This is a genomic window from Congregibacter litoralis KT71, from assembly GCF_000153125.2.
GTDB lineage: Bacteria > Pseudomonadota > Gammaproteobacteria > Pseudomonadales > Halieaceae > Congregibacter > Congregibacter litoralis.
In genome coordinates this window covers 2,918,271-3,033,613 of record NZ_CM002299.1, presented here as the reverse complement: position 1 = coordinate 3,033,613, position 115,343 = coordinate 2,918,271, and the positions used below count along the sequence as shown (strand labels likewise).

At 59.1% G+C, this 115,343-nt stretch carries 95 protein-coding genes and 1 pseudogene (2 of these 96 cut by a window edge); 52 read left to right on the top strand and 44 right to left on the bottom strand.

The genetic code is table 11. The annotated features are described in order from the left end of the window. The 3 genes from KT71_RS20535 to KT71_RS13775 form a co-directional block, all read left to right on the top strand. On the top strand, nt 1-1,041 hold the 3' portion of the coding sequence (locus tag KT71_RS20535; protein ID WP_152025242.1) for a hypothetical protein. The gene continues 123 nt to the left of window position 1, outside the view; only the last 1,041 of its 1,164 coding nucleotides appear in the window; the start codon falls outside the window, past its left edge; the stop codon is at nt 1,039-1,041. Nucleotides 1,042-1,267: 226 nt separating this feature from the next. After that, nucleotides 1,268-2,011, top strand: coding sequence for a DUF599 domain-containing protein (locus KT71_RS13780; protein ID WP_202962353.1), 744 nt, complete (start codon nt 1,268-1,270; stop codon nt 2,009-2,011). Between the two features lie 60 nt (nt 2,012-2,071). After that, on the top strand, nt 2,072-3,067 hold the full coding sequence (locus KT71_RS13775) for an MBL fold metallo-hydrolase (RefSeq protein ID WP_008294763.1): 996 nt from the start codon (nt 2,072-2,074) through the stop codon (nt 3,065-3,067). Here the strand turns inward: KT71_RS13775 and KT71_RS13770 are convergent. Further along, the gene (locus KT71_RS13770) at nt 3,034-5,187 is read right to left on the bottom strand and encodes a penicillin acylase family protein (RefSeq protein WP_008294764.1); all 2,154 of its coding nucleotides are present in this window, start codon (nt 5,185-5,187) and stop codon (nt 3,034-3,036) included. The genes KT71_RS13775 and KT71_RS13770 overlap by 34 nt on opposite strands. Between KT71_RS13770 and KT71_RS13765 the strand changes: the two genes are divergently transcribed. Together KT71_RS13765 and KT71_RS13760 are read left to right on the top strand one after the other, a co-directional pair. Beyond that, the gene (locus KT71_RS13765; protein ID WP_152025241.1) at nt 5,159-5,359 is read left to right on the top strand and encodes a hypothetical protein; all 201 of its coding nucleotides are present in this window, start codon (nt 5,159-5,161) and stop codon (nt 5,357-5,359) included. The two genes, KT71_RS13770 and KT71_RS13765, sit on opposite strands and share 29 nt — an antisense overlap. 15 nt (nt 5,360-5,374) lie before the next feature. Then, nucleotides 5,375-6,427 (top strand): glutathione S-transferase family protein, encoded by a 1,053-nt coding sequence (locus tag KT71_RS13760; protein ID WP_008294765.1) that lies wholly within the window; start codon nt 5,375-5,377, stop codon nt 6,425-6,427. Between the two features lie 126 nt (nt 6,428-6,553). Here the strand turns inward: KT71_RS13760 and KT71_RS13755 are convergent, their stop codons facing one another. Further along, nucleotides 6,554-9,058: a DUF305 domain-containing protein gene (locus tag KT71_RS13755; RefSeq protein ID WP_023660072.1), complete on the bottom strand. Its 2,505-nt coding sequence runs from the start codon at nt 9,056-9,058 to the stop codon at nt 6,554-6,556. A 210-nt stretch (nt 9,059-9,268) separates the two neighbouring features. Between KT71_RS13755 and KT71_RS13750 the strand changes: the two genes are divergently transcribed. From KT71_RS13750 to KT71_RS13730, 5 genes are all read left to right on the top strand, one after another. Then, nucleotides 9,269-12,436: an efflux RND transporter permease subunit gene (locus KT71_RS13750; protein WP_008294767.1), complete on the top strand. Its 3,168-nt coding sequence runs from the start codon at nt 9,269-9,271 to the stop codon at nt 12,434-12,436. After that, on the top strand, nt 12,433-13,812 hold the full coding sequence (locus tag KT71_RS13745; RefSeq protein WP_023660071.1) for an efflux RND transporter periplasmic adaptor subunit: 1,380 nt from the start codon (nt 12,433-12,435) through the stop codon (nt 13,810-13,812). The genes KT71_RS13750 and KT71_RS13745 overlap by 4 nt, the downstream gene beginning before the upstream one ends. Before the next feature lie 188 nt (nt 13,813-14,000). Continuing rightward, nucleotides 14,001-14,882: a dienelactone hydrolase family protein gene (locus KT71_RS13740; RefSeq protein WP_008294769.1), complete on the top strand. Its 882-nt coding sequence runs from the start codon at nt 14,001-14,003 to the stop codon at nt 14,880-14,882. Between the two features lie 149 nt (nt 14,883-15,031). Beyond that, nucleotides 15,032-15,775, top strand: a complete 744-nt coding sequence (locus tag KT71_RS13735) for a methyltransferase family protein (protein ID WP_023660070.1) — start codon at nt 15,032-15,034, stop codon at nt 15,773-15,775. A gap of 210 nt (nt 15,776-15,985) precedes the next feature. Further along, nucleotides 15,986-17,542 carry an arylsulfatase gene (locus KT71_RS13730; protein ID WP_008294771.1) on the top strand — a complete coding sequence of 519 codons (1,557 nt, stop codon included), beginning with the start codon at nt 15,986-15,988 and terminating at the stop codon, nt 17,540-17,542. Between the two features lie 609 nt (nt 17,543-18,151). Here the strand turns inward: KT71_RS13730 and KT71_RS13725 are convergent. Next, nucleotides 18,152-19,308, bottom strand: a protein-coding gene (locus tag KT71_RS13725) for an IS3 family transposase (protein WP_152025179.1) whose coding sequence is annotated in 2 segments (ribosomal slippage) — nt 18,152-19,068 and nt 19,068-19,308 — 1,158 coding nt in all. Because the reading frame shifts where the segments join, the coding sequence is not laid out codon by codon here. A gap of 88 nt (nt 19,309-19,396) precedes the next feature. Between KT71_RS13725 and KT71_RS13715 the strand changes: the two genes are divergently transcribed. Continuing rightward, on the top strand, nt 19,397-19,891 hold the full coding sequence (locus KT71_RS13715; protein ID WP_008294772.1) for an SHOCT domain-containing protein: 495 nt from the start codon (nt 19,397-19,399) through the stop codon (nt 19,889-19,891). A gap of 1,164 nt (nt 19,892-21,055) precedes the next feature. Here the strand turns inward: KT71_RS13715 and KT71_RS13710 are convergent. From KT71_RS13710 to KT71_RS13645, 13 genes are all read right to left on the bottom strand, one after another. Further along, nucleotides 21,056-23,014, bottom strand: a complete 1,959-nt coding sequence (locus KT71_RS13710) for an AAA family ATPase (RefSeq protein ID WP_008294773.1) — start codon at nt 23,012-23,014, stop codon at nt 21,056-21,058. 26 nt (nt 23,015-23,040) lie between these two features. Further along, nucleotides 23,041-24,188 (bottom strand): IS3 family transposase gene (locus tag KT71_RS13705; protein WP_169729160.1). Its coding sequence is split into 2 segments (ribosomal slippage): nt 23,041-23,951 and nt 23,951-24,188, totalling 1,149 coding nucleotides; the frame shifts between segments, so codons are not numbered across the junction. Beyond that, a complete protein-coding gene (locus KT71_RS20530) occupies nt 24,130-24,492 on the bottom strand; it encodes a hypothetical protein (RefSeq protein WP_023660068.1) in 363 nt (120 codons plus the stop codon). Before KT71_RS20530 ends, KT71_RS13705 begins: the two co-directional genes overlap by 59 nt. After that, nucleotides 24,492-24,929 (bottom strand): VPA1267 family protein, encoded by a 438-nt coding sequence (locus KT71_RS13690; protein WP_008294776.1) that lies wholly within the window; start codon nt 24,927-24,929, stop codon nt 24,492-24,494. Before KT71_RS13690 ends, KT71_RS20530 begins: the two co-directional genes overlap by 1 nt. Further along, complete coding sequence (gene gmtX, locus KT71_RS13685; protein ID WP_008294777.1) at nt 24,916-25,593, bottom strand: gamma-mobile-trio protein GmtX; 678 nt, start codon at nt 25,591-25,593, stop codon at nt 24,916-24,918. The genes KT71_RS13690 and gmtX overlap by 14 nt, the downstream gene beginning before the upstream one ends. Continuing rightward, entirely contained in the window at nt 25,593-28,223 is a 2,631-nt protein-coding gene (gmtZ, locus tag KT71_RS13680) for a gamma-mobile-trio integrase GmtZ (protein WP_023660067.1), read from the bottom strand. Before gmtZ ends, gmtX begins: the two co-directional genes overlap by 1 nt. Before the next feature lie 2 nt (nt 28,224-28,225). Further along, nucleotides 28,226-29,692: a gamma-mobile-trio recombinase GmtY gene (gene gmtY, locus KT71_RS13675; RefSeq protein ID WP_008294779.1), complete on the bottom strand. Its 1,467-nt coding sequence runs from the start codon at nt 29,690-29,692 to the stop codon at nt 28,226-28,228. A gap of 736 nt (nt 29,693-30,428) precedes the next feature. After that, entirely contained in the window at nt 30,429-31,052 is a 624-nt protein-coding gene (locus tag KT71_RS13670; protein WP_023660066.1) for a RidA family protein, read from the bottom strand. A gap of 9 nt (nt 31,053-31,061) precedes the next feature. Further along, a complete protein-coding gene (locus KT71_RS13665) occupies nt 31,062-34,178 on the bottom strand; it encodes an efflux RND transporter permease subunit (RefSeq protein ID WP_008294782.1) in 3,117 nt (1,038 codons plus the stop codon). Nucleotides 34,179-34,183: 5 nt separating this feature from the next. Then, nucleotides 34,184-35,308 carry an efflux RND transporter periplasmic adaptor subunit gene (locus KT71_RS13660; protein ID WP_008294783.1) on the bottom strand — a complete coding sequence of 375 codons (1,125 nt, stop codon included), beginning with the start codon at nt 35,306-35,308 and terminating at the stop codon, nt 34,184-34,186. 79 nt (nt 35,309-35,387) lie between these two features. Further along, complete coding sequence (locus tag KT71_RS13655) at nt 35,388-36,404, bottom strand: NADP-dependent oxidoreductase (RefSeq protein ID WP_008294785.1); 1,017 nt, start codon at nt 36,402-36,404, stop codon at nt 35,388-35,390. 35 nt (nt 36,405-36,439) lie between these two features. Beyond that, nucleotides 36,440-37,462 carry a hypothetical protein gene (locus tag KT71_RS13650; protein ID WP_008294786.1) on the bottom strand — a complete coding sequence of 341 codons (1,023 nt, stop codon included), beginning with the start codon at nt 37,460-37,462 and terminating at the stop codon, nt 36,440-36,442. Between the two features lie 9 nt (nt 37,463-37,471). Continuing rightward, nucleotides 37,472-38,098, bottom strand: a complete 627-nt coding sequence (locus KT71_RS13645; protein WP_008294787.1) for a glutathione S-transferase family protein — start codon at nt 38,096-38,098, stop codon at nt 37,472-37,474. Nucleotides 38,099-38,273: 175 nt separating this feature from the next. Here KT71_RS13645 and KT71_RS13640 point away from each other — a divergent pair, with 175 nt between their 5' ends. After that, nucleotides 38,274-39,143: a crotonase/enoyl-CoA hydratase family protein gene (locus KT71_RS13640; protein WP_008294788.1), complete on the top strand. Its 870-nt coding sequence runs from the start codon at nt 38,274-38,276 to the stop codon at nt 39,141-39,143. Nucleotides 39,144-39,161: 18 nt separating this feature from the next. Here KT71_RS13640 and KT71_RS13635 read toward each other — a convergent pair whose 3' ends face one another. The 5 genes from KT71_RS13635 to KT71_RS13615 all read right to left on the bottom strand — a co-directional run bounded on the left by KT71_RS13635 (nt 39,162) and on the right by KT71_RS13615 (nt 45,050). Next, complete coding sequence (locus KT71_RS13635; RefSeq protein WP_008294789.1) at nt 39,162-40,775, bottom strand: AMP-binding protein; 1,614 nt, start codon at nt 40,773-40,775, stop codon at nt 39,162-39,164. A 59-nt stretch (nt 40,776-40,834) separates the two neighbouring features. Further along, the gene (locus tag KT71_RS13630) at nt 40,835-41,311 is read right to left on the bottom strand and encodes a potassium channel family protein (protein WP_008294791.1); all 477 of its coding nucleotides are present in this window, start codon (nt 41,309-41,311) and stop codon (nt 40,835-40,837) included. Between the two features lie 81 nt (nt 41,312-41,392). Further along, the gene (locus KT71_RS13625) at nt 41,393-42,799 is read right to left on the bottom strand and encodes a DUF1501 domain-containing protein (RefSeq protein WP_008294792.1); all 1,407 of its coding nucleotides are present in this window, start codon (nt 42,797-42,799) and stop codon (nt 41,393-41,395) included. After that, nucleotides 42,799-44,571: a DUF1800 domain-containing protein gene (locus KT71_RS13620; RefSeq protein ID WP_008294793.1), complete on the bottom strand. Its 1,773-nt coding sequence runs from the start codon at nt 44,569-44,571 to the stop codon at nt 42,799-42,801. The genes KT71_RS13625 and KT71_RS13620 overlap by 1 nt, the downstream gene beginning before the upstream one ends. Beyond that, a complete protein-coding gene (locus KT71_RS13615) occupies nt 44,571-45,050 on the bottom strand; it encodes a hypothetical protein (protein WP_008294794.1) in 480 nt (159 codons plus the stop codon). Before KT71_RS13615 ends, KT71_RS13620 begins: the two co-directional genes overlap by 1 nt. Nucleotides 45,051-45,209: 159 nt before the next feature. Between KT71_RS13615 and KT71_RS13610 the strand changes: the two genes are divergently transcribed. Genes KT71_RS13610 through KT71_RS13600 form a run of 3 tightly spaced genes read left to right on the top strand, consistent with a single transcriptional unit; the run spans nt 45,210 to nt 48,544 of the window. Then, complete coding sequence (locus KT71_RS13610) at nt 45,210-45,893, top strand: glutathione S-transferase family protein (protein WP_023660065.1); 684 nt, start codon at nt 45,210-45,212, stop codon at nt 45,891-45,893. A 23-nt stretch (nt 45,894-45,916) separates the two neighbouring features. Next, nucleotides 45,917-47,617, top strand: a complete 1,701-nt coding sequence (locus KT71_RS13605) for an amidohydrolase (protein WP_023660064.1) — start codon at nt 45,917-45,919, stop codon at nt 47,615-47,617. A gap of 42 nt (nt 47,618-47,659) precedes the next feature. Beyond that, nucleotides 47,660-48,544, top strand: a complete 885-nt coding sequence (locus KT71_RS13600) for a phytanoyl-CoA dioxygenase family protein (RefSeq protein WP_008294797.1) — start codon at nt 47,660-47,662, stop codon at nt 48,542-48,544. A 28-nt stretch (nt 48,545-48,572) separates the two neighbouring features. Here KT71_RS13600 and KT71_RS13595 read toward each other — a convergent pair whose 3' ends face one another. After that, nucleotides 48,573-49,760, bottom strand: a complete 1,188-nt coding sequence (locus tag KT71_RS13595; protein WP_008294798.1) for a glycine C-acetyltransferase — start codon at nt 49,758-49,760, stop codon at nt 48,573-48,575. Nucleotides 49,761-49,797: 37 nt separating this feature from the next. Next, nucleotides 49,798-50,826 (bottom strand): L-threonine 3-dehydrogenase, encoded by a 1,029-nt coding sequence (gene tdh / locus KT71_RS13590; RefSeq protein ID WP_008294799.1) that lies wholly within the window; start codon nt 50,824-50,826, stop codon nt 49,798-49,800. Nucleotides 50,827-50,977: 151 nt separating this feature from the next. On the opposite strand from tdh, the gene KT71_RS19770 reads away from it, so the two are divergent. Then, nucleotides 50,978-51,727: a copper resistance protein NlpE N-terminal domain-containing protein gene (locus KT71_RS19770; protein WP_169729159.1), complete on the top strand. Its 750-nt coding sequence runs from the start codon at nt 50,978-50,980 to the stop codon at nt 51,725-51,727. Nucleotides 51,728-51,805: 78 nt separating this feature from the next. Here the strand turns inward: KT71_RS19770 and KT71_RS13580 are convergent, their stop codons facing one another. Continuing rightward, complete coding sequence (locus tag KT71_RS13580; RefSeq protein WP_008294801.1) at nt 51,806-52,222, bottom strand: DUF1330 domain-containing protein; 417 nt, start codon at nt 52,220-52,222, stop codon at nt 51,806-51,808. Then, nucleotides 52,219-53,166 (bottom strand): glutathione S-transferase family protein, encoded by a 948-nt coding sequence (locus KT71_RS13575; protein ID WP_008294802.1) that lies wholly within the window; start codon nt 53,164-53,166, stop codon nt 52,219-52,221. The genes KT71_RS13580 and KT71_RS13575 overlap by 4 nt, the downstream gene beginning before the upstream one ends. A 194-nt stretch (nt 53,167-53,360) precedes the next feature. Between KT71_RS13575 and metC the strand changes: the two genes are divergently transcribed. Further along, complete coding sequence (metC, locus tag KT71_RS13570) at nt 53,361-54,608, top strand: cystathionine beta-lyase (protein ID WP_202962352.1); 1,248 nt, start codon at nt 53,361-53,363, stop codon at nt 54,606-54,608. Here metC and KT71_RS13565 read toward each other — a convergent pair. From KT71_RS13565 to msbA, 3 genes are all read right to left on the bottom strand, one after another. Next, a complete protein-coding gene (locus KT71_RS13565) occupies nt 54,605-55,360 on the bottom strand; it encodes a creatininase family protein (protein ID WP_023660063.1) in 756 nt (251 codons plus the stop codon). The two genes, metC and KT71_RS13565, sit on opposite strands and share 4 nt — an antisense overlap. A 74-nt stretch (nt 55,361-55,434) precedes the next feature. After that, nucleotides 55,435-56,553 (bottom strand): glycosyltransferase family 4 protein, encoded by a 1,119-nt coding sequence (locus KT71_RS13560; protein ID WP_008294805.1) that lies wholly within the window; start codon nt 56,551-56,553, stop codon nt 55,435-55,437. Continuing rightward, nucleotides 56,550-58,445: a lipid A export permease/ATP-binding protein MsbA gene (gene msbA, locus KT71_RS13555; RefSeq protein ID WP_023660062.1), complete on the bottom strand. Its 1,896-nt coding sequence runs from the start codon at nt 58,443-58,445 to the stop codon at nt 56,550-56,552. The genes KT71_RS13560 and msbA overlap by 4 nt, the downstream gene beginning before the upstream one ends. Before the next feature lie 52 nt (nt 58,446-58,497). Between msbA and KT71_RS13550 the strand changes: the two genes are divergently transcribed. After that, nucleotides 58,498-59,784: an amidohydrolase gene (locus KT71_RS13550; protein WP_008294807.1), complete on the top strand. Its 1,287-nt coding sequence runs from the start codon at nt 58,498-58,500 to the stop codon at nt 59,782-59,784. A gap of 49 nt (nt 59,785-59,833) precedes the next feature. On the opposite strand, the gene KT71_RS13545 is transcribed toward KT71_RS13550, so the two are convergent. After that, the gene (locus KT71_RS13545; protein ID WP_008294808.1) at nt 59,834-63,025 is read right to left on the bottom strand and encodes an efflux RND transporter permease subunit; all 3,192 of its coding nucleotides are present in this window, start codon (nt 63,023-63,025) and stop codon (nt 59,834-59,836) included. Further along, nucleotides 63,022-64,119: an efflux RND transporter periplasmic adaptor subunit gene (locus KT71_RS13540; protein ID WP_008294809.1), complete on the bottom strand. Its 1,098-nt coding sequence runs from the start codon at nt 64,117-64,119 to the stop codon at nt 63,022-63,024. The genes KT71_RS13545 and KT71_RS13540 overlap by 4 nt, the downstream gene beginning before the upstream one ends. A gap of 251 nt (nt 64,120-64,370) precedes the next feature. Between KT71_RS13540 and KT71_RS13535 the strand changes: the two genes are divergently transcribed. After that, nucleotides 64,371-64,802 carry a TerB family tellurite resistance protein gene (locus KT71_RS13535; protein WP_023660061.1) on the top strand — a complete coding sequence of 144 codons (432 nt, stop codon included), beginning with the start codon at nt 64,371-64,373 and terminating at the stop codon, nt 64,800-64,802. A gap of 62 nt (nt 64,803-64,864) precedes the next feature. On the opposite strand, the gene KT71_RS13530 is transcribed toward KT71_RS13535, so the two are convergent. From KT71_RS13530 to KT71_RS13520, 3 genes are read right to left on the bottom strand one after another with little or no spacing between them, the layout of a single operon-like run. Further along, nucleotides 64,865-65,845 (bottom strand): threonine dehydratase, encoded by a 981-nt coding sequence (locus tag KT71_RS13530; RefSeq protein WP_008294811.1) that lies wholly within the window; start codon nt 65,843-65,845, stop codon nt 64,865-64,867. Beyond that, nucleotides 65,838-66,260, bottom strand: a complete 423-nt coding sequence (locus tag KT71_RS13525; RefSeq protein ID WP_008294812.1) for a DUF6691 family protein — start codon at nt 66,258-66,260, stop codon at nt 65,838-65,840. The genes KT71_RS13530 and KT71_RS13525 overlap by 8 nt, the downstream gene beginning before the upstream one ends. Next, the gene (locus tag KT71_RS13520) at nt 66,260-66,682 is read right to left on the bottom strand and encodes a YeeE/YedE family protein (RefSeq protein ID WP_008294813.1); all 423 of its coding nucleotides are present in this window, start codon (nt 66,680-66,682) and stop codon (nt 66,260-66,262) included. Before KT71_RS13520 ends, KT71_RS13525 begins: the two co-directional genes overlap by 1 nt. 114 nt (nt 66,683-66,796) lie before the next feature. Here KT71_RS13520 and KT71_RS13515 point away from each other — a divergent pair, with 114 nt between their 5' ends. From KT71_RS13515 to KT71_RS19765, 6 genes are all read left to right on the top strand, one after another. Further along, nucleotides 66,797-68,071: a TMEM143 family protein gene (locus KT71_RS13515; RefSeq protein ID WP_008294814.1), complete on the top strand. Its 1,275-nt coding sequence runs from the start codon at nt 66,797-66,799 to the stop codon at nt 68,069-68,071. Between the two features lie 44 nt (nt 68,072-68,115). Then, the gene (locus KT71_RS13510) at nt 68,116-69,861 is read left to right on the top strand and encodes an ABCB family ABC transporter ATP-binding protein/permease (RefSeq protein ID WP_202962460.1); all 1,746 of its coding nucleotides are present in this window, start codon (nt 68,116-68,118) and stop codon (nt 69,859-69,861) included. 7 nt (nt 69,862-69,868) lie between these two features. Further along, nucleotides 69,869-70,114, top strand: a complete 246-nt coding sequence (locus tag KT71_RS13505; protein WP_023660060.1) for a FeoA family protein — start codon at nt 69,869-69,871, stop codon at nt 70,112-70,114. After that, nucleotides 70,107-71,960, top strand: coding sequence for a ferrous iron transporter B (feoB, locus tag KT71_RS13500; protein WP_008294817.1), 1,854 nt, complete (start codon nt 70,107-70,109; stop codon nt 71,958-71,960). The genes KT71_RS13505 and feoB overlap by 8 nt, the downstream gene beginning before the upstream one ends. Nucleotides 71,961-72,075: 115 nt before the next feature. Next, nucleotides 72,076-73,017, top strand: a complete 942-nt coding sequence (locus tag KT71_RS13495; RefSeq protein WP_008294818.1) for an ABC transporter substrate-binding protein — start codon at nt 72,076-72,078, stop codon at nt 73,015-73,017. Further along, complete coding sequence (locus KT71_RS19765) at nt 73,014-75,920, top strand: EAL domain-containing protein (protein WP_008294819.1); 2,907 nt, start codon at nt 73,014-73,016, stop codon at nt 75,918-75,920. The genes KT71_RS13495 and KT71_RS19765 overlap by 4 nt, the downstream gene beginning before the upstream one ends. A gap of 29 nt (nt 75,921-75,949) precedes the next feature. On the opposite strand, the gene KT71_RS13485 is transcribed toward KT71_RS19765, so the two are convergent. Then, nucleotides 75,950-76,492: a gamma-glutamylcyclotransferase gene (locus KT71_RS13485; protein ID WP_008294820.1), complete on the bottom strand. Its 543-nt coding sequence runs from the start codon at nt 76,490-76,492 to the stop codon at nt 75,950-75,952. A gap of 165 nt (nt 76,493-76,657) precedes the next feature. Between KT71_RS13485 and KT71_RS13480 the strand changes: the two genes are divergently transcribed. The 5 genes from KT71_RS13480 (at nt 76,658) to KT71_RS13460 (ending at nt 80,713) form a co-directional block, all read left to right on the top strand. Further along, complete coding sequence (locus KT71_RS13480) at nt 76,658-77,389, top strand: SDR family NAD(P)-dependent oxidoreductase (RefSeq protein ID WP_008294821.1); 732 nt, start codon at nt 76,658-76,660, stop codon at nt 77,387-77,389. Nucleotides 77,390-77,459: 70 nt separating this feature from the next. After that, entirely contained in the window at nt 77,460-77,828 is a 369-nt protein-coding gene (locus tag KT71_RS13475) for a hypothetical protein (protein WP_008294822.1), read from the top strand. Then, entirely contained in the window at nt 77,815-78,411 is a 597-nt protein-coding gene (locus KT71_RS13470) for a hypothetical protein (protein WP_008294823.1), read from the top strand. The genes KT71_RS13475 and KT71_RS13470 overlap by 14 nt, the downstream gene beginning before the upstream one ends. A gap of 120 nt (nt 78,412-78,531) precedes the next feature. Then, on the top strand, nt 78,532-80,232 hold the full coding sequence (locus tag KT71_RS13465; RefSeq protein ID WP_008294824.1) for an AMP-binding protein: 1,701 nt from the start codon (nt 78,532-78,534) through the stop codon (nt 80,230-80,232). Nucleotides 80,233-80,236: 4 nt separating this feature from the next. Further along, nucleotides 80,237-80,713 (top strand): YaiI/YqxD family protein, encoded by a 477-nt coding sequence (locus tag KT71_RS13460; RefSeq protein ID WP_008294825.1) that lies wholly within the window; start codon nt 80,237-80,239, stop codon nt 80,711-80,713. 86 nt (nt 80,714-80,799) lie between these two features. On the opposite strand, the gene folE is transcribed toward KT71_RS13460, so the two are convergent. Then, a complete protein-coding gene (gene folE / locus KT71_RS13455; protein ID WP_008294826.1) occupies nt 80,800-81,480 on the bottom strand; it encodes a GTP cyclohydrolase I FolE in 681 nt (226 codons plus the stop codon). A 171-nt stretch (nt 81,481-81,651) separates the two neighbouring features. Here folE and KT71_RS13450 point away from each other — a divergent pair, with 171 nt between their 5' ends. From KT71_RS13450 to KT71_RS13440, 3 genes are all read left to right on the top strand, one after another. Beyond that, nucleotides 81,652-82,677 carry a glyceraldehyde 3-phosphate dehydrogenase NAD-binding domain-containing protein gene (locus KT71_RS13450; protein ID WP_023660057.1) on the top strand — a complete coding sequence of 342 codons (1,026 nt, stop codon included), beginning with the start codon at nt 81,652-81,654 and terminating at the stop codon, nt 82,675-82,677. After that, nucleotides 82,674-83,672, top strand: a complete 999-nt coding sequence (gene gap, locus KT71_RS13445; RefSeq protein WP_008294828.1) for a type I glyceraldehyde-3-phosphate dehydrogenase — start codon at nt 82,674-82,676, stop codon at nt 83,670-83,672. Before KT71_RS13450 ends, gap begins: the two co-directional genes overlap by 4 nt. A gap of 65 nt (nt 83,673-83,737) precedes the next feature. Then, a complete protein-coding gene (locus tag KT71_RS13440) occupies nt 83,738-84,310 on the top strand; it encodes a YSC84-related protein (RefSeq protein WP_008294829.1) in 573 nt (190 codons plus the stop codon). On the opposite strand, the gene KT71_RS13435 is transcribed toward KT71_RS13440, so the two are convergent. The 7 genes from KT71_RS13435 to KT71_RS13405 form a co-directional block, all read right to left on the bottom strand. Then, nucleotides 84,307-84,993: a LutC/YkgG family protein gene (locus KT71_RS13435; RefSeq protein ID WP_008294830.1), complete on the bottom strand. Its 687-nt coding sequence runs from the start codon at nt 84,991-84,993 to the stop codon at nt 84,307-84,309. The two genes, KT71_RS13440 and KT71_RS13435, sit on opposite strands and share 4 nt — an antisense overlap. After that, nucleotides 84,990-86,411, bottom strand: a complete 1,422-nt coding sequence (locus KT71_RS13430; RefSeq protein ID WP_008294831.1) for a lactate utilization protein B — start codon at nt 86,409-86,411, stop codon at nt 84,990-84,992. Before KT71_RS13430 ends, KT71_RS13435 begins: the two co-directional genes overlap by 4 nt. Beyond that, nucleotides 86,411-87,220 (bottom strand): (Fe-S)-binding protein, encoded by an 810-nt coding sequence (locus tag KT71_RS13425; protein WP_008294832.1) that lies wholly within the window; start codon nt 87,218-87,220, stop codon nt 86,411-86,413. Before KT71_RS13425 ends, KT71_RS13430 begins: the two co-directional genes overlap by 1 nt. A gap of 90 nt (nt 87,221-87,310) precedes the next feature. Further along, nucleotides 87,311-89,500 carry a hypothetical protein gene (locus KT71_RS13420; RefSeq protein WP_008294833.1) on the bottom strand — a complete coding sequence of 730 codons (2,190 nt, stop codon included), beginning with the start codon at nt 89,498-89,500 and terminating at the stop codon, nt 87,311-87,313. 27 nt (nt 89,501-89,527) lie between these two features. Then, nucleotides 89,528-90,757: a saccharopine dehydrogenase family protein gene (locus KT71_RS13415; protein ID WP_008294834.1), complete on the bottom strand. Its 1,230-nt coding sequence runs from the start codon at nt 90,755-90,757 to the stop codon at nt 89,528-89,530. Between the two features lie 15 nt (nt 90,758-90,772). Continuing rightward, nucleotides 90,773-92,329, bottom strand: coding sequence for a peptide MFS transporter (locus KT71_RS13410; protein ID WP_023660056.1), 1,557 nt, complete (start codon nt 92,327-92,329; stop codon nt 90,773-90,775). Nucleotides 92,330-92,351: 22 nt separating this feature from the next. After that, nucleotides 92,352-93,338: a tRNA dihydrouridine synthase gene (locus KT71_RS13405; RefSeq protein WP_008294836.1), complete on the bottom strand. Its 987-nt coding sequence runs from the start codon at nt 93,336-93,338 to the stop codon at nt 92,352-92,354. Between the two features lie 95 nt (nt 93,339-93,433). Here KT71_RS13405 and KT71_RS13400 point away from each other — a divergent pair, with 95 nt between their 5' ends. The 15 genes from KT71_RS13400 to rpoS all read left to right on the top strand — a co-directional run bounded on the left by KT71_RS13400 (nt 93,434) and on the right by rpoS (nt 108,340). Further along, nucleotides 93,434-93,718 carry an OadG family protein gene (locus KT71_RS13400; RefSeq protein ID WP_008294837.1) on the top strand — a complete coding sequence of 95 codons (285 nt, stop codon included), beginning with the start codon at nt 93,434-93,436 and terminating at the stop codon, nt 93,716-93,718. Continuing rightward, the gene (oadA, locus tag KT71_RS13395) at nt 93,711-95,534 is read left to right on the top strand and encodes a sodium-extruding oxaloacetate decarboxylase subunit alpha (RefSeq protein ID WP_008294838.1); all 1,824 of its coding nucleotides are present in this window, start codon (nt 93,711-93,713) and stop codon (nt 95,532-95,534) included. Before KT71_RS13400 ends, oadA begins: the two co-directional genes overlap by 8 nt. Beyond that, nucleotides 95,534-96,829, top strand: a complete 1,296-nt coding sequence (locus KT71_RS13390; RefSeq protein ID WP_008294839.1) for a sodium ion-translocating decarboxylase subunit beta — start codon at nt 95,534-95,536, stop codon at nt 96,827-96,829. Before oadA ends, KT71_RS13390 begins: the two co-directional genes overlap by 1 nt. Nucleotides 96,830-96,938: 109 nt before the next feature. Continuing rightward, nucleotides 96,939-97,886 (top strand): acetyl-CoA carboxylase carboxyltransferase subunit alpha, encoded by a 948-nt coding sequence (locus tag KT71_RS13385; protein ID WP_008294840.1) that lies wholly within the window; start codon nt 96,939-96,941, stop codon nt 97,884-97,886. 13 nt (nt 97,887-97,899) lie between these two features. Then, nucleotides 97,900-99,183: a tRNA lysidine(34) synthetase TilS gene (tilS, locus tag KT71_RS13380; RefSeq protein WP_023660055.1), complete on the top strand. Its 1,284-nt coding sequence runs from the start codon at nt 97,900-97,902 to the stop codon at nt 99,181-99,183. Between the two features lie 185 nt (nt 99,184-99,368). Further along, complete coding sequence (gene pyrG / locus KT71_RS13375) at nt 99,369-101,027, top strand: CTP synthase (protein ID WP_008294842.1); 1,659 nt, start codon at nt 99,369-99,371, stop codon at nt 101,025-101,027. 23 nt (nt 101,028-101,050) lie between these two features. Further along, nucleotides 101,051-101,899 carry a 3-deoxy-8-phosphooctulonate synthase gene (gene kdsA, locus KT71_RS13370; protein WP_008294843.1) on the top strand — a complete coding sequence of 283 codons (849 nt, stop codon included), beginning with the start codon at nt 101,051-101,053 and terminating at the stop codon, nt 101,897-101,899. Between the two features lie 96 nt (nt 101,900-101,995). Then, nucleotides 101,996-103,282 (top strand): phosphopyruvate hydratase, encoded by a 1,287-nt coding sequence (gene eno / locus KT71_RS13365; protein WP_008294844.1) that lies wholly within the window; start codon nt 101,996-101,998, stop codon nt 103,280-103,282. 8 nt (nt 103,283-103,290) lie between these two features. Beyond that, nucleotides 103,291-103,599 (top strand): cell division protein FtsB, encoded by a 309-nt coding sequence (ftsB, locus tag KT71_RS13360; RefSeq protein ID WP_008294845.1) that lies wholly within the window; start codon nt 103,291-103,293, stop codon nt 103,597-103,599. Then, nucleotides 103,596-104,315 (top strand): 2-C-methyl-D-erythritol 4-phosphate cytidylyltransferase, encoded by a 720-nt coding sequence (gene ispD / locus KT71_RS13355; protein ID WP_008294846.1) that lies wholly within the window; start codon nt 103,596-103,598, stop codon nt 104,313-104,315. The genes ftsB and ispD overlap by 4 nt, the downstream gene beginning before the upstream one ends. Further along, nucleotides 104,315-104,800, top strand: coding sequence for a 2-C-methyl-D-erythritol 2,4-cyclodiphosphate synthase (gene ispF / locus KT71_RS13350; RefSeq protein ID WP_008294847.1), 486 nt, complete (start codon nt 104,315-104,317; stop codon nt 104,798-104,800). The genes ispD and ispF overlap by 1 nt, the downstream gene beginning before the upstream one ends. Beyond that, on the top strand, nt 104,797-105,465 hold the full coding sequence (locus tag KT71_RS13345; RefSeq protein ID WP_008294848.1) for a protein-L-isoaspartate(D-aspartate) O-methyltransferase: 669 nt from the start codon (nt 104,797-104,799) through the stop codon (nt 105,463-105,465). Before ispF ends, KT71_RS13345 begins: the two co-directional genes overlap by 4 nt. Then, nucleotides 105,458-106,384, top strand: coding sequence for a DUF368 domain-containing protein (locus KT71_RS13340; protein ID WP_008294849.1), 927 nt, complete (start codon nt 105,458-105,460; stop codon nt 106,382-106,384). The genes KT71_RS13345 and KT71_RS13340 overlap by 8 nt, the downstream gene beginning before the upstream one ends. A 3-nt stretch (nt 106,385-106,387) precedes the next feature. Then, nucleotides 106,388-107,236, top strand: a complete 849-nt coding sequence (locus KT71_RS13335) for a peptidoglycan DD-metalloendopeptidase family protein (protein ID WP_023660053.1) — start codon at nt 106,388-106,390, stop codon at nt 107,234-107,236. A 108-nt stretch (nt 107,237-107,344) separates the two neighbouring features. Beyond that, a complete protein-coding gene (rpoS, locus tag KT71_RS13330; protein ID WP_008294851.1) occupies nt 107,345-108,340 on the top strand; it encodes an RNA polymerase sigma factor RpoS in 996 nt (331 codons plus the stop codon). A gap of 33 nt (nt 108,341-108,373) precedes the next feature. On the opposite strand, the gene fdxA is transcribed toward rpoS, so the two are convergent. Then, nucleotides 108,374-108,697: a ferredoxin FdxA gene (gene fdxA / locus KT71_RS13325; RefSeq protein ID WP_008294852.1), complete on the bottom strand. Its 324-nt coding sequence runs from the start codon at nt 108,695-108,697 to the stop codon at nt 108,374-108,376. A gap of 168 nt (nt 108,698-108,865) precedes the next feature. Continuing rightward, nucleotides 108,866-111,412 (bottom strand): DNA mismatch repair protein MutS, encoded by a 2,547-nt coding sequence (mutS, locus tag KT71_RS13320; RefSeq protein ID WP_008294853.1) that lies wholly within the window; start codon nt 111,410-111,412, stop codon nt 108,866-108,868. A gap of 234 nt (nt 111,413-111,646) precedes the next feature. On the opposite strand from mutS, the gene KT71_RS13315 reads away from it, so the two are divergent. The 4 genes and pseudogenes from KT71_RS13315 to recA form a co-directional block, all read left to right on the top strand. Beyond that, a complete protein-coding gene (locus KT71_RS13315) occupies nt 111,647-113,125 on the top strand; it encodes a glutamate-cysteine ligase family protein (RefSeq protein WP_008294854.1) in 1,479 nt (492 codons plus the stop codon). A 28-nt stretch (nt 113,126-113,153) separates the two neighbouring features. Further along, nucleotides 113,154-114,212: a M14 family metallopeptidase gene (locus KT71_RS13310; RefSeq protein WP_008294855.1), complete on the top strand. Its 1,059-nt coding sequence runs from the start codon at nt 113,154-113,156 to the stop codon at nt 114,210-114,212. 228 nt (nt 114,213-114,440) lie between these two features. Next, nucleotides 114,441-114,959 (top strand): annotated as a pseudogene (locus KT71_RS13305) (ImuA'/RecA-like NTPase); the annotation flags it as partial. 89 nt (nt 114,960-115,048) lie between these two features. Beyond that, a protein-coding gene (gene recA / locus KT71_RS13300; protein ID WP_008294857.1) for a recombinase RecA crosses the window boundary here: on the top strand, nt 115,049-115,343 show its 5' portion. It continues 749 nt past the right edge of the window; 295 of the gene's 1,044 nt are visible here — the first part of the coding sequence; the start codon lies at nt 115,049-115,051; its stop codon lies beyond the right edge, outside the window.

The following is a 115,343-nucleotide window of genomic DNA, read 5'->3' as shown; positions in this document are numbered from 1 at the left end:
ACGCGACGGCGTCAAACAAAGATGGTGATATCGGGCTTGGGTGCCGCTCTGGCACTCCTGCTCATACTCGCCTACGCGGTAACCGCTTTCGGTGATGCGACGGTGAGCAGCCGTCTCCATTCAAAAAATGCGTCCGTTCGCTTATTGAAGCAATTAGCCGATAAGCCCATAAAGCAGCGCGCGCAGTCCCTGGTTTCGGTGCGCGGCGGAAGCGAAGCGCCCTCGGGTTCATCGCCGTCTGAGGCATCAGAGCTCTTGAGGTCCCTGGACGAGAAGGACCTGGATTCGGCATTGCCGTCTGATCTACCCAGATTATTCAATGAGCCGGATTCCAACATGTTTGGGGAAGATAGCGCTCACGCGAGACTTGGAGGTCTTCCGGGTTCTCGAGGTTTTTCTCAAGGGGGCTCTTCGAGGGCTCAAGGTCGACGTTCCCGTCAGGGTAGGGCGACTCCAGGTGGTTTTCGTGCCGGCGGTGGCGTAGGGGGTGGTCCTACAAATCTAAGCCAGGGAAGCCCTTTGGAGGATGCGTCATCGATTTTTGATGATCTGCTTCCCGCGAACTTTGATTCATCCTTGCCGCTAGTAGATCAACCGCTGGACTCAGGCTCCCAGCGCAAGTTTCGCAGGGGCAAGCCCCAGCCTGCGAACTTTGATCCCTGCGTCGGAGGCTTGATGGTCAGCCCCTGCGTGCTGAGTGCTACGGACTTGCTTGAGGGGCTGCCCGATTCGCCCTTCGAGGGGCAAGCATCGCCATTCAGAGTCCTCGCCTTTGACGAGCAGATCAGAGGTAACGGCGGCGGATCTTTTACCCGGGTGAACGACGGCGGCAACGGTGATAGCAATGGGGGAGGCTCGGGCAGCGACGGTCCCGGGGGGACCGGTGGCGACGGTGGGATTAACGGCGGGGGTAATGGTGGCTTACCCTTCGAGCAAGTATTTGATGAGCCTTTCAATCAGGCTACCCCAGTGCCAGCACCGGCGCCGATTGTTCTTCTGGCCATGGGTTTGCTTATTCTTCTCAGACGCCGGGTAGGCTGAGCAGTATCTCTGCCACCGCCGTTGGCTTGTCAATCAAAGGTTTTCTCTAGCTACACGCTTTCTCATGAATTTTTAGATAGTGTGTACTCTCGGCAGGGCTGCCATTGGCGCTTTCACGTAAACTAGTAAAGTGCCTTGTTTCCCTGGTATGCAAAAGCAGCATAGGCTTCTGCGGCGACTGCCGGTGAGGCCGGTGTTGCCATAGCTTTCAAGTCCGGAAAATTTATTGTCAGAGAGTTTTATGCAAAACCCCTTTGATATTCCAGAAATCGCAGCCCTCGGGTATTTCCTGCTCATGTGGGCGGGCTATGCGCGCTACGCCAAGTATCGCGCCAAGCGTGAAAAGGGAGCCTCCTTGTCGCGCTCTCTTCGGGATCACCGTGAGGCCTGGGCCCGGCGCTTGCTCACGCGGGAGATGCGCATGACGGATGCGTCTCTCCTCGCCAGCCAGGAGCGTGTGGTGGGGTTTTTCTCCTCGGCGACCCTGCTGCTCATGGCGGGTGTGCTGACGGCACTCACCACCAGTGATCAGATTGCGGAGCTCAGTTCCCACATTCCCTTTGCCGAACATCAGAGCACCGGTCAGGTGGAGGCAAAGCTGGCGCTTCTTCTGGTTATTCTGATCTACGCTTTCTTTAAAGTGACCTGGAGCCTGCGCCAGTACGGCTTTGCCGCCGTGGTCATGGGTGGCGCACCGGATGCTGACGAAAACATCAGCGCTGAACAGACCGATGCCTTCGCCTGTAATTTTGCCAAGTTGATGGACTCCGCGGGCCATGACAACAACTCCGGCCTCCGCGCCTATTACTTTGGGCTGTCGGTGATGTGCTGGCTGTTTGGCACGGTGCCCTTTCTTCTTGCGACCACCATCACGGTGCTTGTTCTATACCGGCGCGAGGTGGTGTCGAACACCGTAGAAGCCATCCGGCAGTCTCTGGTCCCGCTTCCGGGTTCCGATGACGAGAGTTAACGTGCCGAGTCGCTATACGCCGGGTGTTATCTGCGCGGCGGGGCATAAAGGAGTTCCATCATGATGGATGAGCGACAAGGTTCTTTTGAGGACATTATTGGCACCGGCAATCTCGGGCGAGGGCTGATGACGCTATGCGCCGTCCTCGCGCTGGCCGCCTGCTCTGCAACGGATGTACCCACCGATGTCGCTGACCGCGGTGAGAGCGTCAGTGTCGAGGCCGCGTTTGAGAACATCGCGGCGCCGGGGCCTATTCGCTTTGAGAAGCTTGAGTCAGCTACCTGGTCTGTGCCCTTGTCCGGGCTTTTGAATCTCGATCATCCCAAGGCAAGAGCCGCCGGGATAGAAGATCGGGAGGAGGACATCAGCATCTATACCTATGTGCTGACCCACCCCACGGAGGGAATGTTTCTCGTTGATGCCGGCGTGTCAGAGAGCTTTCGGGGCGACGAAAACGCCGATATCAGTTGGCTGGTGTCAAAAGTGATGAATATGGATGCCTTGAAACTTAAGCGTTCTAATCGCGAGATATTGGCTGCCCATGATGAGCAGGCTATCGCGGGGGTTTTCCTCACGCATATCCATCTTGACCATGTTATGGGTTTTGACGATTTGCCCGAGGGAACTCCGGTGTATCTGGGCCCGGGGGATGCGCAGTACGCCGCAGCGACCCATGCAGCGACGCGGGGCACCACGGACCGTCTTTTGGCCAAGGTAGACCGTCTACAGGAATGGACCTTTAATGACGGCAAGGTGGTTGATGTTTTTGGTGATGGCAGCCTGTTTGCCTTCCACGCGCCCGGCCATACGGCGGGGCTCACTGTGTATCTCGCCCGGACGACGAGGGGCGCGCAGTTAATCATGGGGGATCTTACTCATACGCGCTGGGGTTGGGAGAATGGCGTAGAGCCCGGCAGCTACTCGGTGGATGGGCCCCGATCAGCCGAGAGTCTGGCCTGGATCAAGTCCCTGGTCGACACCTACGATCCGGCGGGGGACTTGATCGCCGTGCACCCGGGGCATCAGTCACTGGAGGGCGCTACGCCGGGACGATAGTCTCTGCTGGCGTGGGGAAGCAGCTCGTCCAGGGTAAGACGCACGGGTTTGTCCTGATGCTTCACAAAGAGCGGCGCCTGGTCCCCATAATGCGGTGAGGACGCATCCAGCGTTGCCGATCCAAAATTGTGAATAGCGCGGGAACTCACCTGACCTTTCTGATCCCACTCGACAAACATGATGTAGCTGTCTCCAGCGACGTTGCGCAAGATGCCGGTCTCCGGGTCTTTTTCGGTGTACACCGCGCGGAGCGTATCCGGCCCGCCATCCAGCGGCCAGGATTGATCCCCTCGCACGTGGCGCACCACCTCACCATAGGGGGGATCGATGCGTCCAAAATGGCTTTGGAGATAGTCCCGGGCCTCGGCGAGTTCCTCGCCAAGCTCGACATCGTCGCGCCGTTGCCGACTATCAATGAGGGTCGTCAGGGTCAGAACCCCCAGGGCAGCCGCCGGGTTGTCGGCCTGGGTGCCCAAGTCCCAGGAGGCCAGGAGATCCATTGCAGCATGCAGTGACGGTGGCAGGGCGTCCTTTCCATTGGCAATAAAGCGGCGCAATTGCTGAATCGCTTCCAGATCCTCATCGTAAAAAACGTCGTACTTGATGCGATAAAAGTCCTCGCGACTGAGGGTTTCCGTTTCCTGAAGAAGTCGCCGGAGCCGCAGGGCGCGATTGGTGACACCGGTCTCAATACCCATGGTGTCGGAAAAATCCTCGGGCTGTGGTTGTCCGGGCCCGATACTGGACAGATAGGGGCTGTTATTAGCGTTAAAGACAAAGCCACTGGGCGGATTGCGCGTCGCCGGTACGGCGCTGAAAGGGAGATAGTTTGTCCAGATGAGGCTTGAGTCATCGCCGGGCAGGTCTTTTGTCCAGTCCCATCCTTCCTGACGCTTTGGCAACATGGCGTTGTAGTAGTGCGCGATATTGCCCTCACGATCCGCGTAGACCTGATTGATGGAGGGCTGGCTGCCGATGGCAAGGGCCGCTTCAAACTCGGCCATGGATGTGGCTTTGTTGAGGGCAAGATACTGATCAAGGGTTCTGATCTCGCCCATGCCGGACCAGCGGATGGCGAAGGTGCCATGATCGAGCTTCAATACCGGCCCGTGACGGGATGCGTAGAGAGGCTCGCTGAAAGTCCATCGAAAGGGACCAAAGAGGCGCACGAGAATGTCCGCTGAGCGCTTCTCCAGCGCCACCCATTCCCCATCAAGGAGGTATTCATCCTCATTCTCGGGGTTTAGTGTCAGCTGATACACATCCACAAGATCCGGTTTGTTCACGGTGCTGGACCAGCCGAGGTAGCGATTATGACCATGGAGTATTACCGGCGACCCCGGGAAGGTCGCGCCCGCCATATTCCAGCCCTCTTCGGAATGAAGACGCGCCTCATACCAGGCAACGGGGCCCGTCAGGGGTTGATGGGAGTTGATGAGAAGTCGCGTCTTTCCATCACGGGATTTCTGCGGTGCGATGGCAACGCCCTGGCTCCCCAGTGCCGGGCGTCCGCGATTCACAAAGGTCAGGGCGTCCTTACCCTGGAGTGCCAGTTCACGATCATTGCCATCGAACAGGGCGGTCAGCGTCTCATCAAAACCATAGAACAGCGGGAGCTTAAAGGTAAAACCCGCGATCAGATCCTTGCCGCGGATGGGCAATACAAAATCCTCTACCTCCTCAGGATGTTGAGCTGCATACAGGTTGATGCCGTCGGCATAGGCCTCCGCCACCGCGCGGGCCTGCTCACTGAGTACGGTCTCGTAGCCTGAATCCAGGGCCTCCCAGACACCCATAAGGCGAATGAGGTAATCGGTCTTCGCAGCGTCGGGTCCCCGCACGGCGGCGAGTTGTCCGCGTGTGGCAAGCACCACATCCTGCAAGGTAGCGAAGTCATCCTCCGCCTGGGCGTAGCCTAGGCCGAAGGCCGTATCTGCATCGCGGTTGCCGTAGATGTGCGGCACGCCGAACTCGTCGCGGATAATTCTGACGTCATACTTCTCACCTAGGGTCAGCAGAGGCCCTGTGTCGACCGTCGGGGGTGCCGTGATCAGGATGTTTGCAATGGCTGCCAGGGCCAGGAGCAGTAAAATGGCGGCTATGGCACGGGAAAATCGCATGGTGTCTTCCGGCTTATTGCTGAGCCCCGCATCCTACCCCGAAGCTTCGGTATTTTCTCCTGCGCCTTGCCTACTTCGCTCAGGATCCGGCACCATCATCGACGCGTGGATCGCAAAAACCACGGCGAAGGCAGAGGCGATCCATGCCGAGGCCCATAATTCCAAATCCTGATCCAGGGAGCTTGTTGTGATCTTTACAGACCCCGTACAACTCATCGGTGCGACCGCATCCCCTTACACGCAGAAAATGCTTGCCCTCCTGCGTTATCGGCGCATTCCCTACACCGTGTCCTGGGCTGAGCCGGAGCAGGTCTGCGAGGCTTTGGGCATAGCGCCGCCGAAGCCTGCGCTTCTACCAACATTTATTACTCAGACGGATGACGGTCTCTCGGCGGTTTGTGACTCCACGCCCATCATTCGGAGTCTCGAGGAGTTCCGAGGCGATCGTTCCGTGCTGCCCGTCGATCCCGCGCTGGCTTTTCTGGATTATCTCATTGAGGACTTCGCTGACGAGTGGTGCACCAAGTACATGTTTCACTACCGGTGGCACTATGCGCCGGATGCTGACAAAGCGGGAACACTTCTGCCCCTGCTGCGCAATACCGCTCTTGCCGAGGACGATCTTTCAAGGGCCAAAGCATTTTTCACCGAGCGACAGATCGGCCGTTTGTTTGTCGTGGGATCCAATGACATCACGGCGCCGGTTATTGATAAGAGTTATCGACGCTTTCTCGAAGCGATGGAGCAACACCTGGCGCGCCAGGCTTTTATTTTGGGGAACCGGCCGGCGGCGGGGGACTTTGCCCTCCACGGACAGCTTTCACAACTGGTGGGCTTCGATCCTACGCCGCGGGCTATCACCCATGAAATATCTCCGCGCACCGTTGCTTGGGTGGACCGCAACTATGATCTGAGCGGCCTGGAGGCGTCCGAGGACGACTGGCTTGCCCTGGAGGATCAGCCATCCAGCCTTCGGGAACTGCTGAGCGAAATCGGCCGGGTCTATGCGCCGGCTCAGCTTGCCAATGCGCAGGCGCTCCTTCGGGGCGATAAACAGTGGAGCTGTGAGATTGATGGTGCCCTCTGGGAGCAGCGGACCTTCCCCTATCAGGCAAAGTGCCTACGCTGGACGAAGACGCTTTATGACAATCTCGAGGCCAAAGATGCGACGCGGGTCGATCGTATTCTCGAAGGCACCGGTGTTGAGGCGATGCTCAAAGACCATCGCTCGTCGGTATGATGTCTGTGCTGTTAGCGGGGAGCGACAACGCCACGCCATCCTCGCCGGTGGCGTAGCGATCGAAAACAACGTCGGCTCGATTCAACTGACTGCTCTGTCTACTCGAGCCCCTTCCGCATTCAGTGCCTAGGAATCGCCGGGCACAGATGCCAGGCGCTTGCTTGCGAGGCGGTCTGCAATGCCGTCAAGGGTGCCTGCGAGACCGTTCAAGCGTCCGGCATGAGTATCGGGCACGCGGGCAGAGGCCAGCTCCTTTGCCATTTTGCGCAAGTCCCGGGCCAGGTCGCCATCGGCGTCGCCGGTGGCAAGCACATCATCCGCTTTATCAAGGACATCGCGCAGGGTTTTCTGCATATCAGCACTCAGACCCTGGTCACGGTCCAGCTGGTCCAGATAGGCCAGGGCGACCGCCGGCGCGGCGGGCCAGCTGACGCGATACTGCTGCTGGGGATTAAACAGCGCTCCCTGATCTGCAAGCTTTGCGGCGGCAATTTCGTGCTCACTCAGGTGCTCGCTGGGCACCAGATCAAACACATCCAAACCCCGCACAATCTCCGTGCCGTAGATGAAGCCGTCGTACCAGTAAACGGACCAGAAGCCACCGGTAATGATTTCATCTTCAAAGTACGGGCCCCGGTCAAAATAGCCGATCTCTACCGGGTTTTTTGAATCCGTAAAATCGATGAGAGAGATACCGCCCTGATACCAGGCCTGTACGAAAATGTCGCGACCGGGAACGGGGATGATGGAGCCGTTGTGGGCCACGCAGTTTTCTGATTCCAGCTGCGGCGCGGGCATCTTGAAATAGCTGCCGAACTCCAGCTTGCCGTCGACGATGTCATAGATAGCATCAGCACCCCAGGTGAGAGGGTCCCAGGCCCGGCAACGTGCCCGGGAGCCACCGCCCCACTCATCGGTGAACAGCACCTTGGTGCCATCGTTATTGAAAGTCGCTGAATGCCAGTAAGCAAAGCCCTTGTCCGTGACAACGTCAATACGCGTGGGCTTTGCGGGGTCGGTGATGTCAAAGATGATGCCATTGCCCGAGCAGGCGCCCGCCGCGATGTTCCCTTCGGGGAAAACGGTTATGTCGTGGCACTGATCCGTGCGGGAGGTGTCCTGGGTGCCTTCACCGTGATCGCCGCCGCGCCACAGACCCGCCGCAACGCCGCTCTCGGGATCGGCGAATACCCGGGGGCTGTCGACGATCTTCGCTGCTGCGGGGTTGTCGACGGGGACCTCAATGACGTCAATGCGAAAGAGGGCGGTGCGCTCATCGCCCGGGACTTCACCGATACACCCTTCCAGCTCTTCTTCTTCGCGCACCGACGAGGTTCCAGAGTTGTAAACAGTGATGATGCCGTCCTCATCGGGACCCGCCACCACGGAGTGGGTGTGGGAGCCGCGGCAGGTTTGCACTGCGCCCACCTGTCGGGGCCGACGGAGTTCAGAAATATCGAAGATGCGCAAACCGCGGAAGCGGTCCTCGCTGACATCTTCCGTAACGCCCTCAAGCCCGCAATCCAGGCGCCCGCGGTTTTCCTGCGCTGACATGAAAAGCAGGTCACCTACAATCGATACATCACCCTGACCGCCGGGACAGACAACGGAGGCCATAAGATCCGGGCTGCCATTGTCCCGGAGCTTGTAGACGTTGAATCCGTGGTAGTTACCGGCCACGAGGACGTCATCGCGAAAAGCCATGTCGGTGTTGGCAAAGCTCAGCATGGGATGACGGAGATTCCCTGCATCATCCTCAATGGTGGTCTCCCGTTCGTCCTCGTCCGCCGGGCCCTCATCGCGCTCATCTGCCACGGGGTCCTCTTCGTCGAGGGCGCGCGCGCCGCGCTCTGCGGGGTTGGCGGGATCAAAGAATCCCGCCGGTTTACGCAGGCTCGCTACCAGCTCCATGTTCGAGATGGCCTGCTCCGCGTCAAATACGCCGGGGGCCAAACCGGAGCGGGGATCCTCGGACAAGGCGACGAGCATGCCGTTCATGCGTTCGATTTCCACCGCCTGATCGTTGCTGATGTCATTGGTAAATTCGTAAAGCACCGGGTCATAGGCGGAGCCCGGTTGATCCATGAGGTCCTCGACCATAGTGATAGCGCCGTCGTGGTGGCGGATCATCAGGGTCAGGAACAGTCGATCAAAATCCCTGCCCTCAGCCTCGGCGAGCGCCGCCATTTGCTCGGGGCTGGCCATACCTGCCATGTCGTGATGCATGTGCATGGCCTGATGATTCGACGGCTTGGGAACCTCCTCACCACGCTCGGTCAGCCAGCCCTGCATAAAGGCAATCTCGTCCGCCTGGGTGCCGTTGATGCGATCAGCGAGATCCACCAGGGCAGGATTATTGGTGCGATCTTTGACCAGCTCCGCCATTTGTGTCGCCTGATGGTGGTGGGGAATCATGTCCTGCATAAAGGTGACATCAGCCGGTGAGTAGGAAGACTCTGCGATGGCAACCGCCTCTTCCGCGCTCAGGGTCTGCGTTGCCTCGCCGGGGGCGCCGGGTTTAACGATGGTCACCTGGGCGTTGCTCTGTGCAGAAAGGCCCAGGCCAAGGGCGCTCATCACCAGCGCCAGGGCGCAGGACGCCGTCAACGGGCTTCGGTCATTTTTATTCATCAGCGCATGTTCTCCAACAAGTAGATTCAAACGGCTACCGAGTATAGGGCGGTGCAGGCGCCGGGTGAATGCTCCGACGTAATTTACTGCCCCCGGTGCTGCCTGCAGCCACTGATCGTTCAAACCCTGCAGTTCACCGCAAAGCACCGTACAGGGCGGCCAAGACAGGGTAATTTTTGCGGAATAACTAATTGGCGTGAGTCTGCGATCGTGGAAAGCCCAGCAACAGCGAAGTCATCACCCCCGGAACGATGGGGCTGGATCCAGGGATTTGCCCGTCACCCCCTGGCGGCAAACCTGTTGATGGTCATGATGCTCATGGCTGGCGTATGGGGCGCCGTAAAAATCAAGGTTCAGATGAACCCTGATCAAAGCTGGAACGTCGCCGAGGTGGAACTGCAGTGGCCCGGTGCGTCGGCCGAGGATATGGAAACCCTGGTGACCAATCCCGTGGAGCATCAACTCCGCGGTCTGGCGGGGGTGGAGCGTATTAGCTCCTGGACCCGTAACGGCTTTGCCTGGGTACAGCTGCGCTTCGATCGCAGCGTGGAGATCAATGATGCGGTGGACACCATCAAGCAGCGCATTGCGCTGGTTCGTGATCTGCCCGCCAATCTTGAACCCCCGAAAGTAGCCATTGATCGATGGTATGAGACCGTAGCTGCGGTGTTCCTCACGGGCCCTGATAGTTTTGCCGAACTGGCACCCCAGGCCCACGAGGCCGAGCGTCAGCTCCGCGCCCTGGGCGCTGATGTCGTAGAGCTTCGTGGTCTGCCCCGGGAGGAGATTGCCATCGAGATTGACGGGCTCACCCTGGTAGAGATGAATGCCAGTATCGTGGATATTGCCCAGGCGGTGGCGAATCTCAGCAACGATACGCCGGGGGGTACCATCGGTACCGGGCAGGGGCGACGCCAGATTCGCTCCATGGATCAGCAGCGCAGCGTCCGGGGTTTCGAAGCCTTACCCATAGCATCCACCACGGGCGATCAGCTCGCCCAGCTCAGCGATATTGCCAATATCGAGCGCCGGGCGATCGAAAATCAGCGCTATTCTCTCATCGAAGGCAAGCCCGCCATTGAGCTGCGCGTGCGACGAGGAGATAGCACAGATACCTTTGATGCAGCGGAGGTCATCAAGACCTGGCGATCCCAGCAGGAAGAATCCCTGCTGGCGCGCGGCGTCGAAACCCGCGTGTTTCTTGAAGCCTGGCGCTTCGCCGCAGACACCATGGGCCTGGTGATACGCAACGGAATCTCCGGCCTGTGTCTGGTCCTCGCCATGCTCTTCCTGTTCTTGAATCTGCGCGTGGCCGGCTGGGTGGCCCTCGGTATACCCGTATCCTTTGCCGGGGCCTTACTGCTCTTTTACGCCTTCGGCGGGACCCTGAATTTTCTTTCCATGATCGGTCTGGTGATGGCCCTGGGCATTGTCGTGGACGATGCCATCGTCGTTGGCGAGCATTCTCTCTGGCAGTTCGAGCAAGGACTGGGTCCCGAGGAAGCGGCGGTGGTGGGGGGCCAGCGGATGTTTACGCCCATCGTGGCTTCAAGCCTGACGACCATGGCGGCATTCCTACCTCTGGTGATTGTGGATAGCGACGAGATCCGAGAGATCCCCATCTTAATGCTCTGCGTGATTCTCGCTTCCCTGGTGGAATGTTTTCTCATCATGCCGGGACACCTCAAGCATTCCTTCCGGCGCATGGGCGAGAACAAAAAGCCCGTACCGGCCCTGCGCAAAGCCTTTGATCAACGTTTTGAGCGTTTTCGAGAGGAGAGGGTGCTTCCGCTCCTGGGCTGGTGTCTGACCCATCGACGCGTTGCCATTACCGCGGCGGCAAGTGCTTTTTTCTTTGCCGTGAGCCTCGTCGCCATGAGCTTCATAAAGTTCGACCTCAATATGAATATCAGTTTCGAGTTCGCCGAGGCCAATATTCAGTTCACGGCAGATGCGGATGAAAAGCAGCGCAGGGACTACCTGGAGGCCCTCGAAGACTATGTGCAGTCCACCGATGCGCATTTCGGGGGCGGCAACATCGTTGCCCAGTGGGTGCAGCTCAATGGCGCCACTATCAGCAGGGACCGTCGCGAGGGGCCCGAGTTCGCCAGTGTCTTCGTCGAGCTCACGTCCCCGGAATCCCGGGATGTCAGCCTCGCCAGGTTTCTGGAGCACTGGCAAAAGGCCATACCCGAATCCGCCATCGTGGAGCAACTGCAGATCGAGCAGGGCGATCAGCCCTGGCCGGAAATTGAACTGACCTTCAGTGGTTCGGATACGGAAGCACTCAAAGGGGCGGCGGATGAACTTGCCGCGGTCATGCGAACCATGCCCGGGGTTAACAACGTACACGACGATCTTCCCTATGGCCGCGATCAGTGGGTCTTTAATCTGACTCCCGAGGGCAGGGCATTAGGCCTGTCGTCTGCCGAGGTCGGTCGTCAGGTACGCACCGCTTTTGAAGGACAGCGTATTCAACTGTTTACCGAGGAAGACGCCGAGCTGGAGGTGCGTGTGTCCCTGCCCCGGGAAGATCGCCATCGCCTCACGAGTCTGGCCCGTTTACCCGTGTCCACGCCCGGGGGGGAGATTCTTCCCCTGTCTACCGTGGCGACTATCGAGAGTCGCAGAGGTATCGACAAGATCAATCATGTAGACGGCGTACAGACCGTCGCGGTGCGGGCCTATCCTGACAAGTCCATTACTACGGCGGACGCGGTGATAAATGAGCTTGAGGCTGAGTTAATGCCGGCCATTGCCAGCAAGTGGGGTGTCAGTCCCGGAAAGGGCTTCTGGGCAAACGAGCAGAGCAAGCTTTTGAAGGAAATGTTCCTGGGCTTTTTGATTACCCTGGCGCTCATCTACATCATTCTCGCCTGGACGCTCCATTCCCTGTCCTGGCCCCTGGCCATTATGTTCGCCATCCCCTTTGGCCTCACCGGTGCCTTGATGGGGCTCTGGGGTATGGGCTTTAACATCACTCCCCTGGCTTTTCTTGGGATTTTTACCCTCACGGGCGTCATCGTTAACGACTCCATCATACTGGTCACCGCCTATCGCGATCACCGTCATGGGGGCATGGGTGCCGACGACGCCATTATCGAGGCCGTGCGTCAACGCCTCCGCCCGGTGCTCCTCACGTCCCTGACGACGGGCCTGGGGCTGGTGCCGATGATGCTGGAGTCTTCCCTCATGGGCGCTGCGTTCATTCCTCTGGCCACGGTCATCTGCTTCGGCATGCTCTACGGAACGGTGCTGATCCTCCTTGTCATTCCGGCGATCCTCTCGGCGCTGGAAAGCTGTGAACAGGCCTGGCGGCGTCTTCAAGACCGCGCAAACACACTCAAAAAAACCGCTCTCGGAGCACTCAACTCATGAAGACTTTGTCATTGATACTTTCGCCTTTTCGTCTCCTGTCGGGGTGGCTTCGCGAAAGCCTTGTTGGCCGCTATATCCGGGCGCTCTCCTCATCGGCAAAGATCAGTCTATCCATACTCCTGGGGCTCCTGGTGGCGATTTTCGGTCTGAGCGCATTCTCTAATCCTGAGCTGGAAGTGGATCCGACGCCGGAAGCCATACCCGTGGTTGCAAAAGAGGCGGAGTTTCAGTCCCTGTCTCCGGAGATTCACGTTTTTGGACGGGTAGAGAATCCCAACACGACGGATTTACGCGCTGCTACCCTGGCGTATGTGACGGCGGTGAATGTTCGCGAGGGACAAAAGGTGGCCGCCGGTGACCTGCTCCTGCGTCTGGATGACCGGGATGCAAAGCTTTCTGTTCGGCGCTTTGAAGCCGCACTGGCAGAGGCTCAGGGCGAGTACGATCGCCTCCGGGCCCAGCAGGCGGCGGAGATCAAAAATACGGCGCATCAGAGACGTCTCTTCGAGCTTACGGTGAAAAAGCAGGAGCGTTTTCAGACGCTTTTTGCCAAGGGTCAGATTTCTGCGACGGACTACGATGCTCTTGAGCAGCAGCGCCTGGAACAGTCCATGGCTCTGAACCAGCAGGAGATGTTGCTGGCCAGCCATGAGGCCCAGCGCGCGTCGGCGCAGGCGCGCATCACCCGCGCAGAAACCGATCTTCAGGAGAGCCAGCTGAATCTGGAGCGACTTACCCTCGTCGCGCCTTTTGACGGCACCGTGATTGCGATCGACGCAGCCATGGGTGCTCGTATCGATGCGGGCCAGACCGTCATGTCCCTGTTTAATGCAGACTCCCAGCAGGTTCGCGTCTCGCTTCCCCAGCGGGATGCAATGGCACTGCACACAGCGGTGAATGCCGGACAGGGCATCGAAGCGGCGGCCAGGGTAGGGGAGGAATGGATAGCCCTGGAGCTCCTGGAAATCGGCTCTCAGGTGCGCAGCGGCCGCGCCGGTACTGACGTGCTCTTTGCTTCCCCCGCCACGAGCGAACTGGCCCTGGGACGCGCTGTGGACGTGCGCATCACGCTGCCGGCCCAGGACGGTATTTTGGAGGTGCCCTTGCAAAGCGTCTACGCCGACCGGATTGTCTACACCGTAGAAGAGGGCGCTCTCAAAGCGGTGGATATAGAACGCGTGGGTGTCCGTGAGGATGCCCGGGGCCAAATGTCGCTCCTGATACGCGCCGAGGGCCTGGAGGCGGGTGCTCCCCTGGTGGTGTCGTCCCTCAGCCGCGCCGGATCCGGCGCGCGCGTCGAAATCATAGGCGCAGCCGCTTCAGGATTGGATAGCTTTGAAGGCGAGAAGTCGGCGGAGGCTCTGGTGACGCGCTAAAGTCTGTAGTGGCGTCGGTGCTTACAGCATCAGCTGCTAACCGCAGCGGTTCCCGCCACCCCTGCAGCGCCTGATTAAATGTGGGACTATTTGTGGCTGAGGGAGAGCCGATATAGGGGCACTCCTTGCCGACTGAGGGCACTCGTTACCCATAAAATCGTTACCCACAAAAAGGAGCTCAGACCGCCATGCAGCAGCACGAAATAGATGATCAGGTTTTTGATCTTTACGACGAATACTGCCACGGCAAGATCAATCGTCGTCAGTTTTTTGAGAGGGCCGCGGCGCTGACCATTGCCGGCGCTTCGGCGCTCACCATGGCAAAGTCCCTGATCCCCAACTATGCCGATGCCCAGGAAGTGCTGTTCACCGATGACCGGATCAAAGCCACCTGGGTGGATTACGATTCCGTCGGTGGTAGCTCCGGGTCCATGCGCGGTTATCTTGTTAAGCCCGAGGGGGATGGGCCATTTCCGGCGGTGCTTGTAATGCATGAAAACCGCGGACTCAATCCCTATATTCAGGATGTCGCCCGGCGCTTCGCGGTGGCGGGGTTTCTTGCCTTGGCGCCCGACGGCCTGGCGCCCATTGGCGGTTATCCGGGGAATGACGACGATGGTCGGGCCATGCAGCGCACCCTCGATCAGGCCAGGTTGCGGCAGGACATGGTCAACAGCGCACGCTTTGTAAAGTCCCATGAGTTATCCACGGGTAAGCTGGCGGCGACGGGATTCTGTTGGGGCGGCGGCACGACGAATTTTCTGGCGACGGAGCTGGGTGGTGAATTGCAGGCGGCGGCGCCTTTTTATGGAGCGGCAGCCGATAGCTCCAGGGTCAAAGATATCCGGGCCGCCGTGCAGGTGCACTACGCCGAGAACGATGAGCGGGTCAATGCCATGCGTGCGGACTTTGAGGCGGCCCTGGTGGACAACGATGTGACCTATGAAATGCATGTTTATCCGGGCACGCGCCACGGATTTCACAATTATTCCACCCCGCGCTATGACGCCGAGGCTGCACAACTCGCCTGGACGCGAATGCTGGGGTTTTTTAATGAGCATCTGGCTTAACCCAGCCTTGACCCTGGTTTAAATCCAACTCAAACCTGGCTGCAATCATGCCTCGCTATTTATCGAGGCTATCCTACACTAACAGGTACCAGTAGCTTCCTGTGCGTTGAGCAGCGAGCGCTTAACTCTCAGGCAGGCGGTGTATGGGCATGATGAAGCTAATCGGATATGGCTACGGGGGCGTCTGCTACCTCCTGGGTGTTGGCAGTTTGCTGGCGTTCATTCTCTTCGCGAACAACTTCATGGGCCTCGTGCAGTTGCCCCGGTACGATATCGATAGTCCTGCGACCGTAGCGGCACCCCTGGCATGGTTGATCAACCTTTCACTTATCGTGCTGTTTGGGCTCCAGCACAGCGTGATGGCCCGTCCGGGGTTCAAGGGAGTGCTAACAAAATTTCTGCCCTCGCACCTTGAGCGCAGTACCTATGTGCTGGGAACCGCAGTGGTGCTCGGGGCCATCGTTGGATTTTGGCAGGGTATTACGCCGCTGCTCTGGCAGGTTCAGAGTGAGCTTGGAAGGCAGGTCATCACAGGTATCTATTTTCTGGGGTGGGCCGTCACCTTGCTGGCGACTTTCATGCTGAATCACTTCCATCTTTTCGGACTCCAACAGTCCTTTCGACCCGGGAGTGCCGATGCGGGATCCAAGGAATTCAAAACGCCGCTGTTCTACCGCTTTGTTCGTCATCCCATCCAAACAGGCGTCGTGATCGCTATGCTGGCTACGCCGGACATGAGTCTGGGTAGAGCCCTGCTGGCTATGGGCATGCTTATCTACATAGGGATCGGACTGTTCTTTGAAGAACGGGATCTTGTGAAAGAGTTTGGTAAAACCTATGAAGATTATCGACAGCGTGTGCCACCCTTGTTTCCGAGCCTTCGGGGACGCTGATTTCACCCTTCTCTCACATTGGTCTGCGTTGCCCTGCCGGCTACGAACTAACTACTGGTAGTCATAAACCGGTAATATAGAAGCGCTTGAATGACTAATGTCGTCGTGGGGCGCTTGCCGCGGCGAATTAAAAACAGCTCAAGCAATACAGTTATCAACAAATAGTTATCAGCGAACAGTTACCAAAAAAACAAACCTGGGGAGAGAGCCATGCGGCTATCAAACATACGGAGCGTGTTTGTCGCGCTCCTCTGCATCGGAGCGAGCTTCACAGCTTCGGCGGCAGATAAACCGAATATCCTTGTTATCTGGGGCGACGATGTGGGGCAGTCCAACATCAGCGCTTACACCCGAGGGGTGATGGGTTACCAGACGCCTAACATTGACCGTATTGCCCAGGAGGGCATGCTGTTCACTGACTACTATGGCGAGCAGTCCTGCACCGCGGGTCGTTCTTCGTTCATCATGGGGCAGTCGGTGTTTCGCACGGGATTGTCCAAAGTGGGACTGCCCGGCGCGGAGTTGGGTATGCAGGAAGAAGACCCGACCATTGCCGGTCTTTTGAAGAACCATGGTTACGTCACTGGCCAGTTTGGTAAAAACCACCTGGGTGACAAAGATGAGCACCTGCCCACCAATCATGGCTTTGATGAATTCTTTGGCAATCTCTACCACCTGAATGCCGAGGAAGAGCCGGAGAACAGCGATTATCCCACGAGCCCTGAGTTTCGGCAGAAGTACGGACCTCGAGGCGTAATCCGGTCCTTTGCTGACGGGCGCATCGAAGATACCGGTCCTCTCACAAAAAAACGCATGGAAACCGTGGATGATGAAACCGTCGCCGCGGCCAAGGGTTTTATTGAAAAGGCCGTTGCCGACGATAAACCTTTCTTCGTCTGGTGGAGTGGTACCCGGATGCACTTTCGCACCCATGTTGCCGACGACAAAATGTCGTCCTGCAAAGCCATGTACCCTCGGGCGGACGAGTACACCTGCGGCATGATCGAGCACGATATGCACATCGGTGAGTTTCTCACCCTGCTCGATGACCTCGGCATTGCCGACAACACCATGGTGTTTTACTCGACGGACAACGGACCGCATATGAACACCTGGCCCGATGCGGGTATGACCCCGTTCCGGGGCGAGAAAAACACGAACTGGGAGGGCGGCTGGCGAGTGCCGGCGGCGGTTCGCTGGCCGGGCAAAATTGAGGCGGGATCCGTCTCCAACGAAATCATGCACCACATGGACTGGCTACCAACCTTTCTTGCCGTGGCGGGGGAGTCCGATGTGAAGAGCAAGCTGCTCAAGGGGCATCGGGCTATCGGAAGAAACTACCGGGTTCACCTGGATGGTTATAACTTCCTGCCCTTTCTGACCGGTGAAAGTGAGGAGACGCCGCGCAACGAGATTTTCTATTTCTCTGATGACGGTGACCTCATGGCCCTGCGCTATAACGACTGGAAACTGGTGTTCCTGGAGCAGCGGGTGGCACAGACCTTACAGGCCTGGTCAGAGCCCTTTGTGGAACTGCGTTTACCCCTCATCTTCAATCTGCGGCGTGACCCCTACGAAAGAGCGCAGCTCACATCCAACACCTATTACGATTGGATGCTTGATCGAGCTTATCTGTTAGTGCCGGCGCAGGATTACGTGGGACAGTTCCTGTCTACTTTCCAGGAGTATCCACCGCGGCAAAAAGCGGCGAGTTTTTCTCTCGAGCAGGTGATGGAGAAGCTGACTACGCCGCCGGGGTCACCCTGAGCGCTGGTTTTTGCATAATCGGTGAGAGCCGTAAGCGTAAAGGGGCCCGAAGAAGTATATAGCAAAAACCGTGTATTCTGGTGCGTGAGTGAGTTAAAGGCCATATATAATCGATCCTTTACGTTTATGATATTTTTACACAGTATGTAACGGAGTGTGTAAAAACCTTACTCGGCTTCCCCGAGTGCTCAAGACAAGCTTCCGCTAGGTCGCTGCGCTCCAGTCAATGTTGGTAATCAGCGTACATAGCGGAAAGCGAAATCTTAACGCTCTGTTGTGATGAGCTTTTCCCATGAAGGCGTGAGATTCAGGCTGAGCCAATTTCTCACGGTAATTGCGTCAACAAGCCGTACGTTCTCAGCGCAAGTGACAAAACATGTGCAATCACGGAATCGCGCCAACCGACGCCTTCCGCCGATTATTGAATTTGCCAGTGCTTACCCGCTGATTCACAAAGACCGCTTTCGACCCTCAGCAGCACGAAGCCATGCTGTGCGTTCCTTTCACGAAGCTACGCATCCACCTCACAAAGGCTGAGAGTTCGATTTCCATCAATGTTTGCGGCATAGTTTGTTTGCTGTGCATTAAAAAACAAACTCGTCGTGGGTTCTACCCCGATTCCACGGACGGTTTTAAAACGCCTGAAAACTTCAGGTCTTGCCTTGCCACTCTTCGTCTCATGCGAGGATTATGGAATCGCTCGATGTAGTCAAATATATCTGCTTTAGCGATATCCAAAGTCCGATATTTTGTATGGTGAGTGCGCTCCCGTTTCAGAAGACCAAAGAAGCCTTCGCAAGCCGCGTTGTCACCGCAATGACCCACGGCGCTCATTGAGCAGACCAGTGCATTTTGCTTGAGAAACCGCTGGTAATCGCCGCTGCGAAATTGCGTACCGCGATCAGAATGCAGAATGACAGACCACCCGCCTTGGCGTTGCCATAAGGCCATCTCAATCGCTCTAAGAACCATTTGGCGATCCTGACGATGATGCATCGACCAACCCACTACGATCTTGTTAAAGAGGTCGACGACAACGCACAAAAACAGCTTGCCCTCATCCGTCTTGAACTCGGTAATGTCGGTGACCCACTTGGTCTCCGGTTCCAATGCGTTGAAATCTCGCTCCAAAAGATTACGCACGCCTGGCGGCGGTAAGCCCGGTCTGCCGCGCTGACCTCGCTTCTTCTTACGAGGCCAGCCTTGTAGGCCATCGCGTGCCATAAGGCGAGCAATGCGATTCTTGCTGGCAGTCTCACCGGCATCGCTTAGGTCCTCATGCATGCGCGGGGCGCCAATGGCACCTCGACTGTCTTCGTGGATCTCGCGGATACGCCTAAGCAACCGCTCGTTGTCGACATGCCGATCACTGGGTAAACGCCTCTCCCAGTCGTAATAGCCGCTAGGCGACACCTTTAGGCACCGGCACATCATGCGGAGGGGGAATTCACTGCGACAACGCTGAATCGCCTGGTACCTCAGGACGATCCCTTTGCAAAGAACGTTGCCGCTTCGCGCAAAAAATCGCGTTCCTTCTTCACCCGGGCCAGCTCGCGCCTCAGTTGTGCAACTTCTTCATCGCGCGCATTGCCCGTGCCACCGAAGGCCCTGGCACCCTCCAATTCGGCCTCACGCTTCCAGCGGGTCAGCAAGTTGGGCCCGATGCCCAACTCCCGAGCCACCTGTGCGCAGCTTACGCCAGGCTGTTGAACTTGCTGCACAGCACCGCGCTTAAACTCTGGGCTGTACTTCCTTCTCTTGGACATAAACACTCCTTTTGCCCATTATCGGGCTTCTTTGAAGTGTCCGTAAAATCGGGGTAGAACCCCGTTAATTACACAAGGAGGTGAGCGAATGGAACCGATCCCTAAGGTTAAGTTGCAGAAGAAGCTTCGCTATGGGACTCAAATGCTGATACCGATAGTGCTTTTTCTGGGTGTTGTGGGATGCGTCTCCAACAAGGCGATTCAGACCGTACAGCCGGGTGACGATTCCAAATCGTGCGCTCAGTTGAAAGACGAGCTCGCTTCCTTGGGGGTTGAATTCGAAGAGGCCAAAGACGATTCGGGAGTGACCGGCAAAAACGTGGGACTCGCCATCGTCTTCTGGCCAGGAATTATTGTGAACGAAGTACGTGCGAACAAAAATCAGGATTCAATTGATGCCCGTATTTCTCATCTCACGGGAATCTACAGGGGTAAGTGCCTTGACGAATCTGGCGAGGTCAAATCGAGTGAACGAACCGTTGAACAGCGACTTAAAGAGTTAGATGACTTGAAAGCCAAAGGCTTACTATCTGATGAAGAGTATGAGGATTCGCGACGGCGCATAATTGCGAATATCAAGTAACATTTCTCGCTCGCGAAATTTTCTTGGGACAAATATGCAGTCACTGATGACACCTCATGGCCAGAAAAGGATTTAGAAAATACGTGACTTGACCATCACCGACCGGTTGAATCCACACCTAGGAGCGGTCATTGGCGGGGAGGACCGCGGCCCGCCTCGCTAGAGCGACTCGAGTGTTCTTGATGTAGCTCGGTCAGCTCTAACCAACGCGCACGAAGAGGTAGGTGATGTGTCGCCCGGCGATTTTATGTGAGCCTAAGAGGTTTTGCACTTCAATGCCCCACCAACTTCTCGGCAAGTTGTATTGTAAGTTGGCGACGAGTCAGGCATTGACGGCTCCTCGCCCCGAAGCGGAAACTCCGGAAGCCGGCCATCCGCCGGCCCGCATACAATGTCCATGGTGTACCAAGTTACTGGGCCGGGAAAAACATCGGCATACAGCCCTCCCGCATTTCGGTAACTACTGATTACTCTGTAACTCCCTCCACTGCATGTATCAGACGCTGTTTCGAAGCACGCAGTGGGCTCGCGTGTGCAGCGTACGGTGTTTACAGTCTCACCCGTTGGGCCGACATAGGACCGCACTTGTGGGCCGGCGGCGCTGCACCCGTTTAAAAACATCATTACCGCCAACAAGCCAAGAGAAATGGAATTTGAGCCTTCAATAGAGTGATGCGAATCAGAACAGCGCTGTCCGTTTCGCTTTTCCTTCGCTATCGCCTCAGACATAGTCTCTTCATTATTAAGAAGCTTTTTTGCCAACTATTTTTGCATCAAAGCATGCAAACTGTCTCCTAACTGCTTGTCAAATGCAAGTTGCGTAATTCGGCAGCGGCAAGTTGAAGGTCGGGCAAGCAGGCGGCTGCCTATGGCCGACTCCTGCCCGTCAGAGCCACCCCGCTGACCGTCAGCTTTGAGGTGTTTTGCGACATCGCCAGAACCCGCTTTCGAGGGTGCGAGTTGTCGTTTCTCGAATTGCAGTGTTTGTAGACGGAAGCAACCAATCGAATGAAGGCAAGATTTCTTGTGTCAGCAGGAAGGAAACCTCCCTAAGTCTGACTAAAAACAGGAGTCGCAAAACTTAACCCGTTGATTTAAGAGGAAACGGGTTAAGTCTTTGGTTCATTTAAGGTGCTAAATTTCCAAAAAACGTGAGAACCAACATCAATCAGGAAGGAGGCTTCTCTCTGGATGATGGTTTTTATCTTGCCGCAGTAAATTGACCAGATGACTGTTGCGGCGATGGGCGTTGCTCACAGACTCCGTAATCGCCTTGAGGTCACTGGCTGCACCGACGATGTGGATCTCGGCCTCAGCACGAGTAATCGCTGTGTACAGCCAGGCACGATCTACGATGCGGCCTCGTTGCAGGGCGATGACGATACGCGGAAATTGGGAGCCTTGAGCCTTATGCAAGGTGATGCAATAGCCCAGTTCCATGCAATCGAGTAAGCCCTGAGTAACATCAACCCGATCTCCTGTGTCCAGCTCAACTACGCCGTAGTGTTTGCCTACAGCTTCGGTTGATACCAGCGTACCCAGCGAGCCATTCTGGATGCCCTTGTCGTAGTTGTTCTGGGTAAACAGGATGGCATCCCCTTGGCGGGTGTCTCGATAGAACCGCTCCCCATGAAACTCAAACTCCAGGCGCTGTCCATCAGGGTTCGCCGCGTTCTGAACCCGCTTGTTAATCTCAGCGACGATCGCCTTGGTCGCGCCCATGATTCGACTATTGTGTGGCGCGTTCAGGAACAATTCGGTGCAGTGCTCAGCCATCAGCGTGCCAGGGGTTTCATGGAAGATGATCGCTCCTGTCGACAAGCATTCAGGGACGATTCCCTGGTTGATCAACTTGGAGTATTCGGGGATGCCCGTTGAGCCTTCCTGACGCTTCACGATGTCCAGGGTAGTGTTGACGATCACCTCGGATGTCACGATATCCGACAGCACTTTACCGCAACCGATGGGTGGTAACTGGTCGGGATCGCCTGTGAGAATGATCCGAACCTTCGGGCTGATGTGGGTTACCAAGCGGTACATGGTCGGCAGATCAATCATGCTCGCTTCATCGATGACCAGCAGGTGATGAGGCTGGTCGCCAGTGCGCTCGACCGGCTCTTGTCTGAGAAAGGCGGCAATGGTCAGGGTCTTAAACCCGATAGATTCGTGCAGGCGCATGGCCGCCCGGCCCGACAGGGCTACGGCGTGAATGGTGTAACCTAAGGCGTGGTAGGCTCGCAGCGCCGTGCGCAGCACGGTGGTTTTACCCGTCCCCGCGCCGCCCGTAATGCAGCTCACCGCGTTATCCAGTGTATTGGCTACCGCCTGTGCTTGTTTCTTGGTCAGATCGTAGGGCAGTTCCTCCACAGCGCTTAGGTAGGCTTGGTTTGCGTCATGGTCATAGAGGTCGCGCTGGGCTGCCAATTTCAGCAAGCGCTTGGCAACCACGGACTCCATCAGTAGCTGGGCCGTGGGGTGGTAGGTGCCCGCCTCCCCGTTCAGCACAAATTGCGCCTTCTGATGCCCCGCCATAAACGCCTGCGTTGCCAGATCGGGTGATCCCAGCAGTTTTCTTACCGTGGGGCGAATGGCGTTCTGAGTGGTATAGGTATGGCCCTTGTCGATCTCCTTGCGGATCGCCATCTCCACGGCGGCTGAGAGCCGTTTGGGATCACAATCTGTGATTTCAAGTTGTTGCCTTGCCAGTGTATCCACCGCATCGAAGGGCATACCAAAGCCCAGCAGTAGATAGGGATTGTCATTGATTGCCTGTACCGAACGATCATCATGGTGCTTCAGGAGGCGCTGCTGGATCGGAGCTGGTATTTTGAGTTTGGCCATCCAGTTGCACGCTCCGAGGTTTTTGTACTTTGCGTAACCGGTATAGAGGGCGTCCACGGACTCTTCGCTCAATAGCTCTCTGAGCAGGCTTCTGGACTCTGGCGTGTCTTTCCTTAAGGTGGCATGGAAATCGGCTCCCAAGCGCTCCCACAGCGCTCTGGCTTTCTGCTCACCGATGCCCTTGAAGTCCTTTTCCCTGGCGATAAAGCGGATCAGATGCTCACCGTCTTCCGGCAGGGTGCAGCGAGCCTCGGCGGGCGTGTCGTAGGTGTGCTGCTTCATCAGGTAATTGAATCGCCACCAGTTCTCTAGACACTTTCCAGTTGTTTTTCGTGATGCTGTTCGTAGTCTACAGGTGACAGTAGGCTGTTCGAGCCATGCCGGCGTCTGACGTTGTAGAACATCTCGATATAGTCAAAGATATCGGCCCGGGCATCCTGCCGGGTCGGATATATCTTGCGCTTCACGCGCTCGCGCTTGAGAAGCTGGAAGAAGCTTTCAGCGACTGCGTTGTCATGGCAGTTGCCGCGTCTGCTCATACTGCCCTCAAGGCCGTTTGCGCGTAGAAATGCGCTCCAGTCATAGCTTGTGTATTGACTGCCCTGGTCCGAATGAACAAGTACCTTGCTCACCGGCTTGCGACGCCACACCGACATCAACAAGGCATCTAGAACCAGATCGCTCGTGATCCGTGATTGCATCGACCAGCCAATCACCCGGCGCGAGAATAAGTCGATAACCACGGCCAGGTACAACCAGCCTTCGTGGGTCCGAATATGGGTGATGTCGGTCGCCCATCGCTCGTTCGGCGCAGCCGGATTAAACTGTCTCTGCAGTACGTTAGGCGTCACATCATGCGCTTTTCCAGCCTTATGCCGGGGCTTGCGATAACCAACCTGCGCCCTGATTCCAGCGTCTCTCATGAGACGGTGGACACGGTTGGGGCCGCAACACTCGCCTATTTCATGCAAATCACGATGGATCTTCCGATAGCCATACACAGCACCGGACTCGAGCCAGAACTGCTTGATTAGGCCAGAGAGCCGCTTGTCCTCACAACGGCGAGTCGATTGCGGCTGTCGACGCCACGCATAGAAACCGCTGGGGTGGACGTTGAGCAAAGCACACAGATGTCGCACCGGTAACTGGTGGCGATGGGATTGAATAAAAGCGTACTTCACTCGGATTGGCTCGCGAAGTACGCCGCGGCTTTTTTTAGAATGTCACGCTCCTCCGTGACACGCTTAAGCTCTTTTTGTAGCCGACGAATCTCGGCCTGATCATCAGCCTCCACTCGATGTTGCTCGGCAGCCGGCCCGTACTTCTTCACCCAGGCATACAGACTGTGCGTCGTCACGCCCAGTCGACTCGCCACATCCGCCACGCTATAGCCGCGATCAGTAATCTGGCGAACAGCTTCTCTCTTGAATTCTTCGGGGTAACGCTTGTTGCTCATAAACACCTCTCTGATAGCCATTTTGTATGGCTGAAAGGTGTCTAGCAAACTGGTGGCGATTCAAATCGCCGCTTTCAACGGTGTCTATCAGTCGCTTCCCGCTGACCTCCCACTGTTGGCCAATCGCTGGAGCGACAGGCAAGAGCGATGCGTCAACCTTGATGGTGATGAAATACTTGCCGTTGTTGATACGATAAGAATTTTTCTTCAGAGGCACACCACTGAATATCACGTAACCCGCCGTGCTGCAGGGGATGCTGGTAACGCGCAGGGTATCGGTATGCAGAGGGGTTGAGGTGTCCATCAGCGCGGCATCATACCCATTTCAGATAGGACTTCGGACAGCTCACCAAAGCGTTCCAATTGGGCTTCCAGCTCTTGAACAAGAGCCTTTAGCTCGATGTTTTCCTGCTCAAGCTGGCAGGTGCGTTTGGTGTCGAGGATGCGCCGCGCCGCCTTATTGTCGTACTCCTTGGGTTGGTTGGCCTGCGCTTTAGCTTTCTCAGTCAACTGAGGCAAGACGCCTCGCTCCCGCAGAAGCTCTTCCAGCTTCTTCAACCGCTTGCGTAGTTCGGGGTTTTGGTTCAAAGCAGATTTACCGCAACTCACGCCCTTGGCCACTTCCATGCGATTGAGTTTGCCTTGAAAAATGATCTGGGCGAAGTCTTCGTCCGATTGGGTGGCGACCCACGCATCAAAGGCCGCGACATTTTGCTTGGCCCTCTGCCTACCGTTCGCCATCGTCCACCTCTCCCAGCAGCTTTCTCAGGCCTGTCAGGAAGCCTCTCGGCAAGATCTCTTGCCCCAAATTATCCTTTACCTGGCCTAAGGCGTTTGCTTGGAAGCCCAAACCCTCCAGCCACTCATCCGTGCATACCGATTGAAGGGCCTTTTTTTCACCCTCAGAGCAGATACCTGTGAGTGACGGCAGCATTTCAATCGTTGAGTCAGACTGAGTCAAAGGAGCCGATACAGGCCGCTTGTCGATGATGATTTTGGTCTGATTCTTGAGCATGTTCGCCTCGCTTTTGTAGCGATCACGCTCACGGATGATTTGCCCAAAGAGTGCGCGAACCGCCGTATCATCGATCCGCTCAAGGAGCTTGTAATCCTGCCCCGAGGCACGGGGCGAAGTTGTGGGCGGCTTCTTGGTTGTGGTCTGTGCTTTAGCGGCCCAGGCTTCAATCAGGTCGCGGTAGTGCTTGTTAGCGGTAGCGCGAATCGAGTTATAGCCGACACCGCCAGCTTCGGCTGACACACGCCCAATGGTCGTGATCGAGAAGTCGCGCTTACCCTCGGCATAGTAGTCATTCAGCGTCTCGTTGAGCTTGTCGAGTGAAGTCTTAGTCTTGGCTGACTTTCCGTCCTTCAGCTTATCCAGAATGGCGGTTACATCGATATCCATCAGTCAGCCTCCACCACCGCAATGTGCAAAGCCTGGCGGTCTGCAAGCGTTAGGGGTGCGACGTTTCGCAGTTCTTGAACCCCGTCTTCGAGCAGTTTTGAATCCACCAGATACTGCTGTGCCTCGATATAATCCGAGGCGATACGGTAGCCCTCTAGCTTATCGTCAGGGTCAGCCAGCATCGCCATTTTTCGCATGATCGCGTTCCCTGCGATGAGCTGTGTTTGCTCATCCATTTCAAGGAAGATCGGCTGGTAGCCAGAACGTGCCATCATGCGGCTTAGCGCGTTGGTACGCTTGGCAATCGCGGGAGTTTTGCGCAGATCGTCATGCAGGTCAGGGTAGAACTCTGCGTCCTCGCACAAGAGTGCCAAGTGCAGCAGTTCAGACTCCGTTTCGATAAACTTCATGCTCACCTTCAGATCATCCGCAGAGCCAACAGCAATGAGCTTCTGCCCCTCATCATCGTCATCACGCTGGTTCTCGATCTGCATGATGCGGTTGATCAGGTTGAACGTGGCTTGATAGTCCTTGGCATATTCATCGGACTCAACACGCTGTTTCTCGTGTCGACGTTCCAGCGCCTGAAGCTGGTCATGCTTAACAAAGGGCTCCCCCCGCTCTTCAGCGATAAACAACTCATCCTTCAAGGTATCGAGTTCACCTTCAAGCTGTGTGGCCAGCGACGCGGCCTGATGCGCTTTGTAGCTAATCTGATTGAAGCGCGAATTCAGTGCGGGGAGGTAGGTGGCATCCGTAACGTGCCATCGGCAGCGAACACAGTTCTCAGGGCCGTGCGGTACAGGGCCGTATACACGCAGACCGGGCGATTCTGAGTCTCTAATGATTGACCCACCGTTCCAGCACCCACCTACAGTAGAGACCTCATCAGAGCGTACTGAGTTACCGCCAACTAGACACAGCCCTGTTGCACGCTCCTCCCAGCCAATGGGATTGCGGTTAGCCAGCGCGGCTTCAATAGAGTTGTGTTGATCTGGGTGGTACGCGGTGCGGAGACGGATTTGATTGATCTCCGCATCAATCAGAAAGTTCTTGAGCGCCCCTTCACCCTTTTCAACCAGAGCGGCGTTAGCCTCCTTCATTTTCTCGGCCATCACGGAGGGCGTGATCTTGTTGTAGTAGATCGTCATCAGAAGGCGTGTATGGCCTGCCAGCAGCTTGGAAATAACAGGCAGAGGTAAGTCTGTATCCATGGTGTAACAGGTGATCAACGAAACCCTCAAGCTGTGCAGCGGGAATTCGGTTGCCGTCTTGGATAGTTCCCGCTTGTCATAATCATCCCCGTAGTCTTTTACAAAGCGCAGACGCTCGCCATTTTTCAGTGTTTGATCACTGACAAACACGTCCTCTTCGAGTTTGGATAGCAGGCGGTACCATGAATACGCGATAGGGTAGGTAGTGATTGGCAGGAGTGAACCATGTGCCCGAAATAGAAACGCAAACTCACCCATGGCTTCCAATTTTTTCTGGCTCTTAGCCTCACCCAAATGCGCTCTTTTAAGCTCTTTTCCTTTGGTCAAACGATCAATCGGATTGTATTTCTCCTGCCAGTTTCGGAGCTTTTCCAGCCAATAAAGCAGCTCTTCATGTTGCCACGGGATGGTGTAACCGCGTTGAATCTCATCCTTGTTCTGATCCGCCGTCTTGTTGGTGGAGACGTACAACCCCGTTGAGTAGGTTTCACTCATTGAGTCGTAAATACGCTTGAATACTCCCTTCTGGTAGGGGCGTTTGGCGGAGCCGTACTTGAATGGATGCTGAGTGTTTTCAACCCACTGCCCCTGCTCGTAACGCCAAGTATCGCCCTCACCAGAATCCAGAAAGCGCACTTGGGAGGAGCGCAGAGGCAGATGAAGTTTGGTGAACATAAACATCGCCATGACAGGCGACCAGATTTCGTGAATCTCCACCTTTTTATCGCTTGTGCCAATCCTTCGCAGAACCATTCGAGTCCGTGCAATGCAGTCAGGATCGTTCGGATCGATCGCCTCGGGAGACACCTCCATCCACGCCTTGTTGCCGCCTGGGAGGTTATCGATGGCCCAGTGCCAATCACGGAAATGACGACCAATCCAGGGAGTTTTATTGGCTGAATCGGTGATTGGGTAGGGACAAACGATCTGACGTAATTGCTCGATATACCGATAAGGAAGGGGACTGTGAACGGTTTCAGTGTTCGATTGAACCCTCTTGATTCTCTCAAAAGGATTTGAAAAGAGCGGTACGGGCTTCCCGTTATCATCCTCATCGGATAGGTGATGTTTCAAGATGTAGTCACATAGAGCAACTGCATAAGCTACATGTTTGGCTGTTTTAGTGTTCGTTCCTACGCCTATAAGGTATGCACCGAACTCTTCACTAGATACTTGGTGGCCGTTGGAATGCCCTTCGAACATCGAAGCGACATCAAAGGCATAAGGCGCTTTGGCTTGAAGGTAACAAAGGAAATGCTTCAATCCCTTTAATTTATCGGCGATCCCCGTCTCTTCTTGGGAAATCCACTCAGCACCGTACTGCTGCCACTGAAGCCACTCTGGCCCAAGGTCTTTAGTGACCCACGCCAGCGTCATGTCAGTCGTGTACCCCTTTACTTTGAATTTATTGTCCATTGTCATTGCTTCCCTAATCTCGGATTCTTGCCTGTGAAGAAACCATCGGGATCGATATCTTCAAATCCATGTTCTGCCAGTGTTTTCCAGTCAAATAATGAGCCGAGCCGAGGTTGATCTGACCCCAGCTTGAGCTGCTCCGATGCACTAGAGAGCGCGTTAGACACCTGTTGGCTAGACGGCATGGTGTACACCGTCTGGGACTCCAAACTTTTGTGGTGGAGGCACTTCTTGCGAATCAGTGGATCGATACGGGCATCGGTCAGTTCACGGCCATAACGGTGTCGGTGCCCGTGCGGGTCATAGCCAAGCGCTTTGTTTGGCTCAAGGCCGATTCGTCTTAGGCCCGATGCGTAACTCTGGTTAAAGGCATTTTTTGTGTACGGATTGCCCAGATAGCGGCTATCGAAGCTGATAAACGCATAGGGGTGATGGCACTCAATCGATGCGCGGTACACGAGATACTGCCGCCAGAGCGTCATAAATACCCGACCGTACTCGGTCGGGAAAAAGCGTGCTTCGAGATAGCCATCCTTGTGATCGACAACCTTCGATTTCCATCCGAGGTGCTGGGTGCCAAGCATCTCTTGGCGCGGTAGTCTGCCGAACTTTTCTTGCAGGTAAGCTTTGCGCGTCTTGATGCCTTTACGCGATTTCCAGTCTTCAGGTGCTTTGCCGTCTATCTCGTTGTAAATCCGTACAATCGCAGAGTCAGGATCGTTAGGATCTTCAAATACATCTGTGACCCACAGCAGAAGCGCTTCGCTGATCCTGAATCCAGCACCCTGAATCAGTAAAAGGATTAACTTGTCGCGGAGGGCTACGCGAGGGTCTTTAGCACCGCCAATCCCTTGCATATAGAACTCTTCAAAGCGTTTTGCGGGAAACGCAATCGCATCATCATCGGTCTTTGCTAAAGGAGTGCGCCCCTTGATACTTCTGGCTCGCTTGACCGTATTACTGATCGACTTGTCTTTAATGTGGCCCAGAAAATCGTTGCGGTTACGGCGGAACCACGCCGCGTACTGGATGCGCTCTTCGTGCCTGGTGGCGCTTTGAAGAATATTGAATTCTTTACCGAGGCCCTTGTCGGCCATCCAGTTTGTGAAGCTGGTCAGATGGCCAATATGCCTAGACACTGCGCCTGTGGTGGCAGGTATCCAGTAGAGACCTGATGGATCAAGCCCGTCATCTCCAACGGTGCCGCTGTAAAGCCTTCGAACAAATACGGCGAAGAGTTCTTCTGGGTTGCTAAACATCGAATGGTTCGCGTCCATGAATTCGATCAGCAGAATGATGGATTGAATATGTTTGTTGATAGTAGATAGAGAGGTGCCATTCAGGTGCAAGCTGAGCACGTAGTCTGTGACCGATTCGAGCACACCCTCGTCAGTCAAAACGACAGGAATCTGAGTGGCAATTCCACTCTTATCCTGCACGATATCCGCTATGATTTTTGTCGCTATCATTTCGATCTTCTACATAAAAGACACAAATTACACTATATACCTTTATGTATCCTAGTAAAAAAATAACCCCCTGTAAAGGAGGTTATCTTCAGAATTACACAGTTTTAGGCACTATATGGAACTTCGGGCCCCTTTTTACTGCGTCAGGCAAGACTAGCCTTAACTCTGGATAACGGCTTGGACTGCAGCTGCTGCTTACTTCACTCTCTGGGATGGGGGGACGCTCGTTACGTAAACAACAGCTGCAGTCCGGGTGCGTAATTCTCGATCCCGGATCGATATTGCTGTCTCGTACCCAAGTTAGGCAAGCGGGTGCGATTCGCGAAGCGAGCGTTCCCAAGCTTAGCGAGGGTAGCGAATCGGACGCGCTTGCCGGGTCACGGGAGACTAGCGTTCACTTTCGATAACGGGTTTGCACTGCAGCTGCTGCTTACTTCACTCGCTGGGATGGGGGGACGCTCGTTGCGTAAACAGCGGCTGCAGTCCGGGTGCGCCTTCTCGATCCCGGATCGATATTGCTGCTTGTACCCAAGTTAGGCAAGCGTGTGCGATTTGCGAAGCGAGCGTTCCCAAGCTCAGCGAGGGTAGCGAATCGAACGCGCTTGCGGGATCACGCGAGACTAGCGTTTACTTTCGATAACGGGCTTGGACTGCAGCTGCTGCTTACTTCACTCGCTGGATTGGGGGACGCTCGTTACGTAAACAGCAGCTGCAGTCCTTGGGCGTCATTCCGAGGCTAGGGTGTTTCGGGGCCGTCCACTTCGACAATCATTTCGATCTCTACGGCCTGTCCCCGGGGCAGGGATGCCATACCTACAGCGGCTCTGGCGTGGCGTCCCCGTTCGCCGAAGACCTCCACAATGAGATCGGAAAAGCCATTAATCACCGCGGGTTGCTCGACAAAACTCGGGTCTGAGTTCACCATCCCCAATACCTTTACCACACGCGTCACGCGGTTCAGGTCGCCAAGCATGGCCTTGAGCACTGCCAGCTGGTTGATGGCCGTGAGTCTGGCTGCCTCATAACCCTCTTCAATGCCCAGGTCTTTGCCAAGCTTCCCGGAGACTTCACTCCCGTCAGCACGTTTGGGACCTTTGCCTGCAAGAAAAATAAAATTGCCGGTCTGGACGCCATTGACGTAGTTTGCAACGGGGCTTGGCGCCTGGGGGAGAGTAATGCCCAGCGTTGCTAATCGCTCTTCGGGGGACGGTTCCCGGGCGCTGCTGTCGCCCGAGAGAAACGGCGCGCTCATCGCCAGGAGGCAGCAGAGCGTCAACATCGGCCCATGCGAAGCCATGGGCTTCCCGGACCGGTGTTCCTTGTACTTGCGAATCACCAATGATTGTTTTGACGTATACACAGGCTCTCCTCAGGATTCGTGACCCAACTCCCGGGCTTTGCGCATTTCAAGATCCAGGGCTTCCGCCGCATGGGAGCGGGGTCGGGCAAAGCGCGCCACGCCAAGATACAGGATGGGCGTCAGGTATAGCGTAAACAGCGCGGTGAGGCCCAGTCCACCAAAGACTACCCAGCCCACCGCTGCTCGCGCCTCTGCCCCCGGACCGCTGGAGAGGATGAGGGGCAGGGCGCCCAACACCGTAGATACCAGGGTCATGGCGATGGGACGCAATCTCACTGCGGCGGCTTCTGCAACGGCATCGCGGACACTGAGACCTTCATCTCTAAGTTGATCGGCAAACTCCACCAGCAGAATACCGTTCTTGGCAATCAAACCGATCAGCATGACCAGCCCCACCTGGGAGTAGATATTCAGGCTCGTGCCCGTCAGGAACAGTGCGAGGACGGCAGCCGCCAGACCAAAGGGCACCACGGCCATGATCACAATGGCGCTGGTGAGGCTTTCGAACTGAGCCACCAGAACAAGGAACACGATGAGTAGGGCGAAGCCGTAGGTAATGAGCGTTTCACGGCTGGACTCCTCCAGGGTGGCAGCTTCGCCGCGTGTCAGTACCTCGATATCCGGTGGTATCACTTCCAGGGCAAGGGCCCGCAGCTCGTCGACTGCGGTTTGCATGGCGACACCCTGGGCTACGTCGACATCAACTTCAATAGCCCTTCGCTGGGACTGTCGCTCCAGTTCACTGGCGACGCCTTCCTCCACGATTTCAACAACGCTCGAGAGGGGCACCAGGGCCCCGCTTCCCGCGCGGACGTAGAGATTGGCAAGATCGCCGGGATCGTCCACTGCCCGGGCACCGCCCTCGAGCATAATGGGTACCGCCTGATCTTCGATGTTGAGATCGATAACGTCGAGCCCGTCGATCATTGCCCTCAGGGTCTCTGCGACCTCGGGAAGGGCGATGCCCAGATCGGCGAGGCGTCGGCGATCAATACGTACCGAGAGCTGGGGCTGCGTCGGCTGGTAGCCCACGCGGGGACCGCTGACGCTGGTGAGGCGATCTCGGATGGCATTTGCGTAATCCCGGGCCGCGGCATAAATGCGGCCGTACTCGTTGCCCGTGAGCACGACCTTGAGTCCTCCCCCGGAGGCGCCGCGCAGATTAAGGCTGTTGCTGCTGTAAACCCGGGGTCCTGCACCGGGAAGATTACGCAGAATAGGCGCTATCTCTGCGGCGATCTCCTGTTGACTGCGTGTGCGGTCTGCCCAGGAGGCGAGGGGCGCGCTGATGAACACGAGATTGGGGTCGTAGCGACCGACCACGGTGTACAGCGAGGTGATCTCGCCGCTCTCTACAAGAGGCAGCAACACGTCCTCCATGCGATCCGCCTGACGACTCATGTAAGGCAGGCCGACACCGTCGGGTCCCCGGGCAAAAATATTGATTTCGCCACGGTCCTCCGTTGGCAGAAGTTCCTGATCGAGCTGTGTGTAGAGACCGCCGGCGCCCCCGGCGGCCAGAAGACAAAGCAAGAGCACCGGCCACGGATGGGCAAGTACCGCGTGCAGTGTGCCCTTGTAAAAGCGCTGCATCACGGCACCGACTTTTCGCAGTTGCCGGTCAAAGGCGCCCTCGGTGGAATCTCCGAGGCGCGCCATCGCTGCGGGCACGAGGGAGAGGGCCACGAAGGATGAGATGGCCACCGCGACGGCCAGTACAAGACCGAACTCACGAAACAGGCGGCCTGCGGTGCCCGGAAGAAAAGCGATGGGCACAAACACGGCCACAAGTACCATCGTGGTGGCGATGACGGCAAAAAAGACCTGGCGCGTGCCGAGCACAGCGGCGGCGTTTGCCCCCAGACCCTGCTGTCGGCGGCGCTGGATGTTTTCGAGCACTACGATGGCGTCGTCAACAATCAGCCCCGTCGCCAATACGAGTGCCAGGAGGGTGAGAATGTTGATGGAGAATCCGAGCATCCAGATAGCCCCGGCGGTGCCCAGCAGAGAGACGGGAATGGCAATGGCCGGTACGAGAGTCAGGCGCCAGGAACCCGAGAACACCCGAATGGTGGCTACAACGACCAGAACTGCGAGGAGCAGGCTGACCAATACTTCCTTTACGGCGCCACGAATAAAAATCGCATTGTCGGAGATTTTTTCGAGGCTGAGATCGTCAAAGCGCGCATTCAGCTGGGCGATCGCGCGGTCCGCGCCGGCGGCAATTTCGATGGTATTGGACCCGGCTTGACGAACGACGCCGATGCCCACGACTCGCTGACCGTTAAGGCGCACGATGGACTCGGCATCGGCCGGGGCGAAGGCCACGTCAGCGACGTCCCCAATGCGCACCGTGCCCGTGATGATCGTGTTCGCAACCTGTGCCTCGGTGACCACGGAGGCGTCGGCGCGAACAAGGAGCTGCTGATCGCCGCCGCGGAAGCTCCCCGCGGGAACATCCAGAGATGCGTCGCGCAAAACCGCGGCGACGTCACTCACCGTGAGGCCATAGCTGGCGAGGCGCAGAGGATCCACGATGACACGGAGGGTGCGCTGACGGCTGCCAAAGAGCGGTACATCGGCGACGCCCGGCAGCGCCAAAAATGCCGGCACAATGTCCTGTTCTACTATGCGCGTCAGCGCCTCTTCGCTGTACAGGGTGCTGCGCACGGCAACGCGGACTACCTCTTCCGCATCCTCGTCTGCCTTGTACACCGCGAGTTGTTCGACGTCATCGGGGAGGTCTCGAACGGTCTGGCTGATGGCTTCTCGCACGTCCGTGGCGGCGCGATCCAAATCGTAGCCGGGTCCGAACTCTGCGCGGATCCGGGTGCTGTTTTCTTCGCTCGATGAACGCATGTCCCTGACTCCCGATACCCGTGCAACGGCACCCTCGAGGATGCGGGTGACTTCCGCATCCATGGTCTCCGGGGAGCCCCCGGGGAGCTGGGCACGTACGTTGATGATGGGGCGGTCGACATCGGGGAGCTCACGAACCTCGATGGCCAGGAGGGCCGCCAGGCCGGCGATGGCGATGAGCATATTCATGACCGCAACCAGCCACGGACGGCGTACCCCTAAAGCCGGTAGATCATTACCGCTGTCTGTTCCATCGATGTTGCTCATGGCCCCTAGCCCTCGTTGGCGGCGGGCGTCAACACGCCGCGGGCATCTCGCGCCAGGGCTTCGGCGTCCATGGTGCGCACGGCGATCCCGTTTCGCATGGACTGTACGCCTTCACCCACAACCAGGGCGCCGGCGGGGACGTCCGCATCGACCAGCACCCGACCTTCCTGTCGCTGCACAAGGGTGGCGGGTACCTGACGGGCCTGATCGTTCTCTACGATCCAGATGTAAGCGCCTTCGGCGCCCCACTGCAGCGCGACTTCCGGCACCGCCGGAAAGGCTTTTCCTACGAGGTCCAGTTCAACGCGGAAACTCATCCCGGGACGAAGGAGATCACTGTCGTTGACCACTTCCGCGCGCGCGGTGAAGGAGCGGGAGAGGGGATCGACCCTGGAACCCAGATCAACGACGGTGCCCCGGGCCTCTGTGCGCTCTGCACTCCACACTTCGATGCGCACGGGGTCACCCGTTTGCAGGCGCCCCACAAAGGCCTCGGGTACATCAAAACTCACGAGAAGCGTGCTGCGATCGTCGATGCTTGTGATTTCTGTGGTGACGTCTATGCGGTCTCCCGCGTCGACATCGGTGATTCCTACAAATCCGTCGAAGGGGGCGGTCACAAATCGCCGTTGCAGGGCAATCTTGGCCCGGTCACGCTCAATGCGGGCACTGTCGAGGGTGGTTCGAGCGGTGTCTACGGTGGTTTCGGGGACCGTTCGGTCCACGCTGCTATTGGCCTGGGTGTAACGTTCCAACATGCGCTGAGCATCGGCCAGGCGAAGTTCCGCAAGCTCGAGAGCGAGGGTCTCGTCCCGGGAGTCCAGGGCGACAAGCACGTCGCCCTCCGCCACGCGATCCCCGGGCTGGAAGTTGACCGCCACGACCTCGCCTGCAGCCTCCGGGAAGAGCGAGACGGAGCGGTGGGCTCGCGCCGTGCCTACGGCCTCAACCCGCGTCTGGCGCGCTTTGAGCTGGACCGTTTCAACGACGACGGGCACCGCAGCTCTACCGCGGCTCTCGCGTTGGGGGGCTGTATCGTTTGCTTCGCTGCACGCTGTCAATTGCACAGCAAGCTGTGTGGATAAGAGCGCCGTTGCGACAATCTGTGCGCTGCGCTTTAGGGATGGCACTTCGGATCTCCGCTGTCAGGCCCGACGAAAAAACGCCGTAGTACCATGGATACGCCTTTTTCCCCCGAGGAGATCTGTTCTAGGGCTCTTCCGATACACGAACTACAAGCTTGCCGAGATTTTTGCCGGTAAAAAGGCGTTCCAGTGCAGCGGGGGCTTGCTCGAGTCCCTCCACGACATCGGTCTCGAAGCGGATTTTGCCCTCCATGAGCCAGCCCGCCATGGCTTGCATACCTTCGGGAAAGCGGTCGAGATAGTCAAGGATGATAAAGCCCTTGAGCAGCGTGCGACGCATGAGCAGATTGGCAAAATTGTAAGGGCCGGGCGTGGCATCGGTGTCGTTGTAGCTGGAAATCAGCCCACAGAGGGGCATGCGCGAAAAATCATTGAGGCGCGCAATGACGGCGTCCATGATCTCTCCGCCGACGTTTTCGAAGTTAATATCGATACCGTCAGGACAGTGACGGTTCAGCGCTTCGCCCACGTCTCCGGTTTTGTAATTAATGGCGGCATCAAAGCCGGCCTTCTCCGTCAGCCATTGGCATTTTTCGTCGCTGCCGGCAATACCCACCACGCGACAGCCATGGATCTTGCCGATCTGACCGACCATGGAACCTACGGCGCCCGCCGCCGCGGAGACTACCAGGGTCTCTCCCGCCCTGGGCTTGCCGATATCTGTAAGACCGAAGTAGGCAGTCATGCCCGTCGCGCCGAGGGGGCCCATAAAGGCGGTGAGGGGTAGCCCCGGTATCGCAGGCAGAACGTTCACCAGGTCGCCGGGAATATCGTTGTAGCGTGCCCATTGTGAAAGCCCGGTGTTGACGATGGCACCGTTCTCCACCTGCTCGTGGCGGCTTTCTACGACTACCCCGATGCTGCCGCCGCGCATACCTTCGCCAATCTCTACCGGCGGCAGATACGCATCCGCGTCACTCATCCAGATGCGATTCGTGGGGTCCAGGGAGAGATAGATGGTTTTGACGCGGACGTGACCGTCAGCCAGGTCCCCCAAAGGGCTTTCAACAAGTTCCAGATCGCTGTCTTTGATATCGCCTACGGGACGCGCCCGCAGTACCCAGGTTTGATTCGTGGTCATGGTTTTTCCTTTTTATTGATCACTGCTACGAAAGTTTACAGAACGCTGTCGATCATGATTTCGACGATGGCGGCCGCGGCCCAGGTGAGGGGCGGTAACACGGTAAAGAGCAGAATACGTTTCAGGGCATCCACATCAAAGGGCCAGGCCGGTGCCCGCGCGACACGTTCGCGCATATCCAGCACCGCATCGAGTTGAAACAGCGCGTCGGCGTCCGCCTTCGCAATGTCCCCCTCGGTGATCGCGTCGAGACGAGTATCGAGGGCCGCCAGGGTGGATGCCCGTTGCTCGCGGATCCGCTTGCGAATGCCTCGCAGGGGAAACGCCACGATGCCCACAAGCGGTATCAGGCCGCCCATGACACCGATAAGTACGGGGCCTTCCAGGGGATTTTCGCCGCCCAAAAACAACAGGGCATAGGCGCATAGGAGACTGGTTAGCAGTAAGGCAGGACGGAGCGCTGCAGCCCCAAAAGCTGCATGTCGCGAGGGGCGCAACAGATCAGGTCTGGCGATCCGGCCCAGGGAGGAAAACAGCAGGGCGTTCATGATCAGGGGGGGTACCGTCACGAACATGGCCAGCCACAGGAGCACCGTCGCAATAAACTGCGGCAGGGCAAACTGCCATGAGGATGCCTGGAGGTTCAGTACATAGGAGTGCGCCAGTCCCGCTACGAATCCCAATGCAAGAGCCCGCCAGACCTGCTGATGGGTCAGCCGGGAAAGGGCGTCGCTGGCCCTCTGCACGTCGTCATCGGACCAGGGGATAACACTGCCAAGCTCGCGTAAATCCTGAGCGGCGCCTTCAAATACCGGTCTTGAGAAGCCCGCGATGATGCCCAGGCTGGTGGCGAAAAAAAGCCCGGAACCCAGCAGGTCGTTAAACAGGGCGCGGTTTGCTGGAAACCCCAGAAGCGGCGACATCATGCCGGCGAGAACCAACAGACCGACGAGGGTACCAAAGGCCATGGGATGCAGACGGCTCCATCGCTGCAGCCGCAGGATGGGCAGCTCTGGCGCGACGGCGCGCGCCCTGAGCTTTTCATCGAGCTTCCTCATGAAAGCCCCCTAGCTGCCAAAGGCGTAGGGACCACCCCGTTCAAGGGCGCGTTTGTAGGCAGGGCGGGCGTGAATCCGATCGAGAAAGCCTGCAAGATTGGGGAAGTTGTCCAGACCATATAGAAGCTTGCCCACTTGCGGCACGAAGGATAGCTGTATGTCCGCAGCGCTGAAGGTATCGGCGACGAACCAGTCCTGATCCGCCAGGGCGCGATCCATGAATCCCAGGTGATTATCCAATTCGCTGTTGATACGCGGCTGCAAGGCCTCGCCGCCATCGGGGAGCCGGCCCGTATACATTTTGAGCATCAGTGGCAGCATCGCGCTTCCCTCGGCGTAATGCATCCACTGCAAATAGTTTTCGTAAGCAGGTGTTCCCGGCTCGGGAGCCAGCCGTCCCTGACCGTAGTGGCGGACGATGTAGTCGATGATTGCACCCGATTCTATGACGGTGTTGACCTCATCTGTCAGCACCGGGGACTTGCCCAGGGGGTGAATCTCCAGCAGCTCCGGCGGCGCAAGATTGGTCTCTAAGTCCCGTTCGTAGTTGCGTACCTCGTATTCAACGCCCAGCTCTTCCAGAAGCCAGAGGACCCGCTGGGAACGGGAGTTGTTGAGGTGATGGACTGTAAGCATGGCGACATTCTCCGTTTTTATGAGGACGGCGTATTGTACGCGCTCCGACCGTGGGCATGGACGTGGCCAATCGCAAAAAGCCCGGAAGCCCGGAAGCCCGGCGCTTCCGTTAGCACCCTTGAGTCGCGGTATGATCCTGCCTGAATCCGCATAATGCAAAGGAAGAGGCCCGGCTATGTCCACGGTGATTTATGAAACCCATGATCGCGTTGCAACACTCACGCTCAATCGCCCCGAGCGCCTGAACGCTATCAATACGCAGTTGCCTGGCGATCTGCGGGAGGCCGTGGAGCGGGCGGATGCGGATCCCGACGTACATGTCATTGTTCTTCAGGGTGCCGGGAAGGGCTTCTGCGGCGGCTACGACCTCGTGGAGTACGCCCAGACCCCCGGAGAAATGCACGGCAATCAGGAGATGCCCTGGGACCCCACGCTGGATTACGCCATGATGTCCCGCAACACCGAGGACTTTATGTCCCTCTGGCGTGCCAGCAAGCCGACCATCTGCAAGATTCACGGTGCGGCGGCGGCGGGGGGGAGCGACATAGCGCTCTGTTGCGACATGATCGTGATGGCCGATGACGCGCGTATCGGCTATCCGCCCGCACGGGTCTGGGGTATCCCCACGACGATGATGTGGGTGTACCGCCTGGGCATCGAAAACGCAAAGCGTATGTTGTTCACCGGAGATTTGATCAGCGGTAGCGAAGCGGCAGAAATGGGCCTGATTCAGGCCTCGGTGCCGGCTGAGGATCTGGATGGGGCTGTGGCAGCCCTTTGCGATCGTATCAAAGGCGTGCCGCGCAACCAGCTTATGATGAGCAAAATGGTGGTGAACCAGGCTTACGAGGCCATGGGACTTGCTAACACGCAGCGCTTTGCCAACTTTTTTGACGGCGTGGCGCGACACTCTCCCGAAGGTTTGTGGTTCCGTGAGCGCGCCGTGGACGTGGGTTTTAAACAGGCGGTCGCCGAGCGGGATTCCGGCGCAAACATCGCCGAGGGAGTCAGCAAGGACCTGGGGCCTGCGCGACCGGGTGACTGACCGCAGGAGGAGTCAGCCTTATCCGCCACCCGCGGGCATCTCGCTGTGCTCGCCGTTTTCCCAGCTTTTACGCAACTCGAACTTCTGGATTTTACCCGATCCCGTCATCGGGTAGTTCTCCACCTCATACCAGTACCTGGGGGTCTTCTGCGGTGAGAGATGTTCCCGGAGGTAGGCAAACAGCGTGTCCCGGCAGAGGCGGTTGTTGGGTGCGGGGCGAAGAAAAACGCCGACCTCCTCACCGAGTCGTTCGCTGGGTAAGCCCACCACGGCCACTTCCCCAACGCTGGGATGCTGAAACAGCAGTTCTTCGATTTCCCGCGGGTAGATGTTCTCGCCACCGCGGATAATCATATCCTTCAGTCTTCCCTCGATCTTGCAGTAGCCCCGCTCGTCCATGGAGCACAGGTCTCCCGTGTGCAGCCAGCCTTCGGCGTCGATGGTTTTGGTGGTGGCCTCAGGATTCTCAAAGTATTCGTGCATCACGTGATAGCCACGGGTGCAGAACTCTCCCAGTACTCCCACGGGTTGGGTGGCACCGGTCTCCGGATCCACAACCTTCAGTTCAACGCCGGGCATGGCCTGCCCCAGGGTGTGGGCCTTGTCGTCGATGCTGTCATCGGGGTGGGTCATGCACGCCACGGGGGAGCACTCGGTCTGACCAAATACGATGGTAAAGGGCGCACCGACGGCCGCCTCAAGACGCCGGACGAGATCTGCAGGCACCGTGGAGCCGCCGGAGCAGAGTGCTTTCACAGACGACAGGTCACGTTCAGGAAAGCTCGGGTGCTCCACCATGGCAATGAGCATTGTGGGTACACCGAGCATGGCGGCGGCGCGGTATTCTTCCATGAGCGCCAGTACCAAACCCGGTTCAAAGGCCTCCACGAGCACCAGAGCAGAGCGTTTGGACAGGGCGCCGAGGACTGCAAGCACGCAGCCGCCGGTATGGAACAAGGGCATGATGCCCATGTAAGTGCCACCCTGTGCTGCGCCCATAATGCTCAGGGTGTGGGCGCCATTGTTCACGAGGCCGCGGTGGTGGAGGAGCGCCCCTTTGGGGAAACCCGTGGTGCCCGAGGTGTACTGAATCATGCAGGCATCGTCGGGTTTTACCTCGGGCAAAGCGTGGTCCCCTGCGGTGGCCAGAAACGCCTGCCACTCGTTGAACAGCACGACTTTTTTTAGATCCGGGCAGTCGCCCCGGGCCTTTTCAAGATGCTTTTGCATGGGGTTGCCGCGAAACTCCGGGAGCAGAAACAGCCCCGATGCCCGGGATTGACGGAGCACATACGCCAACTCATCACTTTGATAGGAGGGGTTCACGGTGACCAGGACAATGCCGGCGAGGGCACAGCCATATTCCATGATGATCCACTCGGGAATATTGGGTGCCCACACGGCAACGCGGTCGCCGGTCTCAAAATTTGTAAGAAGAGCGCGGGCTGTGAGTTCTGCCTCTTCGAGGAGCTCGGCGTAGGTCCACTGCCGGCGTTGATCCGGTTTCGGCGTGCCGGCAATCATGGCCAGCGCCTCGGGACATTCGGCGGCGGCTTCCCGCAGGGCATCGCCTATGGTGAGATCTCGGACCGCGGGCTCCACCGGCCCCTTAACATAAGACTCCGTCAGCATTTCTCGTGCTCCTTGTCATTATTGTTTTTTTCTTCGTCGCGAGCAGCCAGAGCCGCCGCTTATTTGTCCGGGTCAACGAGGTTCCGGATTTGCGGTGCGTGCTCCGCAGCCCAACTATCGGTTTTGTGCTTCACCGCATCGCGGAGGGTCGTCATTACGGCCGCCGTGGACATGCCCACCATCAATACCCCGTTAATCGCCTGTATGGGACCCAGAAGTTTCCGCTTCTCGCTCATGACAATATCGCCATAACCCAGGGTCGAAAAATTGACCGCCGAATGATAGAACGCCGTGCTGTATTCGCTGAACTCGCCCAGAAACTGAAACAGCAGCGCCCAGATCGCCACCTGTCCAAGATTGCCAAACATCAGCAAAAACATCACCCCGGAGAGGACCGACATGGTGCCGAGAAAGGAGGCGTGGTCCAGGGCGGATTGGTGACGGGCGTAGTAGAGCAGGGCTCGCGTGAGGAGGGCGATTTGCAGCGCCAGACAAACGGTCATGGTAGCCACGCCCAGAACGAGGTTGATCAACATTAGGAAAGCCCGATAGGAAAACAGGCTGCCAGCATAGAAAAACCCGAGGCCCTTGCCCAGTCCCGGTTGTCCGGGGCTGTTTTATCCTTGAAGAAAGCCCAGGGGCGCGGTGCCGGCCCCGAGGTTCACAAAGCGTTCCACGTTGGGCAAAACCGTGGTGAGATCTGTGGTGCTCACGCCAAACCACAGCGCGAGCTCGGCAAAATACTCATCCACCGAGGTCGTGGGGGCATAAATGCCGCGGCCCACATCCAGGGGGTTGCCGGGATAGATGTCCGGGTAGTCACCATAAAACTGTCCCCCGTTGACCGCACCGCCCATGATGAGGTGATGTCCTCCCCAGCCGTGATCGGAGCCCTTGCCGTTGGATGTGAGCGTGCGTCCGAAGTCCGAGGTGGTAAAAGTCGTGACGCTTTCGGCCATGCCCATAGCGTTCATGGCCGTCTGAAATTCCAGAAGCCCCGCATCGATGGCGGGTAACATGGCCGCCTGGTTATCGATAACATCATCATGATGATCCCAGCCACCCACGGTGACAAAGAATGTCTGGCGGTTGGCGCCGAGGGATCCCCGGGCAGCAATTACCCGTGCGACTTGACGTAATGCCGCGGAAAACGGACCGTCGGAAAACGCCGTGGGAGGCTCGCCCGCAGCGACCAGAGCTTCAACGAAAACAACTTGAGACTCTATCGCCGAGCTCAGCCTTTTACTGTACTCCCGACGGAAGATTTTCTCTTGGCTTGAGGCCAGGAGACTGTCGATGGCGGTTCGCGTAAATTCCCCCTCCTCGTCATTTCCATCGTAGCCGGCCAGCGCCGGCGCGCCATCGCCGCTGGAAGAAATAGCGTAGGGGGTTGAGACACTGCCGCTCTGAAACGTGTTGTTCCCCGCCAGGGACACGTTCATGGAGATACCGTTGGCAGGGTTGCCTCCCTCAAGGATATCGGCAATGCGTCCGCCCCAGCCCTGGGCTATGCGCTCGTCCGATACGGCGGTCTGCCATTGCTGTATCTGGTCGGAGTGGGAGAAAAGCCCCAGGGGCAGTGCCGCGCTCCCGGAGGCCAGGGCAGCGCTGTCCATAGGCGACCGGAGCGTGCCTACGTTGGCCAGGGTGGCGGCCTGTCCGCTCTCAAACAGCGACCGAAGACCGGGCATGCCGGGGTGAAGGCCGAAGCTTCGCCCGGCGCCATCGGTGCCGGGGAGCATCAACAGCGATTCCCGAGGCAGGGCAAGATCGCTGCGGATGTCAGCGTAGCGCCCGTAAAGGTCCGCATCCGTAGGCACGAGCATGTTGTAGGAATCGTTGCCGCCTGCGAGAAGAATGCATACCAGGGCTTTGTATCCATCCTCGCTCTGGGCGCTGGCCTGCCGGGCAAGTCCCAGTTGAAGAAGGCTGGAACCCAGGGTGGCGCTGGCGACGCCGAGGGAGCAGCTGTGCTGCAAAAAACGCCGACGACTCAGTACACGGTCATGAGGTTTTCTCATCATCACATCTCCACCGCGTAGTCAGGCGAAATGAGTAGCAGGTAAGCGGCAACGCGCACCCGCAGCTCCGGATCGTCCAGGAGGGTTACCAGGTCCCGGATGGCGCTGCGCGTATCATCGCTCAGGGTGCCATAGGTGAAGACCGTATCCAGACGCGTCAGGAGTGCCTCCACGTCATCTGCCAGAGGCAGAAAACCATCGAGCGTAAGGCTGGCTTTGGAGAAGGGCGGCTCGCTGAAGTCGTTAACCAGATCGGCCACCACGGCGTAACGCATGAGGTTTGATATCTCGATGATGCTGTTGCTGTTGGTGATCTGGAACTCCGGCGACACCAGACCCTCCGCGGCCAGTTCACCAATGGGCTGATGGTTGGGCGAATAAAAGTTGAACACGCTGGGTGCCGAGAGGGGATGTTGCTGGATCAGTTGCTGGACGAAAAATCCGAAGTTGGCGTAAAAGCCGTCGGGCGAAGCAACGCCCAGTTGGCGCAGCATCGCGGTGTAACGTAATAAGGGCTCCCGGAGCTTTCCAAAACCGCTTTGGGGATCCGGCTCGGCGAGGGCTTCGGGGTCGAGAAGGATCGCCTTGAGAATGGCGCGCATGTCGCCCCGCTCGCCGACGCCGTTGTCCTCAAAAGCGGCACTTACCCGGGCTACATAAGCCGGCGAGGGATTGCTGGTCACGAGACGCTGTATCAGCTGTTTTCCCAGAAAAGGCGAGATGTTGGGGTGCATGAAGAGATTGTCCATGGCCGCCTGGATATCAACGATGCCCTCCTGACCTGCCGGCACGGTCACGCCGTTGAGCAAGCGTTTTTCGCCGGGTTCATGGAAGGCATCAAACATTCGCATGGGCTCGGAAAAATTGTAGCGATCGCTACCGAAGCGGTTGTTGTTCCCACCCCAGGACAGTCCCGTGTAGATTTTGGCGAATTCCCGGATATCGTCGTTGTCATAGGTAGGAACGGGTTGCCCCTGCTCATCGACGACCTCGCTGCCATCGGGGTTGAGCTCAAAAAGGCCGATGGAGAACAGCTGCATGGCCTCCCGGGCGTAATTCTCATCGGGAAAGGTGCCGCTCTCAGGATCGCTGCGGGCATTGTTGAGATGGCTGAGGTAAATGCCCATGGCGGGATGGAGGGTGACGTCCTCCAGGAGCGCCCGCACGTTGCCAAAGGCATTTGCGAGGAGCATGTCGTAGTAATTGCTTGTGCCGTAGGGACTCAGCAGCAGTGCGTTAACCTCATCGGAAATCACAAAGATCTGGCTCAGGGCGTAGGCCACCCGCTGTCTCAACTGGTCTTCGCCGGTGATGGTGTTGTGCCACCAGGCTAGCCTGCCGAATACCGCCGAGAGATTATCGTTATCTTCCCGTGCTGCCAGTTCGTCAAACTCTCCCGCGGCTTCCCGGGCCAGGAGCGTGTCCACAACGGCGTCGTGAGAGGTGATGGGGAGAGCAAACTGTTCGTCTATCCAGGCCTCGGCGCCCTTGGCGTCTATGGATTCAATAGTGGCGAAATCCGACCCGAAGGTCGCCCGGGACGCGAGGCGCGAGGCGTTGTTGATGCCCTGGAGCTGCGCCGGAAAATCCTCCGAAGGCTCCTCACTGACCGGCGGTTCTTCCGAGGGCGGTGTAGGCGTTGCAGGAGGTGAAACCGGTGCCGCCACCGGCGAGGAGGGGGAGCTGCCGCCGCCGGATCCACCGCCGCAGGCCGCGAGCAGTACAAATACTGCGGCCAGGCACGCGTTTCTAAAAAGCGGGCCGTGGCGGGTCATTACTCCGGCTCCTCCAGCCAGTCATCATCGTCATCAAAGGGCCGCTCCTCCGCTGCGGGCGTCTGGGTCGAGGGATTCAGAGCGGCATTGCAGGCGTCGACCGCTGGTTGTGCGGCCCGATAGCTCACCGCCAGCTTTGCTTTAACCGCGAGTCGCGCCGATAGTCCGATATCGTCGCTGTAAAGCAGCTGGGAGCTGAGATCCCGTGTGCTCTCGCTCATGGGAATCGCGCAGGCGTGGAGGGGAAGCACCGTTTCCAGCTCGTTCAGGAGGCTGTCGGCATACATAAAGATCTCCCGCGTATCATCAAAGTACATATAGTCCACCCGTCCATCAGCGTCGAGATCGGAGATGCACAGAACGTAGATGAAAAAGGATTCGCAGCGTTCCACACCGGGAGGACGGCTGTCCTCGGGCGTACTGACGCAGGCGGAAAGCCCAAGGGCAAAAAGTACGGCTGTAAAAAAACGAAACACCATAGGAGGCTGTCGGACATCCTGTTGTCGGCGGGGGAAACGAGAGACAGCAATATGATAGTGGGTTGGGGCATGGGTTTCCTAGCTGCGTTTTTGTTTTTATCAGCGACCTCTACGCAGAACTTGCGCTAAGCTGTCGAAAAAATTTTACAAAGGTGAGCTATGGCGGCAGCCCCTCAAGAACCACCGCTATTGATCTGCGGCAATCGAAACTACTCCTCCTGGTCACTGCGTGCATGGTTAGTCCTGCGCAAGGCCGCTGTTGATCCCGAGGTGGTGGTGTTGCCTATGGATACACCGGAGTTTGAGGCACGCATTGGGGATTATTCACCCACCCGCAGGGTCCCGGTGCTGAGGATGGGGAGTGAATGCATTTGGGACTCCCTGGCCATTGCAGAGACGGTGAGCGAACGCTTTGGGGATGTTCCCTTGTGGCCGGAAGATCCCCAGCTCCGCGCGCTCGGGCGTGCCATGGCCGCCGAGATGCACAGTGGATTTTCCGCATTGCGCGAAGCCCTGCCCATGAACTGTCGGGCAAGGCAGCGATCCGTGGAGGTTTCTCCACCGGTAAGTAAAGACATTCAGCGCATCGAGGCGCTCTGGGCTCAGGCAAGGCAGCAGAGCGACAGCAGCGGCTGGCTTCTGGGAGACTTCAGTATTGCCGACGCCATGTTTGCGCCGGTGGTGTTGCGATTTCGCGCTTACGCACTGGATCTCTCGGACACCACGCGATCCTATTGTGATCACTGGCTCAAGGACGAGGACCTGCAGCACTGGATAGGCCTGGGGGAGCAGGAGCCCTGGGTCATTGATCACGAGGAAGTGGGTGAGCCCACGCTTGAATAACACGACGGGAGAGGAGAGCCACAATGAGTGTGCGTAAACGGGTTTTGGGCTCCGTGGGTACGGTGTTACTCGCGGCGTGTCCGGCGCTGGGTTTCGGCGCAGCGGACACGGTTTTTTTCGGAGGACCGGTTATCACCATGGACAGCGATGGCCGGGTGGTCGAGGCGCTCGCCGTGGAAGATGGGCGTATCATTGCGGTGGGTGACAGGGCGAAGGTGCTGGCGCTTGCCGATGAGGATACCTACCGCGTTGATCTTGACGGTGCTCCTTTACTGCCCGGTTTTGTGGACTCCCACAGTCACGCAAACTTTATCGGGCTGCAGGCCCTGAGCGCCGATATTCTGCCGCCCCCGGACGGCGGTGGCGCAAGTGTCGCTGACATCCAGAATATTCTCCGTGAGTACCTTAAATCGGAACCCGCTTTGCTGCGAGAGCTGGGCTGGGTGATCGGTTTTGGTTACGACGACTCGCAGCTGGCAGAGCAACGTCATCCCACGCGCCAGGAAATGGACGCGGTTTCCACGGAAGTGCCGATCCTTCTTATCCATCAATCGGGACATCTGGGGGTGGCGAACAGCCTGGGTTTGAAAATGGCCGGGATAGGGCCCGATACGCCGGACCCCGACGGCGGCGCGTTCCGGCGAGAGAGTGATGGGAAGCAACCCAACGGTGTCGCCGAGGAATACGCCTTTTTCCATTTGATTTTTTCGGCACTGGCCAAGAGCACGGACGAGCTCCAGGACCGAATGGCGCTGGCCGGCGCCGAGACTATGGCCCGCTATGGTTACACCACTGCCCAGGAGGGTCGGGCGAATCCCGAGGGCGTGGCAACGCTGAAACGCGTTGCAGACCGCAACGCCCTGGCCATCGACGTCGTAGCTTATCCGGACATGTTGATGTTTGAGGATGTCCCCGTCTCCCGGGATTATAACCACCGCTTCCGCATAGGCGGCGTGAAGCTCACCATCGATGGCTCACCCCAGGGGAAGACGGCCTGGCTCAGCCATCCCTATCACGTGCCGCCCCAGGGCCAGGATGAGGACTACCTTGGCTATCCCGCTATCGACGTCGAGACCGTCAACACGAACGTCATGCGCGCCTTCGAAAACGGCTGGCAGATCCTCGTGCACTCCAACGGGGATGCGGCAACCGATGCCCTCATCGGCGCCGTGCGCGCGGCACGAAAAAAGTATCCCTCAGTGGAAAACCGCCCCGTATTGATTCACGGTCAGGTGCTGCGGAAGGAGCAGGTGGCGGCCCTTGACGAGTTGCACATCTTTCCGTCGCTGTTTCCCATGCATACTTTTTACTGGGGAGACTGGCATCGAGACTCGGTGCTGGGTCCCGAGCGGGCACAGAATATCTCGCCCACGGGTTGGGTGCGGGAGCGGGGCATGATGTTTGGCTCGCACCACGACGCGCCCGTGGCGAACCCCGATTCCATGCGTGTCCTTGCCGCGACGGTGACTCGCACGACCCGCAGCGGCGAGGTTCTGGGGCCCCAGCACCGGGTGGATGTGATGACCGGATTGCGGGCCCTGACCATCTGGCCCGCCTGGCAGCACTTTGAGGAAGATCGCAAGGGCAGTCTTGAGGTCGGCAAGCTCGCTGATCTGGTAGTCCTCTCGGACAATCCCCTGAGCGTTGATCCCGGTGATCTTGAGGATCTCACGGTGCAAAGCACCTACAAAGAAGGGCAGCTGGTGTATCAGCGCGATCAATAGAGTGATGGAGGGCCGGATGCTTTGGGCAGCGGGAGACAAGGGATGATCCCTGCGGGAACCCCCGCGGATTTTGGCGCGGACGTCTACGCGCCGTTTACGCGGTCACGGGCTGATGAGTCCCGGGAAGATTTGCAGGCGCGGTTCCACAAAGAGGGCTATTTGTACTTCCCCCGGGCCCTGAGTGATCGGGTGGAGCCCCTGCTACGGGATATGCTCGCTGTCCTCGCGCCGCATATCCACTGGGATGAAAATCTCGCTACGCCCGTGCTGGCGGGAGAGCCCTTTTTTGAAAGTGACCCCTTCTGGGACGCGGTCTATCCCGACATTCAGGCCCTGGAGTCCCTACACCAGCTTTTTCACGGGGCAGAGGCCCAGCGCTTGATGAGGCTCGTGGCGGGGGAAGAGACCTTTGTTTATCCCATGAAAATGGCGCGTATTGCCGCACCACGAAAAATCGGCTTTGAGACACCGCCCCATCAGGATGCCTTTTCCCATCATGCGGGGCCGACCATGGCGGGCATCTGGATCGCGCTTCACGATGCCGACGAGTCCATGGGGCGTCTGACGATACTGCCGGGCTCCCATGCCGGAGGAGTGCGGCCCGTGTTTGAGGCCAAGGGCGTGGGCGGCGTGCAGTGCGAAATTTATCCCGATGAGACTCTCTGGCATGTCTCGGATGTAGGCGCAGGGGACGTGATCATCTTTCACTCCCAGACCGTGCATCGGGCGCAACCCAATATCGACAAGCGGCGGGTGCGCCTCAGCGTGGACACGCGATTCTGTGATTACGGCGCGCCGGTGTTCTCTACCAATCTCGAGCCGCACCACGGTTGGCGTATTCCCGGTCTGGACTGGGAATACGTTTACCGTCACTGGAGCTCCCCGGAGCTGTGCTATTACTGGCGGGAGTATCCTGCGCTGTTTTAATCGGCGCTAGGGGACTCAAGTCCCTCCCTCAGGCCAGCTTGTTCCGCGCGGACACAAAGGCCGCGATGGCACGGTCAAGATCTGCGCGGGTGAGGGCTGCGGAGAGCTGCGTGCGTATGCGGGCCTGACCTTTCGGTACCACGGGAAAAGAAAACGCCACTACGTGAACGCCCTGGGCTCGAATATGCTCGGCCATTGTCGCGGCGAGGCTGGCGTCGTGGAGCATCACGGGCACAATGGGGTGATCACCGGGGAGAAGCTCAAAACCTTCGGCTTCCAGCGCTTTTCGGAAGTAGGTCGAGTTTTCCTTCAGCGCCGTGCGCAGCCCGGGTTGTGTTTCCACCAGCTCGAGCGCCTTCAGAGCGCCGGCCACGACGGGGGGCGCCACGGTATTGGAGAAGAGGTAGGGCCGTGAACGCTGGCGCAGGAGTTGGACCATTTCTCCCCGCGCAGCGGTAAAGCCGCCGCTGGCACCGCCCAGGGCCTTGCCCAGGGTGCCGGTGATGATGTCCACGCGATCCATGCACTGGTGGTATTCATGGGTACCGCGTCCCTGCTCCCCCAGAAAGCCCGTCGCATGACAGTCATCAAAGTGCACCAGGGCATCGTACTTGTCGGCCAGATCACAGATACGATCCAGCTTTGCGATGCTACCGTCCATGGAAAATACGCCATCGGTGGTGATGAGCTTGAAGCGGGCACCTGCGGCGTCGGCGGCCTGTAGCTGCGCCTCGAGGTCGCCCATATCGTTGTTGGCATAGCGGTAGCGCTTGGCCTTGCAGAGCCGCACACCGTCGATGATGCTCGCATGGTTCAGGGCGTCGGATATCACCGCGTCCTCGGGGCCCAGCAAGGTTTCAAACAAACCACCGTTGGCGTCGAAACCCGAGGGATAAAGAATGCAGTCTTCTGTCTGCAAAAATGCCGCAAGGGCTTTTTCCAGATCTTTATGCACGCTTTGGGTGCCACAGATAAAGCGTACGGAGGCCATACCGTAGCCCCACTCGTCCAAACCTTTGGCGGCCGCCGCTTTCACGTCGGGATGTTCCGCAAGCCCGAGATAATTGTTGGCGCAGAGGTTCAGGACATCCTGATTATCGCCGGTGGTGACATGGGCGCCCTGGGCGCTGGTGAACTCTATTTCATCCTTGTAGAGGCCCGCATCGCGGATGCCCTGGAGTTCCTGTTCGAGGTGCTCCTTGAAGTTGCTGTACATAGCTAGGATCCTTGCATGTCGTGGGTGGACGCCGCCTTCAGTCGTCCCAGTTCAGAACAACCTTGCTCGCGCTGCCGTCGTTCATGGCGGCAAAACCCGTTTCGTAGTCGCTGTAGGGCATGCGGTGGGTGATCACGGGACTGATGTCCAGACCCGTTTGAATCATGACGGACATCTTGTACCAGGTTTCATACATCTCACGACCGTAGATCCCTTTCAGGGTTAACATATTGAAGATCACCCGGCTCCAGTCGATGGCCGTATTCTCTGAGGGGATGCCGAGCATCGCAATTTTTCCGCCGTGGCAGAGATGGCTGATTTGATCGTTAAGCGCCTGAGGGTTCCCGGACATCTCCAGCCCCACGTCAAAGCCCTCGCGCATACCGAGCTCCTCCTGCACATCGACGAGGGACTCGTTGGCGACGTTGACGGTGCGCGTCGCCCCCAGTTTAGCGGCGAGCGCCAGGCGTTCGTCGATGACATCGGTAATCACGATGTGTCGGGCACCGGCGTGACGACAGACGGCAGCGGCCATGGAGCCGATGGGGCCGGCACCGGTGATGAGCACGTCCTCACCGAGGAGATCAAACTGCAGCGCCGTGTGTACGGCGTTGCCGAGGGGATCAAATAGCGCCGCCACATCCAGATCAATACCCGGAGCGTGCTCCCAGACGTTGGACATGGGGAGCGTCAGATACTCGGCAAAGGCGCCGGGTCGGTCGACACCAATGCCGCTGTTGTCATTGCACAAATGACGTCGGCCCGCCATGCAGTTACGGCAGCGCCCGCAGACCACGTGACCTTCGCCGGAGACAATCTGCCCGGGTTTGAAATCATTGACGTTGCTACCGACATCCACAATCTCGCCCACAAATTCGTGGCCAACCACCATGGGCACGGGGATGGTGCGCTGAGCCCAGTCATCCCAGTTGTAGATGTGCATGTCCGTGCCGCAGATCGCCGTTCGACGAACCTTGATAAGGACATCGTTGATGCCCGGTTCCGGTTGGGGCACGTCCTCGAGCCAGAGCCCTTTGGCCGCCTCTTTTTTGACTAAAGCGCGCATGCTATTCCAATATAAGAGAATTATTCTTCTATTTTGTCTTTCCTGGCCCCCGGGTGCAAGTCTGCGGCAAAAGTAACCGCCCTATACATCGGCGCTTGCGCCTGACCCGTGATGAATGAATCATAGCCCTTCTATGTTTGGGTTTGATTCTATGCCCCCTATTTTGTCCGACTCCCGTGGACCGATGACCCTCTTTCCCAGCGCGCTTCTGGCCCTCTGTCTGCTATGGGTGCTGCCGTGCCAGGCAGCGGGCGCAGAGCCATCGGCTTTTGCCCTTGAGGTTCCTGCAAGTTTTAAGGGCCGTCTGCCCTGCGCGGATTGTCCCGGCGTGCTCTGGCACCTCGATCTCTGGCCCGAGAGGCGTTTTCATTTACGCCGGGAGTATGTGGATAGAGAACATCTCGCCGTAGCGCTGGGCCGATGGCGTTACGAGGGCGACGGGCAGCGCCTGGTATTGCAAGGGGCGGGACAGGGAGGGATGTATTTCTCCGTGGTCAGTGACGAAACGTTAGAGATGCTTGACCGCGAGGGTAAAGCTATCAAGTCAGATCTTAATTATGCCCTGCAGCGCCAGGGGGTGTTTGAAGCTGCCGAGTTCCCCGTGTCCCTGACGGGGACTTTTCGGTACTTTGCGGACGCTGCCAGTTTTACCGACTGTGCGACGGGCTATGCCTATGCCGTCGCCATGACCGGGGCGTATCTGGATCTTGAGCGTCGCTACCTCTCTGCAACTGCAACTGCAACTGCAGCGGGGGGCGCTCCATGGCTGGTCGATATTGACGCGGAGTTGCGCAATATAGCCGCCATGGAAGGCGAGGGGCGTAGGCAGTCCCTGATCATCAATCATTTTCGCGAGGGGGAAGGCGAGGCCTGCCCTGACGGCGAAGGCTTTGTGCCCTGAGCCCCGAACCTGGGTCTGGGCGCCCTGACTGATCGCGCTTTTTACCTGCGGTTCCAGCGCATAAACTCTGGAGCTTGCCTAGCCCGCGAAACCGTCGCCGGCGTCATCAACACCAAAGCGAATCAAACGGCTGTCGTCCACCGCGACGCTGCGGTGTATGACGATGGCCTGGTAATCAGGATTGGTCACCATGGCCAGAAATGCCCCGGCATGGGGGTAACGCGCCACAAAGGCTATGTCCCAATGCTTGTCCGTGGGGCCCGTGAGCATACATTCCTGATGGCCCCGCCAGAGAATCTCTCCGCCGAGCTCGCGAAAAATCGGACCACTGTACTCTCCGTAGCGGCGATAGGCCTCGGCACCGCTGCAGGTTTCTCCGTCGGGGTAGGTGGCGGTTTCCTTGAGACGAATGAGGTTGAGCATCATGATGGGCGTGTCTCGCGGCAGCGCCTTGAAGGCATCAAACTGTGCGCGGCTGGGATCGATATGTTTCATGGCGTTTCTCCTGCAAGGGATAGTTCAAAGCCGTAACGGGGGAAGTGTACCTGGAGGTCGCCGGCCCGCTCGTCGCTCCGGGCGACGACAATGCGCCGGTCATCGACGTGAAGTAGAGACCCCGTCACCGGCTGTAAACCATAGTCCGTGGGGAGAACGCTGACCATGGTACCCGGAGCCATCCCCACTGCGGGATCAATCTTTGGCTCTTCGATCCTCCGGGGATTGCTGTCTCGGGCGATAGCGATGGCCTCCTCACTGGAGAGGGTTTTTGCCACGGGCGCCGTGCTGAAACCGCCCATCCGCTCAAGCCAGGCGTTTACCTTCGGAACACCTTCAAAGTAGGGGCGTAAGACCTCCTGGCGATGTACAAACCAGCACAGGTGCCAGGTGGAAAAGTCCAGAATGTCGGGTGCGTCGCCGCCTAAAAAGTGCTGACGGTCCAGGCTCTGGTCCATGGCACGGAGGTGCTCACGGAACACCGCTTCGGCGCGAGGCAGGGGCACCGCAAGACCCGGGCTACCTTTGGTGAATGCCGCCCGGTCTTTGACAAAGGCCTCGGCGGCGCCGGGGTCTTTGAAGCGCGGATTGGCCGCGAGCGCTCTAGGCTGAAAAACCAGACCGACACAGACGCGGAAAAACTCGCTGTCGGTCCAACGTGCCGCTGCAACGGCCTGCGCCAGCCCCGGGCCTCGGAAGATAGGGTTTTCAGGGCTGTGGTCTTCGATGACGGCTGCAATCAGGGCCGTGTCGCAGTAGATATCCGCGCCGCGTTGCATGATAGGTGTTCTGCGGTAGCCGCCGGTTAATGCCACGAGGTCCGGCTTTGGCATGATTGCCGGTATATCGACGCTTTGATAGGGAAGACCTTTAAAGCCAAAAATGGCACGGATCTTCTCTGAGAAAGGGGAGTCCGCGTATTGATGAAGAATGAGCTCACTCATGGGCTGTTTCCCTTAAAAAGCCTACTGTCGCAGACGGGGGTTTGGCCGTCCAGAGGTACTGGTGGAAACCCACGGGGCAGTGCTAGCCTCTGTTCCGTCTTCCTTGAGCCGCAGGCGCTGCTGTGGGTGAAAATGTGAAGAAGAACTCAGAGCACAACTCAGAGCACAACTTAGAGCACAACTTGGAGAGGGACGTGGAGAAGGATGTGGAGAAGAACGTGAGCAACGATGTGACAGAGCAGTCCAGTCCCCCCGCAGCCGATGCTCGGCATCTGAACACTCGTATTGTCCACGCCGGTCGTCCCGACCCCCGGGTGGTCAATGGCCCCGTTTTTCACGCGTCAACGGTGCTGTTTGAAAACTACGCGGCGCTCAAGGCGCGGGAAGCGGCGCCCCTGGATCGCGAGCATATGTATTACGGGCGCATGGGAACACCGACCACCCGAGCCCTGGAAGATGCGATTTGCGAGCTCGATAACAGCGTGGGTGCGGTGCTCGCTACCTCGGGCACGGCCTCTATTGCGAGCATCCTCAACTGCTACCTCTCTCCCGGTGACCATCTGCTGATGGTGGACAGCGTTTATGGCCCCACGCGGAAGTTTTGCGTGGGCAGCCTGGCCCGCCGCGGGGTGCGCACAAGCTTCTACGATCCTCTGAAACATGAGTCCCTGGAGTCGCTCATCGATGACAGCACGCGCATGATCTTCATGGAATCCCCGGGATCGGCCACCTTTGAGATTCAGGATGTGCCGGCGATTGTCGCTGTCGCGAAACAGCACGGTTTGCTCACGGCCATCGACAATACCTGGGCCACCCCCCTGCTGTTTAACCCCCTGGATTTCGGTGTGGATCTGGCGATGCAGTCGGGTACGAAATACCTCAACGGGCATGCGGACTGTCTTTTTGGTGTGACCACGATGCGGAGTCCCGAACTCTATACCCAGCTTCACCATCACACCCTTGCGCACGGCATGCATCTTGCGCCCGATGATGCCAATCTGGCCCTCCGGGGTTTGCGAACCCTCGCCGTGCGCATGGGCGTTCATGACCAGGGTGCCCGGTGCGTCGCCGCCTGGCTGGAGAAGCAGCCCCGGGTGCGTCGCTTACTGCATCCCGCCTGGGAGTCCTGCCCCGGGCACGCCATCTTTGAACGGGATTTCCAGGGCGCTAACGGACTCTTTGGCATGGTGATGAGGCGGGAGACCGAGGAGGCACTGGCCGCCTTTGTGGATGCCCTGCAGCTGTTTGGCGTGGGTTTTTCCTGGGGCGGTTTTGAGAGCCTTTGTTTGCCCATGCAGGCCACCCGTAACCTGGCCAGTGTTCCCCTCGCTCATGACGAGGGTCTCGTTCGATTGCATATCGGCCTGGAGCACCCCGAGGACCTGATAGCGGACCTGGCCCAGGGCTTTGCGGCGATGGACGCCGTGACGTCTTCGTCCTAATCCTCGCAACGGGCGAAGGCAAGAAAATCCTCACGCAGGGCGTTGGCAGCCGCGGCTATGATTTCTTTGCCTGCAGCAACCGTCGCCTGGGTGGGATCCGAGCCGATGCGGCCATCGGCATAGCGACGACGATAGTCGTCCGCATCGCTGAAACCACCGCTGGGCGCTACCTTGGGATCCAGGTCCAGATTTCGAACCTGCTCGGGATAGGCCGCGTAGGTCACTGCCACCTCCGAGGCCGTGGCGTGGGAGCCCTCGTTCTTTGGATGAAGACGCCGGCAGGTGCTCATGACGCCGGGTAGTTCCCACCAGTTGCGCTGCTTCATTTGCAAGGCCGGTATGTCCGAATCTGCCCCTGCGAAACTGCGCTGTGCATAAACTTCAGCAAAGGCGGCGGCAATCGTGGCCACATTGCCCCCGTGGCCGTTGAACCAGTAAATACGCTCAAAGCCGTGACGGCGCAGGGATGTGCTCCAGTCAGCGATGGCAGCAATCATGGTGCTGGGTCTGAGGGTCATGCTGCCGGGAAATCCCAGGTGATGCTGGGCGCAACCGACAGAGAAGGTCGGGCCGATCAGTATCTCCGGGTCCTCGGCGGCCGCGGCTTCGGCGATCACCGTGGGACAGATAGCATCCGTGCCAATGAGCCCCGTGGGACCATGCTGCTCCATGGATCCGATGGGCAATAGAATGCTGCGACTGCGCTCAAGATAGGCTTCGACGTCACACCAGGTGGATAGGGCCATTAACATGTGGGACTCCTGTAAGCGTTTTCTATTGTGGTGCCTGGGTTGTAGAGATGCCTGCCGCGCAACGGGGATCTGTCTCAAAGCGCCCGCGGCGCCGAGAGAAGTTCCTCATAGACGCTGAGGGTGTCTCGCGCCATGACATCCAGAAGAAACTGCGTATTACGGCGCGGAGGGGCGACCTGTCCCGAGAGAATCGCGGCCACCTGGGTCGCCGCTGCCGCGGTGTCCCGCACGGGCACCGCCCCCCGGGGATACAGGGCCGAGAGTATTTCTGCGACGCCGCCATGGTCGTAGCCCACCACGGGCCGCCCTTCACTGAGAGGCTCGAGAACGGTGCGCCCGAAGGATTCCGGCTGGGTGGACAGGGACAGAACAACATCGGACACCGCGTAGATGTCGCGCAGATCGCCGCGGTGGCCCGCAAAGGTAAGATGTTCCTCGAGTCCCCGTTCTTTCACGGCCTGGTAAATTTCCCGCGCATAGGCGATGCGCTTGGGGTCTTCACCGCCAACGATGAGGCCGTGGACGGGCTGCCCTGTCTTGCGCAGCTGTTCAATGACATCGACAAAATCGTGGTGCCCCTTGAGTCGCGTGAGGCGTCCGGCCATGGTGACCACGCGCTGATCCAGCAGTTGGGGGAACTCGCGGTACCAGTCCGAAAGCCATTGTTCCGCGGGCTGATGTCCCCGGGGGAACTCCAGGGGATTGATGCCGCGATAGATGAGCCGTAGTTTGTCCGGATCGCAGCGTGGGTAGTTCTCGAGCACATAGTCCCGAATGGATTCGGAGACCACGATGATCCGCTCGCCACAGGTGACGATCTCGCTATAACGGCTGACGGAGTGCATGCCATGCACCGTCGTCACAAGACGGGGGCGGGTAGCGGGGTCCATGCCGCGCCAGGCAAGCCAGCACAGCCAGCCGGGCATACGTGAGCGCAGGTGAAGGATGTCAAAGTGCTGGGAGGCCAGCCAGCGCCGGAGAGGGCGTACGTGCCGAAGGCTTAGGGGCGATTTTTTGCCCAGGGACCAGAGGACATGGTCCGAGCCCTGCTTTTGAAGACGAGACACCATGCGACCTCCGCCGGAGAGCACCGAGGAGCTATGGCCCGCCTGCACAAGCGCTCTGGCAATATCCAGAGTGCCCCGTTCAACGCCGCCGGTGTCCAGGGCGGGAAGTACCTGAAGGACTTTCATCCCTGGAGCTGCTGTTGATAAAGCTGCGCGTAGAGCCCCTGCTGCGCGAGGAGTTCTCCGTGGGTGCCTAATTCCACCACGGAGCCCTGATCCATGACCGCGATGCGGTCAACCTGCTCTACGGTAGACAGGCGATGAGCAATGATAATGGCCGTGCGACCGGCCAGGATGCGCTGGAGAGCCTGCTGAATGAGCTTTTCGCTTTCGGCATCCTGCGCGGAGGTGGCCTCATCGAGGATGAGAATCGGCGCGTCCTTGAGAAACGCCCGGGCGAGGGCCAAACGCTGCCGCTGCCCGCCGGAGAAGTCATCGCCTTCTTCCCGCAAAATAGTGTCCAGCCCCGCGGGCAGGCGCTGGACGAAATCCAGGGCATTGGCCTGGGCCAGGGCCTCGTTGATCGCCTCGTCATCGGCAGTCGCCAGATCCCCATAGGCAATATTCTCGCGCACGCTCGCTGCAAACAGCGTGGTGTGCTGGCTCACAAAGGCGATTTGCCGGCGTAGCGTCGACAATTGCAGGGATTCCATCGCCTCGCCATCCAGCAACAGGGTGCCCTCGGGCGGCGGATACTGCGCTGCCAATAGATTTACCAGGGTGGTTTTACCCGAGCCTGAGCGCCCCACCAGGGCCAGGGTTTCTCCCGGCGCGATGTCCAGGGAGATATCGTGGAGGGTGTCCTCCTCAGCGCCGGGGTAGCGGAAGTGAAGCTGCTTCAGAGTGAACGCTCCCTTCGCGGGGCCGTCCAGGGTTTTACCGCCCGGGTTCTCGGGACGCTGATCCAGGACGTCGAAAACGCTTTCGGCGGCGGCGATACCACGCTGGATACGGGCATTCACCTGGGTCAGCTGACGGAGGGGTTTAGCGACGAGACTGGCGGCGGTGATGTAGGCGAGAAACTGCCCCGCATCCATGCTCCCCCGAAGCGCCGGGTCCAGGCCAAACCAGAAAAGTCCCGCAAGAGCGGTGTAGGTCAGCCATTGAATCACCGGTGTGCTGATTTCATTGACCCGCGCGAGTTTGAGGTCCTGGCGCAACGCGTAGCGGCTACGCTCCTCGAAGCGCGCATTTTCTGCAGCGGTGCCGCCGTAACCGCGAACCACGGGGAAGCCACGGATGGCCTCTGCGGCGACCCGGGTAATCCCTCCCATGGAGTCCTGAATACGGCGGCTGTACTTTTTAAACTGTGAGGAGGCGAGACTGATGATGCCGCCGATCACCGGTGCCAGCACGACAAACAGCAGCGACAGTTTCCAATTGAGATAAAAGATATAGCTCAGAAGCGCGATCACCGTGAGCCCCTCGCGCACAATGACTTTGATGGCGGTGGAGGCCGCTGCGGCGACCTGCTCGATATTAAAGGTGATGAGAGAAATGAGCTCGGCAGAATTGCGCTGCGCTAAATAGGCGGCGGGCAAATGATTGATGTGCGCGAACACATCCAGGCGCAGTTGATTCACCACGTGTCGGGCCACATAGGTGATGTAGTAGCTGCCAAGGTAAGAGCCGAGGCCGCGCACGGTCACAATGGCGATGAGCGCAAGGGGCAGAAACAACCGGACATTCTCCGCCTCATTCAGGCCGAATTTTTGCTCCCAGCTGCGAAGATTGTCCGAAGCCATAATGCCAGCAGTCCCCAGGGGGCTGCCGTCGAAAGCGGCGGGCAGATACTGCATCAAACCGGCAAACGCGGACTGGGTCAGGGCGTAAAGCACAAACCCCAGCATGCTGACTAAAAACGCCGGCCACAGGGGACGCACATAGCGTAGGAGGCGACCATAGGTCTTGAGGCCGTTCTCCGATTGCGGTGTAGGAGCTTGTTCCGTGTCTTTAGGCAAGGGCATTAACTGACGCTGGCGATGTGTCATTGTACGGGATGCGCGTCGGTCGGGCATCTGCATTCCCGGACTTTGCTAGACTGGATTTTCCAATTTGTGAGGACTCACCATGCGTCGAACTCTCCCCCTGGCTTTGTGTGCCGCACTGTGTGCGTCAACCCTGCAGGCCGCCCCCTTTGATGAGCTTGCCTACTACAAGTATCTCCACGAAAACCCTGAGCTGTCTTTTCAGGAAGAGCAGACCGCGGCAACCCCGGCCGGGACGCTCACCGGCGCCGGATTCACCGTTACCGAGGGCGTGGGTGGCCACGGGCTCGTCGCTATGCTGGAAAACGGCGAGGGCCCGGTCCTGATGCTCCGCGCTGATATGGATGGCCTGCCGGTGAAGGAAGATACGGGCCTGCCCTACGCCAGCACTGCGCGGGCCACGGAGATGAATGGACAGGAAGTGTCCGTCATGCACGCCTGTGGTCACGATGTGCACATGACCGTGGTCACCGCGGCAGCTCTGGAGCTCATGGAGCGGCGTGATGAATGGCAGGGCACGCTCATGGTGATTATGCAGCCGGCGGAGGAGCGCGGTGCGGGGGCCCGGGATATGCTCGCGGACGGTCTTTTTGAGCGCTTTCCCCAGCCGGACTACAACCTGTCGGTACACACCATCGCTACCCTGCCTGCGGGACAGATCGGCTATATCTCGGGCTGGATGATGGCCAATGTCGACAGCGTGGACATCACACTCCACGGCGTAGGGGGGCACGGCGCCTATCCCCATACGGCCAAAGACCCGGTGGTGTTAGCCGCTGCCGTGATTATGGACCTGCAAACCCTGGTGTCGCGATCCATTCACCCGGCAGAGCCGGGGGTGGTCACCGTGGGTTCGATCCATGCGGGCACGAAGCACAACATAATTTCTGACAAGGCGATTCTTGAACTCACCGTGCGTTCCTACTCGGATGAAGTTCGCGAAACGCTGCTGTCCGGTATTGAGCGCATTGCCGTGAAACAGGCGGAGGCCCTGGGTTTTCCCGAGGACAAGAAACCCGAAGTGGTGGTGAAGGATGAATACACGCCGGCCCTTTGGAATGATCCCGCACTGGTGTCTCGGGGAGTGGCGGCCATGCGCGCGGAACTCGGCGATGGGGTTCTCAAGGAAATACCCAAGGAAATGGGCGGCGAGGACTTTTCGCGCTACGGACGCACGGACGCAAAGATTCCGTCTTTTATGATTCGCGTGGGGACCGTTCCACAGCCTCTGTGGGACAAGGCCCGGCGGGGGGAAGCACGATTGCCCTCCCTGCATTCCGCCTTTTTTGCACCGGATCCCGCCCCTACCCTTGAGACGGGAAGACGGGCCATCACGGCCATGGCGCTGGATCTCCTCGCTGCGCCCTAGGTCGATGCCGTCCGGATGCTGAAATCAAGGCCCGCCTGAGGACCAGGACTCAGGCGGTGACCGCATCCTGCTGTTTGGGCGTCGCGGCTTTTTTGCTGCCCCGGGCAGCCCAGCGGTTTTTCAGATCCGTGGGGAGGGCCAGCAGGGCGGGTGTGGCAATCAGAGTCAATACCGTTGCGAAGGACAGTCCAAATACGATGGCCTGGGACAGGGGGCCCCAGAAGGTCGCCATTTGCCCTCCGGCGGTGATACTGCGATTGACGATGTCGATGGACAGATCGCAAGCCAGGGGTAGAAGACCAAAGACCGTCGTCACGGTAGTGAGCATGACAGGCCTCAGTCGCTGTGCTGCGGCGCGGACGATGGCGTCCTGAACGCTGAGCTCCGGATTCTCGCTGCGCACAACGTTAAAGGTGTCGATGAGTACGATGTTGTTGTTCACCACGATGCCCGCCAGGGCGACCACACCGACGCCGGTGAGGATGGCGCTGAAGGGGTTACCGGTGATGATTAATCCCAGCAAAACCCCCGCCGTCGACATGATGACAGCGAGAAGTATCAGCCCGCTCTGATAGAAGCTGTTGAACTGGGTAACCAGCAGCACGAACATCAACAGAAGCGATAGCAGAAAGGCACCCTGGACAAAGGCCATGGAATCCGCCTGTTCTTCGTTCGCACCGCGAAATTCGATGGTGAGTCTCGGATCAAAGGTCTGGGTTTCCAGCCATTCCTGAATTTCTCCGACCATGGTGTCCGCCAGAACGCCCTGCACGACATTGGCGCGGATACGCTCAACGGGGAAGGTATCGATGCGCTGAAAGGTGTCTACGCCGGGTGCAGGCTGGATGCGCACAAAGTTGCTCAGGGGAATCTGTCCCTGGGATGTGCTCACCCGCAGGTTGTCCATAGCGCGGATGCCGCGATCCTGAATGGGAAAGCGCGCCCGGATATCCACGGCATCATCGGCGCCGTCGGGGCGGTACTCGGCGACTTTGACGCCATTGGTCACCAGCTGCAGGGCAACGCCCGCGGACTGTACATCCGCACCGTAGAGTGCCGCCTGGGCACGGTCTACCTGCATGCGCCACTCGATGGAGGGCAGGGCCCGGGTGTCATCGATGTCGATAAGCTCCGGCAGGGAGTCGAGATGCTGGCGAATGCGCAGCATGGCCGGTTCGAGGAGATCCCGGTGTCGCGATCGAAGCTGAATCTGTATGGGCTTGCCCACGGGCGGGCCCTGTTCCATCGCGCTCACTTCGACATTGATACCCGCAAAGTCCCGGGTTCTCTCCCGCAATTCTCGAATGACAGCAAAGCCATCCCGATCGCGATCCCACTCGGGCACAAGCTCCAGAAAAATGCTGCCGATGCGATCGTTCACAGCGCCACCGCTGCGACCGCCACCGCCGCCGCTGCCGGGCAGAATGGTGCGGGTGTTGACGGAGCGGATGTCCGGGACCTGCAATACCTCGCGCTCCACCTCCAAGACCAGCTTGTTGACCTCCGCCTCAGAAAAGTTGCCCCGCCCGCTGACAGACATGGAGATGAACTGGGGATCGGAGTCGTTGAAGAACACCATCCCCGCACCGTATTTGCCATAGGCCCAGAACACACAGAACAGCAGCGTAAAAATCGTGCCTACCGTTGTCAGAGGGTGTCCCGTAATCCAGGCCATCATTCGGGCATAGGCGCCGGTAATGGTTTTAAGCTGGGTGGGGTCGCCGTGATCCAGCTCCTCCATGGTGGCCTGTTCCGCGGCGCTGTGGACCGTGGGCTTACCAAAAATCGATCCCAGCACGGGGCCGAAGAGCAGGGCATAGACCAGGGAGCCGCTGAGCACCGTAAACACGGTCACGGGGAGATAGCGCATGAATTGCCCGGAGATGCCGGGCCAGAAGATCAGGGGCAAAAATGCGGCGAGGGTAGTCGCCGTTGATGCGGTCACGGGCCAGAACATGCGTTTGACGGCCTCGGAGTACGCTTCCTTGTGATCGAGGCCTTCGCTCATCTTGCGATCTGCGTACTCCGTCACCACGATGGCGCCATCAATGAGCATGCCCAGTCCCAACAACATGCCGAACATCACCATGAAGTTGAAGGTGTAGCCCAGCTGGTAAATGATGATGATGGAAAACAGCAGGGAAAAGGGGATTCCCAGGCCCACGATGACGCCGCTGCGAAAACCCATGGCGGCGACGACGATCACCATGACCAGGGCGAGGGCCGTCATGATATTGCCCTGGAGCTCCGTGACCTGCGTGCGTGCAAAGTCCGCGGTGTTCTGGGAGGGGACCACCAGGATGGTGGAGGGCAGTCCGGCGGTCGCCTCTTCAACGACCTTGAGTACGGCTTCAGAGGTATCGATGACATTGGCATCAACGCGCTTTTTCACCTCTACGGTCATGGTTTCCACACCGTTGAAGCGCGCATGACTGGTGCGGTCCTTGAAAGTCCGGCGGATGCTGGCGACGTCCGACAGCGTAACCACGGAGTCTCCGCTGACCTGCACGGGCAGGTCCATGATGTCGCTGGCGGACTCCACGACGGAGGGTACTTTTACAGAAAAGCGCCCATTGCCCGTGTCGACGCTCCCCGCAGGTATCAGGCGGTTGTTTCTTTGCAGGATACTCACCAGAGACTCGCTGGAGATCTGATAGGCCTCCAGGGCCTGGGGATCGATAATCACCTCGAGGACTTCTTCGCGGTCACCGCGAATCTCGGCGGTGAGCACCGAGGGGATGGACTCAATGTCATCCCGGAGGCTCAGCGCCGTTTCGTAGATCTGACGTTCGCTGGCGCCGCGACTGAGCAGGTTGATCTGGATCAGCGGAAAATCATCCACATCGAGTTCCCGCACGACCGGCTCTTCGGCGGTGGTGGGTATCTCTGACTTACCCCGGTCCACGGCTTCACGCACATCCGTGAGGGCGACGTTCAGATCCACGCTGGGTTCGAACTCCACAAACAAGGTGGCATAGCCTTCGGAGGCGGTGGCGCTGATTTCCTTCAGTCCCTCAATTTTGCGGAGCTCGATTTCCATGGGCTGGATGAGGAGTCGCTCGGAGTCCTCGGGAGAAATGCCCTCGTGGGGAATGCCGATGTAAAAATAGGGGAGGACGATGTGCGGATCATTGGCGATGGGCAGCGCTGACCGCGAAATCAGTCCCGCCAGTACCAAAACACCCATGAGCATCAGGGTGCTTCGCGACCTGTCGATGGCCTTGTCGATGTACCCACTCATAGGAGACTGGCCGTCGCCGGGGCGAGACTCTCGTCCACGGTTTCTACTTCCTGGCCTGCGGAGACAAACTCGTGACCCACGGTGATGAGACGGACTACTCCGGGCAGGCCGGTTACCCAGGCACCATCGGCGGCGTCCTCAACGATGGTGACGGGGTGGAAGACAACGCGGCTGTCGCGGTTGACGGCGCGCAGGCCGATCACCCCGGCGTCGTTGAGGGTGAACAGCGCCGGCGACACGCGGTGAGCCAATACTGTTTCGGTCTCTACGCTGGCTACGGTTGTGAGGCCGGCCCGGAGTCTATAGTCGGGGTTGGGCACCGTGATCTCCACGGGGTAGGTACGTGTGGCGGCATCGGAGACGCTGCCTACAAAGGTGACTTCGCCAAGGAGCTTTTCGTCGGTGCTGGTGCGGGCGGTGACGGGGCTGCCGAGGCCGACGTAGTTAATATCCTGCTCGGAGACATTGGCCTCGATGAGCAGCGGGTCCAGATCGATGAGGGTGGCGCAGGGTTCGCCGATGCTGGCGAGGTCGCCCACATCGATATGCAGGGTTTCGATAACGCCATCGAAGGGGGCGGTAATCCGGGTTCGGGCAAGATTGAGTTGTTGTCGAGCAAGACCCGCGCGCGCCGATTCAAGTTCCGCCGCGACCTGCGCGATACGGATTTTGGAGAGGAGATTTTTGTCCTGAAGCTCCAGCGCGCCGCGATACTCCAGCTCGGCCTGGGATAGCGCTGCCTCCGCTTCTGCTACCGCGGCCTCGCGATCATCGATTGCGAGTTCGCAAAGGAGGGTGCCGGCCTCAACGCGATCGCCGCGCTCCACGGGCCTGGCAATGACGCGACCGGCCGTTTCTGCGCTGACCGTGGCGCTCCGCTTGCTGGCCGTTTTTCCGCGTAGAATCCGTGTCAGGGTTCGCTGCTCGGCATTGAATTGCCGCGTGCGCACCCGCGGCAGCGCCTGTTCCCGGTCAGCCAGCGGCGCCGTCTTGGTATCCAGGGTGGGTTCCGGTCCTGGCGCGAACATGCCCGACGCCAGCCACAGCATTAAACCAACGCCAATTAGCGTTGCGATGAAAAGGTTCTTTTTCATGACGATTTTCGCAAAAGTAGACGTCCATTATACCGCTGACGGGGGCGCTCCCGGGACCGTCAGAGGCAGCAATATTCACGGGAGAGATACGCAGGGTCGGCGCATTTGGCTTACCTCCTGAGTGATGACGACCGCCAGGGTGTGAAATAAACGGCTGGTCGCTGGCAAGATTGCCAGCCCAGCGGTATTCTCGCTGGGTAAAAGTCAGTATGATCGTGCGTCGGCCAGCCTCGGACAGGGAGATAGGATTTATGGCACTGGTAGATTTTAATAAGGTAAGACAGCTTTTTGGTGAGTCTCCGCAAACAGCGGATTCTGATCTGTTCCGTGAGCTGTTTGTGCTGGTGCTGTCTCGCGCCACGGACGCCGATGCTTATACACACCCGGCGGAAATCGCCACGGTGCAATCGGTGATCAAGGAAGAACTGGGTACGGATTTGTCAGACAGCGAGGTGCGCACCGCAGCACTGTCAAAGATCTACGAGACAACGCCCCTGCAAAAGTGTCTGGTCAATGCCGCGCCGAAGCTGAACATGGAACAGCGTCGGGCAATCCTCCGGGGTCTCGTGGCCGTGATGCATGCCGATGACAGTATTTCCTCCCGCGAGGCCGAGTTCTTCAATATGGTCGTGTCCGCGCTGGGTTTGTCTGCTGCCGACGCCGCCGGTCTTATCGTCGCCTAGGAGGGTTTCCTCCGCTACCGCTCGAGCCCGCTGTGTCGGGCCGGGTTGTCTCAGAAAAGCGCCTAAATCCGTGGCGTTTTTCCGGCTAAAACCTCGCAAAACACCGACGTGTCCACGTTGCCCCCACAAAGAATGACAGCGACTTTTTCCCCGCGGTTGATTTCCTGTTCCTGAATGGCTGCCGCCAGTGGGGCTGCTCCCGCGCCCTCACTGACATTGTGGGTGCAGCTGAAATAGAGGCGCATTGCATGGGCAATTTCGTCGTCACTGACGGCGATCACCCGCCTGGCGCCTTTACCGTAGATCGCGAGAGCCTCGGGTACCACCGAGCGCACCGCCACACCATCGGCGAAGGTCTGCGCTGAGGGGGTGCTTTCCGGTTTACCACTCAGAAAAGCCTGCTGTGCGGCTGTGGCCTCTGTGGATACGACGCCGATCACTTCCGTATCCAGACCCAGGGCGTCCCGCGCGGCAATGACTCCACAGATGCCCGAACCACAACCAATGGGCACATAGACGCGTCGAATATCGGCTACGGCCCGGAACAGCTCCAGGGCATAGCTCGCAACACCGGCTACGAGAGCGGTATGGAAGGGCGGCACCAGAAAGAGGTCCTCGAGCGCAGCCAGTCGAGAGGCCTCCTCTCTGGCTTCATCAAAATCAGCGCCGTGCTCGACAAGCGTCGCACCAAAGCCGCGCATGGCATCGTTTTTTTCCCGAGCATTGCCTCGGGGAACCACGATCGTTGCCCCAAGACCCGCTGTGGCGGCCGCCCGCGCCTGACTTTGACCATGATTGCCCCGGGTGGCCGTAGCAATGCCGCGGCAATCCGGATGGGTTTTGCGCAACCACTCCATAAAGGTGATTCCGCCGCGAATCTTAAAGGCCCCCGTGGGGGTGTGGTTCTCGTGCTTGACCCAGAGCTCCGCGCCCAGGGCCTCGCTGAGCAGCGGCCAGGCATACTGAGGCGTTGGGGGCATTGCGCGGCCGACGGTGCTTGCCGCCTCATTCAAGGCGGCGAGAGAGAAGGGCGTGTCAGGCATTGTGTCTCCAGTTTTCAATGCGGTTGGCGATACCCATACCTGCCACCATCGCAGCGAAGAAATAGTAGGTTTTTGTTTCCCCGTAAAACAGCGCAGTGATTGCCGGTCCCGGACAGAAACCATAAATACCCCAGCCGATACCGAAGAGTACGGCACCGCCTAACAATTGCCTGTCGACAACAAGATTCACAGGAAAATGAAAGTCCGGGGCAAAGAACGGGTTTTCCTGTCGACGAACCAGAGCAAAACCGAGAAGAGTCACCACCACGGCAGACCCCATGACGAACATCAGAGCCGGGTCCCAGTCTCCAAAAATGTCCAGAAAGTCCAGCACCTTATCCCGATCGGTCATACCCGAGAGCACCAATCCAAAGCCGAACACCAAACCACTCAACAAGCCTGCAAGCGCTCTCATCAGCCGGCTCCAAGGAGGTGACGTGCCACAAACACCGTAGCGATGCCGCTGGCCATGAAAGTCACCGTAGCTACTGCAGAGCGCGGCGCAATAAGGCCGATACCGCAGACGCCATGACCGCTGGTACAGCCTTTTCCCCAGCGCGTGCCCATTCCCACCAGAAGGCCTCCCGCAATCGCCCAGGAGACCGGAAGGCTCTCGGGTGTTGGCAGGGGTATGTCGAGGAGGGTATGTGCCGCCGCTCCGCCAGCGATAAGCCCCAGGAGGAACAGCCAGCGCCAAAGGTGGCTCGCCTGTTCCGTCAGCGCACCCCAGAGTATACCGCTGATACCCGCGACTCTGCCGGCGAGAGAGAGGAGTAGCACGGCCGCCGTGCCTATGCACAGGCCTCCCGCCACCGCTATCCAAAGTTCTGAATTCATACTGCTTTTTTTCCTGTGGAAAACGCGGGCGCTATCTTGATCGGGAGACAGGGGAATGACAAGCTGTGCTCACTTTCATTTACCCCATCGATATGCAATCCAGGGAGGTGCCGGGTGGCCGCAGCTTCGGCTCAGGACAAGGCGGGCGACCCCGCGGCGACCGGAAAAACCAGCCCTGCGCCGCTGGCGGGGTTTCGTTTTATACCCTTTAGGCGGAGCGATCTCCTGGAGATGCTGCGTAGGGAAGAGAGCCTCGATGACGAGCAACTGCGGAGCTTCGAGGAAGCTGTCGCAGCGATTGAGAATGCTTTTCGCGACGAGTTCCATGGCAGTCGTCAGGCACTGAAAGACTGCTACGCGAGTCTGGACCCCGATGCGGATACCCGGTACGTCGCGAGCGCTGATCCCGAGGCTGATGCCGAGGGCAGTGATGCAACCGAGGCGCTGCGCAGACAACTGGAAGCGCTCCTTGATCGCGCCAATTACGAGCGACTGACGGATGCTCAGTTAAAGAAGGCTTTCCGCAGTTCTTCCCTGTTTCAGATTCGACTGCAGGTCGATATGAAGGACTTCGATAATGTCCTGCTCTATTGCCGCGGAGCCAGCGAGCGGGAGGAAACGGTTCCCCTGCTGTTTGGTCTCATCAAGCGTCGGACACATTTTGTGAACTATGATCGCGTCGTGCTGTTTTTGCGCTTTGCGGATCGGGGCAGCAAAACCGATGGGGACTTCACCCCGGGTCGGGTGATGATCAAGCTTTTTCAAAACGTCCCCGATGCGGATCTGGAAATGCTGTTTCCCAACACCCGCGTCGCGATGCGCTGGACCGATCGCCTTCTCATCGGCGTGCCGGCGGTGGCCAGTGGTGCCATTGTGGCGACGACCAAACTCGGTGCGCCCCTGATTCTCCTCGGCACCCTCGGTGGTTTCTGGTTGGGCCTGCACAGTGAACCGGTGGTACTGGATAAGCGTGGACTTCTGATGATTGGCGCGGGATTCAGTGCCCTGGGCGCCTATCTCTGGAAGCAGTGGTCCAGTTATCGAAATCGGAAGATGCGGTTCCGCCAGGCCCTTACCCGCGATCTGTACTTCAAACTGCTGGACAACAATGCGGGGGTGCTTCTGCGGGTGCTGGATGACGCAGAGGACTCTGAGTGCAAGGAAGCCTTTGTAGCGCTGTATTTCCTTCTGGGGTCGTCCCGAGCGATGAGTGCCGAAGATCTCGATGATGTTATTGAAGCCTGGTTTGCCCGCCGCTGGCAGGCGCATCTGGATTTTGAAATAGATGATGCCCTGCAAAAACTTCAGCGCCTGGGACTTGCCGAGGAGCAGGAAGGGCAGTGGCGAGCGTCTCAGGGTCTGTCCGGCCTTAGCGCTCCCGTGCTGTGAAGGGCTTCGATAACACGGGTTCCACGGAGCCCTTACAACCGGGGTTGCTGGGCCATATCTACCGCCGCCTCGCGCCGGTGCTCCGGGAGAACCGGCGTCGAGTATTGCTGGCCCTGCTGTGTCTCCTCGCCGCAAAGGGTGGCCTGCTGCTGATACCCTTTCTGCTCAAAGCCCTGGTAGACGGCCTGGACGCCGGCGCCGAAGCCACGCCCCTGATGTTGCTGCTTCTGCTGGTTCTGGCCTATGGCGCGGCCCGCCTCGCCAACACGCTCTTTGGCGAGCTGCGGGATACGCTGTTCGGCCGGGTGACGGAGCGCGCCATGCGACGCATCGGACTGCAGGTGTTTCGTCACGTCCACAGCCTGGATTTGGATTTTCATCTCAATCGACGCACCGGCGGACTGGCGCGGGATATAGAGCGGGGCACCTCCGGTATCAGTTTCCTCCTGCGGTTTTTTATTTTCAATATCGCGCCCACCCTGTTTGAGATTGCCATGGTGACGGGGATTCTCCTCTTGGGATACGGCTGGCCCTATGCCGTTATCGTGCTGGCTTCCGTCACCCTCTATGGCCTCTACTCCTTCCGGGCAACGGCCTGGCGGACACGCTTTGTGCGCGAGGTTAACGAAGCAGACTCGAGCAGCAATACTCGCTCCGTAGATAGCCTCCTCAATTATGAAACGGTGAAATACTTCACCAACGAGGAGTTTGAGGCCCGGCGCTACGACGAGTCCCTCGCCGTATGGGAGGGCGCAAGACGGAAAAACCGTCTCTCGCTGTTTGCGCTCAATGGAGGGCAGGCGCTCATTATCGCGCTGTCCCAAACCTCCATGCTGGGTCTTGCGGCCTGGCAGGTCCAGGGCGGCAGCATGAGCCTGGGTGATTTCGTACTCATCAATCAGTTCATGTTGCAGCTGTTCATGCCCCTGGGTTTTCTCGGCTTTGTCTATCGGGAGATAAAAAGCTCCCTTGCCAATATCGAGCGATTGTTTGCGCTGTTAGACCGCCAGCCTGCGGTGGCCGACAAGGAAGACGCCGGGGAGCTGGAGGTGAGTAGGGCGGTGCTGGAATTCAAGGACGTGGCCTTTGCTTATGACGACGCGCGGCCCATCCTTCAGGGCGTCAGCTTTGCTGTGCAGGGCGGTGAAAAGGTGGCCGTGGTGGGCGCCAGCGGTGCGGGAAAGTCTACGCTGGTAAAACTGCTGTTCCGCTTTTACGACCCTCAGTCCGGAATGGTGAGCATCGACGGGCAGGATCTCCGGGATCTGACGCAGCGCTCCCTGCGGCGCCAGATCGCCATTGTTCCCCAGGACTGCGTCTTGTTTAACGACAGCCTTCGGGAAAATATCCGCTATGGCAACCCCGACGCGGACGAGGAGGCGTTGCAAAAGGCCGTCGCCGCTGCGCATCTTCAGGATTTTGTCGCCCGACTTCCCGCGGGACTTGATACGGTGGTGGGAGAGCGGGGACTGAAGCTCTCGGGCGGTGAGCGGCAGCGCGTGGGCATTGCCCGGGCGGCGATCAAGGACGCGCCCATCCTGGTGTTTGATGAAGCCACCTCAAGTCTGGACAGTCGCTCGGAGCAGGCGGTGCTCGGAGCCTTTTCTTCCATGGCTCAGCAGCACACCACTCTGGTGATAGCCCATCGCCTGTCCACCATCGTGGATGCGGATCGTATTGTGGTGCTTCACGACGGAAAAGTGGTGGAGCAGGGGAAACACCATGACCTGCTTCTTGAGAACGGGTATTATTCGCAGCTTTGGCAGGCGCAGCAGCGACGCAGCGAATAGGAATAGTGTGACCGTATCTCTTTGGATGCTGACCCGGGGTCAGCGTGGCGCGATAGACAGCTTCGATGAAGCCCTACAGGATGAATACCGGATCCGTCTCATGGAGCTGGGGTTTCATCCCGGCGAAACCGTGAGCTGCCTTCAGGCACCGGCCCTCGGTGCACCCAAGGTATATCGGGTTGCCAACACCGTGTTTTCCCTCGATGACGAAGTCGCGGGTTACGTCCGCGTGCGGCCCGAAGACGATGCCTGATTCCCAGCACGCCACCGCGCATAAGGCGCTGCTCATCGGGAGCCCCAACTGTGGGAAGACCCTGCTGTTTAATCGTCTCACGGGGCTGCAGCATCGTGTTGCTAACTTTCCGGGCATCACCGTGGAAATCGCCAGCGGTAAACTCTCGGGGCACCCCGGTGTCACCCTTTACGATTACCCGGGTACCTACTCGCTTCAGGCCATATCCGGGGAAGAGCGGGTAGCAGTAGAGCAGTTCGAGCTTGCATTAAAAGATCCGGAGCTCGGGGTAGTCCTGTGCGTCATGGATGTGACCCGCCTCGAAAAAAGTCTTTACTTTGCCTTGCAGGTCATTCGGGAGTGCGGTCGCGCCGGGAAACCGGTGCTGGTCCTTGCGAACATGATCGACGTGCTCGAAAACCACAAGATTGATATCAATCTCGAGGCGCTGAGTCGCGATCTGGGTGCCACAGTGCTGGGGATTTCTGCGCGAACGGGGCAGGGTCTGGACAGCCTTGACAGGGCCATCGAGGAGCAGCTCTCCGCGCCGGTGTGTCCCAGCGACAAGGGGGAGCCCGACCTGCTCCTTCGGGGGAATGCGCACCAACTGGCACGCAATTATGGCCCGAAGGGAGATGTGCTTCTTCGCACCCAGAACCGTCTGGATGCCTTCTTCCTGCATACGGGCTTTGGTGGCATCGCCTTCTTCGCAATTATGTACCTGCTTTTCCAGTCTATTTTTACCTGGTCGACGCCGGCCATGGACGCTGTGGAGCAGGGACTGGTGTGGATATCGGACCGCGTTGTCCCCCTCATGGGCACACCCCTACTAAAGGACTTTACCGCCGATGCATTGTTCTCGGGTCTCGGTGCGTTTTTGGTGTTTGTGCCACAGATTTTCGTTCTGACCTTTGTTATCGGTCTTCTGGAAGACTCGGGCTATATGGCCCGTGCAGCGTTGATCTGTCATCGACCCCTGCGCTTCTTCGGACTGACGGGTAAAAGCTTTATTCCCATGCTCTCCGGTGTGGCGTGCGCGATTCCCGGTATCTATGCGGCGCGCTCCATTGACTCACCGCGGCGGCGTTTTCTCACGTATATGGCTATCCCTTTGATGCCTTGCTCGGCGAGACTGCCGGTTTACACGCTGCTTATTGCCGCGTTTATTCCCCGTACCACGGCCCTGGGGGGGCTCGTGGGTTATCAGGGTCTGGCGATGTTTCTTGTGTATTTCTTCGGCATGTTCTGTGGCCTGCTGGTCACCGCCATGGTGTCGCGCTTCAGTAAAGCCAAGGAGTCGGATCTTCCCTTTGTTCTCGAAATGCCGGCCTATCGGGTGCCGGCCCTGGTGCCTCTGCTACGCAAGTCCTGGCGTCGCTGTCAGCATTTCGTAACTAAGGCGGGGGGCATTATTGTCACCGTTACCTTTGTGATCTGGGTGCTCGGTTATTTTCCTAATTACGGGGCTGACCTGGGTACATCGTGGCTGGGACAGATCGGACGCTTTGTGGAGCCGGTCTTTGCGCCTTTGGGGCTGGACTGGCGCTATGGCGTTGCAGTGATGAGTTCCTTCCTGGCGAGGGAAGTGTTTGTGGGCACCCTCGGGGTGATCTTTGGTATCGAGGGCGCCGAGGAAAACATGGTCCCCCTTGTCGCGCAGATTCAAAACAGTGATCTGGGACTGGCCTCGGGAGTGTCTCTGCTGGTGTTTTTTGCCGTAGCACTCATGTGCGTCTCTACCCTGGCCGTGCTCAGCAAAGAGGCGGGCTCCAATCGTCTTGCGATCCGCATGTTCTTGGCATATAGCGGGGGGGCCTATATCATGGCTCTGTTGTCGTTTCAGTTAGTGACTTTCCTGGGTGGTTAACTTCCGCAGCAATCCGGACAAGACACGCTAGACAAAACGAATAAAACGAACACAAAAAGCGGGGCTGCCCTGGCAATGCTGGTAAGTGATTTCCGGACGGTGTGAGAGTGAAAAGATGAAGCTCGCCCTGGTGCTCTGTATGGGTCTTAGCCTCTGCGCACTGCTGGCTTCCTGTCAACCGCGGGCTGAACTCCACATCGCTTTTCATCCCTGGGTGGGCTACGAAACCCTCAGTCTGGCAGAGGAGTTCCAGTGGCTACCTGACAACGTGGTACTCCATCGCTTTCCTTCATCTCAGGGGTCCATGGAAGCGCTTCTCGCCGGGGATGTGCAAGCTGCGGCGCTGACCCTGGACGAAGCCCTCCGCTTGCGCGATAAGCTGCCGAGGCTGGCCATTGTGCTGGTGATGAATGAGTCCGCCGGTGCCGATGTGATTCTCGGTGGAGAGGGCGTCGCCAGCGTGGGCGATCTGAAGGGTGCGCGGGTCGCCTATCAGCCTGACTCGGTCAGCGAATACCTGCTTCGTATGGCCCTGGATACCGAGGGTCTCTCTATTGACGATGTGATATCGGTAGAGCTTCCTCCGGGGAATCAGGTCCAGGCTTTCCGGCGCGGCGACATTGACGCGGTCGTGACCTATCCCCCCATGGCCGATGATTTGATCGCCCTGGGTGCCCGAGGGATTTTCGATAGCGGCGAAACTTCCAACACCATTTTTGATGTACTCGCCGTCGATCGTCGTGGACTCGTCAATCGACAGGAAATTCTGTCGCAGGTGACTGCTGCCCATTTTGAGGTGTTGAAGTATCTTGATCGCAGTCTTGAAGACACGGTCTACCGCTTTGCCGAATATCAGCAGACGAATGCCGCCGCGGTGCGCGAGACTCTCACGAAGATTCGCTTACCGGATCTCCCGGCGGTTCGCGGCCTTCTCGCGCCGGGAGGTGCCATAGCGAGGACTTCAGAGGCCCTGCTCAAAGCGGGTATCGTGCCCGTTGCTTCCGAAGATCTCAGAGATACCATCGATGGGCGCTACTTACCCCGGGGACCGCGGTGAAAATAGCTCGCGGATCACCCCTCGCACTCGGCCTGGTGATGGCGCTGCTTACCGTCATCACTCGCGCCTCCTTCGCGGAGAACCGCTTCCCGGTGCGAATCGCCACCCTGGAATACGACACTCCCGCGGCCGTTGCGGCGCAGATGCAGCCTTTGCTGGACGGGCTGAACGACAACTTTCCTGAGGCATCTTTTACCCTGGATATATTGTCCATGGACGAGATCGAAGCGGTTGCAAAAAGTAACGAGCGGGCGATCATCTTCACAAACCCCTATCACTATTTACGTCTCAAGGCGTCGGACAGCCTCACGGAAGCGTTTGCCACGCTCTATCGCGCTTCTCCCGTGGGGAATATAGGCAGTTCCGGTGGCACCATCCTGGTCTCCTCCGCCAGAACTGATCTGGGCTCCCTCGAGGATCTTCGTGGCGCGAGCATTGCCATCGGCGGCTTTGGCGACGCAGGAGGCTTTGTGTTGCCCATGGCCGAGCTTGCCCGCCACGGCATCAGGCGGTCAGACATCACCTGGCTTGAGGTCGGCAATCAAAATCGCGCGCTCCAGGCTCTGCTTCAAGGCCGCGTCGATGCGGCTTTCCTGCGATCATCGCTGATGGAGAGCCTGGTGCGCCGCGGCGAACTGGATGCTGCTTTGGTGACGGTGCTGAATCGCCAAAAGCTGGCTGACTATCCCTTTGCCGTGTCTACCCGGCTCCATCCCGAATGGCCCGTGGTGGCCACGCGCGCCATGGACCCTGAGCTTATTGGCCGCATTCTGGGCGTCATTTTATGGCGGCCCCTGGGTCGACATGTCACTACGGAGGGGGCGCTGTCCGGTGTGACAATACCGGCGAATTACGCCGCCCTGGAGAGCGAGCTCAAGATGCTCGGGTTGCCGCCCTACGACAGGCCGCCGGAGTTTTCCCTGGGCGACATCTGGCGCAGCTATACCCTGGGCGCCAGTGCTGCCCTGGCGCTCCTGGCGATCATTCTGGGTTTGCTGGTAGCGCTGTACGAACGGAACCGGCGATTACGGCACCTCTGGAAAGATCTGCGGGGAGCGGTGGAGGCGCAAAAAGAGGACCACCGTCGTCTGGAGGATCTCAATCAATACTTCGAACTGTTCCTCAACCGCACCACGGACTTTATGTATTTCAAAGATGCCTCCCGGCGTTTCGTGTTTGCCAGCCACAGCTTTGCCCAGTTGGTAGGCATGCCCGATCGCCATGGGGTGGAAGGAAAAACCGATGAGGATGTTTTTCCGCCGGAGCTGGCGGAGGAGTATCTGCGTCAGGAAGAGGAATTGTTTCGCTCCCGCGAGCCCCTGGTGGATCAGCGTCAGCGGTTCAAAAAGCTCGATGGCACCCTGGGTTGGATGTCAACCTACAAGTGGCCGGTGTTTGCTCCTGACAGTAACGAGATTATCGGCCTCTTTGGCATCAGCCGTGATATCACCGATCTCCATGATCATGAGCAGCAACTGGAACAGGCCGCCCATTACGATGCCCTGACGGGGCTACCCAATCGAACCTTGTTTTTTGATCGCCTGGATCAGGCCATGGCCTCGGCTGATCGACGACTGGTGGAGCTCGCCGTGGTCTACATGGACCTGGACAAGTTCAAGGAGATCAACGACGAGCATGGCCACGCCACGGGGGATCAGTTGCTCAAGCAGCTCTCCCGGGTTTTTAGCAGCCAGATCCGCCGCAGCGACACCGTGGCACGCCTTGGCGGCGACGAATTCGTTTTTCTTATCTGCGATTTCAACAGCCGTAAGGAGTGCATAGCGCTCCTCGATCGCCTCATGAGCACGATCCACGAACCTCGTGTTGTCGCCGGTATCTCCATGCAGGTGTCGGCGAGTGCCGGCATTGCCTTTTATTCCTCGGCCATGGATGTGGGACCTGACAGTCTCTTGCGCCAGGCGGATCAGGCAATGTATCGCGCCAAAGCCGGGGGGCGAAATCTTTACCGAATCGCCAACGAGGAAGCGGACTCCGCACTGCGCGCCTCTGTGGAAGTCTTCGGCCAGGCTATCGAGAACGAGGAGTTCGACATCTACTATCAGCCCCTCATTGATATGCGGGCAGCTACGGTGGTGGGAGCTGAGGCTCTGGTGCGCTGGCGACACCCGGAAAAGGGGCTTCTACTGCCGGATCAGTTTTTGCCCGGACTGGCGGGGCATCGCCTCGCTGTGAAGCTTGATGCCTGGGTGCGCGGTGAAGCCCTGGCGCAGCAGAAGCGCTGGCGGGATGCTGGACTGGATCTCGAAATGCATGTCAACGTGACGGCAGTGGATATTATCCACCCCGAGTTTGTACGTCGCCTGCGCACCGACATAAACCGCTCCGAGGGGCTCCCCGAAAGCCGCTTTACGCTGGAAATTCTTGAGAGTGCGGCGGTTGCGGACGCTGATCGTATCAACGCCGTGATCGCCGAGTGCCGGGAGCTGGGGGTGCACTTCGCTCTGGATGATTTTGGTACGGGCTACAGTTCCCTGGCTCATATCAAGGATCTCCGCGCCAGCACCGTCAAGATTGATCAGCGTTTCGTGCACTCCATGCACGCCAGCTACGATGACTTCGCGCTGTTAACGGCGATCCTGGCGATGGCCCGGGCTTTTGACCGGGAAGTGATCGTCGAGGGGGTTGAAACAATGGAGCAGGGCGAGATGCTCCTCCATCTAGGCTGCACGCTGGCTCAGGGCTTGTTGTTTGCGCCTGCCATGCCCCCGGAGGAATTCGCAAGCTGGGTGGAGGCATGGACGCTTCCCGGCCGTCTTTGCGAGGCGGCCGCCGCATTTTCTGCGTCACCCAGTGCCGTGGCCCTGGAGGGTAAAGCCCTTTGGGAGGCGCAAACCCGTGCCCGGGATTCCCAGCGCGACGCCCCGACGACGAGCCAGAACTAGGTCGTCGGCAATTTTTTGATGGGCGTGCTTCAATCCTGCGCTGCCTTGCCGCCGTCCCGCAAGGCCAGCAACTCTTTTTCAAGACTCATAACGTGTTCGTCCTGCTCGCCCAGCTCTCGCAGTGCGGCCGCCAGAGACAGAAGATAGTCGGCGTTACTACCGCTGGGTCCGTGGCTGGCCAGAATATGTTGTGCCAGAGCGCGATCGGAATCCGGACCAAGGAAGGCGTGATTATCCTCCCCTGCGATGTAAAAGGTGCCGCTTACGGTTTCCTCGCGATGGAGCAGCTGTAGTCGGGTGCGGTGACGCTCGTAGCCGTTTTTTTCCCGGTGATCCAGATGCGCGAACACAGACTCCTCCACCAAAAACGCCACGCCGCGACAAAGCGCGTCGGGATCGCGAATCAGCGTGACAACGCGTCCGGGGGACTCCGGAGTGCCCCGATGATCGTGGGAGCCTTGCCAGAAGCGTCGTGACCAGCCCCGGAGGAGGGCGACTTCGCGATCGATGTAGGGGAAGTCAACTTTATAGATGAGCGATCCGTAGCCAAAGACCCAGTGCGTTTTGCTCATCGATAAAATCTCGAAAACAGGCCGTTGCCCCGTGTACCGTTCACTCTGTACTCCTACTCAGAACTCCGCGTAGGCGCAATTTTACATCTGCTCCCCCGCTCGGTGCGTAATTCAGGCAGGCACATTCACTTGTAAACCGCGCAGACCCGGATAAAGGAATATTCCATGGCAGAGGACGATAATTCCGCACAGGCACTCGTAGTTGGTGGGCGGGGCGGTATTGGCAGCGCCATGGCGACGCAGCTGGCGCAGGATGGACGGTTTGATACCGTATGGACGGTGAGCCGCAACGCCAGCGACGCCGCGCCGGGACTCCGTTCCCTGGAGACAGAACACGATGAGGCACATATAAAAGTGCTGAGTGAGCAAGTGCTGGCGGAAAGTCCCCGGCTATCGCGGGTGGTTATTGCCCTGGGGACGCTCCATGGCGAGGGATACGGACCGGAGAAGTCTCTCGAGGCGCTGGAGGGAGCCTCCATGGAAGCGGTGTACCGCGTGAACTGCATGCTGCCCCTGCTGTGGCTGGCGGCGCTGGCTCCCGGCCTGCGTAAAAATCCCGACTGTCGCATTGCGGTGCTCAGCGCCCGGGTGGGCAGTATCGGTGACAACGGTCTCGGAGGCTGGTACAGCTACCGGAGCGCCAAAGCCGCTCTGAACATGGGGCTCAAGTGCGCGTCCATCGAGCTGGCGCGGCGGGCAAAGGGAGTAAAGCTCATGGCTTTTCATCCCGGTACCGTGGATACGCCACTGTCGGAGCCGTTTCAGCGCGGCATACCCGAGGGCAAACTGTTTACTCCGGCCTTCGTCGCCGAACGCCTCAGCGAGCTCCTCGATAGTCATCCTGCCGACGGTGAGCTTTCCTATCTGGACTGGGCGGGTAAAACCATACCCTGGTAGGAGTATCTGAGTAGAACGCTAGGTTATTCTGGGCTATGATTCCGGCCTCATTTTTTCCGGATGCAGACCCATGGCCCTGTCGTTGTCTCGATGTTCACTGTTCCTGTCCTTTGTTCTCCTGACAGCCTGCGCCCAATACGATTCCGAGCGGGGCGTAGAGGTGAATTGGGATCCTGCCACCCTGGACAGCTTTCAGGTGGGAACCACCACCCGGGCTGAGGTGATGGCGACTCTGGGTCCGCCGTCTCAACTGGTGAGTCTTGGCGATGAGACGGTGCTGTACTACCTGAATGAAGCCTCCCGAGGGCAGGGGCTGATACTCCTCGTGTACAACCGCTTTGATATCACTGCACGCTACGATCGCGCGGTTTTTATCTTTGATGACCAGGATATGCTCGCTGATTACTCCGGCTGGGTGACGTCCGATGAAGAGGACTAGCATCTCCGGCATAACGCTGTTTATCGTTCTGTCACTCTCGGGATGTTCCCAGTGGTACTACGAGTTCGGAGACGCGCTTCCCGAGGGTATTGAAGACGCGGTGCAGGGGCAGACTATGGCGTCCGTGCTGGTGAGACTGGGGCCGCCCCTGCGCTTTGCCACCGCCGATGACCAGCTTCTCATGGCCTGGGAGGCCTGGCGGGTGCGGGAGTCGGCGGTGGGTGTGAGTCTGGGATTTGCCGGCGCTGATTTTCTCAACGCGGACTGGGGTAGCGCGAAGATCGAGGGGGATTTTCTGGTGATGACCTTTGATGCTCAGCGGCGGGTGACGGCGGCGGAGCGCATTCGCAGGGACAATCGCCTGGGGGGTGGCGCAGCCATCCAGCCACTGTTCAGTTTTGTATCCGTGGTCGATGTTGAGGATCTGCTGTTGCCCCTGCCCCAGCATCGTTGGGGAGACGCGCAATTGCTCGATCTACCGCAGGTGCTCAACAATGTCGTAACCCCGGGTCTGGGGGCGGCTATCGAGCAGCGCGGCACCCCCACAGGATCAGGCGCCAGAAGCCTTGAATGGCGCGATTGATTCTTTAGTACACTTGGCGTTTTCATGTTTTCAACATTTTTAAGCTTCCCGAGGGATCCCATTCTGTAAACCCGAGCCTTTGGATCAAGCCTGTCGACTCTGCCCTTACCCGGCCGCCCAATGGACGCAACCGGCCCGATAATCATTAACGAACGTGGAGATAAAAACATAATGGATTTCCAAACCTTGCCCCAATTCCTTGACCACTGGGCTGACACCCGGGGGGACAAAATATGGATGCGTGATCTTCGTGAGGAGGCCAGCGACGATTACAGCTGGTCCCAGGCCAGGGACCAGATCAATGCCGTCGCTGCCGCACTGGAAGCTCGCTTTGGTCATGGGCACAACATGATTATCCTCTCCCGCAACCGCCCTCACTGGTTTATGGCGGATCTTGCGATTATTCGTTCGGGCAACGTCACCGTGAGCATGTTCACTACGCTGCCTCCGGCTACGGCAGAGTATGTGGCAGGGTTCACCGATGCCAAGGTGATCTTTGTGGGGGAGAGTCCCAATTGGGAGGCGGTACGCCCCGTGCTCCCCGAGGGAATCACCCTGGTGGCACTGCCCGGCGTCGAGCTTGAGGGGGATCATCTCACCTGGGACGAACTGCTGGCGGAAGGTCAGGGCAAGGACATCAGCTACGAATGCGCCCCCGACGATATGATGTCCTTGGTGTTCACCTCCGGCACCACGGGCATGCCCAAGGGTGTTATTCAAACCCACGACAGCAACATCATTCCCATCCGGCGGTTTACCACGGCCTTCGGCCTTCGCGATCAGCCCCGATACTTTTCTTATCTGCCCCTGTCCCACATTGCTGAGCGGCAGATCGTCGAATACTCCTCTCTGTACTTCTGTGGAGAGGTGAATTTCAACGAGTCCCTGGAGCATGTTCTTCGCGACCTCCAGCGCACGCGGCCCCATATGTTTTTCGGTCCGCCGCGCATCTGGGAACAGTTTCAGCAGGCGGTGATCGGGAAGTTTGGTGGCCAGGAGGCGTTGGAGGCCGCGCTGAAGGAAGACGCCGAGGGTATCGGCAAACTGGTATTGGATACCATGGGTCTGGGTGAAGTGGAATTCTGCCTTGCGGCGGCCGCGCCCACACCACCACCTCTGATTCACTGGTGGGAGTCCCTGGGGCTGAAGCTCATGGATGGTTTCGGTCAGACCGAGGCCATGGGCGTGATAGTCAGTGGTGAGGGCACGCGGCGTGTGGGCTCCATCGGTAAACCTCTGGGTGAGGTGGAGTACAAGATCACCGAAGAGGGCGAGCTTGCCGTGCGCGCAGACGGCTGCACGCCGGGTTACTACAAGCAGCCGGAGAAAACCGCAGAACTCCTGCGCGATGGCTGGTTGCACACGGGCGACAAAGCCCGGGTCGATGAGGATGGATTCATCTACATCACCGGTCGGGTGAAGGATTACTTCAAAACCATCCAGGGTAAGTTTGTCGCGCCGCCTCCCATCGAGGGCATGTTCGCGAACAACCCCTATATCGAGCAACAGTGCCTCATCGGGCGAGGCTTCTCCAAAACGGTCATGATTGCCGTGCTTACCGACGCGGCGCAGAAAGAAGACCGTGAAACGGTTGAGGCATCCATCCGCGAGAGCGTTGCGGCTATCAATGCTGAGATAGAAAAGCATGCGCGCATCGGAGCCGTGATTGTCAGCGCCGAGCCCTGGACTACCGAGAATGAAGTGCTCACACCGACCCTGAAAATAAAGCGGGATAAAATCGACGAACGTTTTGGCGAGCTGGGCGAGGCGCTGGCTCGCCAGTCAGCAGAACAGGGCGAGTTGCTGGTTCACTGGGTCTGATTCCGTGGAGGAGAGAGGGCAGGTCTGGGTGGATGCAGATGCCTGCCCCGTAACCATCAAGGAGATTCTATTCCGTGCGGCGGCGCGGTCCCGGTGCATGGTCACCTTGCTGGCCAACCACGCCATGACCGTACCCCCATCGCCTTACCTGAGTTTTGTGCAGGTACCGTCGGGCTTTGACGTAGCAGACAACGAAATTCTCAAGCGCCTGGGAGACTGTGATCTCGTCGTCACCCAGGATATTCCCCTCGCGGCGGAAGTTGTGGAAAAAGGTGCCTTGGCGATCAGTCCCCGCGGGGAGCCTTACAATGCCGAGACGATTCGTGCTCGCCTGGCCGTCAGGAACTTCATGACGGAGCTAAGAGATAGTGGCGTAACAACCGGTGGGCCCCCGGCGCTGGACAACAGCGATAAGCAGCGCTTCGCTAACGCCCTTGACCGGTGGCTTAGCCGGCGGGCAAGAAGCGCAGCACCGGATTGATGGTCTGGAACGTTTTCCAGAAAGTCTCCCCGGAAAACGTTCCCCGGAAAAAGCTCTTCGAAAAAAGCTCCTCGGAAAAGCCCGTCTCAGCGCAAAAATTCGCTTCGGGTAGCGTTGTCGGATTTAAACACGCCTCCCAGGGCCGTGGTGCGGGTGGAAGAATTGCTATCCATGACGCCCCGGGATTTCACGCAGTAGTGAACGGCGTTAATGGTAATGGCAACGTCATCGGTTTCTAACAGGGCCTGCAAGGCCACCAGAACCTGCTGCGTCAGTCTTTCCTGCACCTGCGGCCGCTGCGCAAAAAATCGCACGATACGGTTGATTTTCGAGAGCCCGATAATTTTGTTGCCCGGTATGTAGGCCACTCGGGCGGTGCCATCGATAGTGACGAAGTGGTGTTCACAGGTGCTCACCAGGTCGATGTCATCAACCAACACCATTTCCTCCACCTGCATCTTGTTTTCGATGACGGAGATTTTAGGAAACTGGCTATAGTTCAGACCGCTGAAAATCTCGTCCACATACATCTTGGCGATGCGATGAGGCGTCTCCTGGAGGCTGTCATCACGGAGATCCAACCCGAGCGTTTCAGTGATTTCCCGAAAGCTGTCGCGAATGCGTTCATATTTCTGTTGCCGGGTAAGGCCGTTATCCACGAGGGGTGTTTCCAGCCCGCGATCTTCCAATGCCTGGCGTACCTTGAGTGCTTCCGGGCTGATATCCTCAATAAAATCAAGGGTTTCTGTCGCTACTGCTTGGTTCATAGGCTGTCTCCTTTATAGCTGTTTTTACGGCGACGCCGGTCGCTCGGATTGCTTCTTTTTGCCTGACTTTGACAGCCCTCGGAGCGGGTGCAACACTCAGGCAGACATATAGGTCGACGACCGGGCGATGAGTGCCTGGCCCGACTGTGATTGAGCGAGGGGAGTGTTCCGATGGGTGGAGCCAGACGCATACGTTTAGGCATCATGGGTTTTGGACAGACCGGGCGACAGATCTATGAGCTCGCCTCGGCGTCACCGGATATCGATGTCATAGCGATCGCCGATGTGGGGCGCGCTGAGATCCTGCATTATCTCCTACAGTCCGAAGCCCGGGACCCGAAGCAGTTTCGTCTCGACGGCAACTTTCTGGTTACGGACAGTCAGCGCACCCGCCTGATGTCCATCGACACCCCTGCCGAAATGCCCTGGGATATTTTCGAAGTAGATATGGTGATCGATGCCACAGGCATTTATGGAAGCGAGGCCCACATGCAGTCGCATCTCGCCGGGGGCGCGCGTCGGGTGCTGATTCGTACGCTCCCCGAGGACAACATCGATCAGGTGATTATCCCGGAGATTAATGGCGATGTGGCGGACATTCGTGATCGAATGGTCTCCGCGGGCTCGCCGACGACCACAGCCCTGTGTTTTCTCCTGCAGATACTTTCGGAACAGTTCGTGATCGAATGCGGCAGCATGACGACCGTGCATGCCTACACCTCGGATCAGGCGCTTCAGGACTATGCGGGGAGTGATTATCGACGAAGCCGATCGGCGCCGAAAAACATCATTCCCAACGGGCACGACGCGGGGCGTTGGCTGGGTCATATCCTGCCAGGCTTTGCCGGTAAGGTGCACACCTCTACGCTGAATGTACCGGTGCAGGAGGGGTGTTTGCTGGACACCACCCTGGTCCTCGATGCCGACGACGTCAGCGCTGAGGATGTGAACGAGGTGATGCGCGCCGGCGCGAAAAAATTTCCTCAAAGTGTTGCCGTGGTAGAAGACCCCATCGTGTCCTCGGATGTGCTCGGTAGCGACTACTCCCTGCTGTTCGATACGAAGGGCACCCTGAAGGCCGGAGAGCACTTCATCAAGACCCTGGGCTGGTACGAGACCCGCGGACACGCGGCTCGCCTGCTGGATGTGGCAAGGCTTTACGCTGACCTTGATCAACGGGAGGAGGCCGCCTCATGAGAATCGCCATCAACGGCTTTGGCCGTATTGGTCGCTCCGTGTTTCGCATCCTTGAGGAGCGCGATGATATTCAGGTGGTAGCGGTGAATGATCTGTTTGATCACGACGCCCTGCGTTACCTGCTGAAATACGACACGGTCATGGGGCCCTTTCCCCATGATCTGTCCCTGGAGGATGATCATCTGGTGACACCCAAAGGGCGCGTGCAGATGCTCAGCGAGCGGGATCCCGGCGCTTTGCCTTGGGGAAAACTGGGCATTGATGCGGTGGTGGAGTCCACGGGTGTGTTTCGGACCCGGGCACAGCTTCAACAGCATCTGGACGCCGGCGCGGGTCGCGTGGTGCTGACGGTGCCGGCGAAAGATGAGATCGACTACACGGTTGTTCTTGGCGTTAATGAGGAGGGACTCAAGGACTCCCATCACATTGTCTCCAATGCGAGTTGTACCACCAATTGTCTTGCGCCCATGGCGCGGGTGCTCCATGAGGAATTCGGTATTCTTGAGGGCGTGATCAATACGGTGCATGCCTACACCAATGACCAGCGCCTCGCCGATGTTCCTCATTCTGACTGGCGTCGCAGTCGCGCAGCGGCGGAAAATATTATCCCTACGTCCACAGGTGCAGCCAAAGCCGTGGGCGTGGTGCTCCCGGATCTGAAAGGCAGGTTGCACGGCATCGCCTCCCGGGTGCCCGTGCCCGATGGGTCCGTGGTGGATTTGTTTGTGAAACTTTCCCGCACTGTGTCCGTCGAAGAAGTGGACCGTACGGTGAAGGCCGCCTCAGAAACACCGCGGATGCAGGGCATTCTGCAGTATAGTGATAGGCCCCTGGTATCTACCGATGTTATTGGCAACAGCCATTCTTCCATTTACGACAGCGGTTTCACGGCGGTGACCGGGGGACGATACCTCAGGGTGTTGAACTGGTACGACAACGAATGGGGATACAGTTGCCGGGTCTGCGACGTACTCGCGACCATGAGTGACTGGTAGAATAAACGACTGACTACGTCGGGTAGGCAATGCGGTCTGCTCGCGCTCCTTTGAGGATTCACGGAATGATGTTGATGCGTTTTTTTGGATTTACGGCACTGCTTGTTCTGCTTTCCAGTCCCCTGAGCTATGCGGGGGAGTATGAAGATGCCCTGGCTTCGTTTAAGGCGGCGGAACCGACCGCTCCTTTTTTCAAAAACGCCTATGGCTATGTGATTTTTCCCACCATCGGTAAAGGCGGTTTTGGTATTGGCGGCTCCCACGGCGCGGGTCGCGTCTACGCCAAAGGGATGTATGTCGGTGATACCACCATGACCCAGCTCACCGTCGGTTTTCAGATGGGGGCCCAGGCCTTCAGCCAGATGATCTTCCTTGAAGACGAGCGGGCCTTTAAAAGCTTTACTTCGGGCAATTTTGAATTCAGTGCCCAGGCCACGGCCGTAGCGATCACGGCGGGCGTTTCGGCGGAGGCCAATACCGGCGGTGGCGCTGCCGCCAGCGCCAGTGGTGGGCGCAACGATGCCAGTGTTTCCAACAGCGGTTACCGCAAAGGGCTGGCGATCTTCACCATTGCTCGTGGCGGATTGATGTATGAGGCGTCCCTGGGGGGACAGAAGTTCACCTACAAGCCTCTCTAAAGTAATTCTTTGCCCGAAGTCTGCCCCGGCTCCTGGCCTACAATAATCACGTGAAGGGCGCGGGGCCCGTGGGCCCCGAGCACCAGCTGCATTGAGATATCGGCGGTGCTCGAAGGGCCCGAGATCATCATGAGACCGCGGGGTCGGGTCTCGGCTTCTTGCAGGCGGGGCGCCGTCCAGATGCTCTCAATTCTTTCATGGATATCTCCCCGGTCGACCAGAATAATGTGGTCCTCCACGAGAAGATTATTGAGTCCGGGATTGTTCCTGTCCAACAGCAGGGCGAGGGAACCCGATTCCGCGACGGCGCAGTAGGCGTAGCTCACGGAGACCGTGTCACCGTTTTGGGCGATGTCAAAACGGGGGAGTAGTCCGCCGTCGCGCCAGGGCAATGCTGCGAGACGGGGATCATGTCCCGTAACGACGCGCCGCTGTGCGTATTTTTGCGTAATAAAGTGCGAGATCTCCTGCACCGCGGCACTGCGCGTTTCCACGGCGGCCGAGGTGGCGCCATTGTTTGCCAGGTTCAAGCGCAGCGCCTCGCAGAGATCGACCGTTGGCAGGGGTGCAGCGGCCGGGGTTTTCAGAGCGGCAAGTTCCTTGGCGATCTGCTCTGCGGAGCTTCGTCGGGATGCACCGCGAATTCGCGCGAATACCGCTTTCTCTGCGTCGCCGGCGTTCACTTGCGCAGGCTGTCCCGATGCAGGGTCTGGAAAGTTTTTGCTGCGGGAGCCGGAAGATCGCGGGCAGCAAACCACCCCCCTACGAATGGCAGCTTTTTAATGACGCCCTTGCGGCCGCCCAGGCTATGAAGCACCCGAACCACAATCCCGGTAGTTTTTTGATAGAGCCGGGGGTGAGAGGCGAGCCAGCCGTGGAGGCGGATGCCGAGGCGCCAGCGTCTGCTGGTGACGCCCTGGGTGAATTTTTCTTCCCGCAGGTCGCGAAGGAGATCCGGTATAGGAATGGCCGCGGGGCAGACTTCTTCACAGCGACCGCAGGCTGTGCAGGCGTCGGGCAACAGCCCTCCATCCTCCAGGGACGTCAGGAGGGGGGTGAGCACTGATCCCATGGGTCCGGGGTAAACCCAGCCGTAGGCATGACCGCCCGCACTCATGTAGACGGGGCAGTGATTCAGACAGGCGCCGCAGCGAATGCACTGAAGCATCTCGGCGTAATCACTGGCCAGGATGTCACTGCGCTCGTTATCGAGGAGGACAAAATGCGTCTCGAGAGGGCCATCGACATCTCCGGGTCTCCGTGGGCCGGCATAGAAACTGGTGTAGCAGGTCACCGGCTGTCCCGTGGTCGACCTCACCAGCAGACGCAGCATCGCCATGGCATCGTCGGCCCGGGGCAGCACGCGATCAATGCTGGTGCAGATAATGAGTACGGGCGGGAGGTTGGCGCAAAGGTCACCGTTACCCTCGTTGGTGACGAGCATCGAATAGCCGTTTTCGGCAATCAGCGCGTTGCTGCCGATGATGCCCACATCCGCCGTGAGAAAATCATTCCGAAGGACCTCCCGGGCTTCAGTGACCATGTCCTTCGCCGTGCCCAGCTCCCGGTTTCCCAGGGGGTGTCGCTCAAGAAACAAGTCACGTATCTCCGCCTGCGTTTTGTGCAATGCGGGACCGACAATGTGACTGGGCGTCTCACCGGCTTCCTGGATGATGTATTCGCCGAGGTCTGTTTCCCGCACGGTAAAGCCGCCGGCCTCCAGGGCGTTGTTGAGACCGGTCTCTTCGGTGATCATCGATTTGCCCTTGGCGATGTGCTGCGCCTCACTTCGGGCACAGATATCCAGAACGATGTTGTTTAACTCTTCACCGTTGCGCGCAAAATTCACCGTGCTGCCATTTTCCCGGGCGTTGTGTGTAAACGTTTCCAGGTAGTGAGCGAGATGCCCCAAGGCGTGTTCACGTAGGGCCTTTACGTCCTGGCGAAGCGTAGAAAAATCCTCTTCACCGCCAAACTTGTCGACCGCCGCGTTGCGCAGCTGGGGCATGAAGGCGCCCAGAGCTTTTCGGTTTGCCGCGCGCTCGGGACTGGCAATCGCCTCATCGGCGAGGGTCAGGAATTCCTGGCTGCGCTGTTCCATCAGCGATCAATGCCCCCGGGCGTATCGTTGCTCAGGTCTTCAGGGGATGTTGAGTCTTCCCCGCGGAGCACTTCTGCCACGTGTTTGAACTGAAGCGTACGGCCTGTCCTGCGCGCCCGGCCCTCCAGCGCCAGGAGACAGCCCAGATCTCCCCCCACCAGGGTCTTTTCTCCCGTGTTTTCCATATCTTCGATCTTGCGATCAGCCATGTCTCCCGAGACCGCTGGCATCTTGGCGCAGAACGTTCCTCCGAAGCCACAGCAGACTTCAGCCTGCTGGAGTTCCCTCACGGTGATGTTCGCCCTTGCAAGCAGCTCCCGCGGCTGTTCCCTGATGTTTAACTCCCGCAGGCCCGCGCAGCTGTCGTGATAGGCCACGGAGTTTTCAGATGCCTGAACCGCGGGTTGGTAATTGGCCACGGTCAGTAGAAAAGTCGTGAGTTCGTATACACGCCCCGCGAACTGTTCTGCGCGGTCCCGCCACTGCCCATCAAGGAGGCGGGGATAGTGCTTGATCAGCATGCCGGCGCAGGATCCCGAGGGCAGTACCACGTAGTCAAAAGGTTCAAAGCGCTGGATAAGCTGCTTCGCGATGCGGGCTGCACCGGCGTAATCGCCGTTATTGTAGGAAGGCTGGCCACAGCAGCTTTGTTCTGGCGGCACGGTGACATCGCAGCCCGCAGCCCGGAGGAGTTCGAGGCTCGCCTGGGCCACGGAAGGGCGCATGAGGTCTGCCAGACAGGTGACGTAAAGCGCAACCTTCAGGCCAGCCTTCGGGGCTGTTACTTTGCTGTTGCCGTTATCTTTCACAATGCCTCAGGCGGTTCCCACGACGAGAGTCAGGTACGCCAGATTATAGCCTGCCCGGGATTGGAAATTTGCCCGCGGCATTTCTGAACATCAGCCTGTCAGCACTACAAGGCAAACGCTTAGCATTAAACCGATGGTCGTCGCGAGGAGAGCGTGCATCCAGGGATGGCGCGATAGCCAGAGCCCACCAATGATTTCCACGGCGGGGCTATGCTTCGGCGGCGCGAAGCGGGCCGGGGCTATGTCTGCGGTGTCGAGATTGGGTAACCCGGGAAGACTGATGGGGAGCACGACGCCCGGTGCCATCAGTAGCGCGGCGTTTCCCCGGAGCGCGGAACGCTCACCGTAGAAATAGCGTCCATCGTAATCCACAGCGATAAAGTGCGTTTCCATGAGGCCGAGATAGCCGCCGCAACCCTCGCGCAGTTTGTTCCAGCCGTATAGTGCCCCCACTGCCGCCGGCGCGCCGGCAAAAACGCCGGGCCATCCGGCGCTGGCACCAAGCAGCGAGAGGAGGAGCATCGTCAGGATGAGCAGCGCCAGCCCTATGCGCCGGACGGCGTGTTCGGTTTGCCCGGATGCGGGCAGCCAATGAATGCCGCCGGGCATGGGGTCGAGGAGAGCGCTGCGCTGCCGGGGCAGCGTGTGCAGAGACCGAAAGCTGCTGTAGTAGAGGAGTGCCGCTATGGCGCACAGCAGTATGAAGATGAGCGGTAAGCCGATGCCCAGGTGTCGCATCAGGCTGCGCTGTCTTGAGATTTCGAGCCAGTTTTCGCGCTCCTCGGCTAACAGGGAAGAGTCAAAGGGCGCTTCCGGATTGCCGTCCTTGGCAAGGCGGAGCACCGTTGCCTGCCCCGGATCGGCGACGAGGAGTTTGTCGCGCCACGGAATCAGGTAAGGTTTGGCAAAGGACTGCGTTAAATTCACCGGCGCGGCTCTTCCCCAGTCTGGGTCAAAGCGGTAGAGCGCGGTTGCTGTCGCGTCGCCGGCCATCAGCGCCCAGTGCGATTCGCTTCCCAGGGCAACATCCCTCAAGCGGTCCTGACCTGCGGCCACGGCGGTGGGAGGCATCACGAGCAAGGCGTCAAGCTGTTGGCCAAAGCTCTCCAGGTCCGGCCGATAGACACCCAGCATCGGGGCGTCGCCGGCAGGAATCAGCAGCAGACCGCCGTCGTACAACACCCGGGGCAGCCCCCAGGGGACTTGCACCGTTGCCTCAGACTGAATGTCTCCTGCGCTGTCGCTGCGCCAGAGTTGTCCTTCGGCGCCGAGAAGGAAGAAGCCGTCTCCCAGGAGAGAGCTGGCAATGGCGACAACGGGGCTCTCCAATGCCTGGGGACTGAAGGTATAGCAGCTTCGCGTATCCAGGGAGCAGCGTTGCAAGCGCATAGCCTCCCCGTCTTTGCCGGCGTTGAAGATGACGTCACCACTTGGGGTCACCGCGAGCGGTGGCGCGATGAAGTCAAATCCCAGTTCCGCAGCACTGACACGAGCCCTGGCAAGCCCTGATCGCTCGTGTATCAGCAGGGCGCCTTCAACAAGGAGTAGCAGTTCATTGCCTGGAAGGCTGATACCCGCCAGAGGGCCTAGAGGCTCCTCGCCCGCCGGTGCGGCAGGAAAGCGCAAGGCCACGGCGAGCACGACTGCAAAGAGAGCCAGAGCAATACCCATGGCAATGAAGCTGCGAATCTGTGTGGCTTCCTGAAGCTGCGCTGTGTTTTGTGTTGAAAACGCCGGTCGCAGGGCAAAAAGGTTGGGTGCTTTTCCCCGGGGAGCTTGCCTCGGAGGCTGCTCGGTCCGAGGTCTTGAATCGGCCCCGGAGCTGGCCTCCTCCCGCGGTGCAGAAATTGGCGTCTTATTAGCCTCGGGAATTGACTCTGCCTGAGGCCGGGGTTTGGATACTGGCTTCGGCTTCGGCTTCGGCTTCGGCTTCGGCTTCGGCTTCGGCTTCGGCTTCGGCTTCGGCTTCGGCTCCGGACCCGGCTCAGGTTCAGCCACGGTTTCTGCAGCGGGTGCCGGGGCCGGGGGGGGGGCATCTACAGGCGCAATCTCACAAATGAGACCGACACTTCGCAGTTGTCTGTAGAGGCGCAGCGCATCCGTTCTCGTGATGTTGCGCCGCAGGGGTACGGGTTTTCCACTGAAAAAAACCGAGACACCACTGACATCGCGCAAGCCAAAAAAGGCGGCCAGGGTGCGTTTGGCCCGCTCTCCATCGGTGTCGGGGAGCAGCTGACCTGAAAAAACCAGGTTAAAGCGCTGTGGGTCGGAGTCGGTCAAAGCTGCCTTGCGCCGCGCCGGGATCGACTAGGTGGTGGGAGTCAGGGTGAACTGCAATCCGGCGTTCTGCTCCAGTCGCGGTAACAGCGCCGGGGCCAGCGCCGATGCCGGCGTCCAGATACCGCCGCCGACGTCCGCAGGGTCCTTCGCCAGGCTGACGGCGGCTTCTCCGAGCATCCGGGACGTGGCGCCATAACCGGGATCCCGGTCTCCGCTCACGCGCGCACGCAGGGACTTCGTCGGATCTGTGGGGTGCTGGGCATGAAAGAATAACTCAAAGAATCCCCGCTCCCGGGCGTCCTCATCAGGCCCTTCACCGGGCTTGGGCAATAGTTTTCCCATTGCCCTCCGCCCCACACTGCTACTGACAGTGGCCATGGCGGCCCCCATACCCAGGCTGATCGCCAGTGCCTGGGCGCGGCTGCTACACAGTTGGCTCTCGTCATAGTCAAAATCACGGCCCCAGGGAAAGCCCATCAGTGCATTGCTTCGGCGCACCACCCGCTCATTGATCAGGGCCATAACGAAAGGCGTCGTCCACTGCTCAAAATCGGGGTCGAAGACGGGCAGGGTCTGGTCTTTCACCGCGGGACCGGGGTTCTCGCCCGCGGGATACAGGCAGTACTTGTTTTTGAGTAGCTTGCGCAGCGCCGGGTCGCGTCCCGCGTCTTCCATGACGCCCATCAAGCTCGCCACAGTACCTCCGCTGGCCGCACCGCGGGTTTTGCCCACGCGGCCGCGGACGCGGGATGCTGTGACACCGTGCTGTTCTTCCATGGCTTGTTGCACAAACCAGTTGCCCAGGTCCGAGGGAATGGAGTCAAAACCGCAGCAGTGGACGATGCGGGCGCCGCTGATTTCCGCAGCGCCCTGATGCCGTTTGATCATGTCGGCGATCCAGGGCACCTCGCCGGTCAGGTCACAGTAATCCGTGCCCTCGGCGACGCAGGCCGCCACCAGTTCGCTGCCGTGTCTGGCATAGGGACCTACGGTGCTGCAAATCACCGCTGTGCTGGCAGCCAGGGTTTGAAGCGCCTCGGCGTCGCTGCTGTCTGCCGTCAGCAAGGGCAGGGGATGAGCGGGCTTTACGCCCTGGAGGGCGGCCCGCACAGCTTCCAACTTTTGCTCATTACGCCCGGCAAGGGCCCAGCGAAGTTCTCCGTTGCTGCCGTAGCGCTCCAGGAGATACTCGGCGACCAGCTGTCCGGTGAAGCCCGTGGCGCCAAACAGAATAATGTCGTAACTTCGCTCTGCCATGGCAAAACCCCGCGCTTAGTGAATCCCGTGCATCATGCGACGGAGGAGGGGTGACAGCAAGAGCATGACCCCCCCCACACCCACACCGAGCCAGAACAGGCTGGTGAACAAGTCACCGTAACTCGCCAGCGCTGCCGCCGTGTCCGTGATACTGCCACCACTGGTCTCCAGAGCCGCCAACTTTGCCAGCTGGGCGGCAACAAATTCTGAATAGGCCGTGGCGAGGAACCAGGATCCCATCATGACGCCCACCACGCTGGGCACCGCAAGTTTGGTCACCGCAGACAGGCCCACGGGCGACAGACACAGCTCTCCACAGGTGTGTAGCAAATAGGCAAGCACCATCCAGTAACCTGATACCAGCCCCGCCTGATCGGGATTCGCCGCACCGAGCACCAGGGCGCCAAAGCCCAGACCCGCCTGCGCAATACCCAGGGCGAACTTCACCGGTGTGGAGGGTTCCAGTCCCCGGCGCCCGAGGCTTGTCCACAGCCACGCAAAAAACGGCGCAAACATAAAGATAAACATGGAGTTCAGGGCGCCGTACTGGGAGGCCGTGAGGGTGAGACCAAAGACTTCGCGGTCCATGACACGGTCGGCAAACAGGGTCATGGATGCGGCGCTTTGTTCAAAGAGCGCCCAGAACACCACGGTGGACATGGTCAATATGATGAGAACAATCGTACGACTTCGTTCAACAGCATCGCAGCGCGCGACGATAAACCAGGCCAGGCCTGACAGCACGATGAGGGAAAGAGAGTTAAGGAGAAGTCCTACGGCAGCGTGGAACTGCAGCATCTGCCAGACCGCCACGACGCCCACGAGAGCGCCAACATAGATGCTGTGTTCCCGGGAGAGTCCCAGGGCGGTGCGCTGTTGTAAATTGCCACCCTCCGGTGGTTCCGCCAGGCCCGCCAGGTAGCGCTGCCCGTAGATGAAGGTGGCGAGGCCCAGGAGCATCCCAATGCCGGCCGCGCCAAAACCGTAGCCCCAGCCATAGGTTTCTCCGAGATAGCCGCAGAGCAGTGTCGCGCTGAAGGATCCCAGATTGATGCCCATGTAGAAGATGGTAAAACCCGAATCCCGCCGGGGATCATCCTTGCTGTAAAGCTGACCGACAATGGTGGAAATGTTCGGCTTGAGGAATCCCACGCCGATGACAATCAGGGCCAGGGACGCGTAAAAGACCTGCAGCGCCCGGGTGTCGCGCTGAATGCTGTCCCCCACCATGCGGGCCTGTTCGCCTTCCACGGCCATGCCCAGGTGTCCCGCCACGAGGAGCAGACCGCCCAAAATCACGGACTTGCGCATACCCAGGTAGCGATCGGCGATGAGGCCACCGATGACGGGCATGGCGTAGACCAGTGCGGCATAGCCGCCGAGCACTTCCAGTCCTTCGGCGTCGGTGAAGAGGTGATACTTTGTCAGATACAGCAGCAGCAGATATTTCATGCCGTAAAAGGAGAAGCGCTCCCACATCTCTGTGGCAAAGCAAATCATCAGTCCCCGGGGGTGACCAAAGAATCCGTGGTTGTCGCGAACAATGGGGGCGTCTGCTACTGCAGTCGACATGGCTTACTCCTTCTTGTTTTGTCTAAGCCGCTTGCTGTTCTGGATCTTCCTTGCCGCCCAGGGCGAGACGTAACTCCTCGGGATCGAGGATACGCTTGATCACCACGAACATGGCTGCCGCCTGGGGATAGTAGTGCCTCAGGTATCCCAGCCACTGCTTGATGGGATTCACCGCGTAGCGCGCATCGTAGCTCTCCAGCGTGATCGCAAGATACTTCAGCAGATAGCCGCGGATCTCATGCCAGGTCAGAGCGTCCACTTCCACACCGCTGTCGGCGGCGCGCAGAAGCCGCGGTAAATCCGGACGGCAAAGCACCCCACGGCCAAGCATGAGGTCCCGGGTGCCGCTTTTTTCCCGGGCAAGTTTTGCGTCGCCCACGCCCCAGATTTCACCGTTGGCGATGAGGGGTAACCGGGTTTTGCTGCGGGCGAGGGCGATGTGCTCCCAATAGGCGGGAGGACGATAGCCGTCGGCCCGGGTGCGGGCATGGATCACCAGTTCGCTGGGCCTTGCCGCATCAATGCCCGATACGATGTCGAGAAAGCGGTCACTGCTGTCAAACCCCAGGCGTATTTTTACGCTCAGGGGGACCGAGGGCGGAAGGGCTTGCCGTGTGGCCGCCACGATTCGGTGAACCCGCTCGGGCTCCCGGAGAATGATGGATCCACCATCGGAACGGTTAACGGTTTTGGCGGGACAGCCGAAGTTCAGATCGACGCCCGGGGCACCGAGCTCGGCAGCGCGGGATGCATTCTCCGCAACCACACTGGGATCGCCGCCGAGAATCTGGAGGTAGACCGGCACCCCCGAGGATGTGCAGCCGCCGTTGGCGAGTTCCGGACAGAGACGATGAAAAACCCGGGGGGGAAGCAGTTCCTGACTGACGCGCACAAATTCCGTCACGCAGCGATCCACACCGCCAAGCTGCGTCAGAAGATCGCGCATGGTGTGATCGATGACGCCTTCCATGGGCGCCAAAAGAATGCGGGGGTTTGCTTCGGGGTTCACGGGAAAGAAGTATACGCAGACTTGCCTGTGCGCACAGCTATCGTGACCCGGAGCCCATGCCTCGTTTATGATGATCACTTCTCGGGGGAGGTCGCATGGGCGCCAGTCTGCTATCGCAGGGTATCGAACTACTGATTTACGGCATGGGCACCGTGGTGGTGTTTCTCACGCTGCTGGTCTTTGCCACCCGTGTCATGTCCCGGACCATACAGCGCTTTTTTCCGGAGCCCCCCATAGTCGTCCCCCAGCGCGTCAGCGCGGCCAGGGGCGACCTCGCCCCCGCGCCGGAATTACTGGCCGCGATTAGCGCTGCGGTGCATCAGCATCGACGGCACCGCGCAGCCGAATCTGATCCCGATCAAAGGAACTCCCATGTCTGATGGCCCTGGAAAGCTAGGTATCACCGAATTAGTGCTGCGCGATGCGCATCAGTCGCTGTTCGCAACCCGTATGCGCCTGGACGATATGTTACCCATTGCGGCGGAGCTCGATGCCGTGGGTTTCTGGTCCCTGGAGTCCTGGGGTGGAGCGACCTTCGATGCCTGCATCCGCTATCTGGGGGAGGATCCCTGGGATCGCATACGGGAACTCAAGAAGGCGATGCCCAATACGCCGCAGCAGATGTTGCTCCGGGGACAGAATCTCCTGGGCTATCGTCATTATGCCGACGATGTCGTGGAGAAGTTTGTGGAGCGCGCCGCCACCAACGGCGTGGATGTGTTCCGGGTCTTTGATGCCATGAACGATATGCGCAATATCGAAGTGGCCTTAAAAGCCGTGAAGAATCAGGGTAAGCATGCTCAGGGCACCATCGCCTACACCCTCAGTCCGGTCCATGATATTGATGGCTGGGTCGATCAGGGCAGACGTATCGAGGACATGGGCGCCGATTCCATCGCTATTAAAGATATGGCGGGGCTCCTGCGGCCCTATGTGGGATTTGAGTTAGTCACCCGCCTGAAGGAAGCCTGCTCTGTTCCCATACATATGCAGTGCCACGCCACCACGGGACTGTCCACGGCCACCAATCTCAAATGCATCGAGGCGGGCATCGACAACATCGACACCGCGGTCTCCAGCATGAGCATGACCTACGGCCATTCGCCCACGGAAGCCCTGGTGGCGATTCTTGAGGGCACGGATCGGGATACGGGTCTGGACCTGGCGGCGCTGGATCGCATTGCCGGCTACTTCCGCGATGTGCGTAAAAAGTATGCGAAGTTCGAGGGCTCCCTGCGCGGCGTGGATTCCCGCATTCTGGTGGCCCAGGTGCCCGGCGGCATGCTCACCAACATGGAGAACCAGCTTCGGGAGCAAAACGCCGGCGATCGGCTCGGCGAGGTGCTCGAGGAGATTCCTGCAGTTCGCGAAGATCTGGGATTTATCCCCCTGGTAACACCCACCTCCCAGATTGTGGGTTCCCAGGCAGTGCTCAATGTCCTCACGGGGGAGCGTTACAAATCGATCTCCCGGGAGACCGCGGGCGTGTTGAAGGGCGAGTACGGGGTAACGCCTGCGCCGGTCAACGAAGAGCTGCAGCAGCGCGTGCTGGATGGGGGGGAGGTGATCACCTGTCGCCCGGCAGATCTCCTGGAGCCTGAAATGGAGTCCCTCCGGAGCGAGCTTCGCGCCCTGGCGAAGGAAAAGAACATCCGCCTCGCCGCCGGCGATGGAGAAGTTGACGACGCCCTGACCTACGCGCTTTTTCCCCAGATCGGTTTGCGTTTTCTGGATAAGCGCGGCGATGCCAGCGCCTTCGAACCCGCGCCGGGTACGGAGCCCGTGCCTGAGGAACCTGTACAAAAGTCACAAACTTCAACTGCCGTCGCTCCTGACCCCGAAGGCACCGGTGTCTACACCGTGGCGGTTAACGGTCAACGTTTTGTCGTGGAGGTGAGCGATGGCGGCGAGCTTGGCGAGGTCCGGTCAGCGCCCGTTCAGGAGGCCGCCCCCGCAACACCGGTACCGGCGGCAAACGCCGAGGCCGTTAACGCCCCTCTGGCGGGCAATATTGTGAGCCTGGCCGTTGCCGTTGGCGACACGGTACAGGCGGGTGATGTGGTGGTCATCCTCGAAGCCATGAAGATGGAAACCGAGGTTCGGGCGCCGGAGCAGGGAACCGTGACCTCGGTGGTCGTAGCCGCGGGTGATGCCGTGGCGGTGGGTGACACATTGCTGGAGATGGACACTCACTGATGGACCGCCTGGCCCAATTGTGGGGCGCGTCCGGTCTCTCTCAGATGGACGTCGGCTCCGGGGTGATGCTGGGTATAGCCCTGCTGCTTCTTTACCTGGCGATCCACCGTCGGTTCGAACCGCTGCTCCTGGTGCCCATAGGCTTTGGCGGTTTGCTGGCGAATATCCCGGGAGCGGGTCTTGCCTACTCAGCGCTGGACAAGGCCCTTCACGGGGCCGATGGCGAGTTATTGGGGGCGCTGGCTGTGTTGCTGGGCAGCGCCGCGGATCCCGCGAGCCTGGGGGCGGCCCTGGATATGGCTCCCCAGGCCCTGCAACTGCAGGCCATGCAGTTGGCACGGGACGCGGGGCTCAGCGACGGCATGCTCTACAGTTTTTACAGCGTGGCGATCGGCAGCGGCGTGGCGCCTCTGGTGATCTTCATGGGCGTTGGTGCCATGACGGATTTCGGGCCCTTGCTGGCGAACCCCCGAACCCTGCTCCTCGGGGCGGCGGTACAGTTTGGTATTTTCGCGACGGTACTGGGGGCCGTAGGTCTCACCTCATTGGGCGTGACGGACTTCAGCCTGGCCCAGTCGGCGGCCATCGGGATTATCGGGGGTGCCGATGGACCCACGGCGATTTATGTCTCAAGCATCCTCGCCCCGGACTTGCTTGGTGCCATTGCCGTCGCCGCGTACTCCTATATGGCCCTCGTGCCCCTTATTCAGCCGCCGATCATGCGTGCCCTGACCAGCACGGCAGAGCGACAGATCGTGATGGTGCAGCTTCGGGAAGTGAGTCGGCGGGAGAAAATCACCTTTCCCCTCATGCTGCTGATTCTCGTGGCCCTGCTTCTGCCCGATGCCGCACCCTTGTTGGGGATGCTGTGTTTCGGCAACCTGATGCGCGAATGCGGGGTGGTGGAGCGTCTCAGTGCGGCGGCGCAGAATGCCCTGATTAATATTACGACGATATTTCTGGGCCTGGCGGTGGGATCCAAGCTCGTGGCGGACAAGTTTCTGGATGTGAACACCCTGGGCATTCTCGGTCTGGGCATTGTCGCCTTCAGCGTGGGAACCGCGTCGGGTGTGATGCTGGCAAAGCTTATGAATCGTCTGGGCGGCACACCCATCAATCCGCTCATTGGCTCCGCAGGCGTCTCGGCGGTGCCCATGGCAGCCAGAGTCAGCAACAAGCTGGGCCTGGAGGAAGACCCCCATAATTTTCTCCTGATGCACGCCATGGGCCCCAACGTGGCGGGGGTGATTGGTTCGGCGGTTGCGGCTGGGGTGATGATTACCCTCGTGGGTTGATGAGACCGCCCGCACCGGACCCGTGCCGGTCCGGGAGTTGAAAGTTGATGGAGGCGCAGCGTGCTTTTCGGTAGAATCTGTCAGCTAACCCATAGATGTCGTGTTGCCCATGAATCCTAACTATCTCGATTTTGAACAGCCGATTGCCGAGCTTGAGGTCAAGATTGAGGAGCTTCGGCACGTGGGATCCGGGGCTGAACTTAATCTCAGCAGCGAACTGGATGAGCTCAAGGGCAAGAGCATCAAGCTCACGGAGAAGATTTTTTCAAATCTGAGTCCCTGGGATGTGGTGCGCGTTGCCCGGCACCCCCTGCGGCCCTACACCCTGGATTATCTTCCCCTGATCTTTGAGGACTTCGACGAACTCCACGGAGATCGTCGCTTTGGCGATGACAAGGCCATCGTCGGTGGCGTGGCCCGTCTCAATGGAGAGGCCGTCATGGTCATCGGTCAGGAAAAGGGCCGTTCCGTCAAAGACAAGGTGTACCGGAATTTCGGCATGCCCAAGCCCGAGGGTTACCGTAAGGCTCTTCGGCTCATGGAAACGGCAGAGCGCTTCAGCCTCCCGGTGATCACCCTTATCGATACACCGGGGGCCTATCCGGGCATCGACTCCGAAGAGCGGGGAATCTCCGAGTCCATTGCCACCAACCTGGCGGTGATGTCACGACTGAAGACGCCCATCGTGTCTGTGGTGATCGGCGAGGGCAGCTCCGGTGGCGCCCTGGGTATCGGTGTGGCGGACCACCTGGCGATGCTCCAGTACGCCACCTACTTTGTGATTTCTCCCGAGGGGTGCGCAAACATCATCTGGAAGTCTTCGGAGTTTGCCTCGGATGCGGCGGCGGCCATGGGTGTTACCTCCGAGAAGCTCAAAGAGCTGGGAATCGTGGATGCTAGTATCGAAGAACCCCTGGGAGGCGCCCACCGGGATGCGCCGCTCATGGGGCAGCGTATTCGCGAGCACGTCAGTGCCGAGCTTGAAAAGCTCAAAGCCATGAGCATCGACGATATGCTTGAGGCCCGGTACGCGCGACTCCTCGCCTACGGCAACTGAGGCTGTCTCCGGGGTGTCTCAAAACCCCGTGCTCCTTGCCCTGGAGGAGTGTCGTTCCCAACTGAGCGCCGCCGGGCAGCTGTTCGTGGCCTACAGCGGCGGTCTGGATTCCACGGTGCTTCTCCACGCCGCCCATAAAACCTGTCCTGACCGCCTCGTCGCACTGCACGCCAATCATGGTCTCCAGGCTGAGGCGCGGCGCTGGCAGGCGCATTGCGAAGCCTTTTGCGAACAGTTGGGCGTTGCTTTTGCATCCACGGAGCTTTCCCTGGAACCGGCCGGTAGCGGTATGGAGGCTGCTGCCCGCGATGCCCGCTACCGCTGGTTTGAAGACCGTATCGGCAGGGGGGGGGTCCTGTTGATGGCGCATCATCAGGATGACCAGGCGGAAACTCTGCTCCTGCGACTCCTCCGCGGCGCGGGCCCCGATGGCCTGGCGGGCATGCCGCAGCACCGGGCGCTCGGCGCCGGATCATTGCTCAGACCCTTGTTGTCCCTACCGCGCCGGGCGCTCAAAGAGTACGCAGAGGAGTCGGGCCTGTCCTGGGTTGAAGATCCCAGCAACGGCGACATGCGCTTCGACCGGAACTACCTCAGGCGTGAGGTAATGCCCCTTCTTGAGCGGCGCTGGCCGGGGTATCGAAGCACCTTGTCCCGAACCGCAGCGCAGCTGCGGGAAAGAAACGAGCACCTTCCGGCTCCCAGGCTTTCCACGGTACAGGGATGCTTTGGTGATCCGGGGTTTTTGGTGGCAGCACTCCCCGAGGAGCCCGCTCTTGCGGCCCTGGCCCTTCGCGATTGGTTGCGGGAGCGCTCCCTGCGTCCACCGTCAGCGGCGCAGTTATCGGAGTTTCTGCGTCAGCTTAGGGAGGGACGCGGTGCCCGTTTGCAGTGTCCCGAGTGGACCATCGAACGTTATCGGGATGCGGTCTACCTGCTTCCGCCTCCCCTTGATACCGCGCCGGAGGCCGGCGCCATCACCGTTGGCGAATCCCTGTTCTGGCCCGGATTGGGCAGGCTCACGCTGCGCAGGGAGGGAGCCGGCAATGTGCCGGGTTTGATGGTAACGACCCGCCAGGGGGGCGAGCGTCTGGAACTCAGCAACGGACAGCACGTCGAGCTAAAGACGGTGTTTCAGGAGCTCGCAGTACCCGCCTGGTGGCGACCTCGGGTGCCGTTGCTGATTCAGAAGTCGGGCAACCACGAGGTGCTCCTGGCCGTGGGGGACCTGCGCTCTTCCCCCCGGGCCGAGTCTCTGGGACTGAGACTGCTGCTGAAAAGGGAAGAATTCCCCTAGAAAAAACCCCTCGGACATGGGTTTCTGATTGAGGAGAAAGGCGCTTTCTGTTAATTTGATCTCCCATCTTATCGCATGGTCGCGGGCCCGGATTGATAGCAATCTTGTTCGTCCGGGACCTTTTCACGGCATCGTCAAGACGTAGTCAAGACAAAGTCAAGAAATAGTCAACAGGAAGGCGTGGCATGACGCGATTGGTCTTTGTGACTGGTGGTGTAGTTTCTTCTCTAGGCAAGGGAATCGCCGCGGCTTCGCTGGCGGCGGTCCTTGAAGCCCGAGGCTTGAAGGTAACTCTTCTCAAACTCGACCCCTATATCAATATTGATCCCGGCACGATGAGTCCCTTTCAGCATGGCGAGGTCTATGTGACCGACGACGGCGCCGAAACGGACCTGGATCTCGGGCACTACGAGCGCTTCACCCGGGCGGTGATGAGCCGCCGGAATAACTTCACCACGGGACGTGTCTACAACCAGGTTCTGGCCAAGGAACGCCGCGGTGATTATCTGGGTGGGACGGTTCAGGTGATTCCCCACATCACGGACGAGATCAAGCGACGTGTCCTCGTTGGTGCGGGCGACGCCGACGTGGCCGTGGTGGAGATCGGCGGCACCGTGGGCGATATAGAGGGCCTGCCGTTCCTTGAAGCTGCGCGTCAGCTGAAGGTGGAAATGGGGTCTTCCCGGGCCTTGCTCATGCACCTCACCCTCGTGCCCTATATCGCCACCGCCGGTGAAATAAAAACCAAGCCGACCCAGCACTCCGTCAAGGAACTGCGCTCCATCGGCCTCCAGCCCGATATCCTTCTTTGCCGTTCCACGGTGCCCATCGAAGAAAGTGCCTGTAGCAAGATTGCGCTGTTCACTAATGTCGAGGCCCGGGCGGTCATACCCCTCCTGGACGCTGACACGATCTACAGCATTCCCCGGGCCCTGCACGCCAATGGGCTGGACGACTTTGTGGTGGAGCGCTTCAATCTTGATTGCCCCGCAGCGGATCTCAGTGAGTGGGACGAGGTGCTTCAGCGCCAGGTCGCAGAGCGCCAGGCCACGGTGCGGGTTGCCATGGTGGGCAAGTACATGGAACTCCCCGATGCCTACAAGTCGCTAAACGAAGCGCTGTCCCACGCCGGTTTGCAGACCCTCACGGATGTGCAGGTGGATTATGTGGAAGCCGAGGACATTGAGCGGGATGGGATTGGAATACTTGAGGGCGCTGATGCCATTCTGGTGCCCGGCGGCTTTGGCGATCGCGGTGTCGAGGGGAAAATAGAGGCAGTGCGCTACGCTCGGGAAAACGACATTCCCTTCTTGGGTATCTGCCTTGGCATGCACGTGGCGCTGGTGGAGTACGCGCGCAATGTTTGCGGTCTTGAGGGCGCGCATTCTTCGGAAATGGCGCCGGAGACACCGCATCCCATTGTGGCCTTGATCACCGAGTGGCAGAACGCCGATGGGAGCACGGAACAGCGGGACGAGAGTTCTGACCTGGGCGGCACCATGCGCCTGGGTTCCCAGCCCTGCCACCTGGAGGAGGGCACGCGCATTCGCGAGATATACGGCGCCGACGTTATCAACGAACGCCACCGGCATCGCTACGAGGTGAACAACAATTACGTAAAGACCCTCCAGGACCAGGGTATGACCATTGCCGGATGGTCTGCGGACAAGTCCCTGGTAGAAATGGTCGAGCTCCCCGAGCATGCCTGGTTTGTGGCCTGTCAGTTTCATCCGGAATTCACGTCCCGTCCCCGGGGCGGTCATCCTTTGTTCACGAGCTACATACAGGCCGCCTGTCACCGGGCGGCGGGTAACCGTCATGCCCGTGACACGGCTTTGGCTTGAGACGGGATTTCGAGGACCGCGCCATGACGAAAACAGTGGAGCTTGGTGAACTGCGGATCGCAAACGACGCGCCCTTTGTTCTCCTCGGTGGCGTCAATGTTCTCGAGAGCCGGGAGTTTGCGCTGGAGGTGGCCCAGGAATACGTCAGCGTATGCGCGGAGCTGGCTGTGCCCCTGGTCTTCAAGGCCTCCTACGACAAGGCAAACCGATCTTCGATTCACTCCTTTCGCGGGCCGGGCTTAAGCGCCGGGTTGGAGATTCTGGCGGAGGTGAAGTCCCGGTTCCAAGTGCCGGTGATTACCGATGTGCATACCCCGGAAGAGGCGGCGCCGGCGGCGGAGGTCTGCGACATCATTCAGCTCCCGGCATTCCTTGCCCGCCAGACGGATCTTGTGCGGGCGATGGCTGAGACGGGTGCGGCAATCAATATCAAGAAACCCCAGTTTCTCTCGCCCTCGCAAATGGCCAATGTCGTGGAAAAGTTTCGCGAATGCGGCAATGAGCGGCTCATGCTTTGCGAGCGGGGGAGTAACTACGGATACGACAATCTGGTGGTGGACATGCTGGGCTTCGGTGTCATGCGCCAGGCGACCGCCGGCGTGCCGCAGATTTTTGATGTTACCCACGCGCTGCAGTGCCGAGATCCCATGGGTGCCGCCTCCGGCGGGCGCCGCTCGCAGGTGACGGAGCTTGCCCGGGCGGGTATGGCGGTAGGGCTGGCGGGTCTGTTTCTCGAGTCCCACCCGGACCCTGACAAGGCCCTGTGTGACGGTCCCAGTGCCTTGCCCCTGGAAAAGTTAAAACCCTTCCTGGAGCAGGTGCAGGCCGTGGATAAACTCGTCAAAGCTCTGCCGGCCCTGCATATTGATTGATGGGCTTACATTGACCAGCGAACGCGTCATCGATTAGACGTACAGACAGGATATGGCGTCCCAGCGCCGACAGCATAGTATTCAGGGAGCGAAGAAGTGAGCAAGATTACGGAAGTTCAGGGTTTTGAGGTGCTGGATTCCCGGGGTAATCCCACGGTGATGGCTGAGGTCACGCTGGATACCGGCGCCTGCGCCGCAGCCTTTGCACCCTCGGGCGCATCCACGGGATCCCGCGAGGCCCTGGAACTGCGCGACGGCGATGCCTCTCGCTACCTCGGTAAAGGCGTGAGTAAGGCCGTGACGAATATCAATGGCGCCCTGCGCTCCGCGCTCCTGGGGATGGACGCCTCGGCACAGCGGGATCTCGATAACGCCATGCTCGCACTTGACGGTACGGAAAACAAAGAATCGCTCGGTGCCAACGCTATGCTGGCCGTATCTCTGGCAGCCGCGCGGGCGGCAGCGATCGCCCGGGATAAACCCCTGTATGCGCATATGGCGGACCTTTATGGACGCGGTTCCCTGAGCATGCCCGTGCCCATGATGAATATCATCAACGGCGGTGAGCATGCCGATAACAACGTGGATATTCAGGAATTCATGATTCAACCCGTGGGTTCGGAGAGTTTTGCGGAAGCCTTGCGCTGCGGCGCAGAGATTTTCCATCACCTCAAGAAAGTGCTCTCGGGCCGGGGTCTGAGCACAGCAGTAGGCGATGAGGGCGGTTTTGCCCCAGATTTGCCTTCCAATGAGGCGGCCCTGGAGGTGATTGCCGAAGCCGTGGCAAACGCAGGGTACTCCCTGGGTACAGACGTGACCCTCGCGCTGGACTGTGCGGCGTCAGAGTTCTACCGCGACGGACGCTACTGGCTGGGTGGAGACGGGCGCGATTTTGATAGTGCGGGGTTTACCGAGTACCTTGCGGGGCTTGTGGATGCCCATCCGATTCTGTCCATTGAGGACGGTCTTGATGAGTCCGACTGGGACGGCTGGAAGCTGCTCACGGAACGTCTGGGAGGGCGGGTGCAACTGGTGGGCGATGATCTGTTCGTCACCAACACCAAAATCCTCGGGCAGGGCATTGAGCGCGGTGTGGGCAACTCCATCCTCATCAAACTCAATCAAATCGGCACGCTATCAGAAACCCTGGATGCCATTGCCATGGCGGCAGATGCCGGCTACACCGCGGTGATCTCCCATCGGTCGGGAGAGACCGAAGACACCACCATTGCCGACCTGGCCGTGGCTACGGGCGCGGGACAAATCAAGACCGGGTCTCTCTGCCGTTCCGACCGGGTGGCCAAGTACAACCGCCTGCTGCGCATTGAAGCGGAGCTGGGATCTACAGCGCCCTATCGAGGCCGTGCCGAGTTTGCGCGTTAACTAAGCCCTTGCGCTGGATACTGCTGATACTCCTCTTGCTCCTTGCCGGACTGCAATACCGTCTCTGGTGGGGCGATGGTGGTCGCTTGGAGCTTATGCGGCTGCGTCAGCAGGCTCAGGATTCCCAGCGGGAGAACGCACTGTTGCGAGAGCGTAATGAAGAGCTGGCGCGTCAGGTGCGGGATCTGAAGGCCGGTAATACCGTACTCGAGCAAAGGGCCCGGGAAGAGCTGGGCCTCACTGGGGAAGACGAGATCTACTACCAGTTTGTGGATCCGGCAAAGATAGCGCCCAAGCCCGCCGAGCCCCGACCATGAGCGACATCTGGGCGGTGGTCCCGGCCGCGGGAAGCGGTTCCCGTATGGCTCAGAGTCAGTCCAAACAATACCTGCCTCTCTATGGGCGGTCCCTCCTGGATTGGAGTGTCGCGGCGCTGCTGGACTACGCTGGACTGCGGGGCTGCGTCGTGGCCCTGCCGGAAGGCGATCTGGGGCGCGAACACTCAGCTGTTCTCAGCGATCCCCGCGTTCAGCTCTGTGCCGGCGGCGCCAGTCGCGCTGACTCCGTGGCGGCGGGTCTTGGGGCCCTCCCCGCGAGGGATGAGGACTGGGTATTGGTACACGATGCGGCGAGGCCCTGTCTCGGCCAGGCGCAGCTTGAAGCCCTCATCGAAACCGTAACCGCAAGCGGTGTGGGTGGACTCCTGGCCACGCCGGTCACGGATACCCTTAAACGGGGTTCAGCGGAGGGCCGGGTGACGGATACCCTCGACCGGGACTCGATCTGGAGTGCCCAAACGCCGCAGATGTTCCAGGTCGGGGACCTGCGCACTGCTCTTCATCAGGCCGCGCACAGGAACCTGAAGGTGACCGACGAAGCATCAGCAATGGAAGCCGCGGGTTTTCCCGTGCAACTTGTCCGAGGCGCCGGGAGCAATCTCAAGGTAACCTATGCCCCGGATATGCAACTGGCGGCCTTTTGGTTGAAAACACTTTACCCTCAGCTCACAGACTCCGCGGGGAAACCGTCCTGATGCGCATTGGACACGGCTTTGATGTGCACGCCTTTGCCGAGGCGGGCCAGGGCGACGATACTCTTGTCCTGGGTGGCGTATCCATCCCTCACGATCGCGCACTTCTCGCTCATTCCGATGGCGACGTGGTGCTCCACGCCGTCTGTGATGCGCTCCTCGGGGCTATCGCGGCCGGCGATATCGGCAAACACTTCCCGGATACTGACGCGGCCAATGCGGGGATCGACAGCAGAGAACTCCTCCGGCGGTGCATGAAGCTCGTGACTGATCGCGGTTACGGACTGGGGAATCTGGATATCACCATCGTCGCCCAGACTCCGCGTATGGCAGCGCATATCGACGCCATGCGCAGCAACATTGCCGGGGACCTCGGGGCCGCAAAAGATCAGGTATCCGTGAAGGCGACGACCACCGAACGGCTGGGTTACGTGGGTCGAGAAGAGGGCATTGCTGCCCACGCCGTTGTGTTGCTGGCGGCCTCATGAACCGTTCCGCGGACGTATCCGGTATCGGCATGACCTCCCAGCGCACCCGGGAGCGTCTGGTGCAGCGTCTGCAGGAGCAGGGTGTCAGCAACATCGCCGTGCTGGATGCCATGCGCAACGTCCCCCGGCATCTGTTTCTGGACGAGGCCATGGCCCATCGCGCCTACGAAGATACCGCGCTGCCCATCGGTTATCAGCAGACGCTATCCCAGCCCTACATCGTTGCGCGAATGACGGAACTGCTCATTACCGGTCGTGACCTCGGTAAAGTCCTGGAAATCGGCAGTGGCTCCGGTTACCAGAGCGCCGTGCTCGCGGGAATCGTCGGGGAAGTCTTTGCCCTGGAGCGAATCAAACCGCTGCTCATGGCGGCGCGAAAACGCATGCGTCAGTTAAAGCTCAGGAACGTCCAGATGCGCCACGGCGACGGCTATGAAGGCTGGGAGTCTCAGGCGCCTTTCGATGGCATTCTCGCCGCCGCTGCGCCGGAGCAGGTGCCTCAGTCACTGCTGGCGCAGCTGGCGGTCGGTGGACGCCTCGTGATGCCGGTTGGCGGGCGGGAACAGACGCTGGTGGTGGTCGAGCGCACAGATTCCGGATTCGAACGCTACGATATCGAGCCCGTGCGTTTTGTGCCGCTGCTGCCGGGCCTGGGTAATGGCTGATCATCCCGATAGGGAGGCGCCAGCGGTTTCTCTGTTTCCCGGCGTGTTGCTCCGAGGGGTTCTTATGGGTGCGGCGGATATTGTGCCGGGGGTGTCCGGCGGCACCATGGCCTTTATCACCGGCATCTATCAGCGCCTCATCAATGCCATTACTGCCTTTGATCTCGGCCTTATCGAGCTCCTTGTGGCCCGTCGTTGGGCCGATGCCCTGCAGCGCACCGATGCGGCCTTTCTGGCAACTCTCGTGTTGGGTATCGCCATCAGTGTGTTTTCCCTCGCAAGCCTCATCTCTTCGCTGTTGGAAACGCAGCCGCTGCTCCTGTGGTCCTTCTTTTTTGGCTTGATCGCGGCGTCTGCTCTGGTGCTCCTGCGCCATGTAGGGAGGTGGTCTCCCGGCGCCTTTGGCGGTTTTGTGGGGGGCGTGGTCATTGCCGCCGGCATTGGTCTGTCGCCGGTTTTCGCATTGCCAGGCGCGCCCTGGAGTTTTTTTGTGGCGGGATTTTTTGCTATCTGCGCCATGATTCTCCCCGGTATATCCGGGAGTTTTATTCTGGTGCTCATGGGAATGTACCCCCTCGTGCTTGAGGCTATTGAGTCCCTGGAGCTCCTGTCCCTCACGCTTTTTGCCGCGGGTGCGGGATCAGGGCTGCTGTCCTTCTCTAGAATATTGAGTTACCTCCTCAGGGCACACCACGGCCCTACCCTTGCCACGCTCACGGGATTTCTCGGTGGTTCCCTGCTGGTGGTATGGCCCTGGAAAACCGCGCCATCGGATAGTGGCGGTACCTTGCCCCTGCTGCCCTGGCAATACGGTGTTCAGGTTGGTGATAGTCAGATTGTTTTCTGTCTTGCGTTGATGCTCCTGGGTTTTCTGGCAGTGTGGTTGCTCGAGAACCGCTGGGGTGGCCTGGAGCAATAGCTCGTGACGCGAATTGCGGCAGCGCTTTTACCCGTTTGTGTGGCTGCGCTGTTGGTCGCCTGCGCTGATAAACCCCTGGCGCCTATTGAGGACCGAAGCTCCGGAGGCACCGCAAGGGTGGAGGAACGCTACACGGTGCTGCGGGGAGATACGCTGTTTTCCATCGCTTTTCGCTACGGATTGGACTTTCGCCGTCTGGCCGCGGCGAACGCCATTGTGGCGCCCTATACGATTTATCCCGGTCAGCGCTTACAACTCGCGGAGGCTGACCCACCAAAACCTGCGCCAAAACCTGCACCAAAACAAACGCCAACACCGGTGCCAGAAACCGAGCCGGCTAAAACCGTAGCAAAAGCCACCGGCCCGAGTGTGGCTGCCCGCAGCCCTGGTAATGCTGGAAGAAGTACAGCGCCAACGCCGGCGCGGGCGCCGGCGAAGACTGAGCCCCGGGCCAGCGCCCAAAGCGAGGTGAATACCGATGCCAAGGTGGGCAGCTGGCGATGGCCCGTGCGGGGCAGGGTGGTGCGGCGCTTTGAAAAAAACCTGCATAAGGGGGTGGATATCAGTGGCAATCGCGGTGACCCCGTGCTGGCAACGGCGGGAGGCCGCGTGGTCTACGCAGGCAGTGGTATTGCCGGGTACGGTCTCATGCTTATCGTGCGGCATAACGATGAATACCTCAGCGCCTATGGCCATAATGATGCCCTTCTCGTGGCGGAGGGTGATGTGGTGCGCGCGGGACAGAAAATCGCCGAGCGCGGCAGCTCCGGCACGGATTCGGTAAAACTGCATTTCGAGATTCGACGCCAGGGACGCCCCGTGGACCCCCTCACGCTGCTTCCGTCACCCTAGCCTGGGTGCTTGTTTTGTGGCTGCTCACTGAGCTAAGCTGATCGACCCTGTGTGTTTCTATCGAATTCTTACGATGGGGCACCGAGTCAAACAACAGGACGCTCACCCATGGGTAGAACCAAGGGTACTTCCGGAAGCGACGCAAAGAACGGCAGCGCTCGCGAAGGGAAAGACAAGCGACACCAGTCTGAGGTTCCCGGGCTGGCGGGGGACGCTTTGGCTGCGCTCGAGGCCTCCGCTGATGAGGTCGAGGCCCCTACGCAGCAGATTACCCTCGATCCCACCCAGTTGTATCTCAACGAAATCGGCTTCGTGCCGCTCCTGACGGCAGATGAGGAAAAGCATTACGCCCGTCTGACGCAAAAGGGTGATGAGGCGGCGCGTAAGCGCATGATCGAAAGCAATTTACGCCTGGTGGTAAAGATAGCCCGGCGCTATCTCCATCGCGGCATGAGTCTTCTGGATCTGATCGAAGAGGGCAATCTGGGTCTTATGCGCGCCGTGGAAAAATTTGATCCCGAGCGGGGCTTCCGCTTTTCCACCTATGCCACCTGGTGGATTCGTCAGACCATCGAGCGCGGGATCATGAATCAGGCGCGCACCATCCGTCTGCCCATTCACGTGGTCAAGGATCTTAACGGCTGCCTCCGGGCGGCGCGGGAACTGACCCAGCAGCTGGATCACGAGCCCACCACCCAGGAGATTGCCTCTCGGACTCACAAGTCCGCAAAAGAGGTGTCCCGTCTCATGGGACTCAATGAACGCGTGAGTTCCGTGGATGCGCCCCTGGGGCCCGACTCTGATTCTTCCGTCGTAGAAACCATCGCTGACGATCACCTGTGTGATCCCTCAGAGCAGCTACAGAATGATGATGTGCACGACAGTGTTGCGGATTGGCTGAACGAGCTGACGGACAAGCAGCGAGAGGTGGTGATGCGCCGCTTTGGTCTTCTGGGACATGAAAGCAGCACCCTGGAAGAGGTAGGTCAGGAGATCGGTCTTACCCGGGAGCGGGTGAGGCAGATTCAGGTGGAAGCCCTGAAACGTCTGCGACGGATTTTGGAGCGCCAGGGCCTGTCTGCCGACGCGCTCCTTCAGCGATAGGCGCGATAGGCGCTGGCTGCGCCCGGCTCTGGCCTAGCGCTCGAGAAGCGCCAGTTTTCCAGGTTTACCGGCCCACTCTTCGGCGTCTTCCGGCGCGGGCTTCATTTCCGTAATGCAGGGCCAAACCTCAGCGAGTTCCGCATTCAGCTCGAGAAATACCTGCTGGTCCGCGGGTAGCTCGTCCTCGGAGAAAATCGCGTCCACGGGACACTCGGGCTCACACAGGGCGCAATCGATGCACTCATCGGGATGAATGACCAAAAAGTTGGGGCCCTCGTAAAAGCAGTCCACGGGACACACTTCTACGCAGTCCGTGTGTTTACACTTAATGCAGTCTTCACCAACGACGAAGGTCATGCTTGTATTTCCTTAGCTTTTAAATCAGTTCTGATCACTGCTCTGTCGCGGCCGGGGGGGCGACACAGCGCTGAGGCGGAAGTGTAGCGACTCGCTCCGCCGATGAGAAGCACCCCCGCGTTTGAGAAACCCTGAAAAGCAATGCAGCACCTTAACGACGACGGGGCGTCAATCCGCTAGCTCTCTGAGACTATAGAGGATTGCCAGGGCTTCCCGCGGTGACAGGGCGTCGGGGTCCGTCTCCCGCAGCAAACGCAGAGCCGGGTGGCTGGCGCTTTCTGCAAACAGGTCTCCCTGGGGAACGTAGGCGGGACTCTCGGACGCCTCATCGGGGGCGCTGTGCTCCAGGGCCTTGCTCTCCAACTCCTGGAGCTTGCCGGCGGCGGCATGGAGCACACTTCCGGGAACACCGGCAAGCTTTGCTACCTGGAGGCCGAAACTGCGGTTTGCCGGACCTTCCTGAATACGGTGCATGAACACCACATGTTCCCGATGCTCCACGGCGTCGAGATGGACATTGGCAACGGTAGGCAGCTGTTCTGCCAGGGCGGTAAGCTCAAAATAGTGAGTGGCAAATAGGGTGAAGGCGCGCGTCTTTTCCGCAAGGTGGAGCGCCGCCGCCCAGGCCAGGGACAGTCCATCGAAGGTGCTGGTACCCCGGCCCACCTCGTCCATGAGCACCAGACTGCGTTCACTGGCGTTGTGAAGGATGTTAGCTGTTTCGGTCATTTCCACCATGAAGGTGGAGCGACCGCTGGCAAGGTCATCAGCGGCACCGATGCGCGTGAAAATGCGGTCTACCGTCGATAATGTGACGGCCTTGGCGGGAACGAAGGATCCCACGTGAGCGAGGAGCGCGATGACGGCATTCTGACGCATATAGGTGGATTTACCACCCATGTTCGGGCCCGTGATCAGCAGCATCTTCCGGCTTTCATTGAGCAGGGTGTCGTTGGCGATAAAAGGCTCTTCGAGCACCTGTTCCACCACCAGGTGTCTCCCCTGATCGATATCCAGCTTTGGCGTATCGCTGAACTCGGGGCGGCACAAATCCAGACTCTGACTGCGCTCGGCTAAGGTGGCATAGACGTCCAGCTCGGCCATGGCCGCAGCGCTCTGACGCAAGGCCTCCAGGGACTCCTGCAAAGTGACGATCACATCGGCGTAGAGCTGTTTCTCCCGCGCAAGGGCGCGACTCTTGCTGGATAGGGCCTTGTCTTCAAATTCCTTGAGCTCGGGCGTGATAAAACGCTCGACATTTTTGAGGGTCTGGCGTCGCTGGTACTCCGCAGGTACCTCATCGGACTGGGAGCGACTTAACTCAATGTAATAGCCGTGGACGCGGTTGTAGCCCACCTTCAGAGATGCCAGTCCCGTGCGTTCCCGCTCCCGGGTTTCAATGTCCACCAGAAAGCCCGCGGCGTTTTCACTGATGGAGCGCAGCTCATCCAGCTCCGCGTCAAATCCCGTGGCAATGACGCCACCATCGCGAAGCACCACAGGTGGGTTGTCGATGATCGCCCGCTCCAGGAGATCAACCAGGCCCGGAAAACCGCCGAGGGCAACAGCCGTCTCCCGGAGCAGGACGGCATCTTCCGTGGGGGTGGCATTACGCAGCGCGGGCACGCTTTGCAGGGCAAAAAGCAAGCGCGTGAGATCCCGGGGTCGGGCGCTTCCCAGGGCAACGCGGGTCGTAATGCGCTCTACGTCGCCAATGGGGCGGAGCACATCCCTGAGACTCTCGAAGCGATAGTTGTCGCGCAGGGCGGCCACGGCGTCCTGGCGGGCCGTAAGCGTCGCCACATCCGTCAGGGGACGATGGAGCCAGCGCCGCAGGCAGCGGCTTCCCATGGCGGTGCGACAGCGATCCATCACCGACATGAGGGTATGGCTGTCCCCGCCGGCGAGGTTCCGGTCGATTTCCAGATTGCGGCGGGTGGCCGCGTCGAGGACAACACTGTTTTCGCGCATTTCCGCAGCGATGGCCGTGATGTGCGGTAGCTGGCTGCGCTGGGTGTCCCGCACGTAGCTGATGAGGCAGCCCGCGGCAGCGAGCCCCAGATGCAGGTGTTCACAGCCAAAACCGCGAAGGTCATGGGTCTGAAACTGCTCCCGTAAATTGCGCTCCGCAGATTCCAGATCGAATTCCCAGGCGGGCTGGGAGCGAGCTCCCGGTCGGTTTGTTACCGCGCCCTGCTGCAGCTCCTCGTGATAGAGCAGCTCGGCGGGGTCCAGTCGCTCAATCTCCCCGAGGAGCGCCTCTTCACCCTCAAGCTCCATCAGGCGAAAACGTCCGCTACCCAGATCAAGATAGGCCAGGCCGTAGTGGTTCTGCTGGGCAATGAGCGCGACGATGAGCTGCTCGCGTTTCTCCTCAAGGAGCGCCTCGTCACTCAGGGTACCGGGCGTGACAACGCGGACGACCTTGCGTTCTACGGGGCCTTTGCTGGTCGCGGGGTCACCGATCTGCTCGGCAATAGCGACGGAAACGCCCGCTTTTACCAGTCTTGCGAGATAGGCCTCGGCGGCGTGATAGGGCACGCCGGCCATGGGGATGTCTTCACCCGCGGACTTGCCGCGCGCCGTGAGGGTAATGTCCAGCAGTTCCGCCGCCCGCTGGGCGTCCTCGTAGAACAGCTCGTAAAAGTCCCCCATGCGGTAAAACAGCAGCTCCTTGGGGTGATCTCGTTTGATGCGGAGGAACTGTTGCATCATCGGGGTGTGTTGGCTTTGATCGCTTGGCAAAACGGATTCTGAGGCTGCGGAGACAAGACGCGCAGTGTAAGACATGGAGAGGGCCTGCGGCCAGAACAGGGAATGGCCCGGCGGCCAGAGAGCTGGCTTGATGAATGCGCCCCCGGAAGGGTTTTTCAACATTGCTCGCTCTGTTCCCTATCCCGCGGGACGTCTAGAATGGGTGGTTACTTCTGAGGAGCAGGTGTCCCGCTCATGGGCATAGAAATCGATAAAACCCGCTTTGACGCCAGGGACCGGCGGGAGTTTTCCCGGCGCCTGGAAGTACAGCTCCAGCAACTGGCTGCCATTCTGGACAAGCCGGGATTCGGCGAGCCGGTGGAGAGTATCGGTGCCGAGCTTGAACTCTACATCGTTGATGCCAGGGGCAGGCCTCTGTACCTCAATGATGCCCTCCACGACGCTGCCGCAGACCCTCAGCTCACGGTAGAGCTCAACAAATACAATCTGGAATACAACCTCAGTCCCCGGGTGCTCGGTGATGATGGGCTCCGGGCGACGGAGCAGGAAATCATCACCAAGCTTGGGGAGCTTCAGGTCCTGGCGGCGGAGCGAGATGCGGCCGTCGTGCCCATCGGTATCCTGCCCACGCTTAGAAAAGAGGATCTTGGTGATCACTGCGTGACGGACCGGGAGCGCTATCGGGCGCTGGTGGCCCAGCTTATTGCCTGGCGGGGTAGCGACTTTCACATCAGTATTGACGGCGAAGACCCCCTGCAGATGACCATGGAGGACATCACTCTGGAGGGGGCAAACACTTCCTTTCAGGTACACCAGCGTGTTACGCCGGAACACTTTGCGGCCACCTTCAATGCGATTCAGCTGGTTACGCCCCTGGCGATAGCCATCGGCGCGAACAGTCCGAGCCTGTTCGGCCATCAGTTATGGGATGAAACACGTATTCCCCTGTTCAAGCAGTCCATCGACACCCGGGTTATGGACCGCTATCGCTGGAGTGAGCCGCCGCGGGTGTGCTTCGGTCACGGCTGGGCGCGAAAAGGGGCTTTTGAGCTGTTTGAACAAACGGTGCGCCTGTATCCGCCACTGCTGCCTGCCTGTGATGAGCAAGCCTCGGAGGAGGGCGACGGGCCACCTGCCCTGGCTGAACTACGCTTGCACCAGAGTACGGTCTGGCTGTGGAACAGAGCGGTCTATGACGATGCAGGTCAGGGACATTTGCGGGTGGAAATGCGTTCTCTCCCTGCGGGGCCTTCGCCTGTTGACATGGCGGCGAGCGCAGCTTTCATGCTGGGACTGGCTCGAGGTTTGAGAGATGATATGGATCGCCTGATGGCAGCATTGCCCTTTCCCCTGGCGGAATACAATTTCTACCGTGCGGCCCAGAACGGTCTGGAGGCCAGGATGGTGTGGCCCAGCGCCCAGCAGCACAGGCTGCAGGACGCCGCGGTGGTGGATATCATTGCCGAAATGCTGCCCGTGGCCGAGGACGGCCTTGCAGCCCTGGGTGTTCCCCGCGCGTCCCGGGATCGTTATCTTGGTGTGATCGACGCGCGTCTCGGAGCCCGGCGCAACGGGGCCCGCTGGCAGCGGGAGGCGACGCGGGCCTTTTTAGCCCGCGGACGGAGCAAACCCGAGGCCCTGGGCGACATGCTCTCTCTTTATCGGGAATACAGCGCCGACAACATGCCCGTAGCCCAATGGCCCCTGCCGTGAAGAGACTGTCGGTCCGGGACATCGTTTAATGCGCTTTCGCTTTCTTAAAGATCCCGATAAAAGCCTGGCGGGCAGCGACCCCAATGCGCTCCTGGAGAATCTGGGCGGTCCAGCCTGCATTCTCTTCACGGGGCAGGAACCAGGCCGCACCCGCGCCCTGGTAACGCTGCTTCACGGGAATGAGCCATCGGGCCTTTTTGCGCTCCATCGCTGGCTTCACGCGGCGCAGCAGCCCCGGGTGAATCTTTTGTTTATTGTGGCGTCGGTGCATGCAGCTCTGGCGGAGCCTCGCTTCAGTCATCGCATGCTGCCCCGGGCCAGGGATTTGAACCGCTGTTTTCGCCCACCCTACGACGATGAGCAGGGACGCCTGGCGCAGGAGATTCTCGAACTTCTGCGTGTTCATCGTCCCGAGGCTGTGGTGGATATGCACAACACCTCCGGTTCGGGACCCTCCTTCGGTGTGTGCACACACCTTGACCGTCAGCACGATGCCCTGGTGTCGCTGTTTACCCGGCGTCTGGTGGTGTCCAATCTGAATCTCGGTGCCCTCATGGATATTAGTGACGCGAGCTGCCCGACGGTGACGGTAGAAGTCGGCGGTCGCCTGGATGATGAGGCCCACGCGCTGGCCTATGAGGGCTTGCAGCGCTATGCCTTCGCAAAACGGGTGCTTGCCCAGGACGAGGAGACGGATTGGGGGATCGAGATTTTTCGCGACCCTATTCGTCTGGAACTGCGCGAGGGCGTAACCCTGGCCTACGCTGAGGCACTGCGCCCCGGCTTCGACATTACCCTGCGCAGCGATATAGAGCACCTGAACTTCGGCGAAGTGCCCGCAGACACTCCCCTGGGCTGGGTGAAAGATGAGCCGCAGTCGCTATTCCGGGCGACGGATGCCCAGGGCCGCTGCGCGGTCGCGTCCCTGGTACGGTGCGAGGACGGGGCGCTGTATCCGTCCCAGAGTCTCAAGCTCTTCATGATTACGACGAATGCCGCTATCGCGGAGAGTGATTGCCTTTTTTACGCGGTGGCAACGGATGACGCGGATCCCACGCCGGGTCAGCCCTTGCGGAATATCCAATAGCAGCAAAAAAATCGCTGCAAAGATCGCCTGGATAAGCACTTGTCACCCGTCGCCAATGGCGACAGGTCGTGAAACCGAGGGTGTTTTTCATCACTTTTCAGCGCATATGATGGTTGCATTCTCTGGCCTAACCACTGATTATATGTACAGTAGTTTTCAGCCAGACAACAGACCAGACCCACACAAACACTAGAACGTTAGAGCGTTAGGACATTAGGAGAGCAGCACATGAATGCAAACAAGGAAAAGGCACTCGAAGCGGCCCTGGGCCAAATCGATCGTCAGTTCGGCAAAGGCACCGTCATGCGCATGGGCGACAGTGACCGTGTAGCGATCCCGTCGATTTCTACGGGCTCCCTGGGTCTGGATGTCGCGTTGGGTATTGGCGGCCTTCCCAAGGGGCGTATCTGCGAGATCTTTGGTCCCGAGTCCTCCGGTAAGACAACGCTGACGCTGCAGGTGATTGCCGAGGCGCAGAAAGCCGGCGGCACCGCGGCCTTTATTGATGCAGAGCACGCTCTGGATCCTATTTATGCCGAGAAGCTCGGTGTGCAGATTGACGATTTGATCGTGTCGCAGCCGGACACCGGCGAGCAGGCGCTGGAAGTGGCAGAAATGCTGGTCCGGTCCGGTGCGGTGGATGTGCTGGTTGTGGACTCCGTGGCCGCACTGACGCCCCGGGCAGAAATCGAAGGGGATATGGGCGACTCGCACGTGGGATTGCATTCTTGCGTGTTGCCCTTGGCTGCTTGAGACTGTCGGATAGAATCCCGCAGTCTTGTTTGACTCTTAAACCCCTCCCGACCCAAAACTGACTTATTGAAGAGACTCAAATCATGGATGCTAATAAAGGAAAGGCACTAGAAGCGGCGCTAAGCCAGATTGAACGCCAGTTCGGCAAAGGTTCCATCATGAAGATGGGTGATCGGGCCGCCATGGATATCGAGAATGTTTCTACAGGATCGCTTGGTTTGGACGTTGCGCTTGGAATCGGCGGATTACCTTATGGCCGCATCTGTGAAATCTACGGTCCTGAATCTTCAGGAAAGACGACACTTACACTTAGCGTAATCGCTCAGGCGCAGCGGGACGGAAAAACCTGTGCGTTTATTGACGCTGAGCACGCACTTG

Excerpts from the sequence above, each read along its gene's own strand:
- KT71_RS13775 (WP_008294763.1), top strand. The coding sequence starts at position 2,072 with ATGATGGATGAGCGACAAGGTTCTTTTGAGGACATTATTGGCACCGGC.
- KT71_RS13765 (WP_152025241.1), top strand. The coding sequence starts at position 5,159 with ATGGCGGCTATGGCACGGGAAAATCGCATGGTGTCTTCCGGCTTATTG.
- KT71_RS13770 (WP_008294764.1), bottom strand. The coding sequence starts at position 5,187 with ATGCGATTTTCCCGTGCCATAGCCGCCATTTTACTGCTCCTGGCCCTG.
- KT71_RS13755 (WP_023660072.1), bottom strand. The coding sequence starts at position 9,058 with ATGAATAAAAATGACCGAAGCCCGTTGACGGCGTCCTGCGCCCTGGCG.
- KT71_RS13745 (WP_023660071.1), top strand. The coding sequence starts at position 12,433 with ATGAAGACTTTGTCATTGATACTTTCGCCTTTTCGTCTCCTGTCGGGG.
- KT71_RS13740 (WP_008294769.1), top strand. The coding sequence starts at position 14,001 with ATGCAGCAGCACGAAATAGATGATCAGGTTTTTGATCTTTACGACGAA.
- KT71_RS13735 (WP_023660070.1), top strand. The coding sequence starts at position 15,032 with ATGATGAAGCTAATCGGATATGGCTACGGGGGCGTCTGCTACCTCCTG.
- KT71_RS13730 (WP_008294771.1), top strand. The coding sequence starts at position 15,986 with ATGCGGCTATCAAACATACGGAGCGTGTTTGTCGCGCTCCTCTGCATC.
- KT71_RS13715 (WP_008294772.1), top strand. The coding sequence starts at position 19,397 with ATGGAACCGATCCCTAAGGTTAAGTTGCAGAAGAAGCTTCGCTATGGG.
- KT71_RS13710 (WP_008294773.1), bottom strand. The coding sequence starts at position 23,014 with ATGAAGCAGCACACCTACGACACGCCCGCCGAGGCTCGCTGCACCCTG.
- KT71_RS20530 (WP_023660068.1), bottom strand. The coding sequence starts at position 24,492 with ATGGACACCTCAACCCCTCTGCATACCGATACCCTGCGCGTTACCAGC.
- KT71_RS13690 (WP_008294776.1), bottom strand. The coding sequence starts at position 24,929 with ATGGCGAACGGTAGGCAGAGGGCCAAGCAAAATGTCGCGGCCTTTGAT.
- gmtX (WP_008294777.1), bottom strand. The coding sequence starts at position 25,593 with ATGGATATCGATGTAACCGCCATTCTGGATAAGCTGAAGGACGGAAAG.
- gmtZ (WP_023660067.1), bottom strand. The coding sequence starts at position 28,223 with ATGGACAATAAATTCAAAGTAAAGGGGTACACGACTGACATGACGCTG.
- gmtY (WP_008294779.1), bottom strand. The coding sequence starts at position 29,692 with ATGATAGCGACAAAAATCATAGCGGATATCGTGCAGGATAAGAGTGGA.
- KT71_RS13665 (WP_008294782.1), bottom strand. The coding sequence starts at position 34,178 with ATGAGCAACATCGATGGAACAGACAGCGGTAATGATCTACCGGCTTTA.
- KT71_RS13655 (WP_008294785.1), bottom strand. The coding sequence starts at position 36,404 with ATGACCACGAATCAAACCTGGGTACTGCGGGCGCGTCCCGTAGGCGAT.
- KT71_RS13650 (WP_008294786.1), bottom strand. The coding sequence starts at position 37,462 with ATGAGGAAGCTCGATGAAAAGCTCAGGGCGCGCGCCGTCGCGCCAGAG.
- KT71_RS13645 (WP_008294787.1), bottom strand. The coding sequence starts at position 38,098 with ATGCTTACAGTCCATCACCTCAACAACTCCCGTTCCCAGCGGGTCCTC.
- KT71_RS13640 (WP_008294788.1), top strand. The coding sequence starts at position 38,274 with ATGTCCACGGTGATTTATGAAACCCATGATCGCGTTGCAACACTCACG.
- KT71_RS13635 (WP_008294789.1), bottom strand. The coding sequence starts at position 40,775 with ATGCTGACGGAGTCTTATGTTAAGGGGCCGGTGGAGCCCGCGGTCCGA.
- KT71_RS13630 (WP_008294791.1), bottom strand. The coding sequence starts at position 41,311 with ATGTTGATCAACCTCGTTCTGGGCGTGGCTACCATGACCGTTTGTCTG.
- KT71_RS13625 (WP_008294792.1), bottom strand. The coding sequence starts at position 42,799 with ATGATGAGAAAACCTCATGACCGTGTACTGAGTCGTCGGCGTTTTTTG.
- KT71_RS13620 (WP_008294793.1), bottom strand. The coding sequence starts at position 44,571 with ATGACCCGCCACGGCCCGCTTTTTAGAAACGCGTGCCTGGCCGCAGTA.
- KT71_RS13615 (WP_008294794.1), bottom strand. The coding sequence starts at position 45,050 with ATGGTGTTTCGTTTTTTTACAGCCGTACTTTTTGCCCTTGGGCTTTCC.
- KT71_RS13610 (WP_023660065.1), top strand. The coding sequence starts at position 45,210 with ATGGCGGCAGCCCCTCAAGAACCACCGCTATTGATCTGCGGCAATCGA.
- KT71_RS13605 (WP_023660064.1), top strand. The coding sequence starts at position 45,917 with ATGAGTGTGCGTAAACGGGTTTTGGGCTCCGTGGGTACGGTGTTACTC.
- KT71_RS13600 (WP_008294797.1), top strand. The coding sequence starts at position 47,660 with ATGATCCCTGCGGGAACCCCCGCGGATTTTGGCGCGGACGTCTACGCG.
- KT71_RS13595 (WP_008294798.1), bottom strand. The coding sequence starts at position 49,760 with ATGTACAGCAACTTCAAGGAGCACCTCGAACAGGAACTCCAGGGCATC.
- tdh (WP_008294799.1), bottom strand. The coding sequence starts at position 50,826 with ATGCGCGCTTTAGTCAAAAAAGAGGCGGCCAAAGGGCTCTGGCTCGAG.
- KT71_RS19770 (WP_169729159.1), top strand. The coding sequence starts at position 50,978 with ATGCCCCCTATTTTGTCCGACTCCCGTGGACCGATGACCCTCTTTCCC.
- KT71_RS13580 (WP_008294801.1), bottom strand. The coding sequence starts at position 52,222 with ATGAAACATATCGATCCCAGCCGCGCACAGTTTGATGCCTTCAAGGCG.
- KT71_RS13575 (WP_008294802.1), bottom strand. The coding sequence starts at position 53,166 with ATGAGTGAGCTCATTCTTCATCAATACGCGGACTCCCCTTTCTCAGAG.
- KT71_RS13565 (WP_023660063.1), bottom strand. The coding sequence starts at position 55,360 with ATGTTAATGGCCCTATCCACCTGGTGTGACGTCGAAGCCTATCTTGAG.
- KT71_RS13560 (WP_008294805.1), bottom strand. The coding sequence starts at position 56,553 with ATGAAAGTCCTTCAGGTACTTCCCGCCCTGGACACCGGCGGCGTTGAA.
- msbA (WP_023660062.1), bottom strand. The coding sequence starts at position 58,445 with ATGCCCGACCGACGCGCATCCCGTACAATGACACATCGCCAGCGTCAG.
- KT71_RS13550 (WP_008294807.1), top strand. The coding sequence starts at position 58,498 with ATGCGTCGAACTCTCCCCCTGGCTTTGTGTGCCGCACTGTGTGCGTCA.
- KT71_RS13545 (WP_008294808.1), bottom strand. The coding sequence starts at position 63,025 with ATGAGTGGGTACATCGACAAGGCCATCGACAGGTCGCGAAGCACCCTG.
- KT71_RS13540 (WP_008294809.1), bottom strand. The coding sequence starts at position 64,119 with ATGAAAAAGAACCTTTTCATCGCAACGCTAATTGGCGTTGGTTTAATG.
- KT71_RS13535 (WP_023660061.1), top strand. The coding sequence starts at position 64,371 with ATGGCACTGGTAGATTTTAATAAGGTAAGACAGCTTTTTGGTGAGTCT.
- KT71_RS13530 (WP_008294811.1), bottom strand. The coding sequence starts at position 65,845 with ATGCCTGACACGCCCTTCTCTCTCGCCGCCTTGAATGAGGCGGCAAGC.
- KT71_RS13525 (WP_008294812.1), bottom strand. The coding sequence starts at position 66,260 with ATGAGAGCGCTTGCAGGCTTGTTGAGTGGTTTGGTGTTCGGCTTTGGA.
- KT71_RS13520 (WP_008294813.1), bottom strand. The coding sequence starts at position 66,682 with ATGAATTCAGAACTTTGGATAGCGGTGGCGGGAGGCCTGTGCATAGGC.
- feoB (WP_008294817.1), top strand. The coding sequence starts at position 70,107 with ATGCCTGATTCCCAGCACGCCACCGCGCATAAGGCGCTGCTCATCGGG.
- KT71_RS13495 (WP_008294818.1), top strand. The coding sequence starts at position 72,076 with ATGAAGCTCGCCCTGGTGCTCTGTATGGGTCTTAGCCTCTGCGCACTG.
- KT71_RS13485 (WP_008294820.1), bottom strand. The coding sequence starts at position 76,492 with ATGAGCAAAACGCACTGGGTCTTTGGCTACGGATCGCTCATCTATAAA.
- KT71_RS13480 (WP_008294821.1), top strand. The coding sequence starts at position 76,658 with ATGGCAGAGGACGATAATTCCGCACAGGCACTCGTAGTTGGTGGGCGG.
- KT71_RS13475 (WP_008294822.1), top strand. The coding sequence starts at position 77,460 with ATGGCCCTGTCGTTGTCTCGATGTTCACTGTTCCTGTCCTTTGTTCTC.
- KT71_RS13470 (WP_008294823.1), top strand. The coding sequence starts at position 77,815 with ATGAAGAGGACTAGCATCTCCGGCATAACGCTGTTTATCGTTCTGTCA.
- KT71_RS13465 (WP_008294824.1), top strand. The coding sequence starts at position 78,532 with ATGGACGCAACCGGCCCGATAATCATTAACGAACGTGGAGATAAAAAC.
- folE (WP_008294826.1), bottom strand. The coding sequence starts at position 81,480 with ATGAACCAAGCAGTAGCGACAGAAACCCTTGATTTTATTGAGGATATC.
- KT71_RS13450 (WP_023660057.1), top strand. The coding sequence starts at position 81,652 with ATGGGTGGAGCCAGACGCATACGTTTAGGCATCATGGGTTTTGGACAG.
- gap (WP_008294828.1), top strand. The coding sequence starts at position 82,674 with ATGAGAATCGCCATCAACGGCTTTGGCCGTATTGGTCGCTCCGTGTTT.
- KT71_RS13440 (WP_008294829.1), top strand. The coding sequence starts at position 83,738 with ATGATGTTGATGCGTTTTTTTGGATTTACGGCACTGCTTGTTCTGCTT.
- KT71_RS13430 (WP_008294831.1), bottom strand. The coding sequence starts at position 86,411 with ATGGAACAGCGCAGCCAGGAATTCCTGACCCTCGCCGATGAGGCGATT.
- KT71_RS13415 (WP_008294834.1), bottom strand. The coding sequence starts at position 90,757 with ATGGCAGAGCGAAGTTACGACATTATTCTGTTTGGCGCCACGGGCTTC.
- KT71_RS13410 (WP_023660056.1), bottom strand. The coding sequence starts at position 92,329 with ATGTCGACTGCAGTAGCAGACGCCCCCATTGTTCGCGACAACCACGGA.
- KT71_RS13400 (WP_008294837.1), top strand. The coding sequence starts at position 93,434 with ATGGGCGCCAGTCTGCTATCGCAGGGTATCGAACTACTGATTTACGGC.
- oadA (WP_008294838.1), top strand. The coding sequence starts at position 93,711 with ATGTCTGATGGCCCTGGAAAGCTAGGTATCACCGAATTAGTGCTGCGC.
- KT71_RS13390 (WP_008294839.1), top strand. The coding sequence starts at position 95,534 with ATGGACCGCCTGGCCCAATTGTGGGGCGCGTCCGGTCTCTCTCAGATG.
- KT71_RS13385 (WP_008294840.1), top strand. The coding sequence starts at position 96,939 with ATGAATCCTAACTATCTCGATTTTGAACAGCCGATTGCCGAGCTTGAG.
- pyrG (WP_008294842.1), top strand. The coding sequence starts at position 99,369 with ATGACGCGATTGGTCTTTGTGACTGGTGGTGTAGTTTCTTCTCTAGGC.
- kdsA (WP_008294843.1), top strand. The coding sequence starts at position 101,051 with ATGACGAAAACAGTGGAGCTTGGTGAACTGCGGATCGCAAACGACGCG.
- ispD (WP_008294846.1), top strand. The coding sequence starts at position 103,596 with ATGAGCGACATCTGGGCGGTGGTCCCGGCCGCGGGAAGCGGTTCCCGT.
- ispF (WP_008294847.1), top strand. The coding sequence starts at position 104,315 with ATGCGCATTGGACACGGCTTTGATGTGCACGCCTTTGCCGAGGCGGGC.
- KT71_RS13345 (WP_008294848.1), top strand. The coding sequence starts at position 104,797 with ATGAACCGTTCCGCGGACGTATCCGGTATCGGCATGACCTCCCAGCGC.
- KT71_RS13340 (WP_008294849.1), top strand. The coding sequence starts at position 105,458 with ATGGCTGATCATCCCGATAGGGAGGCGCCAGCGGTTTCTCTGTTTCCC.
- rpoS (WP_008294851.1), top strand. The coding sequence starts at position 107,345 with ATGGGTAGAACCAAGGGTACTTCCGGAAGCGACGCAAAGAACGGCAGC.
- fdxA (WP_008294852.1), bottom strand. The coding sequence starts at position 108,697 with ATGACCTTCGTCGTTGGTGAAGACTGCATTAAGTGTAAACACACGGAC.
- mutS (WP_008294853.1), bottom strand. The coding sequence starts at position 111,412 with ATGATGCAACAGTTCCTCCGCATCAAACGAGATCACCCCAAGGAGCTG.
- KT71_RS13315 (WP_008294854.1), top strand. The coding sequence starts at position 111,647 with ATGGGCATAGAAATCGATAAAACCCGCTTTGACGCCAGGGACCGGCGG.
- KT71_RS13310 (WP_008294855.1), top strand. The coding sequence starts at position 113,154 with ATGCGCTTTCGCTTTCTTAAAGATCCCGATAAAAGCCTGGCGGGCAGC.